General features: G+C 38.2%; 117 protein-coding genes and 1 other RNA gene (1 of these 118 only partly in view). 43 read left to right on the forward strand and 75 right to left on the reverse strand.

Going from position 1 to position 115343, the window contains the following annotated elements; genetic code table 11:
- Nucleotides 1–270 precede the first annotated feature (270 nt).
- The 3 genes from HNP38_RS07345 (at nucleotide 271) to HNP38_RS07355 (ending at nucleotide 3416) form a co-directional block, all read left to right on the forward strand.
- Nucleotides 271–843 carry a hypothetical protein gene (locus tag HNP38_RS07345; RefSeq protein WP_184186836.1) on the forward strand — a complete coding sequence of 191 codons (573 nt, stop codon included), beginning with the start codon at nucleotides 271–273 and terminating at the stop codon, nucleotides 841–843.
- Nucleotides 844–852: 9 nt separating this feature from the next.
- Complete coding sequence (locus HNP38_RS07350; RefSeq protein WP_184186839.1) at nucleotides 853–2421, forward strand: hypothetical protein; 1569 nt, start codon at nucleotides 853–855, stop codon at nucleotides 2419–2421.
- 104 nt (nucleotides 2422–2525) lie between these two features.
- Entirely contained in the window at nucleotides 2526–3416 is an 891-nt protein-coding gene (locus HNP38_RS07355; protein WP_184186842.1) for a DUF72 domain-containing protein, read from the forward strand.
- A 49-nt stretch (nucleotides 3417–3465) separates the two neighbouring features.
- On the opposite strand, the gene HNP38_RS07360 is transcribed toward HNP38_RS07355, so the two are convergent.
- The 6 genes from HNP38_RS07360 to HNP38_RS07385 all read right to left on the reverse strand — a co-directional run bounded on the left by HNP38_RS07360 (nucleotide 3466) and on the right by HNP38_RS07385 (nucleotide 10353).
- Nucleotides 3466–4059 carry a hypothetical protein gene (locus tag HNP38_RS07360; RefSeq protein ID WP_184186845.1) on the reverse strand — a complete coding sequence of 198 codons (594 nt, stop codon included), beginning with the start codon at nucleotides 4057–4059 and terminating at the stop codon, nucleotides 3466–3468.
- A gap of 390 nt (nucleotides 4060–4449) precedes the next feature.
- Entirely contained in the window at nucleotides 4450–5097 is a 648-nt protein-coding gene (locus HNP38_RS07365; RefSeq protein WP_184186848.1) for an HD domain-containing protein, read from the reverse strand.
- A gap of 101 nt (nucleotides 5098–5198) precedes the next feature.
- Nucleotides 5199–6038 (reverse strand): alpha/beta fold hydrolase, encoded by an 840-nt coding sequence (locus HNP38_RS07370; RefSeq protein WP_184186851.1) that lies wholly within the window; start codon nucleotides 6036–6038, stop codon nucleotides 5199–5201.
- A gap of 89 nt (nucleotides 6039–6127) precedes the next feature.
- Nucleotides 6128–7018, reverse strand: coding sequence for a ribokinase (locus HNP38_RS07375; protein ID WP_184186853.1), 891 nt, complete (start codon nucleotides 7016–7018; stop codon nucleotides 6128–6130).
- 68 nt (nucleotides 7019–7086) lie between these two features.
- Nucleotides 7087–7722 carry a DUF4241 domain-containing protein gene (locus tag HNP38_RS07380; RefSeq protein WP_184186856.1) on the reverse strand — a complete coding sequence of 212 codons (636 nt, stop codon included), beginning with the start codon at nucleotides 7720–7722 and terminating at the stop codon, nucleotides 7087–7089.
- 3 nt (nucleotides 7723–7725) lie between these two features.
- Entirely contained in the window at nucleotides 7726–10353 is a 2628-nt protein-coding gene (locus HNP38_RS07385; RefSeq protein ID WP_184186870.1) for a valine--tRNA ligase, read from the reverse strand.
- Between the two features lie 127 nt (nucleotides 10354–10480).
- On the opposite strand from HNP38_RS07385, the gene HNP38_RS07390 reads away from it, so the two are divergent.
- From HNP38_RS07390 to HNP38_RS07400, 3 genes are all read left to right on the forward strand, one after another.
- Nucleotides 10481–10948, forward strand: a complete 468-nt coding sequence (locus HNP38_RS07390) for a DUF1573 domain-containing protein (RefSeq protein ID WP_184186873.1) — start codon at nucleotides 10481–10483, stop codon at nucleotides 10946–10948.
- Between the two features lie 153 nt (nucleotides 10949–11101).
- Complete coding sequence (locus HNP38_RS07395; RefSeq protein WP_184186876.1) at nucleotides 11102–11971, forward strand: polyphosphate kinase 2 family protein; 870 nt, start codon at nucleotides 11102–11104, stop codon at nucleotides 11969–11971.
- A gap of 2 nt (nucleotides 11972–11973) precedes the next feature.
- Nucleotides 11974–12489: a hypothetical protein gene (locus HNP38_RS07400; RefSeq protein WP_184186879.1), complete on the forward strand. Its 516-nt coding sequence runs from the start codon at nucleotides 11974–11976 to the stop codon at nucleotides 12487–12489.
- A gap of 4 nt (nucleotides 12490–12493) precedes the next feature.
- Here the strand turns inward: HNP38_RS07400 and rnpB are convergent.
- Nucleotides 12494–12820: RNase P RNA component class A (gene rnpB, locus HNP38_RS07405), an RNA gene on the reverse strand.
- A gap of 235 nt (nucleotides 12821–13055) precedes the next feature.
- On the opposite strand from rnpB, the gene HNP38_RS07410 reads away from it, so the two are divergent.
- The gene (locus HNP38_RS07410) at nucleotides 13056–13559 is read left to right on the forward strand and encodes an RNA polymerase sigma factor (protein WP_184186881.1); all 504 of its coding nucleotides are present in this window, start codon (nucleotides 13056–13058) and stop codon (nucleotides 13557–13559) included.
- Nucleotides 13552–14226, forward strand: a complete 675-nt coding sequence (locus HNP38_RS07415; protein ID WP_184186883.1) for a beta-carotene 15,15'-monooxygenase — start codon at nucleotides 13552–13554, stop codon at nucleotides 14224–14226. The genes HNP38_RS07410 and HNP38_RS07415 overlap by 8 nt, the downstream gene beginning before the upstream one ends.
- Nucleotides 14227–14279: 53 nt before the next feature.
- On the opposite strand, the gene rpoN is transcribed toward HNP38_RS07415, so the two are convergent.
- The 4 genes from rpoN to HNP38_RS07435 all read right to left on the reverse strand — a co-directional run bounded on the left by rpoN (nucleotide 14280) and on the right by HNP38_RS07435 (nucleotide 18770).
- Nucleotides 14280–15743, reverse strand: a complete 1464-nt coding sequence (gene rpoN / locus HNP38_RS07420; RefSeq protein WP_184186886.1) for an RNA polymerase factor sigma-54 — start codon at nucleotides 15741–15743, stop codon at nucleotides 14280–14282.
- Between the two features lie 160 nt (nucleotides 15744–15903).
- On the reverse strand, nucleotides 15904–17352 hold the full coding sequence (gene asnS, locus HNP38_RS07425) for an asparagine--tRNA ligase (RefSeq protein ID WP_184186889.1): 1449 nt from the start codon (nucleotides 17350–17352) through the stop codon (nucleotides 15904–15906).
- A gap of 110 nt (nucleotides 17353–17462) precedes the next feature.
- The gene (locus HNP38_RS07430) at nucleotides 17463–18092 is read right to left on the reverse strand and encodes a hypothetical protein (RefSeq protein WP_184186892.1); all 630 of its coding nucleotides are present in this window, start codon (nucleotides 18090–18092) and stop codon (nucleotides 17463–17465) included.
- 3 nt (nucleotides 18093–18095) lie between these two features.
- On the reverse strand, nucleotides 18096–18770 hold the full coding sequence (locus HNP38_RS07435) for an LA_2272 family surface repeat-containing protein (protein WP_184186896.1): 675 nt from the start codon (nucleotides 18768–18770) through the stop codon (nucleotides 18096–18098).
- Between the two features lie 105 nt (nucleotides 18771–18875).
- On the opposite strand from HNP38_RS07435, the gene HNP38_RS07440 reads away from it, so the two are divergent.
- The gene (locus tag HNP38_RS07440) at nucleotides 18876–19808 is read left to right on the forward strand and encodes an XRE family transcriptional regulator (protein WP_184186899.1); all 933 of its coding nucleotides are present in this window, start codon (nucleotides 18876–18878) and stop codon (nucleotides 19806–19808) included.
- Between the two features lies 1 nt (nucleotide 19809).
- Here HNP38_RS07440 and rimM read toward each other — a convergent pair whose 3' ends face one another.
- The 5 genes from rimM to HNP38_RS07465 all read right to left on the reverse strand — a co-directional run bounded on the left by rimM (nucleotide 19810) and on the right by HNP38_RS07465 (nucleotide 22742).
- Nucleotides 19810–20352 (reverse strand): ribosome maturation factor RimM, encoded by a 543-nt coding sequence (gene rimM / locus HNP38_RS07445; RefSeq protein WP_184186902.1) that lies wholly within the window; start codon nucleotides 20350–20352, stop codon nucleotides 19810–19812.
- Between the two features lie 12 nt (nucleotides 20353–20364).
- Nucleotides 20365–20949, reverse strand: a complete 585-nt coding sequence (locus HNP38_RS07450) for a 30S ribosomal protein S16 (protein WP_184186905.1) — start codon at nucleotides 20947–20949, stop codon at nucleotides 20365–20367.
- A gap of 146 nt (nucleotides 20950–21095) precedes the next feature.
- On the reverse strand, nucleotides 21096–21608 hold the full coding sequence (locus HNP38_RS07455) for a nitroreductase (protein WP_184186908.1): 513 nt from the start codon (nucleotides 21606–21608) through the stop codon (nucleotides 21096–21098).
- 82 nt (nucleotides 21609–21690) lie between these two features.
- Nucleotides 21691–22140, reverse strand: coding sequence for a hypothetical protein (locus HNP38_RS07460; RefSeq protein WP_184186911.1), 450 nt, complete (start codon nucleotides 22138–22140; stop codon nucleotides 21691–21693).
- Nucleotides 22141–22211: 71 nt separating this feature from the next.
- The gene (locus HNP38_RS07465; RefSeq protein ID WP_184186914.1) at nucleotides 22212–22742 is read right to left on the reverse strand and encodes an SRPBCC family protein; all 531 of its coding nucleotides are present in this window, start codon (nucleotides 22740–22742) and stop codon (nucleotides 22212–22214) included.
- A gap of 184 nt (nucleotides 22743–22926) precedes the next feature.
- Between HNP38_RS07465 and HNP38_RS07470 the strand changes: the two genes are divergently transcribed.
- Both HNP38_RS07470 and HNP38_RS07475 read left to right on the forward strand, forming a co-directional pair.
- Nucleotides 22927–24945 carry a M3 family metallopeptidase gene (locus tag HNP38_RS07470; RefSeq protein ID WP_184186917.1) on the forward strand — a complete coding sequence of 673 codons (2019 nt, stop codon included), beginning with the start codon at nucleotides 22927–22929 and terminating at the stop codon, nucleotides 24943–24945.
- A gap of 95 nt (nucleotides 24946–25040) precedes the next feature.
- On the forward strand, nucleotides 25041–25724 hold the full coding sequence (locus HNP38_RS07475; protein ID WP_184186920.1) for a hypothetical protein: 684 nt from the start codon (nucleotides 25041–25043) through the stop codon (nucleotides 25722–25724).
- A 97-nt stretch (nucleotides 25725–25821) separates the two neighbouring features.
- Here the strand turns inward: HNP38_RS07475 and HNP38_RS07480 are convergent, their stop codons facing one another.
- The 9 genes from HNP38_RS07480 to panD form a co-directional block, all read right to left on the reverse strand.
- A complete protein-coding gene (locus HNP38_RS07480) occupies nucleotides 25822–27333 on the reverse strand; it encodes a helix-hairpin-helix domain-containing protein (RefSeq protein WP_184187670.1) in 1512 nt (503 codons plus the stop codon).
- A gap of 2 nt (nucleotides 27334–27335) precedes the next feature.
- Nucleotides 27336–28718 carry a PP2C family serine/threonine-protein phosphatase gene (locus HNP38_RS07485; protein WP_184186923.1) on the reverse strand — a complete coding sequence of 461 codons (1383 nt, stop codon included), beginning with the start codon at nucleotides 28716–28718 and terminating at the stop codon, nucleotides 27336–27338.
- Between the two features lie 2 nt (nucleotides 28719–28720).
- Nucleotides 28721–29764, reverse strand: a complete 1044-nt coding sequence (locus HNP38_RS07490) for a TerY-C metal binding domain-containing protein (protein WP_184186926.1) — start codon at nucleotides 29762–29764, stop codon at nucleotides 28721–28723.
- Nucleotides 29765–29789: 25 nt separating this feature from the next.
- Complete coding sequence (locus tag HNP38_RS07495) at nucleotides 29790–30428, reverse strand: vWA domain-containing protein (protein ID WP_184186929.1); 639 nt, start codon at nucleotides 30426–30428, stop codon at nucleotides 29790–29792.
- Nucleotides 30428–31066 carry a vWA domain-containing protein gene (locus HNP38_RS07500; protein WP_184186932.1) on the reverse strand — a complete coding sequence of 213 codons (639 nt, stop codon included), beginning with the start codon at nucleotides 31064–31066 and terminating at the stop codon, nucleotides 30428–30430. The genes HNP38_RS07495 and HNP38_RS07500 overlap by 1 nt, the downstream gene beginning before the upstream one ends.
- Entirely contained in the window at nucleotides 31067–31741 is a 675-nt protein-coding gene (locus tag HNP38_RS07505; RefSeq protein WP_184186935.1) for a TerD family protein, read from the reverse strand. It lies immediately after the preceding gene.
- A 33-nt stretch (nucleotides 31742–31774) separates the two neighbouring features.
- Nucleotides 31775–32350, reverse strand: coding sequence for a TerD family protein (locus HNP38_RS07510; RefSeq protein WP_184186938.1), 576 nt, complete (start codon nucleotides 32348–32350; stop codon nucleotides 31775–31777).
- Between the two features lie 178 nt (nucleotides 32351–32528).
- Nucleotides 32529–33611, reverse strand: a complete 1083-nt coding sequence (locus HNP38_RS07515) for a lysylphosphatidylglycerol synthase transmembrane domain-containing protein (protein WP_184186941.1) — start codon at nucleotides 33609–33611, stop codon at nucleotides 32529–32531.
- 3 nt (nucleotides 33612–33614) lie between these two features.
- The gene (gene panD / locus HNP38_RS07520) at nucleotides 33615–33965 is read right to left on the reverse strand and encodes an aspartate 1-decarboxylase (RefSeq protein WP_123262299.1); all 351 of its coding nucleotides are present in this window, start codon (nucleotides 33963–33965) and stop codon (nucleotides 33615–33617) included.
- Nucleotides 33966–34364: 399 nt separating this feature from the next.
- On the opposite strand from panD, the gene HNP38_RS07525 reads away from it, so the two are divergent.
- A complete protein-coding gene (locus HNP38_RS07525; protein ID WP_047097388.1) occupies nucleotides 34365–34655 on the forward strand; it encodes an HU family DNA-binding protein in 291 nt (96 codons plus the stop codon).
- 109 nt (nucleotides 34656–34764) lie between these two features.
- On the opposite strand, the gene pdxH is transcribed toward HNP38_RS07525, so the two are convergent.
- Complete coding sequence (gene pdxH, locus HNP38_RS07530) at nucleotides 34765–35406, reverse strand: pyridoxamine 5'-phosphate oxidase (RefSeq protein ID WP_184186944.1); 642 nt, start codon at nucleotides 35404–35406, stop codon at nucleotides 34765–34767.
- A gap of 24 nt (nucleotides 35407–35430) precedes the next feature.
- Between pdxH and HNP38_RS07535 the strand changes: the two genes are divergently transcribed.
- Together HNP38_RS07535 and HNP38_RS07540 are read left to right on the forward strand one after the other, a co-directional pair.
- Nucleotides 35431–35979, forward strand: coding sequence for a YqgE/AlgH family protein (locus HNP38_RS07535; protein WP_184186947.1), 549 nt, complete (start codon nucleotides 35431–35433; stop codon nucleotides 35977–35979).
- A 111-nt stretch (nucleotides 35980–36090) separates the two neighbouring features.
- On the forward strand, nucleotides 36091–36672 hold the full coding sequence (locus tag HNP38_RS07540; RefSeq protein ID WP_184186950.1) for an N-acetylmuramoyl-L-alanine amidase: 582 nt from the start codon (nucleotides 36091–36093) through the stop codon (nucleotides 36670–36672).
- An 88-nt stretch (nucleotides 36673–36760) separates the two neighbouring features.
- Here the strand turns inward: HNP38_RS07540 and HNP38_RS07545 are convergent, their stop codons facing one another.
- From HNP38_RS07545 to HNP38_RS07605, 13 genes are all read right to left on the reverse strand, one after another.
- Complete coding sequence (locus HNP38_RS07545; protein ID WP_184186953.1) at nucleotides 36761–37570, reverse strand: aminotransferase class IV; 810 nt, start codon at nucleotides 37568–37570, stop codon at nucleotides 36761–36763.
- A gap of 79 nt (nucleotides 37571–37649) precedes the next feature.
- A complete protein-coding gene (locus HNP38_RS07550) occupies nucleotides 37650–38036 on the reverse strand; it encodes an START-like domain-containing protein (RefSeq protein ID WP_184186956.1) in 387 nt (128 codons plus the stop codon).
- 233 nt (nucleotides 38037–38269) lie between these two features.
- Nucleotides 38270–39445: an aspartate aminotransferase family protein gene (locus HNP38_RS07555; protein ID WP_184187673.1), complete on the reverse strand. Its 1176-nt coding sequence runs from the start codon at nucleotides 39443–39445 to the stop codon at nucleotides 38270–38272.
- Between the two features lie 143 nt (nucleotides 39446–39588).
- Complete coding sequence (locus tag HNP38_RS07560; protein WP_184186959.1) at nucleotides 39589–40365, reverse strand: hypothetical protein; 777 nt, start codon at nucleotides 40363–40365, stop codon at nucleotides 39589–39591.
- A gap of 3 nt (nucleotides 40366–40368) precedes the next feature.
- Nucleotides 40369–41196 carry a hypothetical protein gene (locus HNP38_RS07565; RefSeq protein WP_184186962.1) on the reverse strand — a complete coding sequence of 276 codons (828 nt, stop codon included), beginning with the start codon at nucleotides 41194–41196 and terminating at the stop codon, nucleotides 40369–40371.
- 1 nt (nucleotide 41197) lies between these two features.
- The gene (locus HNP38_RS07570) at nucleotides 41198–42097 is read right to left on the reverse strand and encodes a hypothetical protein (RefSeq protein WP_184186965.1); all 900 of its coding nucleotides are present in this window, start codon (nucleotides 42095–42097) and stop codon (nucleotides 41198–41200) included.
- Between the two features lie 331 nt (nucleotides 42098–42428).
- Complete coding sequence (locus HNP38_RS07575) at nucleotides 42429–44174, reverse strand: OstA-like protein (protein ID WP_184186968.1); 1746 nt, start codon at nucleotides 44172–44174, stop codon at nucleotides 42429–42431.
- Nucleotides 44175–44177: 3 nt separating this feature from the next.
- Nucleotides 44178–44651, reverse strand: a complete 474-nt coding sequence (locus HNP38_RS07580; RefSeq protein WP_034709941.1) for a Fur family transcriptional regulator — start codon at nucleotides 44649–44651, stop codon at nucleotides 44178–44180.
- A gap of 44 nt (nucleotides 44652–44695) precedes the next feature.
- Nucleotides 44696–46687, reverse strand: a complete 1992-nt coding sequence (locus HNP38_RS07585) for a KUP/HAK/KT family potassium transporter (RefSeq protein ID WP_184186971.1) — start codon at nucleotides 46685–46687, stop codon at nucleotides 44696–44698.
- Between the two features lie 114 nt (nucleotides 46688–46801).
- Nucleotides 46802–47782, reverse strand: a complete 981-nt coding sequence (locus HNP38_RS07590; RefSeq protein WP_184186974.1) for a pyruvate dehydrogenase complex E1 component subunit beta — start codon at nucleotides 47780–47782, stop codon at nucleotides 46802–46804.
- A gap of 114 nt (nucleotides 47783–47896) precedes the next feature.
- The gene (locus HNP38_RS07595) at nucleotides 47897–48313 is read right to left on the reverse strand and encodes a DUF2147 domain-containing protein (protein WP_184186977.1); all 417 of its coding nucleotides are present in this window, start codon (nucleotides 48311–48313) and stop codon (nucleotides 47897–47899) included.
- 149 nt (nucleotides 48314–48462) lie between these two features.
- Complete coding sequence (locus tag HNP38_RS07600; protein ID WP_184186980.1) at nucleotides 48463–49320, reverse strand: YbhN family protein; 858 nt, start codon at nucleotides 49318–49320, stop codon at nucleotides 48463–48465.
- Entirely contained in the window at nucleotides 49317–50255 is a 939-nt protein-coding gene (locus HNP38_RS07605) for a glycosyltransferase family 2 protein (RefSeq protein WP_184186983.1), read from the reverse strand. Before HNP38_RS07605 ends, HNP38_RS07600 begins: the two co-directional genes overlap by 4 nt.
- A gap of 101 nt (nucleotides 50256–50356) precedes the next feature.
- Between HNP38_RS07605 and HNP38_RS07610 the strand changes: the two genes are divergently transcribed.
- Nucleotides 50357–51973 carry an ArnT family glycosyltransferase gene (locus HNP38_RS07610; RefSeq protein ID WP_184186986.1) on the forward strand — a complete coding sequence of 539 codons (1617 nt, stop codon included), beginning with the start codon at nucleotides 50357–50359 and terminating at the stop codon, nucleotides 51971–51973.
- A gap of 202 nt (nucleotides 51974–52175) precedes the next feature.
- On the opposite strand, the gene HNP38_RS07615 is transcribed toward HNP38_RS07610, so the two are convergent.
- The gene (locus tag HNP38_RS07615; RefSeq protein ID WP_184186989.1) at nucleotides 52176–52856 is read right to left on the reverse strand and encodes a hypothetical protein; all 681 of its coding nucleotides are present in this window, start codon (nucleotides 52854–52856) and stop codon (nucleotides 52176–52178) included.
- 54 nt (nucleotides 52857–52910) lie between these two features.
- Here HNP38_RS07615 and HNP38_RS07620 point away from each other — a divergent pair, with 54 nt between their 5' ends.
- From HNP38_RS07620 to HNP38_RS07640, 5 genes are all read left to right on the forward strand, one after another.
- The gene (locus HNP38_RS07620; RefSeq protein WP_184186992.1) at nucleotides 52911–53624 is read left to right on the forward strand and encodes a CDP-alcohol phosphatidyltransferase family protein; all 714 of its coding nucleotides are present in this window, start codon (nucleotides 52911–52913) and stop codon (nucleotides 53622–53624) included.
- A 105-nt stretch (nucleotides 53625–53729) separates the two neighbouring features.
- Complete coding sequence (locus HNP38_RS07625) at nucleotides 53730–54497, forward strand: 3'-5' exonuclease (protein ID WP_184186995.1); 768 nt, start codon at nucleotides 53730–53732, stop codon at nucleotides 54495–54497.
- A 3-nt stretch (nucleotides 54498–54500) separates the two neighbouring features.
- Nucleotides 54501–54899: a DUF2007 domain-containing protein gene (locus HNP38_RS07630; protein WP_184186998.1), complete on the forward strand. Its 399-nt coding sequence runs from the start codon at nucleotides 54501–54503 to the stop codon at nucleotides 54897–54899.
- A 143-nt stretch (nucleotides 54900–55042) separates the two neighbouring features.
- A complete protein-coding gene (locus tag HNP38_RS07635; protein WP_184187001.1) occupies nucleotides 55043–55648 on the forward strand; it encodes a fumarylacetoacetate hydrolase family protein in 606 nt (201 codons plus the stop codon).
- 59 nt (nucleotides 55649–55707) lie between these two features.
- On the forward strand, nucleotides 55708–56145 hold the full coding sequence (locus tag HNP38_RS07640; protein ID WP_184187004.1) for a universal stress protein: 438 nt from the start codon (nucleotides 55708–55710) through the stop codon (nucleotides 56143–56145).
- A gap of 83 nt (nucleotides 56146–56228) precedes the next feature.
- Here the strand turns inward: HNP38_RS07640 and HNP38_RS07645 are convergent, their stop codons facing one another.
- Nucleotides 56229–56462: a DUF6341 family protein gene (locus HNP38_RS07645; RefSeq protein ID WP_184187007.1), complete on the reverse strand. Its 234-nt coding sequence runs from the start codon at nucleotides 56460–56462 to the stop codon at nucleotides 56229–56231.
- 42 nt (nucleotides 56463–56504) lie between these two features.
- On the opposite strand from HNP38_RS07645, the gene HNP38_RS07650 reads away from it, so the two are divergent.
- Together HNP38_RS07650 and HNP38_RS07655 are read left to right on the forward strand one after the other, a co-directional pair.
- Nucleotides 56505–57410 carry a DUF6427 family protein gene (locus tag HNP38_RS07650; protein ID WP_184187010.1) on the forward strand — a complete coding sequence of 302 codons (906 nt, stop codon included), beginning with the start codon at nucleotides 56505–56507 and terminating at the stop codon, nucleotides 57408–57410.
- Between the two features lie 6 nt (nucleotides 57411–57416).
- Nucleotides 57417–58001, forward strand: a complete 585-nt coding sequence (locus HNP38_RS07655) for a DUF3109 family protein (RefSeq protein ID WP_184187015.1) — start codon at nucleotides 57417–57419, stop codon at nucleotides 57999–58001.
- Nucleotides 58002–58089: 88 nt separating this feature from the next.
- Here HNP38_RS07655 and HNP38_RS07660 read toward each other — a convergent pair whose 3' ends face one another.
- From HNP38_RS07660 to HNP38_RS07740, 17 genes are all read right to left on the reverse strand, one after another.
- Nucleotides 58090–60945 (reverse strand): M16 family metallopeptidase, encoded by a 2856-nt coding sequence (locus HNP38_RS07660; RefSeq protein WP_184187018.1) that lies wholly within the window; start codon nucleotides 60943–60945, stop codon nucleotides 58090–58092.
- Between the two features lie 176 nt (nucleotides 60946–61121).
- On the reverse strand, nucleotides 61122–61808 hold the full coding sequence (locus HNP38_RS07665; RefSeq protein ID WP_184187021.1) for a LolA family protein: 687 nt from the start codon (nucleotides 61806–61808) through the stop codon (nucleotides 61122–61124).
- 137 nt (nucleotides 61809–61945) lie between these two features.
- Nucleotides 61946–62908, reverse strand: coding sequence for a T9SS type A sorting domain-containing protein (locus tag HNP38_RS07670; protein ID WP_184187024.1), 963 nt, complete (start codon nucleotides 62906–62908; stop codon nucleotides 61946–61948).
- Nucleotides 62909–63154: 246 nt separating this feature from the next.
- A complete protein-coding gene (locus HNP38_RS07675) occupies nucleotides 63155–64489 on the reverse strand; it encodes a trigger factor (protein WP_184187027.1) in 1335 nt (444 codons plus the stop codon).
- 139 nt (nucleotides 64490–64628) lie between these two features.
- Entirely contained in the window at nucleotides 64629–65192 is a 564-nt protein-coding gene (locus HNP38_RS07680; RefSeq protein WP_184187031.1) for a hypothetical protein, read from the reverse strand.
- Between the two features lie 28 nt (nucleotides 65193–65220).
- Entirely contained in the window at nucleotides 65221–67605 is a 2385-nt protein-coding gene (locus tag HNP38_RS07685; protein WP_184187035.1) for a TonB-dependent receptor, read from the reverse strand.
- Between the two features lie 178 nt (nucleotides 67606–67783).
- Nucleotides 67784–68143 carry a hypothetical protein gene (locus HNP38_RS07690; RefSeq protein ID WP_228460977.1) on the reverse strand — a complete coding sequence of 120 codons (360 nt, stop codon included), beginning with the start codon at nucleotides 68141–68143 and terminating at the stop codon, nucleotides 67784–67786.
- Nucleotides 68144–68335: 192 nt separating this feature from the next.
- The gene (locus HNP38_RS07695) at nucleotides 68336–69193 is read right to left on the reverse strand and encodes an HAEPLYID family protein (protein ID WP_184187038.1); all 858 of its coding nucleotides are present in this window, start codon (nucleotides 69191–69193) and stop codon (nucleotides 68336–68338) included.
- Nucleotides 69194–69279: 86 nt separating this feature from the next.
- Complete coding sequence (locus HNP38_RS07700) at nucleotides 69280–69672, reverse strand: hypothetical protein (protein WP_184187041.1); 393 nt, start codon at nucleotides 69670–69672, stop codon at nucleotides 69280–69282.
- A 37-nt stretch (nucleotides 69673–69709) separates the two neighbouring features.
- Nucleotides 69710–71650: a ribosomal protection-like ABC-F family protein gene (gene abc-f, locus HNP38_RS07705; RefSeq protein WP_184187044.1), complete on the reverse strand. Its 1941-nt coding sequence runs from the start codon at nucleotides 71648–71650 to the stop codon at nucleotides 69710–69712.
- A 132-nt stretch (nucleotides 71651–71782) separates the two neighbouring features.
- The gene (locus HNP38_RS07710; protein ID WP_184187047.1) at nucleotides 71783–72889 is read right to left on the reverse strand and encodes a hypothetical protein; all 1107 of its coding nucleotides are present in this window, start codon (nucleotides 72887–72889) and stop codon (nucleotides 71783–71785) included.
- A gap of 245 nt (nucleotides 72890–73134) precedes the next feature.
- Nucleotides 73135–74469 (reverse strand): T6SS phospholipase effector Tle1-like catalytic domain-containing protein, encoded by a 1335-nt coding sequence (locus HNP38_RS07715; RefSeq protein WP_184187050.1) that lies wholly within the window; start codon nucleotides 74467–74469, stop codon nucleotides 73135–73137.
- Nucleotides 74470–74715: 246 nt separating this feature from the next.
- Nucleotides 74716–75393 carry a response regulator gene (locus HNP38_RS07720; protein ID WP_184187053.1) on the reverse strand — a complete coding sequence of 226 codons (678 nt, stop codon included), beginning with the start codon at nucleotides 75391–75393 and terminating at the stop codon, nucleotides 74716–74718.
- A complete protein-coding gene (locus tag HNP38_RS07725; protein ID WP_317166711.1) occupies nucleotides 75362–75991 on the reverse strand; it encodes a sensor histidine kinase in 630 nt (209 codons plus the stop codon). Before HNP38_RS07725 ends, HNP38_RS07720 begins: the two co-directional genes overlap by 32 nt.
- Before the next feature lie 149 nt (nucleotides 75992–76140).
- Entirely contained in the window at nucleotides 76141–76584 is a 444-nt protein-coding gene (locus HNP38_RS07730) for a hypothetical protein (protein WP_228460979.1), read from the reverse strand.
- A gap of 177 nt (nucleotides 76585–76761) precedes the next feature.
- Nucleotides 76762–77490, reverse strand: coding sequence for a hypothetical protein (locus HNP38_RS07735; RefSeq protein ID WP_184187059.1), 729 nt, complete (start codon nucleotides 77488–77490; stop codon nucleotides 76762–76764).
- An 82-nt stretch (nucleotides 77491–77572) separates the two neighbouring features.
- The gene (locus HNP38_RS07740; RefSeq protein WP_184187062.1) at nucleotides 77573–78193 is read right to left on the reverse strand and encodes a DUF5715 family protein; all 621 of its coding nucleotides are present in this window, start codon (nucleotides 78191–78193) and stop codon (nucleotides 77573–77575) included.
- A 219-nt stretch (nucleotides 78194–78412) separates the two neighbouring features.
- Here HNP38_RS07740 and aqpZ point away from each other — a divergent pair, with 219 nt between their 5' ends.
- Nucleotides 78413–79126 (forward strand): aquaporin Z, encoded by a 714-nt coding sequence (aqpZ, locus tag HNP38_RS07745; RefSeq protein WP_184187683.1) that lies wholly within the window; start codon nucleotides 78413–78415, stop codon nucleotides 79124–79126.
- Between the two features lie 198 nt (nucleotides 79127–79324).
- On the opposite strand, the gene HNP38_RS07750 is transcribed toward aqpZ, so the two are convergent.
- From HNP38_RS07750 to aceB, 5 genes are all read right to left on the reverse strand, one after another.
- Entirely contained in the window at nucleotides 79325–80314 is a 990-nt protein-coding gene (locus HNP38_RS07750; protein ID WP_184187065.1) for an acyl transferase, read from the reverse strand.
- Between the two features lie 163 nt (nucleotides 80315–80477).
- Nucleotides 80478–81269 carry a UDP-2,3-diacylglucosamine diphosphatase gene (locus HNP38_RS07755; protein ID WP_184187068.1) on the reverse strand — a complete coding sequence of 264 codons (792 nt, stop codon included), beginning with the start codon at nucleotides 81267–81269 and terminating at the stop codon, nucleotides 80478–80480.
- Nucleotides 81270–81293: 24 nt separating this feature from the next.
- On the reverse strand, nucleotides 81294–81740 hold the full coding sequence (locus HNP38_RS07760) for a 6-pyruvoyl trahydropterin synthase family protein (RefSeq protein ID WP_184187071.1): 447 nt from the start codon (nucleotides 81738–81740) through the stop codon (nucleotides 81294–81296).
- 102 nt (nucleotides 81741–81842) lie between these two features.
- Nucleotides 81843–83123, reverse strand: a complete 1281-nt coding sequence (aceA, locus tag HNP38_RS07765; protein WP_184187074.1) for an isocitrate lyase — start codon at nucleotides 83121–83123, stop codon at nucleotides 81843–81845.
- A 141-nt stretch (nucleotides 83124–83264) separates the two neighbouring features.
- Nucleotides 83265–84839, reverse strand: coding sequence for a malate synthase A (gene aceB / locus HNP38_RS07770; RefSeq protein WP_184187077.1), 1575 nt, complete (start codon nucleotides 84837–84839; stop codon nucleotides 83265–83267).
- Nucleotides 84840–84965: 126 nt separating this feature from the next.
- Between aceB and HNP38_RS07775 the strand changes: the two genes are divergently transcribed.
- From HNP38_RS07775 to HNP38_RS07785, 3 genes are all read left to right on the forward strand, one after another.
- Entirely contained in the window at nucleotides 84966–86450 is a 1485-nt protein-coding gene (locus tag HNP38_RS07775; protein WP_184187081.1) for a helix-turn-helix domain-containing protein, read from the forward strand.
- A 282-nt stretch (nucleotides 86451–86732) separates the two neighbouring features.
- On the forward strand, nucleotides 86733–87386 hold the full coding sequence (locus HNP38_RS07780) for a ComF family protein (RefSeq protein WP_184187084.1): 654 nt from the start codon (nucleotides 86733–86735) through the stop codon (nucleotides 87384–87386).
- Nucleotides 87387–87495: 109 nt separating this feature from the next.
- Entirely contained in the window at nucleotides 87496–88197 is a 702-nt protein-coding gene (locus HNP38_RS07785; RefSeq protein WP_184187087.1) for an alpha/beta fold hydrolase, read from the forward strand.
- Here HNP38_RS07785 and upp read toward each other — a convergent pair.
- The 5 genes from upp to katG all read right to left on the reverse strand — a co-directional run bounded on the left by upp (nucleotide 88188) and on the right by katG (nucleotide 95157).
- Entirely contained in the window at nucleotides 88188–88838 is a 651-nt protein-coding gene (gene upp / locus HNP38_RS07790; protein ID WP_184187091.1) for a uracil phosphoribosyltransferase, read from the reverse strand. The genes HNP38_RS07785 and upp overlap by 10 nt on opposite strands.
- Before the next feature lie 85 nt (nucleotides 88839–88923).
- On the reverse strand, nucleotides 88924–90234 hold the full coding sequence (der, locus tag HNP38_RS07795; protein WP_184187094.1) for a ribosome biogenesis GTPase Der: 1311 nt from the start codon (nucleotides 90232–90234) through the stop codon (nucleotides 88924–88926).
- 202 nt (nucleotides 90235–90436) lie between these two features.
- Nucleotides 90437–92014: a Na+/H+ antiporter gene (locus HNP38_RS07800; protein WP_184187097.1), complete on the reverse strand. Its 1578-nt coding sequence runs from the start codon at nucleotides 92012–92014 to the stop codon at nucleotides 90437–90439.
- Nucleotides 92015–92100: 86 nt separating this feature from the next.
- On the reverse strand, nucleotides 92101–92742 hold the full coding sequence (locus HNP38_RS07805) for a hypothetical protein (protein ID WP_184187100.1): 642 nt from the start codon (nucleotides 92740–92742) through the stop codon (nucleotides 92101–92103).
- Between the two features lie 138 nt (nucleotides 92743–92880).
- Nucleotides 92881–95157: a catalase/peroxidase HPI gene (katG, locus tag HNP38_RS07810; RefSeq protein ID WP_184187103.1), complete on the reverse strand. Its 2277-nt coding sequence runs from the start codon at nucleotides 95155–95157 to the stop codon at nucleotides 92881–92883.
- Between the two features lie 318 nt (nucleotides 95158–95475).
- Between katG and HNP38_RS07815 the strand changes: the two genes are divergently transcribed.
- Nucleotides 95476–95937, forward strand: coding sequence for a heme-binding domain-containing protein (locus HNP38_RS07815; protein ID WP_184187106.1), 462 nt, complete (start codon nucleotides 95476–95478; stop codon nucleotides 95935–95937).
- 13 nt (nucleotides 95938–95950) lie between these two features.
- The gene (locus tag HNP38_RS07820) at nucleotides 95951–96367 is read left to right on the forward strand and encodes a thiol-disulfide oxidoreductase DCC family protein (protein WP_184187109.1); all 417 of its coding nucleotides are present in this window, start codon (nucleotides 95951–95953) and stop codon (nucleotides 96365–96367) included.
- Between the two features lie 255 nt (nucleotides 96368–96622).
- Here HNP38_RS07820 and HNP38_RS07825 read toward each other — a convergent pair whose 3' ends face one another.
- Entirely contained in the window at nucleotides 96623–98056 is a 1434-nt protein-coding gene (locus tag HNP38_RS07825) for an alpha-amylase (RefSeq protein ID WP_184187112.1), read from the reverse strand.
- Nucleotides 98057–98245: 189 nt separating this feature from the next.
- On the opposite strand from HNP38_RS07825, the gene HNP38_RS07830 reads away from it, so the two are divergent.
- Entirely contained in the window at nucleotides 98246–98884 is a 639-nt protein-coding gene (locus tag HNP38_RS07830; RefSeq protein ID WP_184187115.1) for a DUF4290 domain-containing protein, read from the forward strand.
- Nucleotides 98885–100192 (forward strand): UDP-N-acetylglucosamine 1-carboxyvinyltransferase, encoded by a 1308-nt coding sequence (murA, locus tag HNP38_RS07835; RefSeq protein WP_184187118.1) that lies wholly within the window; start codon nucleotides 98885–98887, stop codon nucleotides 100190–100192.
- Nucleotides 100193–100270: 78 nt separating this feature from the next.
- Here murA and HNP38_RS07840 read toward each other — a convergent pair whose 3' ends face one another.
- From HNP38_RS07840 to HNP38_RS18135, 4 genes are all read right to left on the reverse strand, one after another.
- Nucleotides 100271–100579, reverse strand: coding sequence for an NIL domain-containing protein (locus tag HNP38_RS07840; RefSeq protein ID WP_184187121.1), 309 nt, complete (start codon nucleotides 100577–100579; stop codon nucleotides 100271–100273).
- Nucleotides 100580–100701: 122 nt separating this feature from the next.
- Complete coding sequence (locus tag HNP38_RS07845; RefSeq protein WP_228460981.1) at nucleotides 100702–101355, reverse strand: YiiX/YebB-like N1pC/P60 family cysteine hydrolase; 654 nt, start codon at nucleotides 101353–101355, stop codon at nucleotides 100702–100704.
- Entirely contained in the window at nucleotides 101333–101788 is a 456-nt protein-coding gene (locus HNP38_RS07850) for an iron chaperone (protein WP_184187127.1), read from the reverse strand. The genes HNP38_RS07845 and HNP38_RS07850 overlap by 23 nt, the downstream gene beginning before the upstream one ends.
- 104 nt (nucleotides 101789–101892) lie before the next feature.
- A complete protein-coding gene (locus HNP38_RS18135) occupies nucleotides 101893–103737 on the reverse strand; it encodes a T9SS-dependent choice-of-anchor J family protein (protein WP_184187130.1) in 1845 nt (614 codons plus the stop codon).
- Nucleotides 103738–103944: 207 nt separating this feature from the next.
- Here HNP38_RS18135 and HNP38_RS07860 point away from each other — a divergent pair, with 207 nt between their 5' ends.
- The 5 genes from HNP38_RS07860 (at nucleotide 103945) to proC (ending at nucleotide 108300) form a co-directional block, all read left to right on the forward strand.
- Complete coding sequence (locus HNP38_RS07860) at nucleotides 103945–105150, forward strand: pyridoxal phosphate-dependent aminotransferase (RefSeq protein ID WP_184187133.1); 1206 nt, start codon at nucleotides 103945–103947, stop codon at nucleotides 105148–105150.
- A gap of 10 nt (nucleotides 105151–105160) precedes the next feature.
- Nucleotides 105161–105646 (forward strand): hypothetical protein, encoded by a 486-nt coding sequence (locus HNP38_RS07865; protein ID WP_184187135.1) that lies wholly within the window; start codon nucleotides 105161–105163, stop codon nucleotides 105644–105646.
- A gap of 3 nt (nucleotides 105647–105649) precedes the next feature.
- On the forward strand, nucleotides 105650–106663 hold the full coding sequence (murB, locus tag HNP38_RS07870) for a UDP-N-acetylmuramate dehydrogenase (RefSeq protein ID WP_184187138.1): 1014 nt from the start codon (nucleotides 105650–105652) through the stop codon (nucleotides 106661–106663).
- 245 nt (nucleotides 106664–106908) lie between these two features.
- Nucleotides 106909–107472 (forward strand): hypothetical protein, encoded by a 564-nt coding sequence (locus HNP38_RS07875; RefSeq protein WP_184187141.1) that lies wholly within the window; start codon nucleotides 106909–106911, stop codon nucleotides 107470–107472.
- 24 nt (nucleotides 107473–107496) lie between these two features.
- Complete coding sequence (gene proC / locus HNP38_RS07880; protein WP_184187144.1) at nucleotides 107497–108300, forward strand: pyrroline-5-carboxylate reductase; 804 nt, start codon at nucleotides 107497–107499, stop codon at nucleotides 108298–108300.
- On the opposite strand, the gene HNP38_RS07885 is transcribed toward proC, so the two are convergent.
- Nucleotides 108289–108702 carry a VanZ family protein gene (locus HNP38_RS07885; protein ID WP_184187147.1) on the reverse strand — a complete coding sequence of 138 codons (414 nt, stop codon included), beginning with the start codon at nucleotides 108700–108702 and terminating at the stop codon, nucleotides 108289–108291. The two genes, proC and HNP38_RS07885, sit on opposite strands and share 12 nt — an antisense overlap.
- Before the next feature lie 57 nt (nucleotides 108703–108759).
- On the opposite strand from HNP38_RS07885, the gene lnt reads away from it, so the two are divergent.
- The 7 genes from lnt to HNP38_RS07920 all read left to right on the forward strand — a co-directional run bounded on the left by lnt (nucleotide 108760) and on the right by HNP38_RS07920 (nucleotide 113369).
- Complete coding sequence (gene lnt, locus HNP38_RS07890; RefSeq protein ID WP_184187150.1) at nucleotides 108760–110403, forward strand: apolipoprotein N-acyltransferase; 1644 nt, start codon at nucleotides 108760–108762, stop codon at nucleotides 110401–110403.
- A gap of 365 nt (nucleotides 110404–110768) precedes the next feature.
- Nucleotides 110769–111227 carry a hypothetical protein gene (locus HNP38_RS07895; RefSeq protein WP_184187153.1) on the forward strand — a complete coding sequence of 153 codons (459 nt, stop codon included), beginning with the start codon at nucleotides 110769–110771 and terminating at the stop codon, nucleotides 111225–111227.
- Between the two features lie 162 nt (nucleotides 111228–111389).
- Nucleotides 111390–111629, forward strand: coding sequence for a 50S ribosomal protein L28 (gene rpmB / locus HNP38_RS07900; protein WP_029294538.1), 240 nt, complete (start codon nucleotides 111390–111392; stop codon nucleotides 111627–111629).
- A gap of 7 nt (nucleotides 111630–111636) precedes the next feature.
- Nucleotides 111637–111819, forward strand: coding sequence for a 50S ribosomal protein L33 (gene rpmG, locus HNP38_RS07905; protein WP_048499660.1), 183 nt, complete (start codon nucleotides 111637–111639; stop codon nucleotides 111817–111819).
- Nucleotides 111820–111839: 20 nt separating this feature from the next.
- The gene (locus HNP38_RS07910) at nucleotides 111840–111992 is read left to right on the forward strand and encodes a DUF4295 domain-containing protein (protein WP_002976755.1); all 153 of its coding nucleotides are present in this window, start codon (nucleotides 111840–111842) and stop codon (nucleotides 111990–111992) included.
- Between the two features lie 104 nt (nucleotides 111993–112096).
- Nucleotides 112097–113050 (forward strand): signal recognition particle-docking protein FtsY, encoded by a 954-nt coding sequence (ftsY, locus tag HNP38_RS07915; RefSeq protein WP_184187156.1) that lies wholly within the window; start codon nucleotides 112097–112099, stop codon nucleotides 113048–113050.
- A gap of 64 nt (nucleotides 113051–113114) precedes the next feature.
- Nucleotides 113115–113369, forward strand: coding sequence for a GlsB/YeaQ/YmgE family stress response membrane protein (locus tag HNP38_RS07920; RefSeq protein WP_184187159.1), 255 nt, complete (start codon nucleotides 113115–113117; stop codon nucleotides 113367–113369).
- A gap of 67 nt (nucleotides 113370–113436) precedes the next feature.
- On the opposite strand, the gene sppA is transcribed toward HNP38_RS07920, so the two are convergent.
- Nucleotides 113437–115191, reverse strand: a complete 1755-nt coding sequence (sppA, locus tag HNP38_RS07925; protein WP_184187163.1) for a signal peptide peptidase SppA — start codon at nucleotides 115189–115191, stop codon at nucleotides 113437–113439.
- 19 nt (nucleotides 115192–115210) lie between these two features.
- Between sppA and folK the strand changes: the two genes are divergently transcribed.
- On the forward strand, nucleotides 115211–115343 hold the start of the coding sequence (gene folK / locus HNP38_RS07930; RefSeq protein ID WP_184187166.1) for a 2-amino-4-hydroxy-6-hydroxymethyldihydropteridine diphosphokinase. Its footprint extends 293 nt past the window's final position; 133 of the gene's 426 nt are visible here — the first part of the coding sequence; its start codon is at nucleotides 115211–115213; its stop codon lies beyond the right edge, outside the window.

The raw sequence follows: 115343 nt of genomic DNA on the forward strand, positions 1-115343 counted from the left end.
AATATACTCATCCCTATTTTCCGAAAAAAGCACATCCGCAAGGAATTACTTCCCTAAAAACACACCTATTTCTGAACATTAATCATAAATAAAGTTTCACTAAATATTGAGTTACAATTAAAATGAAATTTAAAAAATTAACAACAGAAACGAAATATTATTATCAATTAAAAATACATAAATATATTAAATGAAACCCTTATTTAAATTTTGGCAAGATTTTTGCTAATTATCCACACGCACATAAACACAAACAAAAATTATTTCGGGATGAATAAGATTATTTTTTTTATTCTGATGCTCACTTATAGCATCGGGAACGCACAGGTAGGCATAAACACATCTACTCCGGATGCAAGTTCTGTATTAGATGTTTCAAGCACAACCAAAGGAGTATTGCTTCCAAGAGTAAGCAATCCGGCCTCTGTAGCAAAACCTGCAACGGGATTGGTTATTTTTGATACCAACAGAAAATGTATCAGTCAGAATATAGGAACTCCGACGGCCCCTAACTGGTCGTGTCTTTCGCCTTATGTTGCAAAGTTTTTCTATATGCCAAGCGTAGTCTTTGATACATCGGTAATAGCTTCGGGGCAGACAAAGGATCTGTATACGCTTTACAAAAACCAGTTTGCTAACGTTCCTTCCAATGCAAGAAGCACTTCAGCTCCGGCTGCCATACCGTTTTTTCCCAATTCATCGGATCTGTACTATTATGTAACCGGATATGACTCTTCGGTATTCAGAATCAACAGCATCAGTGATGCAGGAGTATTAAACTATGATGTCCTTTCGAACGCCACTCCGGCTTCATTCATCAACATCGTTTTTGTCGTAAAATAAGTAAGCAGCATGAAAAACACTTATAAAGGGCTATCTCTGATAAGCCTTCTCTTCACTTTGCTTGCCAATTTTTCTTACGCCCAGACGGACAGTACCGAAATAGCAAGTATCTATGGATTTTATGCCTATTCCAGCTCATTGATGAATGCCTCCTCTGCTTCAGAGCTTGTCATTCAGGGGAATGCATCCCATACCGCTACGGGAGTACAGTTGACCCCGGCTTCCACTTCGCAGTTCGGAGGGTTATTTATTAATGGCAGAACCTTTACTTCCGTAAACGGATTGCATGTAGAGTTTGAATATGAAATGAAAGGAGGGGCTCCATTCAGTGGTTCTTACGGTGACGGACTCTCTTTTTTCTTATATGACGGTGCCGTAACCAGCCCAATAATTGGCTCACCCGGAGCAGGTTTAGGATATTCCTATAACAGAACCAAAGAAATGTATTCTACCCAGAGAAAACCAGGTTTAACCGGCGCCTATCTGGGAATTGCACTGGATGAGTTCGGGAATTTTAAAAGCAAGCGTTTTCAAGGAGAATCAAGGATAAACGGAATTGCCGGTTCATGGAGTACTGCAACCAGCCATGTCACCCTGAGAGGGGCAAGAGGGGCCAATATCAACAGTTCCATAGGATTAGGCGCCGGCTACACAGGCTATCCGGTACTGGTTACCCGATCTACCTCAAGTAACACGGGAACAGTAGGCAGGATCTTGCAGGCTGACAGAACGTATGCCAATCTTACAGCCCCGCTAACTTCAAACTTTAGCCTCAGAAACGGAAGCGGTGAGTACCGGAAAGTATATCTGGATCTGATCCCGCATTTCGTTACCTCAACTACTACGGACGGTTTTGACATTAAAGTGGATATTCAGACTGCAGTCAACGGAGCTCCGGTTAACGTCATCAATTACTACCATTATAAAACGTCTGTCCCCTATACGGAAAATGCCAACCCGGCATCCACAGATTACGATAATTCGGATACAGAGGGCGGGACAACTGCACAAACGTTAAATGCTACGGTTCCGGCGGTGTTGAAATTAGGTTTTGCAGCAGCCACGGGTGCGGCATACCAGCAGCAAATCATCAGAAATGTAAAATTGACACTGCCTTATTCTGCTGTAACGAACAATGATGTGGCATCAACCTGTAAAAACCAACCCGTTTATATTTCCGTCCTCGATAATGATATTGCGTATAAAGGAGCTATCAGCATCACGACTCCACCTACGGGAAGCAAAAATAATATTGATTATAATACATTCAGCTTTACCAAAACCGGTGATACAGATCTGACCCTATACCGTAAAAAAGTGACCCCGCAGGGAACATGGACTTTCAATACAACCACAGGTATCGTAACTTTTACTCCTTCAAGCGGTTTTACAGGGAGTGCAACAATGACCTATTCTGTAAAAGGAAGGACCGTGAAGGATTCCAACGGGAAAATCATTGAGCCTTATGGTGATACTGCCTACAGGTCTGTGCCGGCCACCATCACTGTTAACCTTAAATCGACAGGATGTGTGTATGCTGTGGTTTCAAATAAAATGATCACACCTACTGTAAAATAATATTCTTATCATATTATCCCGGTATTTAATAAGCAAAGCCATAGAAATTCTATGGTTTTGTTTTATATTTGTTATGCATTTATTAATTTCTAAAACTTCATAGTATGAAATTCGGACAAGTAGAAGATCCTTCAAAAATAGATTTTTCATTACCTAAAGACCACCCAAGTACTCGGGATATTTTGAGCCGGAATAAAAAAGGGCTGGACAATATTTCCATTGGCTGTGCAAAATGGAACAAAACAGATCTTAAAGGATTTTATCCTAAGGGAACCAAGGACGAGCTGACCTATTATGCCACACAGTTCAATTCTATTGAATTAAATGCCACATTTTACGGAATGCCTACCCCGGAGCAGGTAAGCACATGGAAAGAAAAAACACCAGACCATTTCAAATTCTTCCCTAAGATCACCAATACGGTTTCCCACTTCCGGAGACTGATAGATGTAACGGAGCCTGTGACCCAGTTCACTACTTCTGTCATTAATTTTGATGAAAAATTAGGCATGGTATTTCTTCAGCTTCATGATAATTTTAAACCAAAAGATTATGACCGCCTGGAGAAGTTCGTAAAAGACTGGCCGAAGGAAGTTCCCCTGGCCATTGAGCTCAGAAATACGGAATGGTTTACGGATGAAAATATTTTCAATACCATCTGTGACCTTTTTGAATCCAATGGTATTACCAATATTATTGTAGACACTGCAGGAAGAAGGGATATGCTGCATATGCGCCTTACTACTCCCCACGCTTTCATCCGCTATGTGGGAGCCAATGCGGAAAGTGACTATGAAAGGCTGGATGACTGGATGGAACGTTTAACAAAATGGAAAAAGGAAGGGCTGCAAAATCTGTACTTCTTTGTACACCAGAATATAGAAAAGGCTTCACCCCTGTTATCGGCTCATTTCATCGAAAAAATGAACGAGGAATGGAAAACCGACCTGCATATCCCTGAAATGGCACCGGGAGGAACCGGAACATTATTTTAAGCTGAAGCAATAGAGGATTTAATATAAAAGGGCCGTCTTTCTGATGGTCCTATTTTTTTCTTCTCAGCAGCAATACCAGATTAAGAAACAGCAACAGAAAATCCAAAGTTACCCAAATCCCGAGCTTGATATTTTCATAGCTATAAACTTCAATCTGCTTTTTGGCTTTATCCGAAAGCTTTACACTTTGATTAATATAATTCTGAACTTCCACGATCTGGTCAATATTTTTGTTAGGTACGGAATGCTGCGAAAAATACACCATATTTTTCTTTCCCAGATACCCTGCAATCCAGTATTCATCAGATTTATCCATTTTAAGGTATTCAATTCTGTAATGTTCGGGTCGGATCTTTCCGATATGCTGCACCTCCAGGCCTTCATTTACAGAAGCATCATTTATATTGATGACATAAAAATCCAGTGGCTGGGGAAGCTTATTGATCACCTGCAATGCTACAGAATCATTAACTACCCCTACGGCACTTTTTTTAATAAACCAATAGGTAAAAAAGGAAGCTGAAAAAATAACGCACGCTATCCGAAATAATTTTGCCCATTCGGCACCTTTTCCCGATCTCACTTTGGATAAAAACAAGGAAAGAAGTAATGAGAGGAAAATAATAAAAATGATAAACATCATAGGTTGCAAAGATACTTTTTTATCTATATTTGAGGGAATTATTTATTTTTAATCATGAAGTCTACTTAAACCTTTAGCTTCAAAAGTTTCTTATTGATAAAACACTTCATGACACTTCAGCTCATAGTATGATATAAAAAGTTTACATCAGAAGAAAATTAAAAACTTTCAAAGACGAAGATGTACTTATGATATTCCTTAAAAGAATCTTACTATAAACTTTTATGTCTGAAAAAGTTTTACGACTATTTTGTCGCTTAATTCTTTTGATAATGTTTAGATAAAAACTATTCCAATTATTTATTCATCATGGTTTTCTATTGTTGAAGATACTACAGCACAAACTGCAGAAATCAAATATCTGTCTTTGATATTAGGATATAATATCTTCTAGATCTCACAGTTCCATTCTTTATAAAACTGGTCGAGGAAATGCTGCATAAACACATGCCTTTCCCCGGCTATTTTTTTGCCTTTTTCCGTGTTCATAAGGTCTTTAAGCAATAATAGTTTTTCATAGAAATGGTTTACAGTAGTGCCGTCAGATTTCTTATATTCTTCCTTAGACATATCGAGCTTAGGCTTTATATCCGGGTGATACATCAGGTTATTTTTAAACCCTCCGAAATTAAATGTTCTGGCCACCCCAATGGCTCCTATCGCATCCAAACGATCCGCATCCTGAACAATTTTAAGCTCTAACGGCTGGTGCTCCGGAACTTCGCCTCTGTTTTTAAATGAAATATTTCTGATAACAAACAGCACCTGATCAATAATTTCCTCTGAAGCATCCTGGCTTTCCAGAAACTCACGGGAGATCTTCAGTGCCAAAGTTTCATCTCCGTTATGAAATTTAGGATCTGCAATATCATGGAGCAGCGCTGAGAGTTCCACAACTTCCTCATTACAGCTTTCTGTTTCTGCTATCTTTTTAGAGAGTTTCCATACTCTCTCGATATGAAACCAGTCATGCCCTGCTTCGGCTCCTTCCAACTTCTCTTTTACAAATACGACTGTATTGTCTATTATATTCTTCATTTATTTTTATTTAAAAGTGGATGCATATATAATTAACCACCCCGTCAAAATTTTTCAAATTTTGCCACCCCTCCAAGGGAGGGGAATTTTGTTATTGACTGCTATTTTATAACATTTAAGATAACGTTCCAAAGTTTTTCATTATAACTTCTAAAAAAATTGACATGTCCTATTTCTTTTTTTTCGGATTCTGAAACTTTAACCAATCTGTAGGTTGGCCTCAGGTTAGGATAAGTGTCGTTCAATAGACTTTTAACACCTTTTTCGGTTAGCCATACATCATCTTCCGCACGAATTACAAATACTTTCTGAGTGAGTTTTTTAGAGTGATCGTCTATTTTGTCCAACAATCTATTGGTAGATTTTTTATTCAAAATTAAGGTTCTCCAATCATAAGCGCAATTTTTTGGAAGACTTTCTCCCAATCCAAACCAGTGAGCAGGGAAATACCCTAATAACCCGGTAGTTACTGGCTGTACAATTCCAAATCCAAGATAGGCTTCAATTTTTGTTTTTAATTTCAGGTTTCCTACAAAAGCATTCTGTGTTCCTACAAAAATAAATTCTTCAAAGATCTCAGAATCTTCATTCATTCCTAAAATTAAAGCTCCTACCGAATGTCCCAGGCAATATTTTTTATATACCGGAAAACGGGTCCTGATATATTTTGTGAGGGTTTTGTAATCCCGGGAACCCCATATCCTCATGGAAGCGTCAAAGCCTTTCATATGAGCAGGTTTTGAGAGCCCAATCCCCCGGTAGTCATAAGTGATCACGGTAAATCCCTGCCGGGCAAAATACTGTGCAAAAGAAAAATACACCTGCTGCTTCACCCCTGTTGCAGAATTGATCAGCAGAATTTTATGGTCATTTTTCTCCGGCAGAAAAAGATGTGCTGTGATAGAAATATTATCTTGCGTAGTGAGAACGAGTTCCTCCATATTTTAAAAAAGAAAAATCCACTATAAAAGTGGAAATTTTACTTATATTTTTATGTTAACTTTTCAATTTTCGATATGTAACAAATAGCTTAAGAAAAGAAATCTGATATACTCGGAAGGCCACTCTGCGATCCTTTTTTCACGGAAACTCTTGCTGATACTTCGTTTCCAAATTTTACGCATTCTTCAATGGAATTGCCATGGCATAATGCAACTGCAAATCCTGAAGTAAAAGCATCTCCCATTCCCATTTTATAGACGGTTCTGTCTTTATCATTCCTGTAATACTTCATTTCTGTCCCGTCAAAATAAATGGTAGAATTGGTATCATCTCTTACAAAAACCTTATTAAAGTATTTTTTAAGAACTTCTTCTCTCTGATCTTCTCCAAAAATGGTGTACAACTCACCGCTTTTTGCCACCACAAAATCTACAAGATTCAGGATCTCCTCACTCAGCCTTATCGCCGGAGAGGCATATAGCCCTACTTTTTTGCCATATTTCTTTGCTTTTTTCACAGCATACTCTACAACATCTATCGATACTTCTAACTGGACAAGAACCAGATCAACGGTCTGGAAATACCGATCAGCTGCATCAATATGTTCGGTACTTAAACATTTGTTGGCAGCCGGAACAACCACAATCATGGCATTTCCGTCTGCAGCAGTTACATAGGCTGTACCTGTAGCTTCCCTGTCCGTTTCATATACAAATCCTACATTTACATTCTCACTCACCAGATTCCTCATAATCTGCTGCCCCAGCGGATCCATACCTACGCAGCCAATAAAATACACACTTGCTCCCAATCTGGAGGCTCCAACTGCCTGATTAGCACCTTTTCCTCCAAAATAGCTTTCCGAACCGCGTGCTAAAACAGTTTCATTCGTGGAGGGGATTTTGTCGGTTTCTAGGATCAGATCAATGGAAGAACTGCCTACAACAATAATTCGGGGTTGTTCAGATGAGAAATTCATTGTGTTTTAATAATTAGTTGGGTCAAATTTAAAAAAGGGAATATGGTTGCAAAAATAATTAACTTTAATTAACTAATTTCAATAAATTCCGTAATTATTTTTACTGGTAAGTTATTTTTATCATAGGCAATATAGCTTGCATAAAAACCTTCTCCATATCCTGTTTCGAAAGCAAAAATAGTTCCAGGGTGCTCTTTTGCAGGCTTTAAAAATGCATATTGATCAATAGCTCCTTTTTCATCAAAGAAATATTCATGGAAAAATTCTTCATAGATCCCCATAAAATCTACTCCTTTACTATGATACAATTTTTTTTCCAGATCGTTCAGGCTGTTTTGGGTATCTACATCCATATAGCAGCCCATACCGCTTTCCACAGGATAGCCGAAAACTTCACCTTCGGCAAGATCTTTTATATTCTGGCCCACTGTAGTTGCCAACTTCCACCCGATAATCTCTGAATTGCCAAAAATAATTTCGGCATAAGCTACACAGTTGCTCTCTTTTTCTTTGTGGAGCATAACAGAAAAGCTGCCTTTGGGAAATTCTATAGAAAACGGCAACATATCATTAGTGATCAAAGGATCGCAGGCCACCAGTTTTCCACTGGAAAGATAGATTTTCCCGACTTCAAAGCTCTCAAGCAACGGACTTTCCACAAAGTCTTTTGAGAACAGCTTTTTTATATTTTCTATGTGTGTCATTTTTTAATTCAACGATTTCAGCTTTTCTTCCAAAATAGCTATTTTATCCTGGGCATCTTTCTGTTTTTTCAATTCATTATCAACGACTAATAATGGTGCACCTGACATAAATTTTTCATTTGATAATTTCTTTTCAACAGAAATCAAAAACCCTCTTAAATACTTTAGTTCTTCTTCGGTTTTTTGTTTTTCTTCTTCTAAATCTAAATTTTCACTTAGTGGAATTGAGATTTCTATAGCACCTACCAAGAAAGTAAAACTAGGCTTATCCGTTTTTTCACCAAAATGGATTTCAGAGATATTTCCTAGCTTTAAGATTAAATCTTTATTAACAAAGTGAGTTTCGTTTGTAAATATATGCACCGATTCTTTTGGTGAAATGCCTTTTGTTTGTCGATAATTCCGAACGCCGGAAATAATTTCTTTGGCAAAATCAAAATGGGCGATTAAATTAGAACTTGCCCCTGATATGAAATCTACTTTTTTCTGCTGAGCAATAACTAAAGCTTCATCCACTTTTCTTTTAGAGATCAATTGCCAAACTTCTTCTGACAAGAAGGGCATAAATGGATGTAAAAGTTTCATTAATTCTTCAAAGAAAATAATGGTTCTATCATAAACCTCTTTAGAAATTCCTTCACCGTAATTTGGTTTGATGGCTTCTAAATACCAAGAACAGAAATCGTCCCAGATTAATTTATATATCAAATGTAACGCATCTGAAATTCTGAATCTTTCAAATTGTTCATTAATTTCAACAATCGTTTTATTTAATTTGTTCTCAAACCATTCTATGATCTGAATTTCTGTTGAATTCGCCGGTTTGTCTTCATGATTCCACATATTGATCAGCCTAAAAGCACTCCAGATCTTTGTCATGAAATTTCTTCCCTGAAGCATTAAGTCTTCATCAAAAAGAAGGTCATTTCCGGCTGTTGAACTCAAAAGAATCCCTACACGAACCCCATCTGCTCCGTATTTATCCATCAATTCTAGCGGATCTGGCGAATTCCCTAAAGACTTGGACATTTTTCTTCTTTGCTTATCTCTTACAATCCCTGTGAAATAAACATTTTTGAAAGGAACCTTTTTTCTGTATTCCAGTCCTGCCATGATCATTCTGGCTACCCAGAAGAAAATGATATCCGGGCCTGTTACCAGGTCCGATGTAGGATAATAGGACTGAATATCTTTATTTTCAGGATCGAGCAGCCCATCAAATACAGACATTGGCCATAACCATGATGAGAACCATGTATCTAAAGCATCTTCATCCTGCTTCAGGTGGTCGGCTGATAATTGTTGGTTACCTGTTTTTTCTTTAGCCAAAGCCAAAGCTTCTTCTCTTGTTTCCGCAACTACGAAATCTTCATCTCCATCCCCATAATAGTAGGCAGGAATCTGCTGTCCCCACCACAATTGACGGGAAATATTCCAGTCACGGATGTTTTCCATCCAATGCTTATAAGTATTTTTAAACTTTTCAGGATGGAATCTGATCTCGTCATTCATTACCGCATCCAAAGCAGGCTTAGCAATTTCCGACATTTTTAAGAACCACTGAACGGATACTTTAGGCTCTATCACCGCACCGGTCCTTTCAGAAGTTCCCACTTTATTTACATAATCTTCTGCTTTCAGCAGCAGGTCTTTTTCTTCCAGCTCTTTTGCAATCAGTTTTCTAACTTCGAATCTGTTTTTCCCGGCATAATGTAATCCATGCTCATTAAGATTGGCATCATCATCCAAAGCATCAATCATTTTCAACTGATGCTTCTGCCCTATCTCATAGTCATTGGTATCGTGCGCCGGAGTGATCTTCAATGCCCCAGTTCCGAATTCTATATCCACATATTCATCCTCAATGATCGGAACCATTCTGTTTACGATCGGTACGATTACATTTTTACCTTTCAGATGGGCATATCTTTCGTCATTCGGATTGATGCAGACTGCCGTATCCCCAAAAATGGTTTCAGGACGCGTGGTGGCTACGGAAAGAAAGTCTTCTGAACCCTCAATTTTATATTTAAGGAAATATAGTTTCCCATTCTGTTCTTTAAATATTACTTCTTCGTCAGAAATATTGGTCTTTGCTTCCGGATCCCAGTTAACCATTCTGTAGCCACGGTAGATCAGACCTTTATTATAGAGGTCAACAAAACTTTTAATAACCTGCTGGGAAAGTTTGTCTTCCATAGTGAAACGGGTCCTGTCCCAATCGCAGGAGCACCCTAATTTCTTTAACTGCTCCAGAATGGTTCCTCCATATTTATCAGTCCACTCCCAGGCATGCTTTAAAAATTCCTCACGGGTAATATCTGATTTATTGATTCCTTCAGATTTCAGTTTGGCAACTACTTTAGCTTCTGTAGCAATGGAAGCGTGGTCTGTTCCCGGAACCCAGCAGGCGTTAAAGCCCTGCATTCTTGCACGGCGGACCAGAACATCCTGAATGGTATTATTCAGCATATGCCCCATATGTAAGATCCCCGTCACATTCGGTGGAGGAATTACTACAGTATATGGAGGTTTGTCATTCGGTTCTGAATGGAAATACTTATTTTCCAGCCAGTAGCTATACCATTTCTGTTCTGTCTCCTGTGGATTGTATTTTTCTGAAATCTGCATAAATTCTAATTCTTTGGCTTACAATTTGCAAAAATAGCTTAAAGAAAAATATTTTAAGTATGAATTAAAATAATTTTTAACTTTGTTCCTCAAAATTTATCTAACAAACATATTAACATTCAAGAATATGAAAAAATTAATTGCAGGGATTGCATTATTCGGGACATTTGCCATTGCATCTGCACAGACCATCACTTTTGATAAAACTACTTATGATTATGGTACTATCAAGCCGAGTTCTGATGGGACAAGATTTTTTACAGTAACTAACACAGGGGACAAACCTTTGATCATTTCCAATGTAAAGCCATCTTGCGGATGTACAACACCAGAGTTCAGTACGGCTCCTATCATGCCAAAGAAATCTGCTAAAATTAAAGTTGGATATAACACTGCTATCAACGGAGCGTTCAATAAAATGATCGAAGTATATTCTAATGATCCGGCCAACAACAGAAGCGTAATCTATATTAAAGGAAATGTAGACCCGAATGCACCTGAGCCTAAGCCATTGACACCTGCAGAACTGAAAGCAAAAGCAAAAGCAGAGAAAAAAGCGGCAAAACAAGCTAAAAAAGCAGCTGCCAAAAAATAAACTTTACTTTTTTGAAAAAAATAAGAAACCGTCTCTCGTGGAGCCGGTTTTTTTATTACATTTATATTGAGTCAGATGCCGGATATCAGATTCCATAGGTAAGACTTTAAGTTAAATTTAGAAATAAAAACAGATTATTTTAAAATACAAGTTATGGATATTAATTTTTCAGATGACTTTCAGGTGAGCGGAAAATTCTCAATACAAAAAACCTCAACAGAGTATAACGGAAAACTTACGAAAGAAGAAGGAGAGCATTTATTGATCAAAGAAAAAGAAAAGCTCCGCGAACTTCAGGAAAAATTATATGCCGATGGAAGCCAATCTCTTCTTGTGGTACTTCAGGCAATGGATGCGGCAGGAAAAGACAGTCTCATAGAACATGTCTTCGGAGGGGTAAATCCTCAGGGATGTAGCGTTACAAGCTTTAAGGCCCCAAGCTCCAAAGAATATTCCCATGATTTTTTATGGAGGCATTATCTGGCTTTACCCCAGAAAGGGATGATCGGGATCTTTAACCGTTCCCATTATGAAAGCGTTTTGGTATGTAAAGTACATCCTGAATATAACCTGAGCGAAAAAACATGGGATTCCATAAAGGATTTTGATAATAAATTCTGGGAAAACAGATATGAAAGCATCCGGAATTTTGAAAAACACCTCTCCCAAAACGGAACCACGATTGTAAAAATATTTTTAAATGTTTCAAAAAAAGAACAGAAAAAAAGATTGCTGGACCGGATCAATGAACAGGAGAAGAACTGGAAATTTTCTGTGGGAGATCTGCCTGAAAGGGCTTTGTTCGACCAATATATGGAAGCTTACGAAGAAGCGATCAATGAGACATCTAAAGACTATGCCCCGTGGTATGTATTACCGGCAGATGATAAATGGTTTGCGAGAGTAGCCGCTATCCAGATCATCATTGATACTTTAGAGAAAATGGATCTGAAATATCCCCAGCTTTCCGAAAAAGACAGGCAGGGCCTGCAGGAAGCTAAAAAACAACTAGAAGCAGAATGATCATGAAAAAATTAATCCGGAGTATTTTATTACTGCTTTTATTTTCTTTTACTTTTTATCATGCTCAGGTTCCGAGATTTGTAAAATACAATGTGGCAGATTCCGGTACATCTTTGTATCTACCTGGTGAACCCAAATGGGAAACTTCTGTTTCGGAGGATAAAAGCACTATTTACACAACAGAAGTAAATTTTAATAATGTAACTTATGGTGCTTTGGTGGTTAAACTTTTTAATCCTGCTGATAATATTGAACCGGTTCTTGAAAATTATTTACAGTATTTAAATATGAACTTTTTTCAATTAACTAAAACCACAGATATTGGTAAAGGACATACTATGGAAAAATATCCTGATGTAAAGGGCATATTAGAATATGGCGAAAATGCAGAAGGCGAATCTTATACTATAAAATGCTGGGGAAATAAAAGTTATCTGTCTGTTTTATATATCCGTTCTAAAGAGGAAGTGAATTATAATTTCCAGGAAATGTATTTCAACGGATTCCGTTTTCCTTAAAAAAATTACGAGAAAATCTATAAGCCGGATTTTGTACTTCCAAAAAGGAAGCGCCTGTTATTTATCTGCGTCTTACATTACTGCAAAACTTGAGCTGATTACCCCTCGGCTTTCAGAGCGAGCAGCTCCTATTTTCATTACTGAAAAGAACCGATATACTTATCATTGCACCGCAAAGAGTTTACCTGGTTTCACTACAGCCGAACTGTACCTGCTTTCTGTTGCACTTGTCCTACCCTCACGGGTGACGGATGTTATCCGCTTTGCTGCTCTGTGGTGTCCGGACTTTCCTACCTCTGCCGAAACAGAGATCAACAAGCCGACTTTCTCGTAGGGCAAAGATACGAATTAGTTATAAGTTGCAAGTTATGGGTTATGAGTTTTATGAATAGTAAAAGGTAGAATCGCAGAATTGCAAAACTGTGAAAAGGCTAAACAGCCAAAACGAAAACAAATTTATGATTTTGCAGTTCTGCGATTTTGCTATTTCACGATTTCGCAAAAATTATAATTGACCATTCTCTCATTCACAATTGACTATTTATTATTATCTTCGTACAATTATTATGCATCCGACATTAGTTTCCAGGGAAAAAGAATTTGCACAGCTTATCAAGGATAATCAGGGCCTGATTATCAAAGTGTCGCGTCTTTATACCAATTCTCTGGAAGATGAGGAAGATCTTTTCCAGGAAATTGTTCTACAGCTCTGGAGAAGTTACGATTCCTTTAAAGGAAATTCAAAGATTTCCACATGGATGTACCGTGTAGCCCTTAATACTGCCATTACCCTTTTCAGAAAAAAAAGCAAGAGCCTTCCTACGAACGAGCTGGACATCAACCACAGGGATTTCGTAGAAGATGATGATGACAAGCAGCAGCAGATCTCTCTTCTGTACACAGTAATTAAAACATTACCCACAGTAGAAAGGGCAATTGTAATGATGTATCTGGATGATCTGCCTTACAAAGATATTGCAGAAAACCTTGGGATAACTGAAGTAAATGCACGTGTGAAAATGAACAGATTAAAGAAAACCCTTAAAGAACAGATGGAAAAATATGCCTGAATTTGATTTAGACAGTTTTAAGAAAACATGGCAGGAACAGCCTGTTCAGGAGAAATATAACAACACTGAAATCCTTCAGATGCTGAATAAAAAGTCACGTAATTATGTGAAGTATATATTCTGGATCAGTGTTTTCGAATTTTTGTTTTTTACTGCCCTGGGATTGTTTTATATCCTGCAAAGCACGGAATCGGAAAGTTTTATGAAAGTTCTGGAAAAACTGGGTGTAAGGAAAACCACTGAATTAGAAACTGCTTTTGATAATGTTTATTTATTTTTAAAAATCATAAGCTTAGCTGTTACCGCTTATTTTGTCTATAGGTTTTACCAAAATTACAAACGAATACATATTGAAGAAAATCTTAAAAAATTTATCTTGAACATCATAAGATTCAAAAAAACGGTCAATGCCTTTATCCTGACCAATATTGTCTTATTAATTGCCTGTACCTCTATCCTGACAGCCTTTGTATTCTATGTTCTCAATATTCAGAATATTGAATTGACTAACTCAAACCTTACCCGTTTTCTTTTGTTAATGGTGGTAAGCACTGGATTGAGTGTCCTTTTAATCTGGGTGTATTACAGGCTTGTCTATGGCATTATTATGAGAAAGCTGGATAAAAACCTTAAACAGCTTAAAGAGATCGATTCCCAGGAACTTTAAATATCCGAATATGTATATAAATAAAAAACACAGCTTTTTGCTGTGTTTTTTTATTAAAGTTCTTTTCTTAATCTGGCCACGGGAATATTAAGCTGTTCCCTGTACTTGGCGATTGTTCTTCTGGCAATGTTATATCCCTGTTCTTTCAGGATCACTACCAAAGCATCATCCGTAAGAGGTTTTCTTTTATTTTCTTTGCCGATGACTTCCTGAAGATGGGTTTTGATCTCTTTTGTGGAAACCTCTTCACCGTCATCGTTGGTTAAGCTGTCAGAGAATAGGTCTTTAAGATAGACTATACCGTTCGGGGTATCTGCATATTTACTTTTCACCACCCTTGAGATCGTAGAAATATCGAAGCCTGTAATATCCGCTACATCTTTTAAGATCATAGGTTTTAAAGACTTTTCGTCTCCGGTGATGAAATAATCCTTCTGGAACTTTACAATAGCCGTGATGGTTTGAAGCAATGTATTCTGACGCTGATTAATAGCATCAATATACCATTTGGCAGCATCTAATTTCTGTTTTATAAATAGAGCAGCCTGCTTGTGTTCAGATGAATTCTTATCGTGCGAATAAGTAGTCAGAATATCTTTATATTCTTCAGAAACCCTTAAGGTAGGTGCATTTTTACTATTCAACAAAGGAATTACCTGCCCGTCCTTCACCTGAATAACAAAATCCGGAATGATCTCCTGGTTAATGGTAATCGTTTGGGTATCAAAATTACCGCCCACTTTTGGAGATAGTTTCGATATTTCATCTAAGGCATCTTTAAGATCATCTTCTTCTATATCATACTTTTGAATGATCTTGTTATAATGCTTATTGGTTAGGGCATCAAACTGATGTCTCAGGATATTTGCAGCTAATGAAACCGCTTTATCAGAGCTTACCTTTTTCTCAATCTGCAGCAACAGGCATTCCTGAAGCCCTCTTGCCCCCACTCCGGCCGGATCTAATTTCTGAACATAGTTTTCCAGAACATCCTCCACCTTTTCTCTGGTCGTATAGATCCCCTGAGAAAAAGCCAGGTCATCAACAATGGATTTGATTTCCCTTCTCAAATATCCGTCAGTATCCAGATTTCCGATAACGTATTCGGCGATCTTTAAATCCTCATCACTAATATTGATAAGATGAATCTGCTCCATCAGGTAATCATAAAGAGATTGTCCTTCCGTCAGCAGGCTTTCATTATCAAATTCTTCATCATCCGGAGAGTAGTTACTTGACGCGGTCTTATAGCTTGGCTCATCGTCATATATGTATTCATTGACATCAAAATCAGTTTCAATGCTTTCTGTGCCTTCATCCTGATAAGCTTCTTCCAAAGAAGAATATTCGTCTTCCTTAGAGTCTTCCTTTACAATTTCCAAAGCAGGGTTTTCCTCTAATTCTCTTTCCAATTCCTCTTCAAATTCCAGTGTATGAAGCTGGATAAGCTTCATCAACTGAATCTGCTGAGGCGCCAGCTTCTGTCCTAATTTGAGTTGTAAGTGTTGTTTCAGCATATTAGTACTTATGTTTTTAACATAACATATATACGAATTTAATAAATATATTCGAGAAAAAACAGTTTTAGCATGATTTTTGTACTCTAATTTTCACATAGTAAACTATCAGAAAATAAACAAAAAAGCCTTAAACTAAGATTTAAGGCTTTTTTATTATTTAGAATTCAGCATTTTTAGGAGTTCTCGGGAAAGGAATTACATCCCTGATGTTCGTCATTCCTGTTACGAAAAGAACCAGTCTTTCCAGTCCTAATCCGAACCCGGCATGTGGAACAGAACCGAATTTCCGGGTATCCAGATACCACCACAATTCGTGCTCATCTACATGCATTTCTGCCATTTTTTGTTTTAACACATCCAATCTGGCCTCTCTTTCGGAGCCACCAATGATCTCCCCGATCCCAGGGAAAAGAACATCCATTGCCGCAACTGTTTTATTGTCATCATTCAGCTTCATATAGAACGCCTTGATCTCTTTCGGGTAATCGAACAGCACTACCGGACTTTCGAAATGTTTTTCCACAAGGTATCTTTCATGTTCAGACTGAAGGTCTGTACCCCACTTCTCTACCGGATACTGGAATTTTCCTTTTTTGTTTTCCTTAGAATTCAATAAGATCTCAATAGCCTCTGTATAGCTTACTCTTTTGAAACGCTTTGCGATCACATTCTGAAGTTTTTCAATAAGGCCTTCTTTTGCCCTTTCTTTTTCCGGTTTTGCTTTTTGCTCTTCTGCAAAGCGCTTATCCAGAAAATCCAGATCCTCTTTGCAGTTATCCAGAACATATTGGATCACATATTTCAGGAAGTTTTCTGCCAGATCAATATTGTCTTCCAGGTTATTGAAAGCCACTTCCGGTTCTATCATCCAGAATTCAGCCAGGTGACGGGTCGTATTCGAGTTTTCAGCACGGAAGGTAGGCCCGAAGGTATAAATCCTTCCTAATCCCATTGCTGCCGTTTCACCTTCAAGCTGCCCGGAAACCGTTAAATTGGTTTTTTTACCAAAGAAATCCTGTGCAAAATCTATTTCTCCTTCTTCTGTTTTCGGAATATTGTCCAGATCAAAATTGGTTACCCCGAACATCTCTCCTGCTCCTTCTGCATCTGCCCCCGTAATGACAGGTGTATTGATATAAAAGAACTGGTTTTGGTTAAAGAATGAATGAATGGCAAAACTTACTGCATGACGCACTCTGAATACTGCCCCGAATAAATTGGTCCTGAATCTTAAATGTGCCTGTTCTCTTAAAACTTCCAGTGAATGCTTTTTAGGCTGAAGAATGGTCTTATCTCTTTCTTCCGTAAAATTATCTCCTAAAATGATGATCTTTTTAGCAATAATTTCAACAGTCTGCCCGGCTCCCTGGCTTTCCACAACTTCTCCCACCACTTTCAAAGAGGCAGCCGTACTGATCTTATTAATGATCTCCTCATCAAAATTTTCGAAATCAACAACGATCTGCAAATTATTAATCGTAGAACCATCATTAAGTGCAATGAAGCGATTTGAACGGAATGCTCTTACCCATCCGTAAACAGTAATGTCATGATGTAATACTTTTTTGTAATCCTGCAGGATTTCCTTAATTGTCTGCTTTTTCATTTGTTGTTGATAAATTTTTGTCTAAAAATTAATGTCCGCAAAGTTACAAAAAAACAGCACAATTTTTAAGATTACGCTGTCTTTTTGAAATGCTGCATCAGCTATTTAACCTAAAACTTAAAATTCACACCTGCTTCTATCGAAACGGAATTAAATCTCACAGGCACTGTTTCTTTATACCAAAGGCGATATGGCATATATGAAGCCTGAACTCCAATTCCTATATTATTTTTCCAGAAGCGTATTCCCTGACCTATTTTCAATGAAGCCACACTTTCTGTATGAGTATCAATATAGATAGTCTTATCATCTCCATCTCTTACAGGCTCGTCATTGGGAATACCTTTGTCATTAAAGAAAAGATTATGTAAACTAAGCTCACTAACCCATTCTATTTTATAGTTTTTCCATGAATATTCTTTGACCATCCGTACTCCGAGATTTACTATAAACTCTTCCGAATGTATCGGATAAAACTGTCCCTTTTTACCATATTCGAAATTATAAAGGCTTTTGCTATACCCAAAGCTTCCTCCGATCTCCAGATGTGTTTCAGTTCCATCAAAAGGGTATCTATACCAGTATCCCGCAAAAAAACCCGCATTCTGTCGCATTTTATAATCGGAGAAAGTAATATAACTGCCTGTTTCAACAAGAGAGCTTTTCCATTTTTTTCCTGTTTCCGTATCCTGTGCTGATAAACTTATACAAAACAGCATTAAAATTATACCTGATTTCATGATCTAAAAATTAATAAAAGGTAAAGTCCGCTTTCCGTTTTTGTTCCAAAAGCCGATCTGCAGCCCTTTAAGCCTTTCTGATTTATTTATAATTCCGATCTGTAAGCCTTTTCCTGTTGTTGTATGATTATGAAAGCCTAGTTGCATTCCACTTAAGTTATTAGCATCATTAAAGGCGGAAATGCTTAATCCTTTCAGTTCTTTTGCCGAAATACCCAATCCGGAAATTAAAATCCCTCTTCCTTTTTCTATATCCGTAACAATAACGGAAACTATAACTCCATTCATGGTATTTCCATAGTTATACAATGAAAAACCGGCTCCGTTATGATTGATGCCACGGAAATACCCCGAAGTGGAAATATTGATCCCGTTCATCTGTAAATAGGGTTCTTTGCAGGCACTTTTTGAAGGATCGTAAAACATCCACATTAAAAACCCCAGTGGATTTATATCCAGATTAAGCCCGTTTACCTTTTGAAAATAGGGCTGACCATTCAAAGTATATTTTGGATCAAAACCCAATCCTACAGTCAGGCCATTAACTTTTTCAATGTCAGATCTCAACGGTGTGAAAGCAACTAATCTTGCTTTTTGATGGACAACCTGTAAACTATCCTGCCCGTAAACCAGCCCAGTAAATAAAAGACTCAGTATTAAAAAAATTTTTGTTTTCATAGCTCATTATTTTAAAATTCTGTTTCAAAATTATCTGCAGAAAACACAAAATTGAATGTGAAAAAGAATTAAAAAAATCACTAGATTTGTGAAAATCGCAAAAGTATGCATCAGGAAACTCTACTCAGGCAGATCCGCAAAAAGATCGGGGAGAAATCATTGAACGACGAAATCGCCAATATTTTGAATATAAGCTATGATGCAGCACACAGAAGGACTTCCCTGAAAGCAAAGTTCAGTTTTGAAGAGGCTTTGGAACTGGCAAAACATTATCAGATCTCCTTAGATCGGTTTTTGGAAGCTGAAAATCAATTGGTAGTAAAGAGAACCCAACCTGTAAAAACAACTGAGGATCTTTTAAATTATTTTGAAAATTCGCTTAAAATTCTGAATGTTTTTCAAAATGTAAATCATTCTAAGGTCTTTTATTCTGCCAAAGACCTTCCCTTTTTCTATACCATTTCAAATACAATTCTTTCACGGTTTAAATTTTATGTATGGATGAATTTGTTGAATGAGGATAAGTTTTTATGCTCTTTTAATGATTTCAATCTTCCCTATTATTCCTCAAAAAACGAACTGCTTAAAGAGCTGTATGAGAGTCAGGATGTAACAGAAGTATGGAATGATACAACCATCATGAGTATTCTGAGACAGGTTTCTTTTTATTCTGAAATAGGACTTTTAAAGTATCCGGATATAGTAAATATTTTAGAAGAATTAAAGAAAATACTGCATGACCTTGAAGTTAAAACATCTCAAAATCCCAATTTTCAGATTTATGTGAACGATCTGGTTATCCTAAGCAATAGTATCTTATTTAAAAATGAGCATCAGTCTTCTTTTTTTGTTCCGTTCAATATGTTCGGGTATATAATGACTAATGATGAGGTAACGTGTAATGATACTTTTACCTATTTTGAGCATCAGATCAGAAATTCAAAATCGTTGAATGCATCCGGAAACCGTGACCGGAAAATATTTTTCAATAAAATGTATGATCAGATAGACGCTTTAGCAGAAAAGCTGAAAGTATAAGCTATTCGTCTTTTTTAGATGGGACTAAAAAAACATCCATCAGCCCTTCAGGTAACTGCATTTTGATGTATTTCTCTTCCCTGTTTACTTCATGGATCCAGTCTTTAATGATAGGGATCACGATTTCTTTTCCATCCAGATCCGTAATAAAATAATTCTGTGCAGTCTGGTCGTTTACAGACATTATAGCTCCACAATTATTATTCTCTTCATCAAGGATATTGAAACCGATTACTTCATGATAGTAAAACTGTTTCCCGGAAAGCGGCGGTAAAGTAGAAAGCGGTAAGTAGACATTCTTACCTAAAGACTGATCTACCAATGCCTCGGAGGAATTTTTAAAGGAAATATTCAGAGCGTCTAATTTGCTCCATGATGATTTTTCAATAAAAAAAGGAACCAATAATCCGTTGATTTCAACGAATATTGATTCCAATTTATTGTAAAGCTTGGGCTGATCTGTATCCAGTTTCAGGATCACATTACCCGAAAGACCGTGTCTGCGTGTGATTTTACCTAAAAAGTAACAATCTTCTTTACGCATACAGGTCGGTTCTTAAGCTTCAGTGTTTTCTTCAGTTTCAGCAGCAGGAGCTTCTCCTTCTGTAGCTTCCGTAGTAGTTTCAGCTTCAGCAACAACTTCTTCAGCAGGTGCATTAGCAGCCTCTTCGGCAGCTTTAGCATCAGCTTCAGCCTGTGCTGCAGCAGCAATTCTGGCTTCGTTTACTTTAGCTTCAGCTTCTAAAGCAGCTTTCTTAGCATCTTCTTTAGATTTAACTAAACCATCTACTTTACCCTGAACTTTTGCTTCTTTGGTTTCTAACCATGCATTGAATCTTTTCTCAGCTTCAGCTTCATCAAAAGCTCCTTTAGCAACACCACCTTGTAAGTGTTTTTTGTAAAGTGCCCCTTTGTAAGAAAGGATCGCTCTTGCAGTATCAGTAGGCTGAGCACCGTTGTTTAACCACTTTACAGCAGAATCAACGTTCAGTTCTATAGTTGCCGGGTTAGTAATTGGGTTGTAAGTTCCAAGTTTTTCGATGAATCTACCATCTCTTCTTGCTCTGGAATCTGCAACCACGATGTGGAAGAAAGGTTTTCCTTTTTTACCGTGTCTTTGTAATCTGATTTTTACTGACATAATGTTTGAATTTTAGGGAAACTCGTCCCGGTTAAATATTTAAGTGTGCAAAGATATAGAAAAAATTCAATATAACAATGTAAAAATATAGCAATGTAACAATTGAAATTCGCATTGTTATATTGGTAAACTGATAAATTGGTATATTAATCTAATTGCCCCATATAGAAAAGTCCCAGGCATTTCTGGTTTTCTTCAATCTGTAAAGAATCTTTCAGATGTTCTACAATTTTCGGGGAGCTCCAGTAACAGCCTACTCCATTTGCTGTACAGGTGAGATACATGTTCTGAACAGCCATAGCTACGGCTGCAATTTCTTCCCATTCCGGCACCATCCCGCTGAAATTGACCACAATGGAAACCACGATATCCGCCTTATTGATCTTAAAGCCAATATCATTATATTTCTTTTCCAGAAAGAGCTGTTCGGGTTGGGTTGCTTTATAGATGGTCTGCATTTCGGAAGCCAGCTTTGCTTTTTCTTCTCCTTTGAAGATTTTGAAACGCCACGGTTTTGTCCGTTTATGATTAGGAGCAAAGGCTGCCGAGCTCAATATCTCGTCAAGGATTGCCTGTGGAATTTCATTTTCAGAATAATCTTTGGGAAAGATACTTCTTCTTTGTTTTATGATCTCTTTTAAAACTTCTGCTTTATTCATAGATACAAAATTATGAAAAAGTTGAGAGTTGGCAGTTAATAGTTGATGGCTCAATAGAAGTTTAACAGAAACCTCCTAATCTCTATAAAACCTCCAATATCTCCTGATGAATATTATTTAGCGTGAAAGCATCTCCTGATTTCATTCCCATCATTTTTTTCGCCATCGGGCTTTCGGGAGAGATGGCATAAAAACGGTCGCCTTCAAAAAAGAACTCTCCCAGGGAAACCGAAATATAAAAACGGGCTTTATTGGTGATTACCAAAGATCCCAGCTGAATCGTTTCCGTAGCAGTATTTAAAACTTTTGACATATTGCGCTGAAGATCATTCAAAGCACCTAGCTGTCTCTGCATCTGGTAGATCTCCTCCTGCATTTCTTCCCGCATACTGTCATACTTCGGAGTCTTTTTGATATCCCTGCTTGCTTCTAAAGTAAATTCTATAAATTTTTTCAGCTTTTGGATCTTTTCAGCAATTATTGTTTTTACATAATTTCTTATGTCTGTTTTCTCAAATACAATCTTCTCCATAAATCTTATCTTTACATAAAGATAAGATTTTTTAAATAAAAAAGCCTCGTAAATTTACAAGGCTGATATTTTTACTTTTCTGCATTTTTTTTCAGGTTATCCAGTCCCTGGCCAAACATTTTGCCCATCTGGCTATCCATCATTGGCTTCATAAGCTTCATCATGGTCGTTAGTTCGTTGTCCATGGTCCAGGTTACTTTAGTTCCGTTTCCTTCAGGTGTTAAAATAAAGCTGCCTTTTGCTTCTCCTTCCCAAGGCTTGATAAAATGCAGTTTGCTGCTCAGTTTTTCATTCGGTATTACTTCCGTTACGGTTTGTTCACCCTCTCCTACTTCATCATTTCCCTTCCAGTGATAAGATTCACCTACCTGCCCGCCCGTTCCGGAATAAGTGATCTGTATGTTTTTGTCAGCTTTAGCAAATGGGTTCCATTCATTAAAAGCCTTTAGAGTACCTACATGCTGCCATACTTTTTCTTTCGGAGCATTGATCACAACGGATTTTTCAAAATGATAGTCTTTACTGAAAGCCAGCATAGCAATAACAGCATAAGCAATAATAAGAAGGATAAGGAATCCTAAAATTTTCAAAAATGTTTTCATAGTTTCAATATTTTAATGTTAACCAAAATTAACGATTCCTGTAATACAATCACTTTCCATATGACAAGTTTATTCGAAAAAAGAGGAGGGCATTTTGTCACAGTTTTCATTAAGGCATTATTTTTGGGCATTCTCATTCTGAATTGAACTAAATAATTAAATTTACATTCCTAAAAAATATAACATGAATATTTTAACCGAGAAATTCAATACACCATACCATTCAGCACCATTCAGCAATATTAAAAACGAAGATTACCTTCCTGCTTTTAAAGAGTTGATCCAACGTTCCGAAGAAGAGATCAATACCATTGTTAACAATCCTGAAAAACCGACTTTCTCCAATGTGATCGAATCGCTGGCTTATGCAGGTGAACAGCTGGATGTGGTTTCCAATATTTTTTTCAATCTGAATTCTGCAGAAACCAGTGATGAACTTCAGAAGCTCGCACAGGAAGTTTCTCCCATTTTAACGGAGTATTCATCAAAAATTTCACAAAACGGAGCTTTGTTTACTAAAATAAAAAACGTATATGATGAAAAGGATCAGTACGATCTGAATGAAGAACAGCAAATGCTTTTGAACGAGACCTATAAAGGCTTTGTAAGAAGCGGTGCCTTATTAAACGATGAGGACAAAGAAAAATTAAAGACGATCAATATGGAACTGTCTTTAAAATCTTTACAGTTCGGACAAAATGTTCTTGCTTCAACCAACGCCTATTTTAAACATATTACCGATAAAAAAGAACTTGCAGGTATTCCGGAAGCCATTCTTGAGCAATATGCTGAGGAAGCCAAAGAAAGAAATCTGGACGGCTGGGTTGTTACATTACAATATCCAAGCTATATCCCAGTGATGACCTATGCCGAAAACCGTGAGCTGAGAAAAGAACTGGCCTTGGCTAATGGTAAAAAATCTTTTGACGGCGGTGAATTTGATAACCAAAACCTCATCAAAGAAATTCTCCGTTTAAAACAGCAAAAAGCCGAACTTGTAGGGTATGACAATTATGCTGACTTTGTTCTGGAGGAGAGAATGGCCAAATCCCCTCTGAAAGTCCTTGATTTTCTGAATGAGCTTTTGACCAAAGCCAAACCTTATGCCGATAAAGAGATCGAAGAGCTGAAATCTCTGGCCAAAGCAGACGGAATTGATGAAATGCAAGGCCATGACCATGCTTTTTATGCAGAAAAGCTTCGTAAACAAAAATTTGACCTGAATGATGAGGAACTGAAACCCTATTTCCCGTTGAACCAGGTACAGGAGGCTGTTTTCGGGTTGGCACAGCAGCTTTTCGGGTTAACTTTTGAGGAAAGAAATGACATTCCGAAATACCACGAAGAGGTGAAAGTATATGAAGTAAAAGAAAATGGGGAGTATAAATCCCTGCTTTATGTGGATTATTTTCCTAGAAAAGGTAAAAGAGCAGGAGCCTGGATGACAAGTTATAAAAGCCAGTACAAAAAAGACGGGTTAAACTCCAGGCCTCATATTTCCATTGTCTGCAATTTCAGCAAACCTACAAAAGATACTCCAAGTTTACTGACTTTTCAGGAGGTAACGACTTTATTCCACGAATTCGGGCATGCGCTTCATGGTATGCTTGCGAATACCCAGTATCCCAGCCTTTCCGGAACTTCCGTAAAATGGGATTTTGTGGAATTACCATCTCAATTTCTTGAAAATTTCTGTTATGAGCCGGAATTCCTGAAAACTTTTGCAAAACATTATAAGACCGGAGAAATCCTTCCAGATGAGAAGATAGAAAAGATAGAGCAGTCCAAGAATTTTATGGAAGGTTACCAAACATTGAGGCAATTAGGTTTCGGGCTTCTTGATATGAATTATCATACGAAAGTGGGAGAATTAGAAGGTGAGAGTGTCAAGGAGTTTGAAGATAAGTACACCAAAGCAACACAGCTTTACCCAGGTAATCCGGAAACAGCAATGAGCCCGAGTTTTTCCCATATTTTCCAGGGCGGGTATTCTGCAGGATATTATTCCTATAAATGGGCGGAAGTACTGGATGCAGATGCTTTCCAATATTTTAAAGAGAACGGGATCTTCAATCCTGACATTGCTACAAAATATAAAGTGCTTCTTTCTTCTGGCGGTACTAAAGATCCTATGGAACTTTATAAAAGCTTCAGGGGAAGTGAACCGAAAGTGGAGAGTCTGCTGAAGAGGGCGTTTGGGTAAAATAATATCATAAAGTCCTTTAGACTTAGTTCTAAAGGATTTTTCTTTGCTAAAAATATTTCTACATTTAGACAATCTATAAACACAAATACATTATGTTCAATTTCTTCAGGAAAAAAGAAACGAAAGCGGAAAAGAAAATGGAAATTACTATAAATTCTGTTTCTGTTCCTAATTTTGGATGGAATATAGTAGAGCAAAATGACTCTCAGATTGTTTGGGTAAATCCTGAACAAAGTGCTTTGATATCTCTTTATTTTTTCAATATCCCGCCTGATTTACCTACTTTTAAAGATATTTATGTATTGAGAAATTTCCATCGACAATCAATTGCTGATTCAGGAGGTGGAATTATCGAGATCTCCATTTTCAATCTCCACAATATCCCAAGTGTAAAAACTATTTTTAAAATTCCTCAGCCGGAAAGAGGAATGAGCTATCTTGCTTCAGTAACCATCCCTTTTGAAAACTACAGTTTTGTTATCAAAGCCCAGGCTGTTGAAGTAGGAACTACTGGGATAAGAGATGCCTTTATTTTAGATAGATTTCTTAATAGCGGTGAGGTAACTTTTGAAGACAACAGACTTCAAAACTGGTTCGAAGATCCGTATGATCAGGATTTTAAAGGAGGAACTCCAATGAATAAATCTGAACAGGAACAATATGATGCTGAATTTCCTGAACATCCACTGACAATAGTGAGAAAATTAATTAATACAGCCATCAAAGAAACTGTTTTTGATCCGGCAATTCAAAATCTTGCACCTTTTGACAAATAAAGCCTAATGTTTAGATAATACACCGAGTTATTTTTTCTCTGTCAAAATTGACTGAAAAGAAAAAAGTGAGACAGCCTCTGATTTTGTTGATTTTGCCTTATTGATTGGCTAAAGTCACATAAATAAGCCTTCCCCCCTCTTCATCAGATAGCAGGATCTTTTTGCCATCCGTAAGCTCCACCATTGAATTGGGCGGGATTTCCTTTTGTTCCGTAACATCTTTCATACTTGGCAGGCTTTGATTCACCAAAACCCATTTCCCCTGATGGAATGTAAAATATCCTACAGGCCTTTTATCTTCTGCTGTCAGGTTCTCATTCCTGATCACCTTTTTGGAAACGTGCCATTTGAACAAATATTGATTGTGGTACACCATGATCCTGTGATTCTCCGGCTTCCAGACATCATCCTTAAACTTAAAGTACAGGTCCAGCACCGGTAGTGTCCCCTGATGCGGAGTACCACAGAAAGGACATCTAGGCTGATTGCTGTTGTCAAAAACATACCATTTTTCTGCACAGTCCTTATTATGGCAGGGTTGTATCAGATCTACCGTTTTCAAAAGAGCGGTTTCCCATTCGTTGGCGATCGGGCGCCTGATTGGGTCGTGAAGCCCGTCTATAAAAGCCTTCCTGAACAATTCGGATAGATAAGGGCCTGTAATAGTATAAGGAACTTTCTTCGGATCCCCCCAAAAGGCATCCCATTTTTTAAGATGATCGGGCTTTACATAATTGGTAGTATCCGTGGGATGCTCTACAAAAATTGCCTTTTCACCCATAGATAAAAGCTCATCCTTTTCAGAATCCAGATCCCAGATCTTTCCTCCTCTCAAAGGATGGCGTCTCAGCAGGTACATATAGATCAGCACTGCCAAAGCATGAAGATCGGTTTTCTGGTTAGGAAGCTTCCTGTCAGGGTCTTTAATATTCAAATGTTTAGTTCTTAAAACCTCGGGAGCAATAAAATCGGCTGTCCCGATAACTTCCGGATGAAAAAGTTTAGGAACTACCAATCCGTCTATATCGATGATACAGGCAGATTTAGTAACCGGATCCACCAGAATATTATTATAAGAAAGGTCTGAATGTGCCAAACCCATCTGGTGAAGTTTCTTGACTCCCCTGCTTATATTGATGGCGATCTGGAAATAGCTGAGCCAGTCTCCCAATTCGGATCTGTCCAGCCTTAAAGGATAATGCTGATTCCTGAACATAGGGGAAGTAAACCATTTGCCTACTTTATCCCCGCCCATGATCGTATCTGAGCCTACGTATCCTTTGGCAAAGAAAAACTTTTTATGATAAACAGGGACCACAATACCGGTCAGCTTATCCTTCTGAACAATATCATAAGGCCATCTGAATATCTCATCTATGAAGTACTCTGAGGCATTTCCATTCTGTATGTTGTCCAAGTAAGTGGAAACGATCCGCTTGATCCTTTCTTTCTGGTCCACTTCCAAAGGGGTGCGGTAGAATGCCACCACATAATCCCTGTTGGGAGAGAAGTACACATCCTTTACTCCACCCTGCACCGGGCTTTCGTCTACATATTCGTAGGTTTTGGATGCGTCTAAAACGGAAGGAACTTTAACTGTTTTTTTCATCATCAATATATTATAGCTAAGGTTCTGTCGTCATGATTGCCCCGGCTCCAAAAGTCAGTCCATTGCAGCAGCTGCGTATCAATATCTTCATCATTTTCAAAATCCACTTTAGCTCTGTCATCATTGTTGCCATCTAAATCCTGAAAAAAAGCATTCCAGCTTTCCATATCTTCCAGCTTATTTTCTGTTACGAATTTAGGATCATAAATACCATCCGTCATCAGGACAAGGCGTGAAAAATCTTCCACACAAACTATCCCGAAACGGGAAGTAATGGTATCGTTGAAAATTTCTTTCATGGTAATAAAACGGGTTCCGCCTCCGAATTCGCCCACATCCATCTTATTCAGCAATTTTACTTCTTTCTTGTCAGAAGTGATCAAGTTAATCGGACAGTCCCCAACCCCGAAGGTCAGAATGACATATCCGAAATCGAATTTTTTAACCAGAGCAAAAATTAAAGTAGAATGCAGATCTTTTATGGAGAAAGCGTTCTCTGCTGCTGCCTCATTCAATACATTATAAGTATGCAGAATCCCTTTATATAGGGACCTGATCACATTTTGTCTGGCTTCAGTCCTGATGTCATTAGTCTCATCATTAGTTTCTGATCTATCAGGATAAATAAGTCCAATATTTTTTTCAATCTCGTTTAAGATTTCTTCGTTTTTAAAGAACCCATTAATAGATTCTGTGGCCAGCTGAGACCCGCGTCTCGCCATTTTTGCAGAACCGGCTCCATCTGAGACCGAAATGATGCTCCATTCTGCAGGAAGCTCACTGACTGCAAAATCATCATCCCTGAACGTTCCTTCATGGGCATGTGAGCGTCCTCTTTTGGAGGCTACCACAATTTTCTTATCTAAAAAAGCATCTTTAAATTTAGCTTCTTCAGGTTTATAGAAAACAGCATCTTCCGGACTGGGAATATTTTTCCATAAGTCTTTCGGGTCTGCATTTACAAATAACTGTACGGTCTTACTGTCTGTATTTCCCTCATCGCCGATATGAAAAAACCGGATCTCAAGGTTAAAGGCATTGCTGGTGACCGGCGTGCCTTTGATGGTATTATTTTCGAATTCAAGGCCGGTAATTTCCAGATTTTCGATACTTTTTATCCGGATATTCGGAAACTTTTCCATCTCAAAACTATATTCATAGTATTGTTTCGAATTGGCATTTTTCATCACAAGATGAGCTTCTTTGAATTCTTCTTTTTCTTTATAAATGATTGCTTCTTGCATAATTTTTTGTTTGGCTTCAGCAATGGAATGCAGATTCCTGATCACACTGGCATTACCGATAAGTTTTGAAACGATCTTATCCGTAATTTTTCCTTCCAGTATATGATGATCCTTCAGGATCTGCCTGATATCTCCCTCCATTCTCAGCCTAAAGTCCTGTTAATATCAAATCCTTCGCTTGAAAACCCATAATAATCTGAGGTTCCGCACCATGGGCATGTGCTGTGTCCCTCTCCCTTCAGGCAATGGATACCTCCGCATGAGCAGGTTGCCAAAGCAATAGGATTGGAACAGTGAGGACAGGAAGTACTTCCCTGCAATTCTTCAATAGAGATCCTTAAGTTATTTTTTTGTGATGAAGAAAGCCTGAAATAGGAACTTTCATCTATTTTATAAGCCCCATCCAGCCTGTAATACCGTGTTGACATCCCTTCGATACCGGAATTGGTCAGCGCTTTCTTAAATTTCATCAGGTAAAGCTTCTTTGTTTCCGAACATTTTGCATTCAGGACAACGAAATTATTATCAGGAAATCTCTGCTGGGTTTCCGGATCTACTTTTTCAAGGATAATGGGATCTATTTTGGAGAGATTGATTCCTTCTTTATTGGTTTCACTTACGCTCTGGCTGGTTGTTTTAATGGAATCCGTAACCCATTTGAAGAACTCTTTATAAGAATTTTCATTGGAATTATTAAACAGTAAAACATTGTCAGACAAAGAGCCTAACAGTTTATGATTGGTATTATCCCCAATAGATATGGCTATTGTATTGGACTTTCCGTGATAGTTTGTATTCCATCTTTCAATGGCTGCCGTAGCATCATCTGTAGGAACACCGTCTGTGAAGAGAAAAACAATAGGTTTCCAGTCTCCTTTTCTTTCATAGGTTGTTTTTACAATATCCCTGTCAATACAGTCCATTGTCTTGTAAAGTCCTTTTGACAAAGACGTTCCGCTCCCGATAGGGATTTTCGGAGGATAAAAACTGATAATATCCTGCAAAGGAGTGATGACTTCCGCTTCTCCTGCAAAGCCTATAATGGAGATCCAGACTGTTTCCAGTGAATAGGGATCTTTCTTCAGTTCTTTAATGATAGTTGCGATACCTTCCTGCACCTGCTCAATAGGTTCCCCTACCATAGATTCGGAGATATCGACAAGAAAATAAATAGGCAGTCTTCTCATGGTTTAATTTTTAAAGACAAGGTTATTAGACAATGATATTAAGCTCAGAAGGCGGTGGCGGCAGCATCATACTTTCTCCCGTCCCTTGGGTTTTACCTCCCATTGTAATGGAAGAGCTTACCCATTTGAAGAATGATGAAAGAGTAACAGCGTCAGTAGTGTCTAATTTCACTACATGGTCCGTCAGCTCCCTTAAAGACTGTTCATCAGCTTTAGGGCCTGCTGCGCATCCTACAATGATCCCAAATTCCAGGTTTTTGATCACTGGAACCATTTCCTTATACTTCTGGATATCCGAAGGCTTCCCGTCTGTAAATATGAACAGTAGCGGCCTCCAGTCTCCTTTTCTGTCAGCTGAACCTTTCACCAGTTCTCCCTGAACAAGTCCCGAGACCATTTCCAAGGCAGCTCCGGTGTGGGTAGGGCCACTGTCCGGGCATGTGATCTCCATCGGATGAAAGCTCGCCAGATCGATCAGGGGAATTATGTTTTTAACATCCCTGTCAAAGGTAATTACGCTCAGATGCAGGGTATCCATTGCCTGGGGATCTGCACGAAGCATGCTGATCAGTCCGTTAAACCCGTTATTCAGTGCCTGAATGGGTTCTCCGTTCATTGATCCTGACGTATCCAGTAAAAAATAGGCTAATAATCTTCTACTCATTATGAAACGAATGTTAGTTCTGAAGGCGGAGGAGGAAGCTGGTCTAAGCCAAACACCTCTTTCCCGGATTCTTCGAGTTTGGTAGAGGTAGTGGAAATGGAAGCCGTAACCCACTTAAAGAACTGGGCAATGCTTTCAGAATCCGAATTTTGCAGACTTACCACCTCATTGGTGATCTGCTTCAAAATAGAATGATCGGCATCGCCTCCCACTGCACATCCGATGATAAATCCTTTATATACGGATTTTAATTTATTCATACCAGACTGCCAGTCATCTGTAGGAACACCGTCTGTCATGATGAAGGTCATAGGCTTCCAGTCTCCTTTCTGTTCTGTAGTGGTCTTGGTAACTTCAGTCTGAACTTTATCTGCCAATAAAGAAAGTGCAGCCCCGAAAGACGTAACTCCCGAAGCTTTAACATCCACCATCTGAAAGCTTGCCAGATCGGTCAGGGGAATCACCTGCCTGGCATCTGTATCAAAAGTAATGATACTGATATAAGCGGTTTCCAATGCCTGAGGCATCTGCCTTAGAGAATGCAGCATCATCTGGACACCATTTTTCACTGCCTCAATGGGTTCGCCGGTCATAGACCCCGAAGTATCCAGTAATAAATAAACAGGTAACCGTCTCATTTATCGGGTATATACATACTGTTTTAAAATATCAACGAAGTTATCCGTATGATGCGGCTCTCCCAATGCACGGAATTTCCAGTCTCCATTATGACGGTACGCTTCCGCAAAAACCATTGAACACATACCGTTCATACTGGCATCCCCCGAAAGGCTGTATTTTGTAATTTCGTTTCCGCGTGCATCCACGGCTCTGATAAATGCGTTTTCGATCATTCCGAAATGCTGGTTGTTTTTTCTGCCAAGGTATATGGTAACAAGGAATAGTATTTTCTGGTATTTCTGGTCCAGCTGATCCAGCTTTACGATGATCTGCTCATCATCCCCGTCTCCGGCTCCTGTTCTGTTATCACCCGTTAGCCATACATTCCCGCTCGGATGCTGCATTGAGTTAAAATAAATAACATCTCCCTGATAAAGCCCCATCTGTCTTCCATCATTGGTCTGAACCGTTCTTCCCAGATCCGCTACTTTCCCGTTGTCATCCAAAAGAAAAGCAATGGCGTCCAGGTCATATTCTGCTTCTTTACTGAACAGTTTTCCTAAAAACCCACCACCTTGTTTTCTTACGTCCCATCCCAGACCGATGGTTACTTTGGAAAGGTCATAAACACTTTCTCCACGATCATTTTTTCTTAAATCAATAGTCTGACCTTTTTGTAAATTGATTGCCATAGCTATATAGTTTATTTTTAATGTTATTTATAATTATTTAATGATTTGTCCTTTATAGTATTTTTCAAGGAAGAATGATAAATCGGCTCTGTATCCTATTCCTGATGCTTCAAATTTCCAGCTTCCATTTTTTCTGTACAGCCTTCCGAACTCTACTCCCGTTTCAATGGAGAAATCCTCATCCAGTTCATATTTTGCAATTTCCTGATGAGAAGAGTTATCAACAACCCTGATATAGGAGTTTCTCACCTGTCCGAAGTTTTGCTTTCTTCTTTCAAAATCTTCAATGGTTACCACAAATAGGATCTCCTCTACCCTCGGGTCTACTTTGTCCAGATCCACTACAATGGCTTCATCATCATCACCATCGCTGTTTTTTCCGCTCGGGTCATCACCTGTATGGTTCAGTGCCCCATCCGGAGAATTCAGGTTATTATAAAAAACAAAATACTCCTCACTCACCAGTTTTCTGTCAGAATCAATCATAATCGCCGAAGCATCCAGGTCAAAGTCATATCCCGTTCCGTCATTCGGGTCCCATCCTAATCCAATTGTCATTTTAGTAAGCCCTAAATCAATTTTCTGCCCTTTCTGTAAATTAATCGCCATAATGTTATTAAGTTTATTTTTGCCTTGAAGATAAATTTGATTTATGAATTGACCAAATTTATTTTAAAAAATAATACAGGTGTTACGGTTTACCATAATCAAACCATCGTCAGATATCCATAATAAAGGGGCCCGGCTAAAACCAGGCCCCTTTTATAGTTATATCAATTTTATAAAATTAATGCTGAAAATTTTTGCCGGCAGCTACTTTATTCCTTTCTTTTGCCAGCATAGGTATGGAGATCAGCCCCATAACAAGCATGATAACAATTTGTAACGGCAAAGAGATGAATGAATAAGTGAGACCCATTTCACCACCCTGTTCCGCACTTTTTCCCACGGAAATGAACAGAGCCATAAAGCCATATTTCATAGCAAGGTTAAATGCTCCGATCCCACCGCTTGCCGGGATCATCATTCCCAATGTACCAACAACAATAATGAAAAATCCATCGGCTATGGTAAAGTCTGAGGTTTCAGGGAGTGCAAAACACACCAGATATGCTGCAAAATAATAACTGATCCAGATCCCAATTGTATACAAAATGAATTTTACCTTCTCTTTCAGTTTAAATATGGAGGTCAGACCCTGCAAGATCCCTTTTCCAAAATTGATCAGCTTTTCTTTCTTATATTTATAAAAAGCTATTAATCCTACTATTATCAGGATAACAACAGAAATCTTAAAGTAATAATAAAACGAATCAAAATCACTGACTCCCAATTTTATAAGCTGCCTTTCCATGAAGTTAGGCTCAAATTTTTGTTTCCTAGCTTTCTGTTCCGTAACAAATTTGTAGAATGAAATGATGGCGTCATACTTGAATATGATGGTCAATCCAAGAAAAGCCAGCATACAGATCAGATCCACCACTCTTTCCAGGATGATGGTTCCAAAGGATTTGTCCACCGGTACTTTTTCCACTCCATATAATGCTGTGGCTCTTGCTACTTCTCCGCTTCGGGGAATGGTAAGGTTCATCAGATATCCAAAGGAAATAGACCACAAAGAATTGGAGCTGGATATTTTATGCCCCATGGGCTCCAGCAGAAGGTTCCAGCGTACTGCACGGAACCAATAGGCTAAAATTCCAAAAACAGAGGCCAATAAGACCCACATATAGTTGGCTCTGGCAAGGGATTTCTGTATTACTTTAAAGTCCAGCCCTTTGAGTGCGATCCATAAAAAAAAGCCTGCAAAAGCAAGCGAAATTACAATGGTAATTACTGATTTTAAGGGATTAGGTGATTTGTTTTCCATGAATCAGGTAAGAAGATTAGTTTTTTCGTCCGGAAAAACGATTTTCGGCTGGAAGTTTTTAGCTTCCTCAGGAGTCATCTGTGCATAGGCTATAATAATGATGATATCATCTTTCTGCACTTTTCTGGCAGCAGGCCCGTTCAGACATACTTCTCCGGATTTTCTTTTTCCTTTTATAACGTATGTATCAAAACGTTCTCCATTGTTCACATTCACGATATAAACTCTTTCACCTACTACCAAACCTGCAGCTTCAATAAGATCTTCATCTATCGTGATGCTTCCAATATAATTAAGGTCCGAGGCTGTCACTCTTACCCTGTGAATTTTAGACTTAAAAACTTCTATTAACATGCTGCAAATTTATTAATAAAAATCAATAAAACAGATTTTTAAACAATTTTAAAACTGCCAGATATCCAGATATTTAATTTTATTAACCGTAATTTTTTCAAGCTTTATTTAAAAAATCTACAACCATATCGTCAAAAGCATTAATACTTTATGTTAAAATTCAGGATTTAACAAATGTGAAAAATAATCACCAAATTTCATCAAACTCAATACACATAAGCATTTGGCATGATTTTAGTGGCGGGTAACGTAGATTTTTCGTGAAAACTGAAATTATCATATTTCAACTGTTTTCATTAAAAATTACAAAAATTATACAAATTTTAATATAAAAATTGCACAATTAGAAAATTGTATTATATTTGCTATAATTACAAACTAACTTTAATATTAAAAATTATGAACAAGTCTGAATTAATCGACGCAATCGCAAAGGATGCAGGTATCACTAAAGTTGCAGCTAAAGCTGCTTTAGAATCATTCATTTCTAATGTAACTTCTACATTAAAGAAAAAAGACGGAAAAGTTTCTTTAGTAGGTTTCGGTACTTTCTCAGTAGCTGAGAGAGCTGCAAGACAAGGTATCAACCCTGCAACTAAAAAACCGATCAAAATCGCTGCTAAAAAAGTTGCTAAATTCAAGGCTGGAGCTGATCTATCTAATGCAGTTTCTGGTGCTAAGAAGAAATAATCATTCAGATTAAAAAAAATTTAAACCTCATCCTTAGATGAGGTTTTTTTATGTTTTATATATTTAAAGAACCTTTATATTATTCGAAGCATCTCAACCAATCAATTTATTACGGAGCCAGACGGGAAATCTTCCAGTCAAGACCATCCAGCTCGTAAACAATCCTGTCATGGAGCCTATTGGGCCTTCCCTGCCAGAATTCAATTTCATAAGGCTTTGCGATATATCCGCCCCAGTTTTCAGGCCTCGGAACTTCACTGTTTTCGTACTCTTTTTCCAGTTTCTTCAATCTTTCTTCCAGAAATTCTTTATTGGGAATGATCTGGCTCTGAGGTGAAGCGGCTGCCCCCAACTGGCTTCCTTTCGGTCTTGAGTGAAAATATCCGTCACTTAGGTTCTCAGCTACTTTTTCCAATTTTGCCTTGATAATGACCTGCCTCTCAAGGCTCGGCCAAAAAAAGTGCAGGCAGGCTTTATGATTATTTTCTATTGCTTTTCCTTTTTTACTGTCATAATTGGTATAAAAAATAAATCCTGCATGTGTATAGGCTTTCAGAAGCACCATTCTTGTTCTTGGACAACCGTCTTCTTCTACTGTTGAAATCGCCATTGCATTGGCTTCAGAGACCGCAGGATCTTCATTGGCATCCAAAAACCAGTCCCTGAACTGCTCTATAGGATTTTGTTTTATCTCACTTTCAACAAGTTGGGATTTCTGATATATTTTTCTTTTATCATGAAGGTTTTCCATAATTATTTTTTATTAATTTTGAGTATGAATTACTCATACAAAGGTAAAATATTAATCTCCACCCCTGATATTTCCGGCGATATTTTTTCCAGGTCGGTAGTCCTCGTGATTGATCATAATGAAGGGGGCGCATTCGGATTGATATTGAACAAGAAAAATAATCAGATGAGCAGCAGGTTCAAAAATTTCTTTGAATTCAAAATTGACGTCTATGACGGTGGCCCTGTGGAGAATGATAAGGTTTTCTTTATTGTAAAGGGTAAAAAAGTAACGGATATCTATACTGATATCACTGAAGAATTCTACCTGACAGAAGATATTGAAAGTATCATCAATTCGGTTCTCAGTAATGATCTTAACATTGCCGACGTGAAGATCTTTTCGGGATATTCCGGATGGTCTGCCGGACAGCTTGATAATGAAATTCAGAAAAAGATGTGGACAGTAGTGGATATTTATAATCTGGACTACACCCTGCCTAATGATCAGACTCTCTGGAAATCCATCATGCAGAATCTGGGTGGTGAATATCTGCTCTGGGCTAATTCCCCGGAAGATATTTCTCTGAATTAAAAGGCTTCATTCATCATATAAAGGAGAATTATAAAATTAACAAACTTTAAGATTGTTTTAACCAATTTTTTAAAAAGATTTCCCGTTATTTGATAAACTAAAATCAGTGAAATGAAAGGATTCAAATTATTTGCTTTATCTCTCTTTTCAACAGCATTTTTATCTTTCACCCCGATCAAAAAGGAATACATTGTAATTGATGCCGGACATGGCGGTAATGACTTAGGAGCTGTTTACAGTGATCATTCCGAAAAACAAATCGTTCTTGATATTGCCGAGCAGATTCATGAGATCAATGAAACCCAGGAAAAATATGAAGTGATCCTGACCAGGGATTCAGACGAATTCAAAAGCCTTACAGACCGTACCAACAGAATCAACGATTTAAGCCCCGTAATGGTGATCTCACTGCATGTAAACAGGACTCCTGAAAAAGAAACCACGAAACAGGGACACGAGATCTTCGTTCAGTCTTCTGAAGAATCTAAAAAGATCGCCGGACAGATCACCAATAAGCTTGGAAAGTGCAATATTACAGAACGCAATCTGCATATATTAAGAGAAACCAAAGCACCGGCCGTTTTGGTAGAGCTGGGCTACATTAATAATACAAAAGACAGGGAATACCTGACCAGCAAAAAAGGACAAAAAGAAATTGCACAAAAATTCGTAGAGTTTTTCAACGAATACTAAAAATATAAATAATACAATTTCTGATCTACTCAGAATAAAACCCGGTAAAGGACTTTTGGGACTTTGTTGTTTACCGGGTTTGTCAATTTTAAAAACTTTGCTTCCAGCTTTCTACCCATTCTGAAAAACGGGAATTTCCGAAAGTCTTGTTTCTTATCTTACCTACAGAAAATATGCCTTTTTCATCAGAGATCATTAAAATCTCTTCTGCTTTCTGAGATTCAAATGCGATGATCTCGTGTTCCTGTATATCAGCAAGGTTATTCTTATGTAAAAAAGTAACGAAATTTTCCATCAAAGGAGATATGTAGGCTCCTTCTGATTGTTTTGGGATCTTGATCACATTTCCTTCCAGAAAAAGAAGATTCCCGGAGGCAGAGCGGGCAATCCTTTTATTGGGATTAAGAAGGATAACATCATCCAGGTCATTCTCCTGCGCATAGATCCCGCCATAAATATTTTCGGGGCAATGTACCCTGATGTTGCTCAGCAGATTGTTATTCACATTGATCTCTTTAATGAGATCCAGTTCCAACGGTCTTTGATAAACCGAAAGAACATCATTTGTCTCGGTAATTTCATAAAAATAGGATACGGATGATTTTGCCAGCGTGATCTCATCCGAATTCCTGAATACCTGAAAATTGATGATCCCATTGGTTATGCCTTTTCCTTCAATAGTATCTTTTTGAAAAAGGGTCTGGAAGAATTCCAAAGTATATGCTAAAGGAATATTCATTCTCAGCTTTCTCATGGAGGCCATCAGGAAAAAATAGCATTCTTCATCCATGATAAGCTTTGCATTCCTTATGAAGAAGGAAACTTTCACAGCATCCCCAAACAGGAATGCCCTGTTTTTTACATTTAATTCTTCTGAAGTAAAATATTGTTTTTCCAATTTCTGATCTGATTTGTTGATAAAAAAATAATGAACGATAAATCGTTCATCAGTTTACTATTTAATACGACAGCTTTTATTAAGCTGCACCTAGTTTTATCCTGAGATTTTCTATAAGGTTTTCCCAGTACATTGCATTTTCTTCTTCATCTCCCTGTTCACAAAAATCTGTAATATTCAGGGCCAGGTCTTCCGTAATATCGTCGATAACAATAGTCATCTCAAAGAAGTTCTTGGTTCCTTCATCTTCTTCCCATCTGAAACGTACAAAACCTTCAGGCTTATATCTGATTAAAGTTGCTTTTTCGGCAGGTCCCCCGCCCCAACTAAAATAGAAATCATCCCCCTTCTCTACCACATCATCTGCAAACCATTCGGATAGTCCCTCTGCAGTAGCCAGATATTCATACAAAATTTCTGAAAGACAATGCATTGGAAACTCGTAATGGACTTTATGTTTCGCCATATATTCTTTGTTTTATCGTCCCGCAATATATAAATTAATTTTTTTATTACACAAAAATGTGTTTACTTTTTTATATAATAAGCATGATATTTATCAATGATTTTTAAATAGGTGTTTAATCACTTTTTCAACCCGGAACGTGATGGAAAATATATTTAAATCTTTTATTTTTTAACCCAAAAAGCAGGTTACTGTAAACATATTTCAGAGTATAAAAGCCTCAATGGGGCATTTTAATTTTTGTTTAATACATCCAATATAATCTGACAGCCTTGCCGGATCTCATACTTGCTTATAGTGAGGGGCGGAGATATCCTCAAATACTCATTCCTGTACAGCTGCCAGAAAACGACCAGGCCTTTTTCCATACATTGCCCGGCTACATCCAATGTATATTCAGGGGATCCTAAATTAACCGCGAGCATCAGGCCTTTTCCGTTAATATTCCTGATCTTTGGATGCACCAAAAGCTCCCTGAACAGATTTTCTTTTTCTTCCACCTGATCCATCAGTCCGCTCTCCAGGACCTCTTTCAGGGTGGCATGGCTTGCTGCTGCGATCAACGGATTTCCTCCAAAGGTAGTAATATGCCCAAGCTTAGGCGAATGAGACAGTGCTTCCATAATTTTTTTTGAGCTCATGAAAGCGCCCACCGGAACTCCGCCTCCCATCCCTTTGCCCATTACCAAAATATCCGGAACGATCTCAAAATGTTCAAAAGAGAACAGCTTACCTGTTCTTCCGAATCCCGGCTGTATCTCATCCAATATGAGAAGAGCTCCCATATCTTCGCATCTTTTCTTCAGTTTCTTTACATATCCATCATCCGGAACCAGAAATCCTGCAGCCCCCTGAATGGTTTCCATAATGACACCCGCTGTTTTATCGGTAATCTTATCAAGATCATTCTCGTTATTGAATTCAATGAAATTTACCATTGGAAGTAACGGACGGAATTCTCTTTTATGGGTTTCATTTCCGGAAACACTCAATGCACCATGGGTATTGCCGTGATAAGAGTTTTTAAAAGAAACGATCTCCTCTCTTCCGGTATATCTTTTCGCGAGTTTCAAGCTTCCGTCAATAGCCTCTGCTCCACTGTTGACCAGATAGGTAACTTCCAAAGGGGGCGGAGTTGCCTCTGCCAGTAATCTGCACAATGCCACCGGCTTTTCCTGGGCATATTCCCCATAGACCATAACGTGAAGATATCGATCTGCCTGCTCCTTGATCGCCTGAACTACTTTAGGATGAGAATGACCTAAGGTATTGGCAGACACTCCGGCCACAAAATCCAGGTATTTTCTGCCATCTGTCCCGAAAATATAGCTTCCTTCCGCCTTTTCAACTTCAAAACCTGCTGCAAATTTTGTAGTCTGTGCCTGATATATAAAAAAATCTTTTTGCATCTCCATTTTCGTAAAAATTTCAGCAAAGCTAAAAAACATTCATTAAATGCCGAAATTATCCCGATAGAATAAAAAAATCACCCTTAACATAAATAGCAAGGGTGATCACCAAATCAAAAAAATATTAATATAGTTTTTATTTATTACAAAACTTTCTCTACTGTTACATAACTGTTACTGGTAACGTTATAGGATGTTGTACCTCCGATTTCTGAGATCGCTTCCAGAGTTATATACTGCCCCTGTACTGCATATACAGAAAAATCAAGGTTGATCTTTCTGTTGGTACCATCAAAGTTCACTGTATTTTCCAAAAGCTGGAATCTCTGAACGTCATTAACATACAGACTGGCACCCAACCTGTTACTAAATGATCCTGCAGGACCTGTAAAATTCAGGTTTAAATTAATCCTGTACAAACCTGTCTGCCGGATATACAATCTGTTAAGATTTACTCCGCTTGTTGCTATATTGGTTTTTAATCTTAATGGATCTGCCAGAAAATTAGGTTTGTCTATCAGGGAATTTATGGGTAATAATACAGCTCCCGAAGTAGTGGAGACAGCATTGATCTGAAATCTTGATATATTATCTGACTCTATTTCAAATGCTTTGCTCCAAACCAATCCGTCAAAAACCATGACCTGACCTGTGCTTTTTACAAACAACAACATTCCTCTGAGTGCCTCTATCCTTGTAACCGGGGCATTTACACCTGTGAAAGGCAAATTGACAGCAGCATCCACTGCAGGAAGCCCGAAACCTTTTACACCGGAAGCTTCATTAGCATTGGTAATATACATCATTACCTGATCATTTCCACTGGCATTGGAGTCAGGGTTTGAAATGCTGGTAAAATTCACTTGTGCACTGCAAATACTCATGATGAGTAAAGGGATGCAGTATATAAATTTTTTCATGGTTTAATAAGCTTTGATTAAACGGGCGGCAACGTATGAGTAAATTGTACTGGTATCTGTACCGTAAGCTGCAAGAGCTCCTCCTGAAACGGCAGTTGAGCTTATTCCCGGGACTACTCTTATTTCAGCTCCCGCCGGTAAAGAAATGGTTTGTGAGAAACTGGATGTTTTATTTCCTTGTGTATCGATTACAAAAATAATAGAGTAGTTTGTTTTGGAAACTACAGTTTCCCATGCGGAAGCCGTAGTATATTTTACCTGCAGGGTCAGTTTAAATTCCGTGATCCCTGCCTGAAACCCGATAGTACCTCCGGTAAATCCCAAAGCAACTCCTATATCATATAATCCTGCTGTCTTAACAGTCACCGAACTGGCATTTTTAATGAGAAGATTATCTACAAGCACCTGGCTTCTGTCATCTGGGGCAAGATAGGTAGGAGTATTTGTTGCGAAACAAAAACCTATCCCAAAGGATATACACGGAATAGTAATTCCTGTTGAAACCCCCAACCTTGAAGTTCTGGTCTGGAAAATACCCTGTATCTGTCTCGCGGGATTCCATGCATAGCCGTCATACTTATAATACTGATCATCATTTTTACTATAAATAAGCCCTCCAATAAGATTGGGGTAATCATCAAATATATCATTTGCAGACGCATTATATCTCGGAAACGCTGTATAGGCATTTGCAAACGGAAGTATTACTCCTTTTGTTCCGTCTATCACTTTTACGATATTCTTATTACTATTATCAGCACTTCCGATAGTTATTTGTCCGAAACAGTAGCACTGAAATATCATTATTATTAAAAATAGTATCTTTTTCATTTTACTGCATATTTATTTTTTCAACAATTATCTCAGAGATACCGTTTCCCGTAGTATTCATGGAAAAATACATATTGCTTCCCAGGCACCCTCCTGCCAGCATCACCTGATTACCATAAAACCTTAACCTCAACCTGTCACCTGCATTAAAGACCCCTACATAAGTAAAGGCTAAAGACTGCCCCACATCAATAGATCCGGGGGCTAAGGTCGCTACGGATAAAAGGCCGCCATTCGAGCTGCTGGAACTGTTATTAATAGGTGCCCACGTAGCACCATTATCAGAACTAAGCTCTAAATTGAGTCTTGAATACAAGTTGGTGGAGGCTGATAGGCAAAAAGCTTCTGACACCTCAACCGCCCCACTCTTAAAGGATATTTTATATAATCCCCTTGTCTTAATATTGATCATATTACTGGGGGTACTCACCAAAGCCACATCACTAAAAATATCATTGAAAGCCGGACTGTTTGAAGTAAAGGGGACATCAACAGCAGCACAGGTCCTGTCGACAGCAAACAGACAGTTAGGAAAGTTACAATTCTGGCAGGTAGTGGTGACAACTCCGTTTCTTATAAAACGTGCCATTTTATTGTTCTTCATGGTCGTGACAATCGGATCCGAGATCTTCCATACCGTCCCGTCATTTTGAACAATACTTCCTGTTTCGCGATTAAAGATTACGGAACCCTGTGTACCATTCCCTGTGGTTCCGACAGCGGAGGCTGGCAATTGTGAGGCCAAGTTGGCTCTTGGCATTCGGGCAGCTGAATTGTCCTGTTTTACATGCAGCTGCGTTCTGATATCGGGTTGAAAAGAGGCTTCTTTTGAAATCCCAACTTGTGCACTTATCTTTAGGCCAAAGACCATAAAGATTAAGCAAATAATTTTCGCTTTCATCTTTGTTAGTTTTTTGAGTACAATCTGAATGCTTAAATATACAAAATATTATAAAACAAAACATATGTATTTTACAATGCTAAACATATAAAAATGAAAATATATCATCCGAAAACAAAATATACTAAATAATAATTAACGTAAATCGAATTATAATAAATATAATTATTCAATAAACTGTGAATAATTATATAATTTTCAATTGAAAAAATCAGAAATTAAAACAGATATCTCATGTTTAGAACCAGAAAATAAAAAAACAATTCACCAATTTTTGAAAAACGGTGAATTGTTTTAATATCTACAATAATCGTAATTTTTTTTAAGGATATTACTTTCTAACCCTTTTCGGCTTTTGGGCTTCTTCTTTAGCTTTTTCTTTCTCAATAGCCTCCTGGGCCTGGTCATAAAGCTTATTATCCATTTCGTATTTTATTTCTTCATAATCAGGTGTATCTACCAGGATATCCTGCCATTTCCTGATCCTGTCCTTTGTATTCCAGTTAAAGTCAGGGAATTTTCTTCCTGAAGGTTCTATCATGCTCATCGGATAGGTATCTGAAGTAGCCCCGATACTGCATGATATGATTTGTAATGCCTTCTCTTCAAATAATGCCCCTATAATGCCACAGGAAGATAAGGTAATCCCGATCCGCTCTTTTTCCTTTGTCTGCTGGTTAACGTCATCCACATATACTATGGATTGGGCATTCCCTATCACTTTTGCCTCCTTTATATCATTATTCTGGTAATAAACGGTCATGAGCTTCCCTTTGACCTGATTGAACTCGTCTTTAAGGGTTAATGAATCTACCTTACTTATGGCAAAAGCATTCCCTATTACTTTCAGGGAATCTATATTTTCGGTTTCCGTATTAAAATAGGCTTCTATTTTATCTCCTGTCACCTGCTTTTCACCACTCCAAAGTATCGGTTTTGTGTACATATGAAGGATACCATCCGTTTCATTGAATGCCAGTGAGTCCGCTCTTCCCTGGGCATTCGATTTATAAAACCTTCCTTTTCGGAAAGCCCTCAGGAAACTTTTCTTAACAGCAGCGTCTTTAGCATCGGGTTTTTGGTACGAAATGATTTTTTCAGAAGCAAAGTATATGGAATCTTTTTCAAGGATTTTTACGGCATACGGGTTTTTGGTGATCATAGCAGAGTCATTCTTCTCAAATATCTCGCCATATCCTCCTTTGATATACCGCCTTTCTTTCGGGTCATCCAGGGTTACATTCCCTGTAGCCTTTCCAAATCCCGAGAGCTGATTATAATACATTTCGTCTCCGGTAAGGATCTTGTCATTATAGAAAATCCTGGAATTTTTATACAAAAAGGATTCCTTAGTATTCATATTATACTTACCCTTTTCTGTAAAAATACGATTCTTAGGATTTTTTTTATTGGTAATGGTAGTCGGGCCGCTAATATCTACAATATTGGTATTCTGGTTCTGCACTACATTGATTCCTTCCAGAGTATAATCACGGTCTTCGATCTTTACATTTCCGCTAAGGTCTATGGTACGGGTAGTCAGGAAATACGTTGCAGATTTGGCATAAGTCGTACTCTTACCATCATTGATAGTACCTCCCATATTAAAGTATGCCTGATTTGAAATCCTGTCATAGTACATGGTCTCTGTCCGGATCACTGTCCCTTTGGGATCGGTAAGCACCACATTTTTTCTGGCAACCCCTTTCTGAGTATTCCCGTCATATTCCATTTCTGCTGCGGTAATCACGGAACCATCTGCATTCTGGAGCCTGGCATTGCCAATAGCCTTCACAAAATTCTCCTCATCATAGATCACAACCTCATCGGCTGTAAGAACAGAACCCTGATGCTCAATTTTCACATTGCCCTCAAGATGCCTGTTCCCGTCATATTTCTCAGGATTCTTCTTTATAAAATCGGCATTGATAATATGAACCTTGTCTTCAGGTTTTACCTGCTGCGGCTGGTTTTTTACAGGATTCTGTAAATAAGGATCTCTTTGTGCAGGCTTTTGCCTGTCCTGTGCATAAGTAATCGTGGAAATAAAAACCACTAGAAAAAAAAACAGTCTCATTGATCAGTCATTCTTGGTGCCATAAAAGTACAGCGAATGAGAATCAATTTTTACGCCAAATGCATCTTCAATGGCTTCTTTTATTCCCTGGATCCTGGGATCACAAAATTCGATGATCTCTTCAATTTCCTTGTCCGAATCTTTTTTGTAGATCACCAGATGGTCATGCTGCTTATCAAAATAAGACTTTTCGTAGGAAGAGGACGTCAGGGTCTTTTCACCGAACTGATGCTTACGGATCAGGCCTGCATCAAGGAAAATTTCTATGGTATTATAAATCGTTGCTTTAGATACATGGTATTTTTTCTGCATCATCAGAAGGTAGAGATCATCCACATTGAAGTGATGATCCATATTATAGATCTCTTCCAATATGGTATATCGTTCAGGGGTGTTCCTGAAACCTTTTTCCAATAAGTAGTTTCTCAGAACATCCTTGATTAAAGCAATATTTTTTTCTTTTTGTATCGTGTCCATCAATAAAATTATCTACAAATTTATTGATTTTTATTTAAACTTTATTATGAATAATGTCGGGTAAATCCTGCCTGCTCAATCTTGGTATCATACACTGTAAGCTCGGTAATAGGTGCGGATTCAACTTCCACGTTATGCGAACTGACGCCCCATGCCTTGAAATCATCGCTTCCGATATACTTTACAAAGTTGTAAATATTAAGGGTGATCTTTTGCTTCACCGTGAGAAGGATATCGTTGATATAGGTGTTATCTATAATCACATATTTCAGATCCGGTGGAATGTTATGGGCCCTTAGAGACGGGTGGCTGCTTCTTGAAGGTATCGTTCCGTCAGCCATCAGATCTTTTAAAACGATATTAAAATAGTCATTGATCCTGCGGTCTACTTTAAATCCTAGTAAGAAGTTGATCTTATAGATCGTGCCCGGCAAGATCTCGTCGACCGTATATTTGAATGTATACGGATCTTCCTGGTTCACAATGCTTAAAATAAAGTAATGATCTGCCCTTTTCGGCTGTTTTTTGATGATGGAATAAATTATTTTGGACTCTACTTCATCATTTCTTTTTGCACGGCTTAAATAGGCAAGATTTGTTGCATATTTAGGGATGGTTTCATCCAGCTTCATGTCTTTAATGATAGATACATACTTTTCGATCTTCACAAACTGGATAAAGTTGGCTTTTATGAGTCTTCCGTTATACCATGCATACATGCAGATCGCTATAAATCCACCCAGAACCATAGTTAGCCATCCTCCGTCAATAAATTTGATCACATTAGCATAGAAGAACCCTGACTCCAGGAACAGATACACAGCCCCGAAACCTATTATGAAAAATTTGCTTACCCTTGTTCTGCTCAGCCAGAATAGCAGCAATATGGTGGTCATCAACATCGTGATGGTGATCGTTAAACCATAAGCAGCTTCCATATGCTCAGATTTCTGGAAGAATACAACGACTACAAAGCAAAATGCCATTAACCCCCAGTTGATCCTTGGAATATACATCTGTCCTTTGATCCCGGACGGATATTCAATATGCTGGTTAGGCCAGAATGAAATGGACATTGCTTCGGAAAACATAGTGAATGATCCCGTAATTACGGCCTGACTGGCAATAATAGCCGCTGCCGTTGCTAAAATCACTCCCGGCAAAACAGCCCATTGCGGCATAATCCCAAAGAAAGGATTGACCCCGGTGAATACCTGCTGATAGTTATCTAGCAACCATGCTCCCTGTCCCAGATAATTGAGGATAAGCATTATTTTTACGAAGATCCAGCTCACTCTGATGTTTTTTGCACCACAGTGTCCAAGATCGGAATACAGAGCCTCTGCTCCGGTCGTACAAAGGAAAACCGCCCCCATGATCACAATTGCACTTGATGAATGCGTAATCAGATTGTAAGCATACATCGGGTTGAAAGCTTTTAAAATCTCGATATGATCAAAAATATGGATGGACCCAAAAGCACCCAAAACCAGGAACCACGTGACCATGATAGGACCAAAGAATTTACCAATGGAAGCTGTCCCGAATTGCTGCACCACAAAGATCACAAATAAAATGACCAGAGTGATAATAACTACGGGGGTTTCCGGATTATAGATTTTGAGGCCTTCAATAGCTGACATTACAGTTAAGGAAGGGGTAATTACGCTATCTGCCACCAGGGTTGATGCCCCGATAATGGCAACCACATAGAGCCATTTTTTCTTGAGCTTCTTTACCAGTGAATAAAGTGCCAGGATCCCGCCTTCCCCTTTGTTATCTGCCCTTAAAGCAATAATAACATATTTAATGGTGGTTTGGAGAGTCAATGTCCAGATAATACAGGACAAAGCGCCTTCAATATACTCATCAAATGGCATTGAAGCTCCGTCTTTCCGGGCGTTAACAATCGCCTTCATTACGTAAAGAGGAGATGTTCCGATATCACCAAATACAATACCTAAGGATACAATGACTCCTACAAATGAGAGCTTCTTAAGATCAAAGTGGTGACCACCTTCTGTAACTTCTGCCATATCAGCAATTTTAATTTTAAAAGCGCAAATTTAAATGAAATTTACATCCCTCAGCATTTTTCTTCATGAATATAATAAATGAAAAAACTCCCTTTCGGAAGTTTTTTTCTATAATTATTTTACATACATCGCTTTTTTGATCTCCTCTTTCACTTTTTCAAGTTTAGGGAACCATTCTGCAAATAATGCAGCAGAGTATGGCGCAGGGGCATCCGGAGTAGTAATCCTCTTAATAGGGGCATCCAGATAATCGAAAGCTTTCTGCTGTACCATATAGGTAATTTCAGAAGAGATGGAAGCAAACGGCCATGCTTCTTCCAAAATAACCAGTCTGTTTGTTTTCTTAACGGACGCTAAAATAGTATCAAAGTCTAAAGGACGAACTGTTCTCAAATCGATAACTTCTACAGAGATCCCTTCTTTCGCTAAATCTTCAGCAGCCTGAATAGCCAACTTCATAATTTTACCGAAAGAAACCAAAGTAACATCTTTACCTTCTTTTTTAATATCTGCTTTTCCGATAGGAATATAATATTCTTCTTCCGGAATTTCCATTTTGTCTCCATACATCTGCTCAGATTCCATGAAGATCACCGGATCATTATCCTGAATAGCAGTTTTTAATAATCCTTTGGCATCATAAGGGTTGGAAGGAACCACTACTTTAAGCCCCGGGCAGTTGGCAAACCAGTTTTCAAAAGCCTGGGAATGGGTAGCCCCCAATTGCCCTGCAGAGGCAGTAGGGCCACGGAATACGATCGGGCAGTTCCATTGCCCGCCACTCATCTGACGGATCTTTGCTGCATTATTGATAATCTGGTCAATCCCCACCAAAGAGAAGTTGAAGGTCATAAATTCTACGATCGGCCTGTTCCCGTTCATTGCTGCTCCTACCGAAATTCCGGTAAAACCTAATTCCGCAATCGGGGTATCGATCACTCTTTTAGGGCCAAATTCATCCAGCATTCCTTTTGAGGCTTTATATGCACCGTTATATTCTGCAACTTCCTCTCCCATTAAATAAATGGATTCGTCTTTACGCATTTCCTCGCTCATTGCCTGTGCAATTACCTCACGAAAAGTATATTCTGCCATATTTTTTTGAAAAATTAGAGTACAAAAATAGTGATTTTTTATTATTGACATAATAAAAAGGACATCTCCTGTAGGGAGATGCCTTATTTATCTGATTTATTTTTTTTAAATCAATTAATCTACTTTATGCCACGTCTGGGTTTTAACCGCAATTCCTAAGATAAGTGCTTTCACTTTCAGGGTATTCCCATCTCTTACAATTTCTGTTTTATAGGTTTTCCCATCTTTCGGATTGGTTATTGTACCTCCCCCAAATTCATTTCCGTCTTTGGATAATCCCCTGATAATTTCCAGTCCTAACAAGGGTTTATTTTTACGGTCATCCTTGCATTTTACACAATTGTTATTTTCCGGCTTTATCAAAAGCTGGTTAATTTTCCCATAGTATTTACCATCTGGTTTCTTAAAAATCTCAACAATAGATTTAGGTTTCCCGGTTTCATCATCTATGGTTCTCCATTTACCTTCAATTTGTGCAAAAGACATTACACTGAATAACGAAAGCACGAATGTTAATAATAATTTTTTCATATTTCTTATAGTTTAATTTTCAATAAAATATTTTCGTTGTCTATCTTTTGCTAAAAATATAAATTAATTTTAAACAAACAAAAATTTTTATTATCCAAGGCATATATAACAATACACATACCAAATTTCAAAATTAAACACCTGTTAAACTAAGAATTTTGAAGCCGAACTGAAAATTTCCTTAGTTGGAAGCCAATCCCGATCAAAGCAACAATTGCCGTAATAAAAGAAAAAATCATGGCTGTAGATACAGAAACATCCGCATTGAATGTAAAATATTGGGCCGCTTTCATAAATAACCACTCCCTCACCCCTATTCCCGAAAAAGAAATCACACTCAACACCGCACTGATGAGAAATACAATGCAATAGATCCAGACTTCTTCGATCTGTGCAAATGACCTTAAAATAAAATAGATCGAAAGCAGCTGGCAGACCTGTACTCCCAAAGAATACAGCAAGGTACTGTAAAATATTCTTTTGAACTCCGGAAAGAATTTCATAAAGAATATTCTGGCAACCATTATAGTAATGATGACTGCCGGGATGATCATTAATTTGTAATACCCGGGAAGTAAAGGATATGCTAATATTTCTATTAATACGGTAATCGCCAGCAGGCCGGAAAGCCTGTCACAGAACACAGATTTTGTCAGCTTTTTAGCACTCCATTGAAACTGTTTATTGAGGATATACACTTTGTAGGCATCCCCGCCTATCCCGCCGGGAATGAAAAAATTGTAGAACATCCCTATCAGATACAACTTCAGGTTATCGATCTTATGGATAAGAAAATGATTGGCATGAAAGTATAGCAAAAGTCTTTGGGATGAAATCACCTGAGAAACAACAAATGCAATGAAAGCAATAACCAGATAATGATATTTGCTGGTCTTAATAAGTTCCCAGACTTCTGAAAAGGGTACTTTCCTGAACACAAAATACAGCAATAGCAGGCTGACACCTATTTTAAGGGAAGTTATCGCTATTTTTCTGAATCTTTTCAAAAAGTAGAAATTTTCCGGATGTTGAACGGGCGTTTTTTCTGGGATTCATAATATGTTTTCATCAGCAGGTCTATAATGATTCCCGTGGTAAAAAGCTGAATCCCTACAAAAACCAGAAGAATTCCTAAAATAAGCAAAGGCCTTCCCCCTATGGAATATCCTAAAATTTTTACGATTAAAAGGTAAGCATTGATCAGCATTCCTAAGGCAAATGCCACAATCCCGATATTCCCAAACAGGTAAATAGGTTTCTGCAGGTATTTTTGATTAAAAAGCAAAAGGATAAGATCGTTGATCACTTTGGTGGTCCTTCCGATCCCGTATTTTGAAACCCCGAACTGCCTTGCATGGTGTTTTACCGGAACTTCGGCAATTCTTGCTCCGTTGATATGGGCATGAAGTGTAATGAACCTGTGAGATTCGCCATATAAATCGAGATTCTTGGCCGTTTCATTGGTGAAAACCTTCAATGCGCAACCGTGGTCTTTTACATTGAGCTTGGTGGTCCTTCTGATAATAAAGTTGGCCACTTTAGAAGGAAAGGTTCTTAAAAGATTGTCCTGTCTTTTCTGGCGTTTCCCGATCACAAGATCATATCCGTCTTCATCCAGCTTATCCACCATCATCGGAATATCAGTAGGGTCATTCTGCATATCCCCGTCCATTGTAATGATATAATCCCCTGTTGCGTAATCTATCCCTGCCATTAACGCTGAGCTCTGTCCATAGTTTTTTTTCAGTTCTATGAGAACCACATGGGGAGCGGCTATATCTTTAATGACTTTTACCGTTTTATCGGTTGAAAAATCATCAACCAAAATAAGTTCGTAACGATAATTTTTGAGAACGCTTTCAATGGCAGAAATAAGCAAAGGAGCATTTTCTTCTTCATTATAAAGCGGAACGACTACCGAATAAAACCTGTCTGGATTCATAGATTAAAAATATTTGCAAAGATAACTGAAATTTCAGATTACCATAAAGATATTTAAAGGTTCAATAAAGCTTTTAAATATCTTTGCAAAAATATGATCGTATGAAAACCCAGCAAAGGTCCTTGTATTATTTACTGCTCGTCGTAGGTGCCATATTGCTTTTTGCCCATCTCGGCAAATTGTACGTAGATATCATGGAAGCCCGGAATTTTGTTTCGGCCAGGGAAATGGCGGATGAAGGGCATTGGATATTTACAACAATGAATGGCCTTCCACGATATGAAAAGCCGCCTCTTCCTACCTGGCTGAGCGCCTGGATGGGGGAAATTTTCAGCTTCCGGAATATCGGGGCTTTAAGGTTTCCGGCTGCTCTATCTACTTTTCTTCTGGTCATTTATTTTTATAAGATCGTTAATTTTCTTTCCAGTAATACACGTCTTGCATTTATTTCTTCGATGGTTCTGGTGACCAATTTCCTGGTTATTTATGTGGGCAGAAGGGCTAACTGGGATATTTACAGCTACAGCTTCATGGTGATCGGGATCTATTATTTTATTTTGGCTTTAAAGGATATCAAGACTATTCCCAATTATCTGTTCGCCGGGGTTTTATTCGGATTTTCGGTATTAAGCAAGGGGCCTACCGGGCCTTATGTTTTATTAATCCCGCTTTATATAGGATATGTGATCGTTTTCGGATGGCCGAAATGGAAAGAAATACGAGGTATTATCTTGTGTGCCATTGTAACCATTCTGGTCGGATTCTCATGGTATATCTATATTTATACGGCAGATCCTGACACTTTCCTGGCTATTATGGAAAAGGAGGCAACGGCAAGAGGAAACAGAGATGTAAAGCCATTCACAAGATATCTGAGTTTTCCGGTTCAAACAGGTGTATGGATCCTGTACAGTGTTATCGGGCTTATTTTCCCGATGATCAAAAAGAGAACAGACCAACCTAAGATCTATATGCTGTTCTTTTACTGGACTTTATTCTCACTGATCCTGCTTTCTTTAATTCCCTCTAAAAAAGAACGCTATCTGTTCCCGATGATGGTTCCTTTAGCTGCTACAACGGGATATTACTTATATTATCTGTTTCAGAGTATTGAATTAAAGAGATGGGAACTGAATCTCAACAAAACAATCTTTACCGTTCTTGCTGTTGTGGCATTTGCCATCGCTGCAGGAGTTTATTTTCTCCCTTTGGAAAGCATCAGCATTTATACAGTTTTGTTTTCAATATCTGCTCTTATGGCATCAGTGGGACTGCTTTATTTTATTTACAAAAAGAGAAGCTTTGAGAAGGCATTTTACTCGGTGGTTTTCCTTATGGCGGCAACCGGATTGTTTGGGATTCCTGTTTTGGATAAGATGCTCAGTAATAATCAGAATTTTAAAAGCCTGACCCTTATTAAGGATCAGATACAGAAGGAAGGGACAAAATTATACAGCTATTCGGAATATTCTCCTGAGGTATGGTTCAGGTATCTGGACATCATGCCTGAAATAAAAACGGAAGACCCGAAAACATTCCCCAAAGAAAAGGTGTTTTATGTAGCCATGAATACCAATCAGCCGGAATTTATCAAGAATCTTGAAAAGCTGGGCTGGAAGTTAACATACGTGGATACCTTTGATGATAATGAAGAAGGAACGAAGTCCAAGAACTACTCCGAAAGGAAAATTCATTATGTTTACAGGGTCATGCAATAAAATACACTTAGATTATTCCTCTTATTTTTGTTGTGGAATTCAGCTTGTCATTCCAAAGGAATCTACACTGTGTAGAGATGCTTTCAGCATGACAAACTGTATGTTTAATTTAATAGTAAAAAAATAATACTAAAAATTAAAGGTAGAAATAATATTTAAACAGATTCTTAATTCATTTTTATTGATTAACTGAACATTCTAATTAACTATTTTTTTCTCCAGAAAAAATCTCTTTCATATTCAGCGGGTTGTAAACGATCAGGAACATAATAAGGGCAAAAGCATATTCCCATATCTCCCATTTTCTGGAGTGATCGATAGGTGCCAGTATCAATGCCGTAATAATAATGAAAATATAGATATGTACAGGCCTTGCAACAGATATCCCAAACGTATCGATCAGTTTTTTCATTTTTGCAGACCTGTTCCACAGAATAGGCAATACTAAAAAGTAGATCCCGAAACAGATAGACATCAGGTTAGAAAATATGAGCTTATTCAGTTTTACATCCCCTACCACCATATTATGAAGATTGGTTTCCTGCTGTGCGTTATTTTCTTTGAAAAATTCTGAGGACTGAACATTAAAGATCCTTTGTCCCCATGAGATCTCTTCCCCTCCGCCAAAAAACATTCCCAAAGCCATCAGCAAAACACCTACTTTCCATAATGCCCCGTAATATTTCTGATATTTAAAGAATTTGAATAAAAGGGTAAAACTGGTAAGAAATAAAAAAGCCGAGGTAAGATTCTCATAAAAACCGTCTTCTTCCACAAGGGTATCAAAATATGAGCTGTCGGTAAAGAAGACATAAATGGCATAGATCACCGTCAGTAAGAGAATCACGGAAATGATTTTCTCAAATAAGCTTAAATTTTTCATAAAGCAAATATAAGTAATCCTGAAATGTAAATTCTATTCTTTACTTTTGTTGTCATGAATTTTATTAAAAATAATCTTGCCAATGCCATCACTCTGGGTAACTTATTTTCCGGATGTATAGGGGCGATCCATCTTATTCTGGGAGATTATCAGATTACGGCGGTATGCATTATCCTTTCACTGGTTCTGGATTTTTTTGACGGGTTCGTGGCAAGGGCCCTGAAAGCCAATTCCAATCTGGGAGCTCAGCTGGATTCTTTGGCGGATATGGTGAGCTTTGGTTTTGTTCCGGGATTAACGATATATAAGGTCCTTGAACCTTTTGGCAATGAATTTTCAGGCTTGAGTCTTCCTCTTGAGATCAAATATTTTGGTTTACTCATCACTCTTTTTTCCTGTTTAAGGCTGGCTATCTTTAACCTGGATGAGGAACAGAAATATTATTTTAAAGGCCTGAATACACCCTCCAACACGATCCTGATCTTTGGTTTGTATTATGCTTTCAAAGAAAACCGGAGTTTTGAATTTCTGTTCAACAATGCCGGCCTGTTAATTGTTTTGACCATCATCTCTTCATGGTTCCTGATCAGCCCTATAAAAATGATCGCAATGAAGTTCAAATCCATGAAACTGCAGGACAATTATCCCAAACTGGCCTTATTAATAGGTTCCATTATTATTTTAATTATTTTTAAAACTGTCGGAATTCCGATGGTGATCATTTATTATATTTTAATATCCTTAATATTTCAAAAACAACTTACATGAGTTATGAATTATGAGTTAAAAGTTATAAGTCCGATCTGCACTTCCAATAACTCATAATTCATAACTCTTAACTTATAACTAATACCCCTTATAATTAACAAAAAAATGAATTTAAAACTCCATAAACCTCTCTGTATTTTTGATCTGGAAACCACCGGTACCAATATCGGAAAGGACAGGATCGTTGAGATCTGCATTTTAAAAGTAAATCCTGATGCGTCCAGGGAAAGCAAAACATGGCGTGTAAACCCTGAAATGCCGATTCCTATGGAATCAAGCCAGATCCACGGCATTTATGATGAGGATATAAAAGACGCCCCTACCTTCAAAACTATTGCCCCAAAGGTCATGGAAATGATCTCAGGAGCTGATCTTGGCGGTTTTAATTCGAACAGGTTTGATGTTCCTGTTTTAGCCGAAGAGCTTCTGCGTGCCGAAATTGATTTTGATTTGAGCAAATTCAAATTGGTTGATGCACAGACGATTTTCCATAAGAAAGAGCCTAGGAATCTCGGGGCTGCCTATCAGTTCTACTGTGGAAAAACTCTTGAAAATGCCCATTCTGCAGAGGCAGATGTAATGGCTACTTTTGAGGTTCTGGATGCGCAGGTGGGCAAATATGATGATATCCCAAATGAAGTAGCGGCATTAAGTGAATATACCTTCTATAATAAAAATGCGGATCTGGCAGGTTTTATAGGCTTTAATGAAAAAATGGAGGAAGTTTTCAACTTCGGGAAGTATAAAGGACAGGGCGTAAAGGCGGTTTTCCAGAAGGATCTGGGGTATTTCGGATGGCTGCAAAATGCCGAATTCCCGCTGTATACCAAGAAAGTTTTTACAAAAATTCAGTTATCCGGAAAATTATTTTAAGATATGTCGAATCTGGTCCGTTTCAAGTTTTATGAAAATGCCATTGAAGCCAACAGGGATAAACAGATCCTTGCAGAAAGCGGCATCAATAGTTTTATTGCCAATGAACAGCTTATTCAATCAGACTGGCTGCTTTCTCAGGCGGTGGGCGGAATCCAGCTCCAGGTCTTTGAAGAAGATATGGAAAAAGCAAAACAGGTATTGCAGGATTATAAAGACAATGAAGAGTTTTCTCTGGAAGCTGAGCATACGATCCATAATCCTGAATTTGATTTTGTCTGCCCGAAATGCGGCTCCAACCACATCTACAGGGACGACAGTGCGACCAGCTTTTTTGGAATTTCTATTTTAACCAGCCATAAATTTGTCTGCTATCATTGCGGGAATGGCTTTACCCATTAAAAATTATATTCAGGCTTGTCATTATGAATAAAGCAGAGCGGAATGAAGAATCTCAGCTGAAATTTTAATGATTAAGAATATTAAGAGAAATTCTCTGCTCATCAGAACGACAAAGCAATCCATATTATATTAAGAATTAGATTATGAAGATCATCTGCATAGGAAGAAACTACAGCGAGCATGCTAAAGAATTAGGGAATGAGATCCCGGAAAGTCCTGTTATTTTTATGAAACCCGATACTGCGGTTTTAAAAGGAAATGATTTTTATATTCCTGAATTTTCCAATGATGTCCACTATGAACTGGAAGTTGTTGTAAAGGTATCAAAAGGCGGAAAATACATTCAGAAAAATTCAGCCCATAAGCATTACGACGAAATAGGACTGGGAATTGATTTCACGGCAAGAGATCTTCAAAATGAACTTAAATCCAAAAGCCTGCCTTGGGAACTGGCCAAAGGTTTTGACGGTTCTGCCGTAGTGGGAAGCTTCTTTAAAAAAGAAAATTACGATCTCCATAACCTGACATTTTCGTTATTAAAAAATAAGGATATCGTTCAGGACGGGAATACGAAAGATATGATCTTCACCTTTGATGATATCATTGCTTTTGTCTCTCAATATTTCACGTTACGCGTGGGTGACCTTATTTTTACGGGGACTCCGAAGGGGGTTGGAAAAGTGGAAGAGAATGATATTCTGGAAGCTTTTCTTGATCATGAGAAAGTTCTTGATATCAGAATATTATAATTAATTTAACATAAAATCTGACAATTTTTTCATATCTTTAAATAACAAAATTAAAGGTTATGATCAATATTGTATTACCCGTAGATTTTGGGGACAAGACAGAACCGCTTATAGACGGCGCCATCAGATTTGCAAAACAGGTCAATGGGAAGATCTTTCTTATTCATGTTGCTCCTTCGGATATTGGTTTTGCCATCGGGGATATGGGATTCCAGTATTTCCCGGAGGTGGAAGAAAACGAGATCAGGGAAGAGCTGGTCCAGCTGAATAAGATCGAACAAAGGATCATTGCCCAGGATGTAGATTGTGAACACCTTTTAAAACAAGGCATTGCCAAAGATATTATTCTGGAATATGCCAAAGCTAAAAATGCCGATTACATTGTCATGGGCTCTCATGGAAGAAGCGGAATCTATGATGTATTTGTAGGAAGTCTGACCAAAGGGTTAACGAAAAGCTCTCCGGTCCCGGTCCTGGTACTTCCGATCCATGACTGATACAGTAAATTAAATTTTAATCATCAATAAAAAAACCGATCAGACAAATTGTTTGATCGGTTTTTTACTATATAACCAATTAATTAACCTTCTTTTTTATAGATCCTAGGATCGTAGTAAGGATTTTTTCCTTCTGTAGGAGAATGATAGTCTTTGTCTTTATCGCCACCCAGTGTAACCACCAATACATAACACCAGTAAGTAAACAATACACAGCAAACGATAAATAAAATCCAGTTTAATGTGTTTCCCAAAAGCTCGAAAAAACCGAAAGACCATTTGAAAACTTTACTTAAGAATAACCAGAAAGACGTCATTATTTTCCTTTTTTAAATTAACTTTGCACAAATTTATAAAAAATGTTTAAATTACTTTCAAAAGAAAGCAATATTTTTTCAATCCCGGTTTATATTGGTTTCCTTCTTTTAATAGTAATAATATTTAACATACTGAATTTCAATACTTATGAAGCAATCATTGCCGGAATTACATTCCTGGGGATTGCTTTGGCTTATTTTTGTTTTCATACGATAGCGCTTAATTATCAGACTCATCTGCCGTTATTTTTATACACCTTTTTTATTTTCGGGCTGTATCCCGGTAGTTTAGATATCGGAATTGCTGTGGCACTCCTTACCAATTCGTTCATTTTAATGCTGTTGACCAGTACCGATGAGGATCTCCGTAAAAAATCCTACGTTTTGGTAGGATCCATTGTCGCATTAAATTTTATTTTTCTTCCTACCACATGGCCTATGGCCGTATTTGTGATCATCCATGTTGTAGCGACTTCGGAAAGGATCGGGCTCAATCTTTTCAGGTTTCTGCTGGGAGTAATTTTAATAGCACTCAGTTATTTTTCCATTATGTTTTTCTTCAGGTTTACGTCTTGGAATACGGATTATTTTCCGTTCGGAAAAATGAGGTTTGTGACGGATTACACCAGCCTTTTTCCTTTGATCCCGATCCTGTTGATGCTTATTTATGCTGTTTATGACCATTTCAGCAATTATAATAAAAAGAGTCCTGTAAGCAGGTATAAATATACTTTTCTGCTGGTATTTTCCCTCGCTCAGCTGGTCACTATTATTCTTTATATGAATAAAAGCTATCAGTATCTGCTGCTTCTGGCATTCCCCGCAAGCATCATATTGAGCAGGATGCTAAGGTTTCTGCCTAAATACTGGATGCAGGAGGCCTGCTTATGGCTGATTATTATGAGTTTGGTTACCTTTAAAGCAGGTACTTATTTTCAATTATTTTAAAAGATTATGATTCAGATAGATGATAAATTGATCTCCGAGGAGATATTTTCCGAGGAGTTTGTCTGCAACCTTACAAAATGTAAAGGGGCATGTTGTGTGGAAGGAGATGTAGGTGCTCCTTTAGATAAGAATGAGCTTGAAATTTTAGACCGCATCTTTGATGATATAAAGCCTTACCTTACCAAAGAAGGGATAAAAGCCCTTGAAGAGCAGGGAACATGGACAACCGACCCTTCTGACGGGATGTACGTGACCCCAATGGTGGAAGACCGTGAATGTGCCTACGTAACGTTTGATGAACACGGAATCACCAAATGCGGGATAGAAAAGGCTTACGAAGACGGTGCTGTCGACTGGCAGAAACCCATCTCCTGCCATCTTTACCCTATCCGTATTACGGAATATTCTGCCTTTACGGCTCTGAATTACCACGAATGGTCTGTTTGCAGTGATGCATGCGCCCTGGGAAAAGAACTGCAGGTTCCTGTATATAAATTTCTGAAAACCCCTCTTATCAGAAAGTACGGGGAAGATTTTTACTCGGTATTGAGTGATGCTGCTGATGAATGGAAAAAAGAATACGGCTCTTAATTGAGTTTAAGAATGTAAGAGTTTGAGAACTTTACATAAAATAAAAACCGCAGAATACTCTGCGGTTTTTTATTTGGAATAATTACCTTTATTTCGTTAATACAGCTCCTGCTGTTGCTGGTTTTGCTTCTTCTTTTTTAGCATTTTCCCAGCCGTCTTCCGGCATTAAAGTCGCAACTACTTTATCTTTGGTCAAATATTTTTTCGCAGCATTCTGTAAATCTGCGGTAGTAAGACTAGCAAAAGCGGATTCCAAATTCAAGAACGTATATTTATCTCTTCCGTCCAATTGAGGTTGAGAGATTTGGTTAAGCCAGTAATTATTTTCTTTTAGTCTGGTTTTATAATCATTAAGTTCTCCCTCTTTATATTTATCTAAATCCTTTTGCTCTGGTCCTTTTTTAATGATTTTATCCAATTCACCTAGTGCTATCTTAGTCAATTTATCCGCATTTTCAGGGCCACAAGGAAATTGCATACTGAAAGAATAAGACGAATAAGGAATTCTACCCATACTACCATTAGCGCTTGTAGTATAAACGCCTCCTGCTTCTTCTCTCAATTGCTCTGTTAATTTAATTTTTACTACTCCTCCTAAAGCTCTTAATGCAAGATCCTCTTTTTCATTATATGGAGCCTCACCAGAGTAGGTAATCTGAACCATACTTTTTGGGTCTTTTCCTTTTTTGTAGGTTCTGTTGATTTCACCTTTTAATTGTCTGTATCCAACATCTTTAAATGTAGTATTTGTTCCTTTTGTCGGCAAACTTGCAATATACTGGCTTACCAATTGTTTAAAAGCTTCTTCTTCAATATTTCCTACAAAATAAAAATGGAAGTTACCGGCATTAGCAAATTTTTCTTTATAGATATTGTATGCTTTATTATAATCCGTTTGGTCCCAATCTTCTTTTAAAGGAATAATATTGGTGAATCTTGGGTTTTTTTGGTTCATATATTTCATATGCTCGTTCATGAAATAGAACTGAGGATTTGAAAGCATATTGTCTAAGAAAGCCGATTGTTTGGTTCTAAAAGCATTGAAACTTGCCGGATCATTATTTAAACCTGTGAAATAAGAATAAATAAGCTCCATCATGGTTGCAAAATCTTTTTTGGTAGATCTTCCTGTAAATCCTTCGAATAAATTGCTGATCCCCGGGTTTACAGAAACTTGCTTTCCTGCTAAATATCTGGTTACATCATTTTGGGTAAGCCCGTTAACACCTGCTTCAGCTAAAGCAGCAAAAGCGTGTTGTGTTTTCAAAACATCAGCGTCAGAAAGAAGAGAAGTTCCGCCTAAACTTCTTGCAGAAAACATAATTTCATCATCTTTAAAATCTGTTTTTTTGTAAGTAACCTTTGCTCCGTTACTTAAAGTAAGGCTTGTAGTTCCTAATTTGCTGTCTGTTTCTGTTTTAACAATACTTCCGGTTGATTTGAATGGCTGTACCAAACTTTTAATGGCTTTCTTTTCCTGATAAGGTTCTATTTTCGCCACTTTCAAGTCAGAGAAGACCTTTAATACATCAGCTTCGGTAGGATATTTTATTGTTTCTTTTTTGGGTCCGGTAATTACAATAACCCTGCTATCCTCTTTTACATAGTTTTTCAAAACATTGTTGGTTTGTTCCAAAGTAATATTCGGAAGCTCTTTTTTGTATTGTTCGTACTCCCAGGTAATACCCGGAATAGATTCCTTTTCCAAGAAATTTCTTACATATTCACCTATCAATCTTCCGCTTTCGGTTTTATCTCTGTTGTTATAAGATTCTTCATATTGGGATAGCAATTCAGTTTTTGCTCTTTCCAATTCCGAAGCAGTAAACCCAAATTTATTGGCTCGTTCTACCTCTTCCAAAAGAACTTTTAAAGCATCCAATTGACCTCCTTCTTTCGTCATTGCATACCCCTGGAATGCTTCTTTGGTTCTTCCCCAGGATCCACCGTGATAAACATAGCCAAAAGTGAATGGCGGATTATTGGATTCCACCATATCATTGTAGCGATTATTAATCATGGTTGAAACAACGTTGTCTAAAATACTTTTATTGAAATCCGCCACAGTTATATCCGGAGTGTAGTTTTCAGTATCTTTCATCACAAATTGAACGCTTGAGCCTGTAGCATCAGGATCATTTTCAATAGAAACCAATGTTTCTTTGTGATTGGGAATATCAAAAACATTTCGCTTTCTTGAAGAGGCTGAATTTTTATATTTTCCAAAATTAGCTTTAACTTTTTGTTCGATTTCATCTACATTAATATCTCCTACCACAACCAACGCCATCAGATCCGGGCGATACCAATCTTTGTGGAATTTTCTTAACACATCTGGTTTAAAATTTTCCAAAATTTCTTTTTTCCCGATCGGAAGCCTTTTCGCATAAAGAGAATTGTACATCATTTTTGGCAACCATTTGTCCATCATTCTTTTATCCGGACCTAATCCTAAACGAAGTTCTTCCAAAACCACTCCTCTTTCTTTGTTAATTTCCTCATCGGTAAGAAGTGCATTGAAAGCCCAGTCTTCCATTACTTTCAGACCGGTATCTAAATTACCTGGCTTGTCTAAAGGAACAGGAAGCATGTAAACCGTTTCATCAAAACTGGTATATGCATTAAGGTGTTGCCCGAATTTAATTCCTATGGATTCCAAAGCATCCACCAATTTGTTTCCGGGAAAGTTTTTAGTTCCGTTGAAATTCATATGCTCCATGAAGTGAGCTAACCCTTGTTGGTTGTCATCTTCTAAAATAGAACCCGCATCTATAGCAAGACGCATTTCTACTTTTTTTTCAGGCTTTACATTTTTTTTGATGTAGTACTTCATTCCGTTAGAAAGTGTACCCATTCGTACAGAAGGATCTGAAGGGATATTCTGTGCGAAGCCATTTACGGATACTAAAAATATCAACGCAAATGATGAAAGAATTTTTCTCATGCAATTAATTTTATTTTCGGAATCAAAATTATCAATTATTCACTACGGTAAGAAATGAAATTATTCGCTTTTTAGTTAAATTTGAGTTAAATTTAAGTCGAATTTGAGCTAAATTTGTTAATTCAACAAAAAAGCCGGACATAGCCCGGCTTCATAGTATTTGAAAAGTTCTGTATTTATTTAAAATCGGCATCGGTAACTCCTGAATTGAGAACAATTTTTGTAGTTTTGATCGTTACCTGCTGTCCGTTTCCTTCCGCTTCTATTTCTGAAGGGAATTTTAATCCGTCTACGGTCATATAGCTCTTGATTACAGCTGTCCCCTCTCCTGAAGCAGATTTATACAATAACCCGGTAGAAGCATCGAAATAGTATTTTCCTTTATCTGAAGATAACACATTATAATCCTTGCCGTCAATTTTTTCAATATTCACTGTTTGAAAATTAGCAGGATCATAGTCTAATGCATCAATCACTTTGCTTTTCTTAAGCTCGGCAACTTTATCTGCAGGGATATCCATTTTTTGCCCCATCTGATCAAAATATCCCTTTTCACCATCAAATAGCTGGGTCATTGTCTGCCCCATTACCGACTGCTCGGATCTGAATTTATTTCCCATCTTTTTAGTAGACATGGCAACTTCCATACCCTGTACGGAAACTGTATTTTCAGTGATGGTAGATTTCACCGCTTCCAATTTATCTTTTCCGCCCAAAGCTTTAAGATAGTTATCAATTACTTCCTTAGGTGTCAGTTTGGATTTCACAGCTTCTGTCTTTGCAGGAGCAGCAGTTGTTTGCTGTGCTGAAACCGGTACAGATATCATCACTGCAAATATAAAAGGAAGGATTATTTTTCTCATTTTAATATTATTTAGGGAGTAAAGATAAAGTTTTTTAGCTTAAGAAAAAGATGTTTGAAATAAACCAGCTTATGTTTTTCAAAAAAGCAGATACTGCTTTTTCTAATTCTCCAATATGACTATCCTGTTTTTGTATTTTATTCTTTAATAAATTTTACGGATTGGGAATTGCCGTCTTTATCAATCATCTGCAGGATATAATTTCCTTTTGGCAAACCTGAAACATTCAGCTGCGGAGTTTCTGCATTATTTTTTTGTGAGAATATTTTCCGGCCTGATGTATTGAAAATATGGAATTCCGCCATACTTCTGGCAGACTTTATATTTAAAAATTCTTTCGCAGGATTTGGATAAACAGAAGATTCCAGATCAATTTCCACAGACTTCACCCCCAGCGCATCTACTGAATTGATCTGTAAAAAGGCGAAATTCCCCTGCAGTACATTGCCCGTACCCTGCCAGCATGCAGTAAAGAGGCTTCCGTATCCTGAAGCACTTGTTGTGGCAGCATGTATAGAGGAAGAAGTAAGATTACTTCCCGTATGACGTATTTCTATAACGAGGTTAGTCCCATTGTATTGCCAGGGTGTATTAAATGTCAAAACATAGCTGAACGCATTTGGGTCGGTGCCCGTAGTAAGCGAACCTGCAGGTATCATCAGGCTTCCGGATCTTACCTGTGTCTGTGTTCCCACTACATTCGCTGCAAAATTGAGCTGCCTGTTCGCAGGATCTACTCCATCGCTCAGATAGATCTCGTAACTGGGAAAGGTAGCATCAGTAGCAGGCCATGATGCAGAAGCACTGGCCGGGAGCCTGAATGCAATGGAGGTAAGATATTTTCCGGAGAGAGCAGTAAGTTGGGAATCATCAATAATCATTTGATAAGTTCTCGTGGTATTTGCATAAGGCCCTAAAAAACTTCCGCTTGTCGTTATATTAGGTACTATTTCTGAAGTTTGTGCCTTCGGTGTAATAATACCGGATAACATCAAAATCCCGCTAAGCATGTAAGTAGTGAGTACCCTTCTTTTTTTTGAAGGTAAATGAATCTGAGCACCCCTTTTTTGTGATCTTGTAAAAAGTAATATCCTTATCATATAGTAAAATTTTAAGTATAAGAAAGATACAATAAAATTTTATAATAGAAAAAATGATATTTCCAGCATAGCAGTTATAAGTTTTCAGTAATATTATTTTTATTGTTTAAACGCAACAATCCCGCTTGCTATCCCAAAGTAATGCCTACCATTTAGATGGAGACGCTTATGGCATGACAAACTAAATGCCACAAAAAAGTAAGCCACCAAAATTTTGGTGGCTTACCTGATCTATATAAAAATACCTTATTTCTTAAGTTCTTCTAAAAACTCATCATGAGAGATTTTAGTTTCTTTTTTGGATGCTTTTTCAAGGATCACATCTTTCAGCTTGGTCATTGCCACCTCGGAAGAGATTTGTCTTACCTGCTCCTGGTCTTTCAGCATCTCCACAGCATACTTCTGGATCTCCTCATCTCCTAAGTGATGAATTCCGTAGATCGCCAACTGATTTCTAACTAATTGTTCAGCTTGTCCTAAAACATCAGCGTAATCTAACTTGATCTCGTTATCAGTCATTAGTTTACCTTCGATGATCTGGTATTTCAACTGGTTTTTCTCAGCCTCAAGGATCTCTTTTGCCTGCTCTTCGGAACGGATGTTCTGGTTAGAGAACATTAACCATTTAACAAGGAAAGGCTCAGGAAGCTTCACTTCTTCTTTTTCAGAAACCTGCTCCAATACTTTATTTACAAAGTGTACATCTGCATTCTGCTGGAAGTATTCATCCAATTCAGATTTTACTTTTTCTTTAAGCTCATCTTCAGAACTGATATTTCCTTCTCCATATACTTTGTCGAATAGGTCCTGATTCAGTTCAGCCAGATTTAAAGAGTAGAAATCTTTTACTTTAACTTCTACCTCAGCATGGTGCAAGTGCTCTACTTCCGGCTTGCTGAAGCCTAATTCTTTAGCCAGTTCTTCGTCGCCTTCAAGAGTTTCTTTTGAAACTTTTACAGCCCCGTCCATTTTCAAAGATTTTACCAGTTTGAAAGCTTCTTTGTTCTCAGCAGTAATGGTAACATTTTTTGGATGATGGTGGTGCTCTCCTTCTGCATCTTCTTCCACTACCTGGGTAATTTCCAAAGCTACGTAAGAGTCTTTAGTGATTTTGTCCTGAGGAACCTGCTCAGCGAAACGCTTCTGCATATTCTCAATGCTTTTTCCTATTTCTTTTTCAGAAGCTTCCACTTTGTAGTGAGGGGCTTCATATTTAGCTAAATCTATTGTGAATTCAGGCTCATATCCTACTTCAAAAGCAACTTCCAACTGGTCTGCATTATGATCAAAATCATTAACAGGCTGAGGAACAGGCTGACCAACTAATCTTAATTTGTTTTCGTTCACATAGTTATTCAAAGCATCAGAAACCTGTTTGTTGATCTCTTCGAATGCAATTCCTGCTTCATATTGTTTTCTAACCATACTTAAAGGCACTTTCCCTTTTCTGAAACCAGGAACTTGCGCATTTTTAGCATAATTAATCAACTGCTTTTCTACTTTTTCTTTGTAGTCAGATTTTTCCAATGTTACTGTAAGCAATGCACTTACGTCATCATGGTTTTGTGCGGTAACCTTCATTATTGATTAAAATTTTAGGTTGCAAAAATATGAAATTTTTATGAAAATAGCTCACTTAAAATCAACTTAAAAGCTAAATAATGTTAAATAAAAAACCACTGAAAAATTCAATGGTTTTTATTTGATATTTGGAAACTGATTATTGAATATCAATCAGGGCATCCACATCACTTTCTCCCCCGGTCACGCTTCCCAACTGATTGGCAGAAGAAGGAAAATTATCATTTACAGAAGAGGGCCCATGGATCAGTTTGATATTTACTTTGGCGGAAGAAGGGGCCGATGCTACTGTCCATTCTGTTTTAAGGCCTATTTTCTTACCATCGGTTCTTACAATATCATCTGCAGTTCTTATTACATTTACGTTGACACCTGCAAAGTTATAGGTAATGAAATGCTCATCTTTTTCTTCTTCTATCTCATCATTGGCACTGTGGTAATGGTCGTCATGCTTCACCTGAAAATCCAGGCTTACCAGATATGTTTTACCATTTTCCAGGATAATTTTTTTGTCCGCAATTCCCCCGATATAGTTGATGGTCTGAATATTGGCAGCATCATTTTTATCTACCACTTTCACTTCCAGCTTTTCTATCTCTTCATGCTCATGGATATCTTCAGGGATATCATCATTCCCGTCTCTGCAGGAGAATAATAAAACGGCGGCAAAAAGAACGAATAGTATATTGAATATTTTTTTCATGTTGATTTAAATTTGAAATTATTAATACTTAGAAATTGTATTTAAGAGTAACGACAAAGTTCCTGCCTGATTCCGGCATATAATATCTCAGCCTGTTAAGATATTCCCTGTACTCTTTATTAAAAATATTGTTGATCCTGAAATTCAGGTTCAGGTTTTTGAACAGGTCTGCTCCCATAGACGCATTAAAAATGGAGTATGCAGCAGGAGTAGAACTGAAATCGATCTCCCTTGTTACCAGTTCATTATCCTGAATAAAATCAACATTCTGATTTCTTACCGGATAACGGTTTTGCTTAAACACATTCACATTTTCGAGGCTCACATAAAAGTTTCCAGGCTCTTTAAGCTTAAATTCAAGAGCGTTTCTCAGGCTGGCCGGCATCATTAAGATAAGAGGCTCATTATGGGACAGGTCATCCCCTCTCAATGCACTGAAACCCGTATTCAACTTTAAGTTTTCATGGATCTTAAGCTCTGCATCGGCATCAATTCCATAGATCCGGGCCTTGATTTGCTGATAGCTCCATACTGGAAACACTCCCCTGTTGGTAGACTGTATACCGACAGGAACCTGATTGATAAAGCTGTCAGAAAACATGATATAAGGATTGGCTTCAATATGCAATCCTTTCAGAACGTTGAGATGCGCAGATAATGAAAGATTGGCATTATAAATTTCTTCTTTCTTTATTGTAAGATCACCCTTTTCCATTACTGCTGCGGAATGATGAAGCCCGTCTGCAAACAGTTCAGCAGGATTTGGTGTCCGGTCTGCCCTGGACAGGTTGAACTTGATCTCAAAATTATTAATTGGCTTATAATCCAAACCGATATTTGCTGAAAAATTATGATAATCCAGAATAGGACGTGTTAAAACCCTGCTGTCGTTTTTTTGAATATAAAACTCCGGGAAAATGTCAGCATATTGGTCATTCCATTCGTTTTCATCATAATATTTATAGGCATCATACCTGCTGAAATCATACCTCACCCCCGCTTCTGCATTGAATTTCGAATTGAAACGGTATTTAAATACGGAAAACGCGCCTGCGTCATACCGGTAATAATCCGGGATCAGACGTCTCGCTTTTGTGTCCGGATTCGGATAATTATCCTGAAAAGCTGCTGAAATACCGCTTTCCAAACTCCAGTTTCCTCTTTCGATAAAGTGGGTAAGGCTTGCAGAGTGAGTAATGAGCCTCAGATCCATAGACGGGAGATCATTGAGCTCTCCTCTCCTGATGTCAAATTCTTTACGGCGATTCAGCTGAAAACTATATTGGAACGTCAGTTTCCCGAAATCCGCAAAACGTTTGTATGCCGAAATTTTGGCAATATGATGGCTTACTTCCTGTTTCGGATTGGTGATATCATAACTGAAATCATCCAGGAAATATGCCTGCCCGAAAGTCATGGCATTATAATAATCCAGCGTACTTCCAAGATGGGCACCTTTATAGATCCCGAATTCCTGGTTTATTCTGCTATATGATACATCGAAACCCTGCATAAAGCTATGGTTTCCAAAGGAAAAATTAAAAGAATTCACCTCAGCTCCGGTATTCTGAAGGGTATGATGAGGAATATACAGGTCACCCAGCTTTTTATAGCTTCCGCCTGCTCTTACAAACCATTGGTTTTCCCAGGCTTTGGCCATATTAGCTGAAATTTCGCCTCCTCTTCCATTAGAAATCCCCGAAAGTTTTATGTTGCCCATCAGGGTGTCTTTTTTTGGCAGGACAGAAGGTTCCAGTACCACTACTCCGCCCACTCCTTCGTTTCCGTACTTCAGTGCGGAGGCTCCTTTCACTACATCTATATGCTCAAAATCATTGACATCCACGTTCGGGGCATGCTCTACTCCCCATTCCTGCTCTGCCATTTTCACCCCATTGTTCAGGATAGAAACACGGCTTCCATACAAGCCGTGAATAACAGGTTTTGTGATATTGTTCCCCGTCTTTAAGGCTGTAACTCCCGATATTTTAGAGAGCAGATTCCCTAAATTCTCTGTTGAATTTTTCTCTATTTCCGATCTGTCAAGGGTTTTGACAATTAGTGAACCATTGCTTTTATGGCTTCCGTGTATGGTTACGGCTTCTATGTCCTCTATATGATGTTCCATAGTAACTGTCAAATGAAGATCCTGACGAATTTCTATATTTTCAGTATAATCATTGCATTCAGGATGCTTCACAATCAGTGTATATGTTCCTTGGGGAATTTTGTGGAATGAAAATTCCCCTTTTTTGTTTGTTCTTACCGTAAGATCTCCTATTTTCACTTCTGCATTGTCCAGCAGGGTCTTATCGTGAAAATCCTGTACGGTCCCTTCTACAGTGTAGGTTTTTTGTGCGTTTGTAAGTGCTAATCCACAAAGGATCAGCAATAAGCTATATATCAATTTCATTGTAATAGATAATGGTGTACTCAGAAAGTACATTTTTTTTAATCGTAAAAATTTATTGAAAGGTTTCATGTACAAGGTAAAAGGTAAAAGGTAAAATGTACAATGTATTAACGTAAAGTGTCCAAGGCAGGAAACCCTAAACTCAAAACATTAAACTTTAAACCAAAAATTCTGTCAGTTATGAAATTGCGGGAGGACCCCGAAGCTGAAAAGTAAATCTGGTTTGAGACCATATTTCTTCCTGAATGGCTATGATCTGCTTTACTTCATGGGTATAGGCTTCAAAAGTAAAACTGAATTCTTCAGGAACCAGTGTATGTCCGTTTGCCAGAAAGTGACAGGCCAAACAATCGCCTGCTTTTTCTTTAATAAGAGTTTTTGAAATGCTATTTTCTGATTTTTTGAAGTTCCCGGCCTTGAAATAATCAAAGGAATCGTGATGATGGAAACTTTGTGAAAACAGCGCAAGGAAATACGCTCCAAACAAAAGCCTGGAGATGAAAACCTTTACAGATCTGCTTTCTTTAAAAATCATCATTCAAAAGTATGAAAATAATTTAATTTTTAAATAAGGCTGCTGTATTTTTAATATTCAATTTAAAAATGAACATGTTTAAACTTATCAAAAACAAAAGTCTAAACAGGATTTATATCTGTTCATAATCATATAAAATATTCTGAACAGGATTCGGATAGTTTCAAATATCTATACATACAGCAGCCTTTATTGTTACTTTTTCTTATGACCGGGTTCATAAATGAGGCGGATGAAGGAACTGAACCTTTCATTTTCCCTTTTGATCGGGATCCCTGCTACGATGCCAACGAGCACATTATCCGCAATACCTACTCTCATCTGCGGGCGTATTGTCATGTCAAAATCACCTTTTTCAACGGTTTTATTAAATTCCACGCCCAGAAAATTCCTTGTTCCGGTGATCATATAATGAAAATTGGTATTAATCTGCCAACTGGTATGGATGGAATTGTCTTTGAAATGATGCATGAACGCAGGCCCGGTATATAAAAGGGTGTGAAAGTTATTATACCATCTTTTGGCAGCAACAAAAAACGGATTGTAGACATTCCCGGTAAAAAGCCTTCCTTTACCATACTTATTAAAGTCTGTGAGCTCAAATTCCTGAATGTATCCCAGTGCCATACTGGTTTTATGTTTTTCGGATACATAAAAAGAGTATTGAGTCGCCATTTTGATGCTGTTGAGCCTGCTTCCCGGGGTATTCTTATTTTCATTATTGGTAGGATAATAAATGGAAAACGGTAGTTCCACTTCTAAACCGAGACGGTCAACAGGAGCCCATTCGTATTCCACCAATGCAGTATACCTGTCATAATCGCCATTGTCAGTAAGCCCTAACCCGACATTCCATTCTTTTTCTCCTTTTCTTGCTCCGAGATCCCGGATCAGGTCGATATACAAAGGTTCTGCATGAAGTACTTTAGGGAGTTGGCCTGCATCTTCCATTTCTTCTATGTACAGGCTGTCTTTGACTGTATTGGTATTTTGAGAAAACAGGTAGGACGGCAATATAATAAGGATAGCCACCCCTATATTTTTTATATACATTTTTTTATCTTTTATAGGATTATACGTAGTTTTCCTGAAGTCTTAAGAAAAAGACCAGGATCAATTGAAATTTCTAAAAAAATAAATCAGGCTTCGGGAGGCGGGGTATGGATCTGGTAATATCTGTCCGAAAATGCCCATTGGTAATGGCTGAAAACACCCCTGCCCTTCAAAATAATGACGTCAGAGGCTACTTTTCCCTTAAAATAGAAGGGAACGAAAAGGTCTATATGTGTCGAACTCTTACAGTTATGTTCCTCCGTATCAGAGTCGCCGTCTTCCGGGATAGCATCAGCATACCCCAATCCTTTTTCTACGACAAGCTCAACAATACTTTCCTGATCATTAAATGAAGAATTTACAGGAATATAGTCCGGGATCGGGTTTTTGGTATCGGCACTGATATTAAAAAAACAAAAAAGCATCATCCACCACAGGATGTTGGAAAGGTAACTGTTTCTTAATTTTTTTAATATCATCAGATCTTTATCTGCCCTGAGTTTTTACAATAATCATTTAGTCTAACTGAGAGCCTAAATATTCCCACTCCTGTAATGAAAGTTCCAATTCTTCTTTAGCTTTGTTGTATTTTTCCAAAGTTTCATCGGAGGGGTTTTCTTTGGTAAAAGTGGCTTCCATATTTTCAATCTGAGTCTCAAGCTCAGCGATCTTTTCCTCCACTTTTTTAATTTTATTCTGAATATTTTTCTGCTCTTTGCTGAGAATAGTTGGCGGTTGTTGGTTGACAGTTGATGGTTTATCTTCGGGTTTGGAAGCTGGCTTAGTTTCTACTTTAGTTTCTTCACCGTGCAGTTTTGCTTTTTCAATAGAAATCTCCCGGATGCTTTCTTTTTGCCTGTATTCTAAGTACTCATCGATATTTCCAAGGAACTCTTTCATCTTTCCGTCGCGGAATTCAAAAATTTTATCACAAAGCCCCTGAAGGAATTCCCTGTCGTGCGAGATCACGATAAGTGTACCTTCAAATTTCTGTAAGGCAAGCTTGATGATCTCCTTGGACTGGATATCCAGGTGGTTTGTAGGTTCGTCCATGATCAGGGTATTGAAAGGACGCAGCAACAGTTTACAGAGTGCCAGACGGTTTCTTTCTCCTCCTGAAAGAACTTTTGTTTTTTTATTGACCGCTTCTCCCTGAAACAGGAAAGATCCTAAAAGATCCCTTACTCTCGGTCTGGTTTCTTCGGTAGCAGAGTCTTCTGCTTCTTCCAAAACGGTCTTATTCGGAGTGAGCACTTCTTCTTGGTTCTGAGCGAAATACCCGATATTAACATTATGTCCCAGATTCCAGGCTCCTGAATAATCTTTTATTTCTCCGGAAAGGATTTTAGCTAAAGTCGTTTTACCTTGTCCGTTTTGTCCCAATAATGCAATCCTGTCGCCTCTCTGAATAATAAAATCCACATCATCAAAAACTTTCTTGCTGCCATAAGCTTTCCCAAGATTTTCAGCTTCAAAGATCACTTTCCCGGGTACAACCGACTGAACGAAACGGATGTTGAATTTGGAAACGTCTTCATTATCCACTTCAATGCGTTCTATTTTTTCCAGCTTTTTAATAAGTGATTGTGCAAAAGATGCTTTGGTAGCACTTGCACGGAACTTATTAATGTTATCTTCCATCTGCTTGATCTCGGCATCCTGATTCTTTTTGGACTGAATAAGTTTTTCACGACGTTCTTCACGCATCACCAGGTATTTGGAATAATTGGCTTTATAGTCGTCAACTTTTTTATTGTTGATATCAAACGTTCTGTTGCAAACTGCCGTCATGAACTGCTTATCGTGGCTTACCAATATGATGGCCCCGGGATAATCCTTCAGGAAGTTTTCCAGCCAGATGATGGACTCCATATCCAAGTGGTTGGTAGGCTCATCCAGAAGCATGATATCATTCTTTTGAAGGAGCAGCTTTGCCAGTTCGATCCTCATTCTCCATCCTCCGGAAAATTCATCGGTAATTTTCTGAAAATCATCAGCCTTAAAACCGAGCCCGAAAAGGACTTTCTCCATATCTCCTTCCAGGTTATAGGCATCGTGATTCATCAGAAGGTCGTTCAACTCGGTCATCTTATTGATCAGATCGGTATAGGAATCACTTTCGTAATCTGTTCTTACGGTCATCTGATGGTTTACTTCCTCAAGCTCACTTTTCCAGGCATTGATCTGTTCAAAAGCCTGCATAGTCTCATCCCAGACAGTTCTGCCTTTCACGAAGTCAAGATCCTGCTTTAAGAAACCAATGGTGATATTTCCCTCCGGCACTACATTGCCTTCATAGAAAGTAATTTCTCCTGAAAGCATCTTCAACAGAGTGGATTTCCCTGCTCCGTTTTTACCTACCAAACCTACCTTATCATCCTTTTTAATGGTGAAATTTACGTTTTGAAACAAATAATTTCCTGAATGATGTAATCCTAAACCCTGAACCGAAAGCATTTTTAAAATGAATTATTAATAATGTGTAATGAATATTTCCGGGGGCAAAAGTACGTAAAATAAAGGAATTTAATGTAAAGAAAAAGAGCCCCTTAAAAAAGCGACTCTGTGAAATATAATTGTATTGTGTTATCAAACTTTCCCGATGAAAGCGATGCAGGCTACAACACCACCTCTTGCATGATTGACGGTGGAAACCAGCCTGTACCCGTTTTCTACGAAGTCAACTCTTTGCTTATTCGGATTGTACAGCTCTCTGAATAATGTTTCTAAATTTCCCGGCCTTGCATTCAGCAGTCTCATATTGGTACGGTTATCGTTGGTATAAGGCACGGCAAACATGTGTGCAAATTTGAAATTATCATTAGATTTTGAGCTGAATAAAGCTAATCCTTCAGAACCTCTGAAGCCTACATTACGATCTGCAAAATAAATTCCCGCAAAAACCATATTTTCTTCATCTCCTTCTCCGAAATTAAGTCTTTCTTTCAGCTGAACCTTAGGTCCTTCAATACCATCTGAAAGGTCTTCCATAAAATTCACCATTTGCCCATGAACCATACAAAGATCCCCATCCGATCTGGTATAATTGTGAACCACAAAATTCTCATCGGTATTATTCACCACAAGGCCAAGGATCTTTTTAGGGTTATCTACTAACAGATAATATAATAATCCTACTAAAACCAATGCTACAGTTACCATGATGGTCCCCATTCCTATTGATTTTATACCGTTAAGCATAGCTGTTTTCAGCGCCTGTTTGGCAATCAGGTTTTTAATCACTTCTTTTCCCATTGCAACTCCTACTGACATTAATGCACTTCCTGCCAGTTCTGCGACCAGCTGACCCGGACTTTTTGATTTAGACATCATTTCGAATCTTTTCGCCAGATTGTAGACATAGTTTTTCAATTCGTCTCCCTGAAGCCGGGTGAGTGCAAGGGCATCTTTCTGGGAATAAGAAATATTGGGTTCTGTTTCAATCGCCTGGGCAACAATATCTGATAAATTATTGCTGCTTAACAGATCATAATCTTCCCGTTGTTCTGCATGTGCTTTCAGAAATATATTTTCTACCAGATGGGAAGCTGCTAATTTAATTCTTTCTTTATCGGAAAGTCCCGGTGTGGTAAGAAGGCCCTTGATGTCAATATTAAATTCCTGCTGAAGGCTTTCACAGATTTCAGTTGCTAATGATTCTCCTGAAGTAATGGTTGGTAATTCAAATGTTTCCATGGTAGTTTTTTTTAAATAAGGGGTTGAATAGTTTTAGTTAAGTTTTTCGTTTTTTGAAGCTTCGTATGCTTGAATGATCACTTCAAAGTAACAATGAAAAAACATCAGAAAATAGAGTAAAAATGCTCAATTTTCAAATACGGTATTTCTACGTAATGGCAAAACAGAACATCAATAAAAGGGCTGCCCTGCGGGCAGCCCTACCTAAATTTAAAACTGAAAAAAGTAACTAACTTGCATAAAAACTACTTGATCAGTATTGACCGGCTCCAGATATCATTGTTCGGAATATTGCTTCCATAGGTATAATCTGTAACCGAATTGTCTTCTAAAAGGTGAGTCTTTGTCTGAAATCCCGGATATGCAGCGTCTATATTGTTGATGACAGCATTGCCCGGAACGTTCAGCCCGTTGTTGATCATTTCAATATCTATTTCTCTTTCTGACCTTTGCAATAAAGCCACTTTATAAAGTCCGAAATTGGCTGAGATATGAGTATACACCACAAAGTTTCCATAATTGTAAACCGGCTTCAGATCTGGTGAAAGGTCTTCGGCATATTTTTCCAGCTCAGCTGAAAATGTGATCAAAAACGGATGCTGCTGTGGATTGATCTCAAAATCGGAAGCATTGAAATGGGTACTGAAAACAGGTGTTATGGCATTGGTTTCTCTAAGCATTAATTTACCATACACTTTAGAAAGATCATTGTACACGAGCTTTCTTGCTACATAGGCCTGTGAAAAGAAGGTTCCCGAGTCGATCTTGAAACCTTCCAAAAGGTCATTCCATATCTTGTTTCCTTCGGAATCCTGTTTGGTATTTCTTACATTATTAATATAAGCTTCCGCTTCTGAATTCCGCCTGTAATTAGCCGAAACATATACAGACTGTGGCCCTTCCAGATATCCCCCACCTACATCAGCATGGGCTCCGGGAATAAAGATCTCTTTCCAGACAGATTTCCCGGTATCGGATTTTGTGTCTTCCATACCGGCAGAATCCTCAAATATACCTGTCAACGGAAAGAAATAACGGCATTCATTAACGGCACAAAGATGAAGGGCATTTTCAACTCCGGGCAATAATTTTATATTGTAATTATTAAAAGGCGTAGATTCTACGGTATCATACACCCCTAAGAATTTCACTTTTATATTCCCGGTTATTTTTGAATCGGCTTTTAGCAGCTCATAGCAGAAATTCCTTGCCAGCATGGCTCCCCTGCTGAATCCATATATGTAGAACTGATATTCCTTGTTTTTATCTTTCATTTTTTCTTCGATGAAGGCATAGGCTTTAGCCAGTTTATCATCTGAAGAATAGCCTGTATATCCTACCGGATTTTTACAGGTTGCCATAGCAAAGCTGCTATCTTCAGCCCCCGTCAGGGTTCCTATCCCTTCTATATAAGCCTTCTCATTCCCGTTGAACAGACCATACAGCCTGTATATATTGGTGGTACTACTGTAATAGCTTTCATTATTCTTCGGGGGTTTTTGTGGAGATGTTGCATTGATCCCGTTGTTTCCGGTTCCATCGAAAAAAATTCCGACAGAGACTGTATTATTATTTTCCATGGTATTAGAATTTTAAAGGAGTCCGGATTTTTATGTCCCTGATACAAAGTCAAAATCAATTGTGAAAATAGCAGCCATTGTATTAGTTTTTCGGTATTCCTACTCTTTTATATCGGGATTTTCGGATTCCGTCTTGTCCATATGATATTTGAAGTTTCATTCAATGAACATTTCAAAGTAACAAGGAAAAGAATGGGAAAACTAGAGTAAAAGCTACCAAATAAAAAATTCCGTATTTCTACGGAACTATATTTTATCAAGCGGATGAATGTTGTTGATAATGGCATAAATCACGATGCCTACTGTATTTTTTGCGCCTATTTTATCGACAATCCTCTGCCGGTGGCTTTCCACGGTCCTGGGGCTGATGAAGAGTTTTTCTGCGATCTCATGATTGGTATATTCCTGACAGATGAGCTTCACCACTTCCTTTTCGCGTTCGGATAGTTCGTCATCCATTTCGAACAGTGTTTTCTTTTTGGATGAGCTGTTCATGTAGGTAAGCAGCATCTGATGGTCTTCTGACGTAAAGAAGACTCCATTTTTATAAACCATGGTTATGGCGTCTATAAAGGTTTTCCTGTCCGAGTTCTTGGGAAGAAATGCCGAAACTCCCAGTTTTACCATATATCCGAGAATGCTGGTTTTGTAATGGGAAGAAAGGATGATTATTTTTAAGTCAGCGTATTTTTCTTTAAGGATCTCTACGAGCTCAAAGCCATTCATAGGCTGCATCTGAACATCCACCAATACAATATCCGGGAAATCCGATGGCTGCAGCTGCTCTAAACTTTCAAGGAAATGAGGGCCGTTATTGGATGTAAGGGATACGGAAATGTTTTTTTCATTTGACAATAGCATTTTTACTCCTTCCAGGATCAACTGCTCATCATCAATTAATGCTATTCTGATTTGGGAATTCATTGTTTGCTGGTATTAGTATAATTAAACGGCTTCCTTTATTTAATATATTTTTCCATTTATGAGTGGCATTCATAGATTTGATCCTGGATTCAATATTTTTAATTCCCATTCCTTTTTTCACAGCCTCGTAATCAAAGCTCTGTCCGTTATCAGAGATGACCACAGCCATATTTCCCGGATAATCTTTAATATAGATCCACACCTTTGTTGCCTGTGAATGTTTGAGGACATTGGTTGTAAACTCCTGAATGATCCTGTATAGCTGTACTTCCACGAAAATGCTTTTCTTACGGTATTTCGGGCTTACATTCAATGAGATATTGATCCTTTGGGAGAGATTGGCAACCAATTCTTCAATATACAGCACCAAACCTACCGATTCAAGATTTACGGGATATAATGAGTGCGAGATACTTCTGGCTGAATCAATAAGGGCAGACATCTGGCCGGAGATATTCTTTTTAATGAGTTCATCTCCCCGGGTATCCAGATTGTTAAGCCATAACGAAATAATATTCAACCTGTTGCCAATATCATCATGGATCATCACCGCAATTCTTTTTCTTTCTTCTTCCTGAGCCTTAATGTTTTCCAGCACCAGGTTTTTCTGATGCAGCACTTCTGCCTCATGCTGCGCATTCTTCTCCTTAAGGATCCTGCTGATGAAAGTCCTGTAAGCCAGCAGAATAAAAAATACTATAATTGCTATGGTAACAATTAACAGGATAATGAAATTGATATTTAATGTTACTTCTTTAATCTTAAAAGTTTATAAATTAATGCTCCATATACAACACTTGACAGCAGGTTATTGATCCCCCATATCAATGTGGCATTCTGCTGTGAGATCACCGCCAGCTGATGCTGGACTATAAAGGTAAAAACAGATACGGAATAATAAAAGAAAATACATGCATCCACCAATAAAAAACGATTGACCGTCTCGCTTCCCTTTATTTCCTGCAATAAGGTATAGCCTGCAAAGCATACAATGATCATATTGGAAATTACTTTAGCATAATCATTATCGATTGTCATCCCAAAATACTGAGCCGAAATAAGGAATACCGCAGCCATAGATAAAGGGATAAGCCAGTAGCCGGATAAACCATGTTTTTTCATATAGAGAAAACTCAGGATAAAAAATTCGCCGGCAATATACAGCGGATATAAAAAAGATATATTCTTCATTTCAAACAGAATGAAGAGTTTATTCGTACCCTCAATAATGAAAAGAAAAATGATATAATAAACATACCATTTTTCTTTATTACTGAGGAGTTTGAACTTAATTATACCTAATAAAAGGCTTAAAAGCAGAAGGCAGTTATTCAGGTATATTATAATTCTAATATCCATTATTATATTCTATAGTTGGCAAAAAGGAGGGCATGGCTGTGACCAGTCATACGTATTTGAAATGGTTTCGATACTTCCTGTATTACTCAGATCATCATAGAAAGAAATGAAAATGAGGGTGACCAGCATTCTCTGATAGATATCCGAAAATTTTAAACCGAATGAGCATACCATTCTGTTTAGTCCCGGCTTTGGTGGGGTCAGGTTTTCGGAAGGCACGTAGAATCTTTGGAATATTCTTCGTCCTTCAAATTCCTGGGTTTCATAATACAGCCAGTTTACGCCTTCATTTCTCCAGGATTCTATGGCGTTCACCACCTTATCCTGCTCCAGCATAGGTTTATTGGCCACAGGAAAATACATATCCGCATCGTCGTCTATTTTCTTCAGATCGTTAGAGAGAACTGCATTTTTGATCACTACATACTGCCGGGTCTCTACCAGGCTCAGATCTCCCTGCATTTCCATAAGAACACTATACGGATAGTCGTCTACAGGCACCCGGTTTCCATCTTCACCCAGGGGAGAAAGGATGAGCACCACCCGGTTTTCGTACACTCCCATATCCATACAAAAGTCTTTGTACAGGTTTTTGCTCTTCAGCCATGTGATCTCATCCAAAGAAAGATCAAAAACATAATTGGTTGGAAGTAAAGTTTTTAGTGTTGTAAAATTGTTAAGACTGCTGGCCCATTCAGTAACCGCCAGCTCATACTGTTCTCTGTTAAAAGTAGTCATGTTTTCAAGGTTAAATTTAGTTTCATAAAATTAGGAAAACTAAACTTTCTATGCAAATATATCACCCATAATTGAATATCTGTTAATAATTCCTTACCGTAACATGATAACAGCTTTGCTGTTTTTCTTTGATGTAATAAATCCTGCCTGCATTGGCATAATATTTCAGAACCTTATCCAAAGCCGCTTCCATCTTAGGATTGTACTTTAAGACATTATTGAATCGGACATAGGAAATATCAAAGGAATTCCCGTAATTATGAGAGCTTATCCCCAGTGAGGCATTGGAATTCACTTTCCTCAGCCTGCACTGGTCTTCAAGAGTTCTTGTTATGGACGAAACCGTGAATGTATGGCCTTTGGTTTCTTTACTGAATCTGGCTCCTATTTTTTCCAGTGTTATTTTTGCTTTGGAAACCAGATAGGCCCGGCTGTAATCCAGTTTCTGAATACGATAGCCTTTCCCCGTCTTCTTTATTTTATGGAATTTTCCGGTATTAATATATTTCTGAACCGCTCTGGAGTCTTTAAGCAATTTTACCCCGAAGCTTTTTGAAGCATCCAGATGGGGTTTATAAAGAGGTGTCGGTTCTACTTTTAGTACTTCAGTAAGATCATAGCATGGCAGTACTTTTTGGGCGGCCTGGGAATAATACATGCCGGAAACAAAAAACACCACAATCAGACACAGAAACTTTCTCATTAAAAGACGTTTTAAATTTATAAACGAAAAATAAACATTTCTGTTATATTATTCAACTCTATAAACACTTATTAGAAATATTTTATTAGAAAAACTTATTGTCCAACGCATTAATTCAAAATCCCGGCATTCACTCAAAATTGAAATATATTGAATTTTAATTTTTTAATTTAAAATTTAAATTCTAAATTTGGTTTACATTTAAAAATAAACAATATGATAAAAAAACTTTTTGCTGAATTTTTCGGCACATTTTGGCTTGTTTTCGGTGGATGCGGAAGTGCTGTTTTCGCTGCCGGAGTTCCCGACATCGGAATCGGACTTGTAGGCGTTTCTTTAGCTTTTGGTCTTACGGTTCTTACTATGGCTTATGCGGTAGGCCACATTTCAGGCGGACACTTCAATCCAGCTGTTTCATTCGGGCTTTTTGCCGGCGGAAGATTTTCTGCAAAGGATCTTATCCCTTACATTGTAGCCCAGTGTATCGGTGCTATTGCTGCTGCAGGCTGCCTGTATATTATTTTAAATGGCGCAGGGGCTTTTTCTGACGAGGGAGCGGGAGCTTTTGCCACCAATTTCTATGACATGCCCGGCTACAATAACAGAAGCTATTCTATGGGAGCTGCATTCCTAGCCGAGTTTTTACTGACCGCTTTTTTCCTTATTATTATTTTAGGAGCTACCGACAAATGGGCTAACGGAAAATTTGCAGGAATTGCAATAGGTCTGGCTTTAACATTGATTCACCTGATCTCTATTCCAATCACCAATACTTCCGTAAATCCTGCGAGATCACTTTCTCAGGCAGTTTTCGTGGGAGGTGCCGCCATGTCCCAGCTTTGGCTGTTCTGGGTTGCACCTATTCTTGGAGGTATCGTTGGAGGACTGATCTATAAGTTCCTGCTTCAGAGAGACTCTGAGCTTGTAGACTAAAAACAAAAAAAGATATAACACAAAATCCTGTCAGGCGACAGGATTTTTTTATTTTAATTTCTTTATTTAAAAGGGATAAGGGTAATTTCTTTATGTTTTCTTTTGATCTTTACCTTGCGTTGAAGCAGGCCAAGGTCCGTCTTGATAGTTGCAAAATTATTAACTCATTACTAATAATTCATAACTTATAACTCTTATCTAACTTACCAATAAACTGCATCCGCGTATATCAGAATGATCTATCCTTCCCAATACCTGAAATCTTCCGTTGGAAAGAATTTTCCCCAAATCCTGTGTTGCAATGAATGAACACGAATGAATATTAGCCAGATCAATAATATTTATAGCTCCTGTTCTTCCGGCTTTTTCGTAGGCAAAAGGATCTTCTGCATTTCTTACCATGATCCGCATCCAATTGGGACAGTCATACTCATTATTCCCGAGAGAGTATGCTTGTGATAGCAATTCCGTCATGGAGTATTCGGAATAGATCTTATCTGTTTTGAAGCCTTTCTGCAAAATTTTGAGAAGCTCATCTTTCGTCATTTCCTCTTTTCTGCCCTTCATTCCGCCGGTTTCTATGATGACTAAATTCTCTAAATAATCCAAAGACTCCTCACTTCGCTGAGAATGGCAATAGTCCAGGAAGTCCAAAAGCGCAAAGGAAACCCCGAAAAGGATCACTTTTCTATCTTTCAGATCATTTAAAAGATCAAATAATTCGGAATGATTGTAAAGAAAATATCCGTTTTCAGGCCTGCCGGACTTGTTCATCAGATAATCCACCATATAGATCAAAGATGAGTTCTGCCTTTCAAGATAGCTTGGCAGCAATCCTAAAAAAATAAAGCCTTCAGTTTTTCCGATGAACCTTTCAAAGCTTTTACAGATACTTTCTTTATAAATATCTTCGTCTGCAATATAATGCCTGGACAGATTCATTTGTGTGGTTCCTGAACTTTGGAAATAGAGATCTGCAGACACATTTTTATCCAGAATTGTATGGTTCTTGAACATTTCTATAGGCAGAAACGGAATTTTTACAAGTTCATCTACAGCTTCCGGATCAATCTTAAGAAAATCCACAAACTTCCTGTATATCTCAATATTTTCATATTGATAGCGAAATGTTTTCAATGACATCTCAAGAAACTGCTTCTCTGTCTGTATGTCGAATATATTCTCCAATTCTTCAATTTATTTTAGTCCTTGATTTTACACGATAGTAAGAATAGCATAGCTTTTTAATACTTTTTTAATCTCAGACTTTCATTTTGGTCAAATTATTGCTGTTAAAACCTTGGAATATGGATTAAAAACAGAATGACCAGTCATTCTTTGAATTACCTCTTTACAGGGGTAATTTTTTTGTATCTGTTCCAAATGTTTTCAACTCAAAGTCTTCCTGAAAAACACCATAAGTAAAATAGGAGATCCAATCTCCAAGATTGATATACTTAGCTCCCTCCTCCAATTCCAGAACCATAGGAAGATGACGATGCCCATAAATAAAATAATCTATTTTTTCAGTCTTTAGTTTTTCTTTGGAATAGATGATCAGGAATTCTTTATCTTCTCCCAAAAATGCTTTATCTTCTTCTCCGGAGATCATTTTATTTTTCTGGGACATATATAAAGCGATCTTCATGGCAATATCGGGATGCAACCATTTGAAGGCCCATTGTGCAATGGGATTGGTGAAAAGCTTCTTCATTCTTTTGTACCCTTTATCACCCGGTCCCAACCCGTCTCCGTGAGCCAGCAGAAACTGTTTTCCGCCCATTTCAAAGTACTGCTTCTTATAAAAAACCGTGCAGCCTATTTCCTCTTCCAGGTAATCCTTCATCCACAGATCATGATTCCCTACAAAAAAATAGACATGGATCCCACTATCTTTTAACTCTGCAATTTTTCCAAGCACACGTACATATCCTTTGGGAATAACGTATTTCCACTCATGCCAGAAATCAAACAGGTCACCCATCAGAAACAATACCTGCGCATCTGCTTTTATGCCGTCCATCCAGCGAATGAACTTTTCTTCACGTACTTTACTTTCCTTAGGATCCGGTGCACCAAAATGCTGATCCGAAGCGAAATACACTTTTTTTCCAGGTTCCAAATTGATGATCGTCTTTAACACCTCTTGATTTTTAGTTAGGCAAAATTACTGATTATCCTCCGCGAACCACTCTCCATAAGAGTTTTCCGTCTCATGAAGCTTAAGATAAGCCAGCGAAACCTCTTCCGGAAGCCTTGATCTTATTTTTGCAGCAATGGCATACAGCATATTTTCACAGGTCGGCTGGAAGGTACAGTAGATCACTTTATGACCTTTCTGTTCCAGATCTTCTCCCAGTTCTTTATGTGGTGAGAGTGCATTAATAAGTACTGCATGATCCCAAACATCCACGATCTCAGATTTCACGATACTTTTAATATCTCCGAAATCCACTACCATCCCATTTTTAGGATGATCCAGATCATTGACAGGCTTTCCTTTAACGGTTACAAACAATTTATAGGAATGTCCATGCATATTCTTACATTTTCCATCATAATTATATAACACATGCGCCGTCTCAAATGTAAAAATTTTTGTAATACGTATCATGGGGCAAAGATAATGAATTTGGTTTGAGTTCATCAAAAAGCCTCCCCAAAACTGAGAAGGCTTCACAATCAAAAAAAATTTTAGTGAAATATGGAGAATTATTTAATGAAACTGTGCAGTTTCCGTAGAATCCTTCATAGCTACCGTGGCTGAAGAACCATTGGTCACCACATTCTGCACCTCATCAAAATATCCTGTTCCCACAAAAGACTGGTGTTTTACAGCCCTGAATCCTTCCTTCTGAAGGGCAAACTCACGTTCCTGAAGTTCGGAATATCCTGCCATTCCCTTTTCTTTATAAGCTAAGGCCAGTTCAAACATGGCTGTATTCAAAGCATGGAAACCGGCTAATGTGATGAATTGGAATTTATATCCCAGTTTTGCCAGCTCTTCACGGAAAGTTGTCATCTCTTCCACGCTCAGTTTAGCTGCCCAGTTAAAAGAAGGGGAACAATTATATGCCAGCATTTTTCCCGGGAATTTAGCATGAATTCCTTCTGCAAATCTTTTAGCCTGTTCCAGATCAGGGTTGGATGTTTCCATCCAGATCAGGTCTGCATAAGGAGCATATGATAAACCGCGGTCAATTCCCTGCTCTACTCCGTTTTTCACAACATAAAAACCTTCTGAAGTTCTCTCTCCTGTCACAAACTTTTTATCTCTGTCATCGATATCTGAAGTTAAAAGATCTGCGGCATCCGCATCTGTTCTTGCAATAATGATACTCGGAACTCCTGTTACATCAGATGCTAAACGTGCTGCAATTAATTTATTGATGGCTTCCTGAGTAGGAACCAATACTTTTCCACCTAAATGTCCGCATTTCTTCGCGGAAGATAGTTGATCCTCAAAATGTACTGCCGCCGCTCCTGCTTCGATCATCTGTTTCATCAGTTCAAAGGCATTTAAATTCCCTCCGAATCCGGCTTCTGCATCCGCAATGATAGGAACCAGATATTCTTTGTCCCCGCCTCCGTTGACCGACTGGATCTGATCTGCTCTCAATAAAGCATTATTGATCTTTTTCACAACAGAAGGCACTGAATTGGCCGGATATAATGATTGGTCAGGATACATTTCCCCGGACAAATTAGCATCTGCAGCAACCTGCCATCCTGAAAGGTAAATGGCTTCCAGACCTGCATCCACTTCCTGCACCGCCTGATTTCCCGTTAAGGCCCCAAGCCCGGCAACATAATCCTGGGTATTCAGCTTTTCCCAGAATTTTTTAGACATCGCTGTAGCAATGGTATAATCTATGGTATAAGAACCACGGAGTTTCAAAACGTCTTCTGCGGTATACGGTCTTTTTATTCCGTTCCATCTTGGATTAGTCAGCCAATCGTGTTCTATGGCCCGGATCTGTTCTTGTTTTGTTTTCATAATATGTAATTTAGGGGTTAGGTAAAAGGATTTAGGGATTAGGGATCTAGGTTTAAGGGCTACATGGTAAAGTTTGCTTATTTAGGTTTTCTACCCACAACCCCCCAGCTATCCAGCACTCTACTCTCAGGCTCTATCACGTTAAATAAAAGGATAAGCTTTTAAGGTCAGGAATTCTTCAAATTTCTCTGAGAAGATCAACTCATTGAAGAGCTCTTTCGCAAGATTGAATTTCCCACTTTGGAAACGTTGCTCTCCAATATATTTTTCAATATTGTCCATTTCTTCAAATTCCCATTGAAGGATCATTTCCCGGGTTAAAGTTCTGCCATCATTTAAAACCGCTTCATTTTTCAGCCACTGCCAGATCTGCGTTCTTGAAATTTCAGCTGTTGCGGCATCCTCCATCAGATTATAAATAGCAGCAGCTCCTACTCCCGTCAGCCAGCTTTCAATGTACAGAATTCCGACATTGATGTTCTTTCGGACTCCTTTTTCAGTGATTTCACCTTTTGGAATTTCAAGCAGCTCGCTTTCTTTTATATGATAGTCCAGTTTTTTATCGATCTGATTTTTTGACGGCATATGCACATCGAAAATCTCCTTCGCTACTGAAACCAGTGCAGGATGAGCCACCCAGGTTCCGTCATGACCGTTTTTCACTTCGCGCTCTTTATCGTTTCTTACTTTTTCAAAAGCAATTCTATTGGCTTCCTCATCATTTTTCACGGGAATTTGCGCTGCCATTCCTCCAATTGCATGGACGTTTCTTTTATGGCAGATCTCAATTACCCTTTTTGAATAGGCACTCATAAAAGGGGAAGACATCGTTACCTGATCCCTGTCCGGAACCATAAATCCCGGAAGGTTCCTGAATTTTTTGATATAGGAAAAAATATAATCCCATCGCCCGCAATTCAGTCCTGCACTGTGCTGCTTCAATTCATACAGGATTTCATCAATCTGAAATGACGCCGTAATGGTTTCAATCAAAACCGTAGCTTTAATCGTTCCCTGTGAAATTCCCAGATAGTTCTGTGCAAAAACGAAGACTTCATTCCACCAGCGGGCTTCTTTGTAATGTTCCAGTTTCGGAAGATAAAAGTAAGGCCCGCTTCCGTTTTCTAAAAGCTGTTTGACATTTCTGAAAAAAAAGATCCCAAAATCAATTAATGAGCCGGAAGCTTCTTCTCCATTAATTTCAATATGCTTTTCGGGCAAATGCAGGCCTCTGGGACGAACCAGAAGAACAGCCGTATTTTCATTAAGCCTGTAAGATTTCCCTTGTTCATTTGTAAAATCAATGGTTCGGGTGATCGCATCTGACAGGTTAATCTGTCCCTGCATACAGTTCTCCCATGTTGGCGAATTGCTGTCCTCAAAATCCGCCATGAAGGTCAAAGCTCCCGAGTTCAATGCATTAATGATCATTTTGCGGTCAACAGGCCCGGTGATTTCTACTCTTCTGTCCAAAAGATCCGGAGGAAGCGGTGCACACTCCCAATTTTCGTTCCTGATCTTTTCCGTTTCGGGTAAAAAACCGGGAAGATTACCTTTATCAAATTCCTGCTGGCTTTTTTTTCTTTCCTCCAGCAACTCCAGTCTCTTACTATTAAAATTCTGATGCAATTCGACCAGAAAATCGATCACTTCAGCATTGAAAACCTCTTTAAAAGGGTTCTGAGCTTTTAATTTCAATTGAGTTTTAGTTTCCATAACCTGTTGATTTTGCGATTTGACATTACAAACATAAATAAAAATTTTCACAATTAGCGAACGTTCGCTAAATATTTTTAAAAATTATTATGCGAATAATCGCATCCAATTATTTATATTTGGATCATGAATTCTGAAAGTGATTTTATCAAAACGGTTTTCGGGCTGAAACTGAAGCAGCAGAGACAAAAGAAAAACTGGTCCCTGCAGGATCTTGCCGTGAAGACCGGTTTATCAAAATCTTATCTCAATGAAATTGAAAACGGAAAAAAATACCCGAAACATGATAAGATCATCCAGCTTTCCGAAGCTTTGAGCTGTACTTTTGATGATCTGGTCTCCACTAAACTTGATAAAAGCCTGGCGCCATTTAACGAGATCCTTCAATCGGATTTTTTTAAGGATATTCCTCTGGATCTGTTCGGGATCAATAAAAATAACCTGATCAGCATCATCAGTGATGCTCCTAAAAAAGTTACTGCTTTCATCAATGCCCTGATCGAGATCTCACAGAATTATAATTTAGGAAAGGAAAGGTTTTATTTTGCGGTCTTACGGTCTTTTCAGGAGCTGTATGATAATTATTTTCCTGAAATTGAAGAAAAGGCTGTTCTGTTTGCACGGGAAAATCAACTGGAAATCAATAAAAACATAAGAACCGAGGCTTTAGAAAGTATTCTTACTGAAAGATTCGGTTATGTGATCCGATCTGAGGATTTTGAAAAGTACGGAGCCCTGGATAACCTGCGCTCTTTATTTATTCCCGAAAAAAAACTGCTGCTCCTTAATCAGAAGCTTGAAAAGGATCAGAAGACTTTTATTCTTGCCAAAGAGATCGGCTTTAACGTCCTGGAACTGAAAAACCGCCCCAATACCTATTCATGGCTGGATTTCGGAAGTTTTGAAGAGATCCTGAATAATTTTTACGCCTCCTATTTTGCAGGAGCTCTACTGACCTCAAAGGAACAGATCATTGAGAAGGCTTCAGAGTTTTTCCTTCAACACCAATGGGAACCTGCAAATTTTGAAAATCTTATCAACAGTTTTACGAATTCCCCGGAAACATTCTATTATCGGCTAACGAATGTGCTTTCATCAGAATTAGGGATCAAAGACCTGTTTTATCTCTGCCTGGTTAAAAAGAAGAATACGGACAAGATACAGATATTAAAGGAGCTGCATCTTAACCACCAGCAGGCACCCCACGCCAATGCTACCAATGAGCATTACTGCAGAAGATGGATCGCCGTTAAAAACCTGCATCTCCTAAAGGATAATGAAACTCTGACGGATGCCCAGATCTCTCATTATAAAGATCAAGGAATAAGTTATCTGGTGATCTCAACTTCACAGAAAAATCCTTTTTCCGATGGGAGCAACCGGAGCTACTGTCTTGGAATCCTATTGAATTCCCAGACGATCAAAAAAATAAATTTCATAAAATCCCCGTCTTTAAAGACTATCAACGTAGGAGTAACCTGTGAATCCTGCAGCATCGCCGACTGTGAAGTGAGACAGGCACCACCGGTTCGCCTAGAAAAAGAGCATTTCAATCTGAATATGAAAAATTCTATTGAGAGGATCAGGAAGGAGATTGAGACTGGACAGTGAATGCAGAAAGATAGAATTTGAGTTATTATCATTGTGATCTTGATTATTAAATTAAAAAATCAAAATCTGGTTTCGGTTGAGGTTACATATTTAGAATATTTTGCTCTCGCTGATTTTGCAGATTGGGCAGATGATTAGGTTTTAGTATCTGCATGAATTGTGGGAAAGATCGGTTTTTTGTTATTTAATGAATGAATTAAATCCAGATTTTCGTTTTTTATATTTATTACCCAGATTTATATTTCCAGCTAAAAAACTATATTAGCATTATAAAACACATTAATGATCTTAGATTTATTTTTCCCGGACCGTTGCATCCACTGCAACAGGATCATCGATGCAGATATCTTGGTCTGCAATCTTTGTTTCGGCCAGATCCATTTTACCCATTTCAGCTATTCTGATGAAAATGAAATCAAAGAAAGGTGCAAACTGCTGTTTCCTGTCGAGAATGCTTATGCTTTGATGCAGTTTGAGGAAGAGAGTGTGAGTCGGAAAATCATTCATGAATTAAAATACAGAAGCAGAGAAAAGGTTGGAAAAATACTTGCAAAATGGATTATTGAACGGCTAGACTTCAATCATCAGAAGCCGGATCTACTGGTGAGCGTCCCGCTTCATCCGAAGAAACAGAAAGAGAGAGGCTATAATCAGCTGCATCTGTTCACGGAGGCTTTGTCCAAATCCTATGATATTCCTTTCAGGCATGATCTTATCAAAAGGAATCATTACTCCAAAGCTCAGGCTTTGAAAGATAAGAAACACCGCCTGAGCACTGAAAACATGTTTTCTATCACTGAAAATATTTCTGAGCAGCATATTTTACTGATCGATGATGTATTTACTACCGGAAATACAATTTCGACCATTGCGTGGGAGATTTTGAAATCAGGAAATAACAGGGTGAGCGTGCTGGTGATGGCGATGGATGTGTAGGGTTTTTAGTTTAGAGTTTAGAGTTCATAGTTATGAGTTATGAAGTTTGAGGATCATAGCTTTTTTCGTTTCAAATGTTTTTCCTAATTTTCGGGAAACTTAATTATTCATGAAAAATCTGCTTTTATTACATGGGGCATTGGGTCACAGCGACCTGTTTTCATCTTATCTGAAAGAGTTATCTCCATATTTCACCATTCATACCCCTATGTTTTCAGGGCATGGGACAACCGGGCTTCCGGATGGGGGCATCAGTATTGAGAAATATGTTCAGGAACTGGCAGAATATATTGAAGAGGAAAATTTAGAGGATGTTTATTTTTTCGGACACAGCATGGGAGGTTATGTTGCTCTCTGCTATGCTTTACAGCATCCTGAAAAGGTAAATTCTGTTATGACCCTTGGAACAAAGTTTGACTGGACGGAAGAACAGACTGCAAAGGAAAGCAAAATGCTGAATCCGGATGTTATTCTTGATAAAGTTCCGAAGTATGCGGAACAACTTGAGCTACAACATGGGGCAAAATGGAGACAATTACTTCCCGCTATTGCTGATATGATGATCTCTCTGGGTAAAAATCCGCCTTTAAACGAAAGCAGTTTTTCAGGAATTGACGTCCCGGTTCAGATCATGATCGGGGATAAAGACAATATGGTAACTCTGGATGAAAGTATCAAAGCTTACAGGAATATTCCTAATGCAAAACTGGCTGTACTTCCGGATACGAAACACACTATGGATAAAGTAAGATCAAAATTATTAACTGATCTGATGAAAGATTTCTGGAATCTTCCATATTATTATCTCTGAAGTTTTTCTCCGTAGCTTAAATCTCCGGCGTCTCCTAACCCCGGAGTGATATATCCTTTGGATGTTAACTGCTCATCAATAGCTCCTACCCAAATTTTTGCCTGCGGGTAAGCTTTTTCAATGGTTTCCACGCCTTGTTTTGAAGCTATAGCTGTGACTATATGGAGCTGAGTAGGGTTTCCGTTCGTCAAAAGATCTTTGATCGCTTCAATCAAAGAAGCCCCTGTTGCCAACATGGGATCTGCAACGATCAAAGGTCTTCCTTCAATGCTTGGACAGGTAAGATAATCCTGCTTGATGGAAAAGTAGTCATTGGCATCATGCTTTCTGTAGGCCGCCACAAAACCGCAATCTGCTTTGTCAAAATAATTCAGAATCCCCTGAAACAGTGGAACTCCTGCTCTCAGAATAGTAGTGATAACAGGCTGAACGGCTATTTCCTTGACCTGAATTTTATCTAATGGGGTCTGAATTTCAATGTCTTTCTGTTCCAGATCTTTGCTGATCTCAAAAGCGGCAATTTCCCCGATACGCTCCATATTTCTACGGAATCTCATTCTGTCATTCTGAACTTCAATATTCCTAAGTTCGTTGATCCAGGAGTTGACAAGTGAAAACTGCTGTGAAAGTTCTGTTATCATAGATATTTTGAGTGTTTTTTATTATTTTTAACTACCCCGTCTTTCAAACTTCGTTTGAAAGCCACCCCTTCAGGGAAGGGGAATTTTATTTTTGCCTGAAATATACCTCGATCGGAACTCCGGTAAACCCGAACTCTTTTCTCAGCTGGTTTTCAGTAAATCTCTTATAAGGTTCTTTTACGTACTGCGGAAGGTTACAGAAGAATACAAACTGTGGTGACGGCGTAGGGAGCTGAACACAATATTTGATCTTAATATATTTCCCTTTATTTGCAGGAGGCGGAGTGTTTTCGAAGATCGGAAGCATTACTTCATTTAATTTTGAAGTTTTGATCTTTTTCTTACGGGCTTCATAAACTTCCATTGCCGTATCTACTGCTTTCAGGATCCTCTGCTTCGTTAATGCGGAAACAAACAGTACCGGAATATCCTGAAACTGCCCGATCTTATCTTTGATTGCTTTCTCGAAATCGCGCATCGTATTGGTTTTCTTATCTTCAATAAGGTCCCATTTATTAACCAGGATCACGATCCCTTTTCTGTTTTTCTGGGCAATTCCGAAGATATTCATATCCTGGGACTCCCATCCCTGCGTAGCATCTACCATAATGATCACTACATCTGAGTTTTCGATCGCACGGACGGAACGCATTACGGAATAGAACTCTAAGTCTTCATTCACTTTGGATTTCTTACGCATCCCGGCTGTGTCTACCAAGACGAATTCATGCCCGAATTTATTGTAAAGGCTTTGAATGCTGTCTCGAGTGGTCCCTGCAATATCAGTTACGATATTTCTTTCGTCATCCAGAAGCGCATTCGTCATGGTTGATTTTCCTACATTCGGACGGCCGGCAATGGTAATCTTAGGCAGTCCTTCGAAGGGGTCTTTATAATCTGTAGTCGGGAATTCATTAACGATATCATCCAGAAGATCCCCTGTTCCTGAACCTGTAGCGGAAGAAAGTGTATAGTATTTTTCAATTCCTAACTGGTAAAATTCTGTAGCAGGAAGTTCTTCTTTTGCCGAATCTACTTTATTGATGACAATATAAACCGGTTTGTTTGATCTTCTCAAAAGCTGATAGATCTCATGGTCTGTATCGGTAAGCCCTTCTTCCACATTCATCATAAAGATAATGGAGGTAGCCTCATCCACGGCCAATTGTACTTGTTTACGGATCTCTTCTTCGAAGATATCGTCTGTACCTACATCATATCCTCCGGTATCAATCACCGTAAATTCTACTCCGTTCCAATCTGATTTTCCGTAATGACGGTCTCTGGTAACACCGGCTGTAGAGTCTACAATGGCTTCTCTTTTCTCTAATAAACGATTAAACAGGGTGGATTTTCCTACGTTGGGACGCCCAACGATCGCAACAATATTCGACATAAAAAATGTTTAATAATCCCTCGGCTATGCTCAGGACAAGTTATTAACGAGTTTCTCCAACTTTTGGAGCTCAATTTTTTGCAAAGATAGGGCTTTATTATTTAGCATTGAAAATGTTTGGTGAATTGTGAACGGGAGAAGGGTTTAAATACTATAAAAAAGACTGATACTTAATATACCAGTCTTTTTTATATTTTAAAGATCATATCATTTTTAGACGTTCTTCTTCGAGATCGATCCGGAATAATTGCTGACGTATAAATTCTTCATTGATGGAAGGGTCTTTATTGAGCTCTGAAAGATAATTGCGCTGACTATCCAGCATTTCGATAAAAATGAGTTTTGTTTTTTCATTCATCCAGTCATCATCATCTGCTTCCATTTTTTCTTCCCAATGTTTTAGCATTCTCTGTAAACCCGCATGATCATGCAATTCATTATCATATTTATTTTTTAAAAACTGATAGCTATGCTTTCGCAATCCGTCATTAAGTTTCCTCTTTACCTCTTTTTCAGGTTCTTCTGAAAATGCGTCAAATAATTTACTCCGCCCGATGATATAGGGTAAAGTAAGTCCCTGTACTACCAGGGTAAGAAGTATTACAACAAAAGTTATGAATAAAATCAGATTGCGATGAGGAAAGGCTTCACCATTTAAAGTTATCGGAATTGCCAGTGCCGCAGCTAATGATACAACACCACGCATCCCGGTCCACCCCAGAAGCAATGGCATTAAAAACCTTCTCCTGTTCGATCTTGCATGTGGTACCACACCGGGACGAAAGATCATGGTGGCTATCATGGCAGCATAGGAACTGATCATTCTTGACGCAATCAATACCCCTGTGACCAATACTCCATAGCCAATTGCCGTATTTAATGAGATCCCTTCCGAACGCAGGCCACTTACGACCTCCGGAAGCTGTAGCCCAATGATGAAAAACACAATACCATTTAAAATAAATACGAAACTCTCCCATACACTAAACCCTCTGACCCGGCTTGTACTGTTTAAAAAAAGCAGCCTCCTTGTTGACATAAACAAACCACCGGCTACTACAGCCAGCACCCCGGAGCTATGCACTTTCTCTGCAATCCAATACATAAAATAGGGTTCAATGAGGGTAAGTATTATATCCGAGGGGGCATCCGTAGGCAAACGTTTATGTGCCTGCACAAAGAGCCATCCGAGCAGCAAGCCTATTCCCGCACCACCTATTACCATCCACAAAAAACTCATGGTGGCTTCCTGCCAGATAAACTGACCTGTACCCACGGCCACCAAAGCAAACCGGAAAATAATGAGGGAAGAAGCATCGTTCAATAAACTTTCTCCTTCCAGAATAGTAGATGTAGAATTCGGGATTTTCACAAACTTTGTAATAGCACCCGTACTTACCGCATCCGGAGGTGAAACAATTCCGCCCAGCAAAAACCCTAAAGCGATCGTAAATCCTGGAACAAAGTAATTGGTAATAAAAGCAACGGAAAATGCCGTAAAAAATACCACGAGGAAGGCAAAGCTTCCGATAATACGCCACCATTTTTTCATCTCTTTAAATGAAATGGACCATGCCGCTTCAAAAAGCAACGGAGGTAAAAATATAAAAAAGATGAGATCAGGATCAATCTTTACCACCGGAAGACCGGGAATAAAGCTTATCATTAATCCTGCTATGACCAATAATATAGGATAGGCGATCCTTAATTTTGCAGCCAGCATTTCCAGCAGCAGGATCACAACTATCATGGCCAGTAAAAATGGTAAGATAGAATGCATATATTATTTTTTCTGTTTATAAAAATATCCAATGAAATGCTGTTACTTCATTGGATATAAAATTACATCAATATTTCTTTATTTTTTTATCTTCCGATAACGATCCAGCCTATACCATCACTCTGGATCTGATATCTTTGTCCTCCTGTAATTGAGGTAACGCCAGCATTGGTAACATCATCATAAATCCCGTTGCCTCCTAAAGTTGAGATAGGTTTTGATGAAATCCCGTTACTGCCTATAAGGATATAAATCCTTCCTTTGCATGTGCCTGCATCCGGAAGAACAATTTCTGTATTCCCACCATAAATCCTTACAGTATGATGGGTATTATTAAGCGTTAAAGAACCAGAATTAGGGGTATCGTAAGGAACAGTGACAGACTGGGTTGCGGAAGTACTTGTACTGATCAGCTTAACCCACTTATTCACCGAAACATCCCCATTGAAATAATAGTAGCCAGGAGAGGTTACGTCTTCCATTTGTCCTTCGGGGGCAGAATCTGCAGACGTAACATATACTAATGCGCCAGTCTGGGAATTGGTATAATTTTTTTCTTTTAGCAGATTCCCGCTAATCCTGGGAGCAATAATCCCATCAGGTTTTGAATCATCATCCGGGGATCCCACTACATCAAATGTAGCTTGTGGAGAATCGGTATTTACTCCTACCTGAGCAAAAGAGAAAGAGCCTGTTAATAATAAAACAGGAAATAATTTTCTTAACATGTGTTTGTTTGTTTTTTTAACAAAAATATATTTTATTTTAAGAAAACAAACATTTTTATGAAATATTTGATCAAAAAGTTAAAAGTTCAATAAAGAAGGCAGTCATAAATAACTGCCTTTTAATACTTTCAGATAAAATTATCTTAAATCAAATCTATCCAGATTCATCACTTTTGTCCATGCAGCAATAAAATCCCTGATCAATTTCTCATGAGCGTCAGAGCTTGCATAGACTTCAGCTATGGCTCTCAATTCCGAATTGGATCCGAATACAAGATCGGCACGTGTGGCTGTCCATTTCACTTCACCTGTTTTACGGTCAGAACCCTCATATACTTCCTTGTCATCGGATATTGCTTTCCATTGGGTATTCATATCCAGGAGGTTTACGAAGAAGTCATTGGTAAGAACTCCCGGTCTTTTGGTAAACACTCCATGTACTGAACTGTCAAAATTGGTACCCAATACTCTCAGACCTCCTATCAATACCGTTAATTCAGGTGCACTAAGGGTTAATAACTGAGCTTTATCTATTAATAGCGCTTCTGTTGATGCACTATACTTCTTTTTCAAATAGTTACGGAAACCGTCTGCAACAGGTTCCAGATATCCTACCGATTCTATATCTGTTTGCTCCTGAGTAGCATCCATACGTCCCGGTGCAAAAGGCACTTTAATTTCATACCCGGCATCTTTTGCTGATTTTTCAATACCCACGCTACCTGCCAGCACAATTAAATCTGCCAGCGATATTCTTTTATCCCCGCTTTGTGCTTCGTTAAATTCTTTTTGGATATTTTCCAGCAGACCTAACACTTTTTGCAATTGGGATGGATTATTTACTGTCCAGTCTTTTTGGGGTGCCAGCCGGATTCTGGCTCCGTTGGCTCCACCCCGCTTGTCACTTCCCCTGAATGTTGAAGCCGAAGCCCAGGCTGTTGAAACCATTTCAGATATACTTAATCCTGAGTTAAGGATTTTTGCTTTCAGAGTTTCAATATCTGCATTATCTACCAACTTATGATCCACTTCCGGAATAGGATCCTGCCAGATCAATTCTTCTTGGGGAACATCGGGTCCTAAGTAACGGGCGCGTGGCCCCATATCTCTGTGGGTAAGCTTAAACCATGCACGGGCAAAGGCATCGGCAAAGGCATCCGGGTTTTCATAAAAATGTCTTGATATTTTTTCATAAGCAGGATCTTCTTTCAAAGAAAGGTCTGTTGTCAGCATTGTCGGCCTAAGTTTTTTAGAAGGGTCGAATGCATCAGGAATAGTATTGTCTGCATTTTTGGCGATCCATTGATGTGCCCCTGCAGGACTTTTGGTAAGCTCCCATTCGTTTTCAAACAGGTTTTCAAAAAAATTATTGCTCCATTGCGTCGGTGTTTTGGTCCATGTGACTTCCAGTCCGCTGGAGATTGCATCATGTCCTTTTCCCGCACCATAATTGCTGCTCCATCCCAGTCCCTGCTGTTCTATCAAGGCTCCTTCAGGTTCTTTTCCCACATGGTCGGCCGGGCCTGCCCCGTGTGTTTTCCCAAAAGTATGCCCTCCGGCGATCAATGCAACAGTTTCTTCATCATTCATGGCCATACGCCCGAAGGTATCACGGATATCTTTTGCGGCTGCAATGGGATCCGGATTTCCATCCGGTCCTTCAGGATTTACATAAATAAGCCCCATCTGTACTGCCGCCAGAGGTTTTTCAAGGTTTCGGGAATGGATATCTCCATCTGCCTTATCATCAGACGGAAGCACTGCAGTGCTTTTCTCCACTCCTTCTGAGCCGTGCGCATAACGCAGATCTCCTCCCAGCCAGGTGGTCTCAGCTCCCCAATATATATCCATATCCGGTTCCCATACATCTGCACGCCCACCCGCAAATCCGAATGTTTTAAAGCCCATAGATTCTAAGGCTACATTTCCTGTAAGAATCAAAAGATCTGCCCAGGAGATCTTATTCCCGTACTTTTGCTTAATCGGCCACAAAAGCCTCCTGGCTTTGTCTAAATTTACATTATCCGGCCAACTGTTTAACGGGGCAAAACGCTGCTGTCCCGCTCCGGCACCTCCCCTTCCATCTCCCACACGATACGTTCCGGCACTATGCCAGGCCATACGGATAAATAAAGGACCATAATGCCCGAAATCTGCAGGCCACCAGTCCTGTGAATCTGTCATTAATGCATGAAGGTCTTTTTTCAGGCCTTCCAGATCCAGGCTCTTAAAAGCTTCAGCGTAATTAAAATCCGGATCCATAGGATCTGACAGTGATGAGTGCTGACGCAAGATATCTACCCTTAACTGATCAGGCCACCAATCCAGATTTTTGGTACCTCCACCGGCTGTGTTTTGTTTCATCGTTCCATTATGAAACGGGCATTTACTGATGTCATTCAAATCTTTTTCCATTGTTGTTTAAAATTTTTATGTTGGTTAATGTATAATTCCAAAGCTGTATGATGAACAAACTTACAACACTTATTCAATAAATACAATCTATTAATATTAATACTTAAAATAGTAAAAAACTATAACAAACCTTATTTTAATGATAGTTTGTATAGCAATGCTATTAAGTTACTAAATTCTATATCAATCTTAAGTAAACTCCGTAAAACTCATTCTATTTATAATAATTCCAGTTAAAATTTCAGCTTCTCATTATCGGATTTATTATTTCATGAAAATTTAATTACTTTTATCATTCGAAAAACATCTAGTTGCCCCATGAAAAAAGTATTAATTGTCTTTTTAGTAGCCTTCATCATCATCCAGTTTTTTCCTATTGATAAGACCAATCCTCCCGTAAACAAGGGGATGGATTTTTTAACTATAAAGAAAACTCCGCCAGAAATCGCAAAGATGATCAACGCTTCCTGCTATGACTGTCATTCCAATGAGACCAGATATCCCTGGTATGCTGATATTGCTCCGTCTTCCTGGTTTCTGCAAAACCATATTAAAGAAGGAAGAAAGCATCTTAACTTTTCTATCTTTGCAACCTACGAGCCCAAAAGACAGGCACACAAATTGCAAGAATGTATAGAGATGATAAAGAAAGACGAAATGCCTTTAGAGTCATATATCGTAGGGCATTCTGATGCTAGGCTGACTCCTGAACAAAAGCAGGAACTGATCAAATACTTTAAAAAGATAAAGGAAGACACTGAAAGAGCAATGGCATTTTAAAAAAAATTGAATCATGCAGGAAGACTGGAAAAATAAGCACATCATTTTTTTTGATGGGGAATGCGGAGTCTGTAACTTCTGGGTACAATGGGTTCTGGAGAGGGATAAGAAGGATCAGTTTTTATTTGCTTCCCTACAATCGGATTTCGGGCAAAAGTTTTTATCTGAACGGGGATTGGAAAGAAAACAGTTCAACACGTTATATTTATGGAAACCTCATCAGTATTACCTGATAAAATCCCGTGCCGTGCTGAGGATCGCTAATATTTTAGGGGGTTCCTATAAGATTCTAAGCTGGTTCGGCAAATTATTATTCCCTGCTTTAAGTGATAAGGTATATGATATGGTTTCCAGAAACAGGATGAAGATAACTGCTCAGAAATGTTTTCTTCCCGATCAGCATCAGAAGAAAAAATTTATTGAGATTTAGATTTGATTTTTGCAAACGCAAAATTATATGGACAAGACTCTTATAAATCTTCAAAATAATCTATAATGAATAAAGCCTAAGGTTTGTCTTTCCGAAGGAATCTCAAAAGCAGAAGATAATAAATATTCAGATTTCACGCTCCATTTCATTCTGCTCTGAATGACAAACTTTGTGGATAATTTAATTAATCACTTCAATAAAGTTCAGAGAAAAGAAAAAGCTGCTTCAGATTTGAAACAGCTTCTTTTATTAGAATTATTGGTTTAATGACCATACCGAATAGCTATTCGGCGGACATTGGATTTTCACCCATTTGTCTCCCTGTGTGGTAGGATACCATGACGAATGGCCTGTAAAATCTTTGATCTGCTGGCTGCTCCAGTTTGTTTCTATCCATCTTTCCTGCCAGTTTGAGGAATTATTGATATATACTACAAGTCCCGGATTTCCGTTGTATCCGTTTCTTCTAGCGACATATTCATCATTATCCGTGTAAAGAATTGATGTGGTACCTGTCGCTTTATTATTATGGATCCAGATCAGGTTATTCAGTCTTTCTTTATTTAACCATTCTTCATAATCCCTATAGAATATGGTAGGATACCCCTCATGGGTCAGGATATAGGCATAGGCAAGCATTTTGTTCCAGATGATATCTGTATCGTGATTGGATACGAATGTTACGGCTTTATAAGGATTTCGCTTCCACATCATGTCATCATTCAGGATATTCAGGTTTCCGTTATCAAAAGCTTCATCCATTTTATAATAGGCGGCAAAGTCAAAAACGGAACTATTGGCATTATTCGCCCACCATTCCAGCGTATTTACGTTAGAATCCCATAATTCTCCTACAGAAAATCCACCCACATTAGAGTTCCATGAATTGACTACCCACGGGCCAAAACCTTTAACATAGTCAAACCTCCATCCGTCGAATTTCATTACATTCTTATAATATTTTCCGACAGAGTCATCTCTTCCCCAAAGCCATCCCTGTACATAAGGATTGGCATGGCACAGATCCGGAAAGCCTCCGAAAGCTCCCTCATCGTTATTTCCATAAGAGTTCTTATAGAAATCATTATAATTCCTTGAAAATTTCCCGGAAGCGACTCCTGAAAAATTAGTCCATGTATTGGTCCCGGTATATGGATTAGCTTCGGATTGACCGCCACTGTTATGATTAATAACAATATCTGCATATACCTGCATATTTTCGGCATGCGCTTTGGTGATCAGTGCTTCCAGCTCAGTTCTTGAACCGAAACGGGTTTCAACACTTCCATTCTGGTTATAATCTCCGAAATCATAATAATCTGTAGGATCGTAACCCATGGAGTAAGCCCCATTCTGTGCTTTTGATGCCGGTGGTAACCAGATTGCCCCGATCCCGGCATTGGACCAGTCCGTCACTTTGTCTTTGACTGTATTCCACCAGGTTCCTCCTGAAGGAACATCCCAATAAAACCCCTGCATCAATACTCCGCCTCCCGGTCCGGAAACAAATTTTGAGTTTACAGATCCTCCTCCGGTACTGAAAGGCTTTCCATCATGATTGGTCACATTCACAGTCTTGCTGTGAACTTCCAGCTGTTCAGGACTCTTATCGACGATTTCATCATTCGTCTGACAGGAATTGATAAGCCCTAAAACCAGAAAGGAAAGTAAGTAATGTGTTTTTTTCATATAGAACATTTTAATTATTAAACAATTAACGAAATTACACTTTTATTAAAATAAATCAACACTAAAGTGAAATAATTTTAATATTCCGTAACAAACCCTATGAAATCGTTGTTATAAATTTTCATTAAATATTCATAATCTTTAAAGATTTTCATACAATTTTTCTTTTAATCCATATATTTGCATACTATGGAATACAATACCCAAAAAACTCAGCTTCATATGCCGGAATACGGCAGAATTATTCAACAATTGGTTGAGCGTTGCAAAGAACTTCCCTCCCAGGAGGAAAGGAACGAAATGGCAATGGCGATCATTGATTTTATGGGCCAGAGAAACCCTCAGCTTCGCGATGAGGAAAATTATAAGCATAAACTTTGGGATCATCTATTTATTTTGGCTGATCATAATCTGGATGTGGATTCTCCTTATCCGTTCCCTACCAAGGAACAGCTTGCGGAAAAACCTAAAAAAATGGAATATCCTAAGCTTCAGGGAGACTTCAAATTTTATGGAAAGAGTATTCTTCAGCTTATAGAAAAAGCCATTGAGCTTGATTCAGGTGATGAAAAAGAAGCCCTGATCGAAGTTATTGCCAATAATATGAAGAAATCATATAATGTTTATAATAAGGAACATGTTACCGATGATGTGATCTTCAGACACCTGAAAGAGCTTTCGGAAAACAGGCTGGATCTGACGGGGATAGAATCTCTGGAAAAAAGCAAAATCTATTACAATAACAATAACCGAAGCAACAAGAACAACAATAATAATAAAAATCAAAATCAGTCCAAGAAAAGGCACAACCATAAAAACAGAAAATAAATGAGTGGAACATTTCAAATAAGGGGAGGAAAAAGACTGCATGGAGAAATTACTCCACAAGGGGCAAAAAATGAAGCCCTTCAGATCTTGTGTGCTGTTTTATTAACGGACGAGGAAGTAAGAATTAAAAATATTCCCGACATCCATGATGTCAACAGACTGATAGAAATTTTAGGAGATTTCGGGGTAAATGTGACCAAAAACGGACAGGGGGATTATACCTTCAAAGCGGATAAAGTAAACTTCGACTATATAAAATCCAGCGAATTTAAAAAGGATGGCGCAAAGCTGCGTGGCTCCATCATGCTTATGGGACCTATGCTTGCCAGATATGGTGAAGCGTATATGCCGACCCCCGGAGGTGACAAGATAGGAAGAAGAAGGCTAGACACCCACTTCCAGGGCCTTGTAGAACTTGGTGCTGAATTTAATTATGATGAGGAAGAATATTTCTATTCTTTGAAAGCAACAGAACTCAGAGGCAAATTCATCCTTTTGGAGGAGGCTTCCGTAACCGGAACTGCCAATATCGTAATGGCTGCTACTTTGGCAAAAGGAAAGACAAGGATCTATAATGCCGCATGCGAACCTTACCTTCAACAGCTTTGTAAAATGTTGAACAGGATGGGTGCCAATATTTCCGGAATAGGCTCTAATCTCCTAACCATTGAAGGCGTAGATTACCTTCGCGGCACAGAGCATACCATGCTTCCGGATATGGTTGAGATCGGATCATGGATAGGTCTTGCTGCCATGACAAAGTCCGAAATTACCATTAAAAATGTAAACTGGAATCAGCTGGGCGTTATCCCGAACACTTTCAGAAAACTGGGAATCCAGCTTGAACAGAGCAACGATGATATTTATATTCCTGCTCAGGAAAATTACAGGATCCAGAAGTTTATTGACGGGTCTATCCTTACTATTTCGGATGCTCCGTGGCCGGGCTTCACTCCTGACCTGTTGTCCATTATTCTCGTAGTTGCCACACAGGCTAAAGGAAGCCTTCTGGTACATCAGAAAATGTTTGAGTCAAGATTATTCTTCGTTGATAAGCTGATCGACATGGGGGCTCAGATCATTCTTTGTGATCCTCACAGAGCAACTGTCATTGGCCTTAACCAGGAAACTCCGCTTAGGGGGACCACGATGGTTTCTCCTGATATCAGGGCCGGGAATGCGCTTCTTATTGCAGCACTGTCTGCAGAAGGGAAGTCTATCATTCACAATATTGAGCAGATCGACAGAGGGTATGAAAATATTGACGGAAGGCTGAAAGCCATCGGTGCCGATATTGAAAGAATTTAAATCGATTTAACCAATAAAAAATATAAAAGCGCTCAGTTTACTGAGCGCTTTTTGTAATCAAAACTATATGAATCTCCTCTAAGAATACTTCCTGCAGGTATACTCCACAGTAGTACTTAAAAGTTTATTTTTATTCAGGTAAAGTTCCAGCTGCCGCCATTCATCCGGATTTACGCTAATCAATAACTGAACTGAGCCAAAACTACATCCTTCCGTATACTCTATGTTAGCGGACAACACCCTGTGACAAATCCCGAATTGGTTGTAGACAGTACTCATCAAATGTTCAAATTTCATTTTGCCATTCAATTCTATTTCTAATATCAACTCTTTCTTAGGCTGTGCTATGGTATGCAAAACCTGCAGATTTGGATTGGGTGTTATCATCACTAAACTTTTTGGGTTAAAAATTTAAATCTTGAACAAAAATATAAAAAATTATTAGTCCACAAAATTAATAGACTAATAATTTTAAATTTTAACAAAAAAAGAGAAGCTTACACTTCCCTTTACAGTTCTCTTATTCTCTCCAGTTTATCAGAACCTGCCAAACCATTAGGATTACAGCCGGGTTCCCCTTCCGGAACCTTTATATTTTTCTTTTTATAGAATTCTTCCCAGAATGTATTTGTTTTTCCCGTTTTGGGATCGATGAAGGTCATGGGCTCCAGCTTAAAAATATTATCTTTCCGAAAAGCTCTTTCAATAAAATCTGAACAGTAATACGAGTTTTCATCCAGGATATAATTGAAATTGTAAGGTTTTCCAAGCATCGATTCCGCTTTTTTTATTGCAGAAGGAATAATATTCCGGTATTCCGGTTTCAGGCGGTATACTATTATATTTTGTCCTTCCCTAGACTGCTCTTTAACAAATTGTTTTAAGGATTGTTTTTGCGAACCACCTTTTGGAGCTGCATGCAGGACAAAAAAACCGTTATTGTCTTTTTCCAGAATTCCTATATGGTCAAAGGAAGCGTTTTCCTGCTTTTGGGTCACATTATTGATCGCACCTGAAAGTCCTGTTTCTTTAGCAGTCACAAAAAGAAGATCTCCGTTCTTCAGGTCTGAGACAGCAAGTCCTTTACAGCCTGAAATGAGGTATAAAAGAAAAAGTACCGTAAGAAGTTTAGTAAAAGAATTATCGTTTAAGATTTTTCTCATAGCATTCGATCCACTCATCAACAGTCATTTTTTTACTCAGTTCGGTAATAAGCTCCAGGGGGATCTCATCTATTTTTTTAAAACGGATGCAGGATTTCCCCATATCCAGCTTTCTTTTGGAATATTTAGGAAATTCGGAGACAAACCATTCAAGAAGTTCCGGTTTTGTGTACATCCCCATATGATACAGTGAAATAAAATTCTTCTGTGAAGCAAGCCCCATAAAAGGCAGGGGTGTATTTGGTGTACAATGGTATCCTGAAGGATAAGTTTCCAGAGGGACATCCCATCCTACCATTCCGTAGCTGATGCCTTCTTCAAAACCTTTAGGCAGGTTATTATTGATCGTATCATAAAGTTCCTGAAAAATTACCTGTCTTTCTTCAGGAATTTTTGAGATATAATCTTCTACTGAGGTTGCCGGGATTTGCATTTTAATTCAATTTTAATAATTGTTCAAATTAACAAATTTTATATGCATTAGTAATAAAAAACAACTAAATCCTCATATCATTACGTTCCTTTTAAGCCCAAGATTTATTGTTTAATAATTTTCATAATTGATTTAGACCCATCTTTGAGAGTAATAGTAATTATATATAAACCTGCATTCACCGTACTTAAGTCAAGTTCTTTTATGGGACCTTCTGTTGTTTTCACAATTCTACCTGACACATCTCCTATGGTTATCTTTTTCAATTCTTTAATATTAATATCTGACAAATATAAAATATCTTTAAAAGGATTAGGATGAACTGTTATGCCTTTTGATTGGGTACTCACTTCCGAATTACTTAGTTGAGCATTACTTTCAATGACAAAATCATCTACAAAAAACTTATAATCAACAGTATTTTGTAATATTCCAGAGCTGGCATAAAAAGCAAATCTGGTGGTTGTGCTGGTATAAGCTGCCAGATTATATGTATATTGAGCATAAGCATTTACAGGATTTAAAGGATTATTATTAGCATCCCAGGTTTTTAATATTATCCATGTACTTCCACCGTCATTGGAAACCATAAAATGAACTACATCATCAGCTCCCATCTGAGATGGAGAAATTGTTGTATTATTTGATCCTGCATAATTAAATTTCACTTTATATCCACCCGTAGAAAGATCAAAAAGTGGTGTCGTCAGCCATGAGATCTTATTACCACGAAAAAAAAGGATTTGCGCAGCATAGTTATGGGGAAAAACATTAAGAAAACGATTTTGGGTCCACCTTTCATCAGTTCCTGTAGGCCCTGTAGCAGGAGTTCCTCCTGACAAGGCACGATTCCAACATTTTCCGGGAAAAACAAGATTGCCATGATCATTAAAATCATTCGTATATGGGGGAACCGTAACACCACACAAAGTGGTAAAATTCTTTTGTAACGACCACTGGCTCTGATTCATCATTCCATTACAATTAGTTCTCACCCAATAATAATACTTGGTAATGGCCGATAAATTTTCAAGAGTATAGGACGTTCCTATTATCCCTGAATAATTGGGAATAGTGCTACTAGTAGGTTCTGTAGGACTTGTGCTATAGTAAATGTCGTGACTTACTGCCTGGGTCCCGGAAGGGACTGTCCATGAAATTTGAGCTGAGTTTGATGTCACCATTCCTGCAGGATGTAATGCAGGTTCTACACAATCAGTGTACGCGTCTACAGAAAAAGCAAAAATATTAGACACTCCATCATAGCTGGTTTTCTTAACAGTAATACTTTGAATAGGTTTAGTATAATTAGCTGCATCAATATTATGAATAGTATAGTAGAGTTTTGGATCCTCCGGAAAGTACTGTAACTCATCAGTATCCCTGTTAATTCTTCCCATACCCCGAATTGCATAATTCGTATTCAAGCTATTCCAGGATGGAATCTGTTGCTGGGTAAAAGACTGGGTAGTATTATCTGTAAAATTAACTGTTATTGTAACATGAGAAGTTGCCTGTCCACTGGAGGCAAGCATATAGAGTTTAACAGCCGCTACGGGGTTCGTAAATACCAAAGTCCCACTATTCCCTATTGTGCCCGGAACATTACTATGGAGCCTTAAGGAATTATTTCCGCTTAAATCCCCAAGCTGGAAACTTAATCCCTGTGTTGAAAATTGCCCCGGATAAATAATACCATTTATCGGTAATCCATAAGTAAGAGCTGTACTTGTTGATGTAAGCTTAAAATCCTTTGCAACAAGATTATAGTAAGTTCCATCAAAATTATCCGTAGTAGAATTTATGGAAGGGCCTGTACCGTTAGCAATTACATCAGCCGTATACCCTGACTGAACAGGCATTGTTTGAAAATGTTGTTGAGCCATAATATCTGTTACTACAAAAAGGGCAGTAATAAATAATGCTCTAAAAAAAATATTTTTTTTCACGGTATTGATATTTTAATTCTGAAAAAATAAGAAAAAAGATCCATAAAAAAGAGTATTTTTAATCAAACAAAACTTAATTTCAATCTTTTTGTTCATTAAGATTGCTCATTCTAACAATATTCTAAAAAAATGAACAATTTCTTATTGAGCGTTAATTTTATTATTGAAAAATTAAATCCTATTTTTGCCATACAAATTTTTTGAATAATGCCGAATATCTCAAACAGAGCACAGCACATGCCGCCATCTCCGGTAAGAAAACTGGTTCCTTATGCCATAAAAGCAAAACAGAAAGGAACAAAAGTATATCATTTAAATATCGGGCAGCCTGATATCGAAACCCCGGAAACAGCATTGAATGCTTTAAAGAATATAGACTTAAAAGTATTGGAATATGCTCTTTCGGAAGGAAATATAGAGTATAGAAAAGCACTTACGGATTATTATCATTCTTTAGATTTTACGGATCTTACTCCTGATAACTTCATTGTGACCAACGGAGGTTCAGAAGCGTTGAATTTTGCCATATCCACATTATGTGATGAAGGAGATGAAGTAATTATTCCTGAGCCATACTATGCTAATTATAACGGGTTTACCAGCACATTCCATGTGAATGTTGTGGCCATTCCTTCCACTATTGATACCGGTTTTGCCCTTCCTGCAATCGAGGAATTTGAGAAAAAGATCACTGATAAAACCAGAGCCATTATTATATGCAACCCGGGAAATCCTACGGGATACCTTTATACCCGTGAAGAGCTTCAGAAGCTTGCAGAAATTGCTTTGAAGTATGATATTGTGGTGATTTCTGATGAAGTGTACAGAGAATATGTCTATGATGGCAAACAGCAGGTTTCCATGCTTGCCTTTCCTGAACTCAGCGAGAACTGCATTATTATCGACTCGGAATCCAAACGTTATTCCATGTGCGGGGTAAGGATCGGATGCATGATCACCCGCTCCAAAAAAATCCATGATGCCGCAATGCTTTTTGCACAGGCCAGATTGAGCCCTGTTCTTTTAGGGCAAATTGCAGCTACTGCGGCACATCACAACGATGGAGCCTACATAAGAGCCGTAAGAGAAGAATACACCCACAGAAGAAATGTTCTGGTAGATCTGTTAAATGCCATTCCGGGCGTGATCTGTCCAAAGCCGAAAGGAGCATTTTATTGTGTTGCCGAACTTCCGGTAGATGATACAGAAAAATTCGCACAATGGCTGCTGGAAAAATATACCCATAAAAACGAAACCATCATGGTAGCTCCTGCAGGCGGATTCTACAGCAATCCTGATCTGGGCAAAAAACAGGTAAGGATAGCCTATGTTCTGAAAGAAGAAGATCTTAGAAGAAGCGTTGAAATCCTGAAAGACGCCCTTGAAAAATATAAACTGGAATTTAATCTTTAATCCATATAGAATGTCAGCAATAAAAAATTACAGCTTGAAAATATTTTTTTCAGCGTTTTTATTGCTGACATTTTTTTCCTGTACTGAAAAGGCATCTTCTGAAAAGCCCGTCCCTGAAAATTCGGACGAAATTACATTCATAAGTTTATCCCAAATTGGTGGGCACTTAGGAAATTACAGGATCATTAAAGCCACAAAAGACTCCATTTATCTTGAAAAAGGAAGCACTTCAAGTAAAACCCACAAGGAATGGAGCTCAACCATCAAGCCTGCAATTTGGAAACAGCTTGTTTCTTCAGTTAATGTCAAAGACCTGGATCATATCCTGAGTTCTCTGAGCATTCAGTCTGCAGACGGAGTGGATGAAACGTTCCAGATCAGAACCCCGAAGAAAGGCCATGTCTATGTGAATGCCTATTACGATACGATCCGTTATAAACAGCTGCAGGCACTTAAAGACCAGCTGGAAGCCATCATTCCAAAAGAATACCAATAACCCATGCAAGAAAATTTCTCTTTAAAGCCTTACAATACCTTTGGTGTGGAAGCTAAAGCAAAATATTTTACAGAAGTTAATTCCGTTGAGGAGTTAAAAGAAGCCATTAACTTCTCAAACACTCAAACACTCCAACTTCTATTTTTAGGCGGTGGAAGCAATATTTTGCTAACAAAGGATTTTGACGGATTTGCCATTAAGTTGAATTTGTTGGGAATTACCGAGAAAACCTTAGATGAGAACCACATTCTGGTAACATCCGAAGCAGGAGAAAACTGGCACGACTTCGTTATATACTGTTTAAATAAAAACTATGGCGGGCTTGAAAACCTTTCCCTGATCCCGGGAAATGTAGGCACCTCTCCTATGCAGAATATAGGGGCGTACGGAACGGAAATAAAGGATGTATTCGTAAACTGTGAAGTTTTAAATATTGAAACGCTGGAAACAGAAACCTTCAACCTTGAGCAATGCCGTTTCGGATACAGGGATTCCGTCTTTAAACAGGAAGGCAAAGGAAAATATATCATTCTGAATGTTACTTTCAGGTTTACAACAAAAAACCACATCATCAAAACAGAATATGGTGCGATCCGGTCAGAGCTGGAAAAATCCGGCATCGAAAATCCTACCATTCAGGATGTTTCCGAAGCGGTCATCAGTATAAGGCAAAGTAAACTTCCGGATCCGAAATTAATTGGAAATGCAGGCAGTTTTTTTAAGAATCCGACGATTCCTTCGGCTCAGTTTGAAGAATTAAAACAAAATTTCGAAAATATCCAGGGATATCCCAACGGCGATGGGGTCAAAGTTCCGGCAGGATGGCTTATAGAACAATGCGGATGGAAAGGGAAACAGATAGGAAATGTGGCTTCTCACCAATTACAGTCCCTGGTGATCATCAATGCGACCGGAAACGCTACCGGAAAGGAGATTTTTGACTTTTCCACTGAAATTATCAGTTCTGTAAAGGAAAAATTCGGGATAGAGCTGGAAAGGGAGGTCAACATTATATAAATATGTCTTTTTCCTATTGCTGATTTTTATTCCTTATATTAAGGCTGTTTAAACTTTTATGTTTGAACTATTAAGATAAAACAATACCATTTTACCTTTGAAATTACTTTTATGAAAATTTGATTGTTGAGGATTTCGGCGCGGCGGCTTTGCCGCCGCGCCGAAATCCTTTATGGCATTTTCAATGCAAAAATGGTATAATTTACTGAAAAATAGATTATTTTAGCCATATCAAATCTATCAATATGGCAAAAACTTTATCTGACAGTGAGTTTAATAAGCTGATTCAAAAACATATTGATAAAAACAACTTTGTCAAAATCTATCTTTCCGAGGAAAGCCCGGATCAAAGCATTTTCGGGTTTATCCTTAAAATGTCAGACGAATACCTGATGGTACAGGAGACTTACGACTTTACACTGGCAGGCATAAAGATCATCCCACAGGAGCGTATTCTCAGCATCAGATGCAACCCATATGACAAAACCCAGAAGAAGATCTTATCTGAGGAACACCTGCTTAAGTTTGATCAGAACATCATACACCACATTTCTCTCCGGGATGCAGGAACTCTTTTCAAATCATTAAAAAAACAAAATTTCCACTGCATTGTAGAAAGCACGAAAAAGAAAAAAGGAAGATTTTCAATAGGTGAAATCCTGGAAGTGGATGATAAGTTTGTATTCATTAATAATTATGACCCTACCGGAAAAACCGGTAAAAAGCCTCATAAAATTTCTCTCAAAAAGATAGAAATGGTTACCTTTAACGACAATTATACTTTAATCTTCAGAAAATACCTGAAATAACAGACAGTCAAATAAAAGCACAATATGAAAATAGCTATTCTGGGAGCAGGAAATATGGGTTTGTCCTTTTCGAAGTCTTTTTTAAAATATGAGCTTATAAAGCCGGAAAATTTACACCTTATCACAAGAAACAAATCCAGGATCTCTAAAATAAAAGAAGAATTCCCTTATTCAGAGATTTCGATCTTTGAAGAGGTTAGAGAACTGGATGCCGACCTGATCATCATTGCCGTAAAGCCCCAGGATTTCCGGTATGTTGCAGAAAATATACAATTTTCACTCAAAGAAAACCAGATGGTCTTATCCATTATGGCCGGAATAAAGATTGAAAAAATCCAGACCTTACTGAATCATCCTCTTGTCGTAAGGGCCATGCCCAATTCCCCTACTTTACTCGGAATGGGAATTACGGGCTATACTTCCGCCGAAGGAATTTCTTTCAGCCAGTTAATCAACATCGAAAGATTACTGAACAGCACCGGAAGATCCGTTTACCTGGAAGACGAAGATCAGCTGGATGGTGTAACTGCCCTTTCAGGAAGCGGACCGGCCTACTTCTATTATATCATCGATGCCATGATCAAAGCCGGCGTAGAAATGGGAATTGAAGAAAACCTTTCAAAACTTTTCGTGAAGCAGACCATGCTGGGAGCCTACCACCTGATCAATAATTCCGAAAAAAACCTTGAAGAGCTGATCAAAGATGTAGCTTCCAAAGGCGGAACTACCGAAGCCGCCTTAAAAACCTTTGAAGAAAACAGCTTTAAAGATATCCTAAAAAGCGGGATCCTGAATGCCGAAAAAAGAGCTAAAGAACTAAACGGATAATTTTCGTTCGATCCACTTGCAGATCCGCCATCCGATGTATACCCCGAAAGTGTTCAGGATGATATCATCTACTTCAAAAACACCCATTCTGGTAAAATATTGAAGCCCTTCCGCTATGGTGATTGCAGACATGAAGGTGAAGACCAGGCTTTTCAGCTCAATTAATCTAGGAAAAGCCCAGCCCAGAAAGCCAAAAGGAATAAACATAATGACATTTCCCAAAATGAGCACGACAATATCCTTCCAGGAGATTGTCCCTTCAATAAACCTGATGGTGGAAAAAACAGGTTCCAGCCGTACTATATTATCCTCAAACTGATACCTGCCCATACCAAGGAACATTAGGTAGAGCACATACAGGGTATAGGGAGCAATAAAAACTTTGTAAAATTTCTTTAACATCGACTGCAAATTTATTCATTTCAAAAACATTAAATTTGTATGTGCTAATTTAATTTAATGAAATACGTTTTACTTACGCTCATTTCAGCAATGCTGCTGTCTGTTTCATGGCCTACTTATGGTGTCCCTTTTTTCATATTTTTTGCCCTTGTTCCCCTGTTGATGATGGAGCACGGCATATCCAGGTTTTCAGCCTATAAAAGAAAAGGATGGATCATTTTCGGGCTTTCCTACTTATGCTTTGTCATCTGGAATATAGTGACCACAGGGTGGCTGTATGGCTCTAAAAATCCGGACGGAAGCCATTCTTTACTGGCGGTCGTATTTCCGGTTTTAGTTAATTCCCTCCTGTATTCTCTGGTTTTTCAGTGTTATCACTGGTACAAAAATGCACAGGGAACTTACTGGGGACTGGCATTTCTAATTGCCATCTGGATGAGTTTTGAAAAATTCCATATGGCCTGGGAGTTAACATGGCCGTGGTTAAATTTAGGAAATGTATTTTCAGAATACCCGAAACTGGTTCAATGGTATGATACTTTAGGAGCAACAGGCGGCAGTTTCTGGATTTTATTAATTAATGTCTTCATATTTTATACCTTAAGGATCTGGGAAGCAGGAAGAAAAAGAAAAGACCTTATAAAAAATACTTCTCTTGCTGCTCTTCTGATTATTCTCCCTATGATCATTTCGATCATCAAGTACAATAGTTTTGATGAAAAACCTATCGGGCAGGTGAATGTCCTGCTGCTTCAGCCGGAACTTGATCCCTATAACGAAAAATACCTGAAAGACAGCTTAACGATTGAGAACGACCTGCTCAACCTTGCAGAAAAAAACTCAAAAGGAAAAATAGATTATTACATTGCCCCGGAAACGGCTATTCCCGGAAGAGGATCTATTTCCGAAACCGCTTTTGAGAAAAGCTTCCTTCTAAACAATATCAAAGGTTTCCTTTCCAGGCATCCCGGGTCTGTTTTTGCAACAGGAATTTCTTCTCACCGTTATTACCTTGATGGTGAGAATGTGCCTAAAGAAGCTTACCAGATCAACCCGCGGGTTTGGGTAGAGAGCTATAATTCGGCAGTCCAGATCGTTCCGGATCAGAAAGTGGAAGTTTACCATAAAGGCAAGCTTGTCCCAGGTGTTGAAATCTTCCCTTATATGGACATTTTAAAGCCCTTACTGGGAGATGCAATGCTTAACCTGGGCGGAACCGTAGCTTCGCTGGGAACAGATAAAGAACGTGTGGCTTTTTCAAACCCTTATAACAAAGGAAAACTTGCCCCCATCATCTGTTATGAAAGCATTTATGGAGAATTCACGGGTGATTATGTAAAAAAAGGAGCTAATTTCCTTGCCATCATGACCAACGACTCCTGGTGGGGTGTTACGGAGGGCCATAAACAATTACTTTCCTATGCCAGACTAAGAGCCATTGAGACCCGGAGAGAAATTGCACGTTCTGCGAACAGCGGTATTTCTGCTCATATTGATGCGAAAGGGGAGATTCTGGAAGACACTTTCTATGGCGATCAAACCACTCTGCTTGCAAAAGTTAACCTGTATGATCAACAGACCTTTTATACAAGAGCGGGAGACCTGCTTTCGAGAGTTTCTATTTTTGCATTGGGATTTTTGCTTTTCTATTCCCTGATTGGATGGTTCAGAAGGAGACGGGCAGGTAATAAAGCATCTTAAACACTTATGTTTATTAAAATAATCTAAAGAAGTATTATAATAAGTACACTTTCACCTCCGAAAATCTCTTATGTACACTTTTTTACTTTTCCTGATGAAAAATTTTGAGCTTAAATATACTAAGAGCCTGTTTAAATTTTATTTAGAAATTCTTTTTGTCATTCTGAATGGAATTTTGCGAAGCATTATGGAATGAAGAATCTATTGAAATTCATACATTTAAGATTTTTCGACTTCACTTCGTTTCGCTCAAAATGACAAACCTGTCAAATTGAAATTAAAAATTTAAACAGGCTCTTAGTATATTTAAGCTCAAAACTTTGTAATTAAAAAAGTTTTATAATTTAAAGGTTTTATTTTTAATTATGATTTATACCATTGAAAAAGCAAATTTAATTTCGGAACAGCTCCGGAAATTTAAAGATGCCTTTAATTATCAGCTTGCAGGGCATTATGGCAATATTAATTTTTGGATGAATGAAGTTAAAGAATCCATTATAGCCATTGATAACTATAACAAGAGATTTAAAGCCCTGTCTGACTGCCAGAAAGAATGGATTAGCAATCATAATGAGCCTGTTCATGAGTACTGTCATATCTGTGGGGGCAAATGTGAATTTTCCAATGGTATTCCCTCTCCTCCAAGAAAAATTGAAAGCAGCCTTCTTAAAGAAACACGAAAGAACCTGACTGATTCTGCTTACTATTTTTTAATCAGGATCTACAATTCCGGAATGATAGATTATACCTCTCTCGAAAATTTGTGCAACGAAATTGATTTAAGCATTGAGCCAAAAGATCTTAAAATAAAAAACAAACCATAATGCCAAACCGGCATCAGTAATCAGTATTTATACGATTTTATTAAAAGTCCCCGTATTCTGTCTCTCATTTTCTATTCAAATAATTATATAAATATTTGTCTATCTAAAAAATTCTTCGTTATTTTGCACACTCAAATATTATACAAATAAGAACATCGAGATATGTCAAGAATTTGCCAAATAACAGGAAAGCGTGCAATGGTTGGTAACAACGTTTCTCACGCTAATAACAAAACGAAGCGTCGTTTTGAAATTAACTTATTGGAGAAGAAGTTTTACCTTCCAGAGCAAGATAAGCACGTAACGTTAAAAGTTTCAGCTCATGGATTGAGAGTGATTAACAAGATTGGAATCGAAGAGGCTTTAGAAAGAGCAACAAGAAACGGATTGATTAAAAAGTAATTGAATCATGGCAAAAAAAGGAAACAGAGTTCAAGTAATCCTTGAATGTACAGAACACAAAGAAAGCGGTATGGCGGGAATGTCAAGATACATTACTACCAAAAACAAAAAGAACACTACAGAGAGATTAGAGCTTAAAAAGTTCAATCCGGTTCTTAAGAAATATACTGTTCACAAAGAAATTAAGTAATTTTATAAATATAACTTACCATGGCAAAGAAAGTAGTAGCAACCCTACAGAGCGGTCAGTCTAAAAAAATGACCAAAGTGGTGAAAATGGTAAAGTCTTCTAAGTCAGGAGCTTACGTTTTCGAAGAAAAAGTAATGAACGCAGATGAGGTAGACGGTTATTTGAAAAAATAATTATACCTTATTATTTACAATATAAAAAACTACTCATATTTTGGGTAGTTTTTTTGTTATCTTTGTTATGGACAACACAACACCCATAAAATCAGAATTCTTATATGAGTTGGTTTAAAAATATTTTCAAAAAAGAAGAGAAAGAAACATTAGACAAAGGACTGGAAAAATCCAGTCAGGGGTTTTTCGAAAAAATGACGAAAGCCGTAGTCGGCAAAAGCAAGGTAGATGATGAAGTATTGGATGACCTGGAAGAAATACTTATTGCATCCGATGTGGGCGCATCAACCACCATTAAGATCATAGAAAGAATAGAAGAGCGTGTTGCCAGAGACAAATATGTAAATGTAAGCGAGCTGGATACAATCCTTCGTGAGGAAATTTCAGGATTACTCCTTGAAAACCCTCATGCCGGAACCGGAAATATTGATGCGACTAAAAAGCCTTACGTGATTATGGTAGTAGGTGTAAATGGGGTGGGAAAAACCACGACCATCGGTAAACTTGCCCATCAGTTTAAATCAGAAGGCAAAAAAGTGATTTTGGGTGCTGCAGATACCTTCAGAGCTGCAGCTGTAGACCAGCTAACGATCTGGAGCGAAAGAGTGGGCGTTCCTATCGTAAAACAGAATATGGGCTCAGACCCTGCTTCGGTTGCCTTTGATACCGTACAGAGCGCTGTGGCACAGGATGCTGATGTAGTGATCATCGATACTGCAGGAAGGCTTCATAATAAAGTAAACTTAATGAATGAGCTTTCCAAGATCAAAAGAGTAATGCAAAAGGTAATTCCTGATGCTCCTCACGAGATCCTGCTGGTTCTTGACGGCTCTACAGGCCAGAATGCCTTTGAGCAGGCAAAACAGTTTACGGCAGCTACCGAAGTTAATGCCCTGGCCGTCACTAAGTTGGACGGCACCGCAAAAGGAGGTGTGGTAATAGGCATCTCTGATCAGTTCCAGATCCCTGTAAAATATATAGGTGTCGGAGAGAAGATGCAGGATTTGCAGTTGTTTAATGGTACAGAATTTGTTGATTCTTTTTTCAAAAAGAGATGATTTTTATCATGTTTTTTATAAATTAGCTAACACATTCATTATTAACAACTAAAAATTTAAGACTATGGGAATTTTAACCTGGATCATATTTGGTCTAATCGCAGGTGCAATTGCAAAACTTATCATGCCGGGAACCCAAGGAGGTGGCTGGCTGATGACCATCATTTTAGGAATCGTAGGAGCTTTCGTGGGCGGATTTGTAGGAAGTCTGCTTGGCTGGGGAGCAGTGAACAGTTTTGATTTCCGAAGCATGTTATTAGCCGTTGGAGGAGCACTGATTGTTCTCTGGATCTACGGAATGGCAACGAAGAAGAGCTAGATATTCAGAAAAAAATAAAAGCCCGGATTTGAAAATTCAAATCCGGGCTTTTTGTACAATATATAATTTAGTTAATTTTAACCTGATAAGGCATTTCCATTTTAATGTCAGACTGCAGTTTTTTATTTGTAATCTGTTCCAAAATTTCATAATTGGCTTTGCCTATTTTATTCTTGATGATCTTTGCCGAAATATCCTCTTCATTCAGATCATTAAAGAACTGCTCGAAAGGAGACATTCTTTTAGGATAAGATACCACATCATAAGAGGTCTTAAGTCCTGCCTTCTGCGCAGCAAACTTAATGGCATCATTTAAACTTCCAAGCTCATCCACCAGACCAATCTGCTTGGCACGGGTACCGCTCCATACTCGTCCTCCGCCTACATTGTCGATCTGCTCAAACGTCTGCTTTCTGTTTTGGATTACAAAGTGAACAAATCTTTTATAAGTTCCTTCCACACTTTTAGTGATCAGGCTAACACCATAAGGAGTGACACCATTCAATGAAGAATAATACTGTGAATTAGCATTGGTAGCAACAATATCTGAACGGATCCCGTTTTTATTGGCCATATCTTTAAAATAAGGGATCACACCAAACACACCGATAGATCCGGTAAGTGTATTCGGTTCAGAATATATCTTATCTGCCGCCATGGCTATATAGTATCCTCCTGACGCCGCATAATCCCCAAAAGAAACAACTAAAGGCTTTTTCTTTTTCAGTTGCTGCAATTCAAACAGGATTTCATCAGAAGCGTTGGCACTTCCCCCGGGAGAGTTGATCCTGAATACCACCGCCTTTACTTTATCGTTTTCCTGAAGGTCTTTGATATACTTAATATATTTCTCCGAGTAAATTTCATTGTATTCATTCCCCCTGTTGATTGAACCTGAAGCATACAGTACCGCTACCCTGTCCCCTGACTGATCTTCATCTGCATAAGAATTGATATACTTTGCCAATGAGATCTTGTTTAATTTATCCTTTTCTTTTAAACTTAATTTTGATTTAATAAGCTCATCATATTCCGTTTTCTGGATCAGCTTATCTGCAAGCCTGTATTTCAGGGTCTGTTCAGGGATCATTCCATATAAACTGTCTACAATAGTTCTGAACTGTGCCGTATCAATTTTTCTGGAAGAAGCAATACTGCCTGAAGTATTCTTCCATATATCATTTAAAAGAGTACTTAGCTGTTCCTTATTCTCCGGGGAAATATCATTTCGAAGGAAAGGTTCTACCGCCGATTTAAATTTTCCATGACGGATAACTTCTATCCCGATTCCATATTTATCTGCAAATTCTTTAAAAAAAGCAACTTCAGTAGCCAGGCCTTTCAGTTCGATCATCCCCGAAGGGTTCAAATAGTATTTATCTGCAACAGATCCCAAATAATAAGCACCCTGAGAAACCGCATTCCCGTAAGCATAAACAAATTTCCCGCTCTTTTTAAAATCTTCAAGGGCCTTTCTCAGATCGTCCAACTGGGTGATCCCGGCATTCAGATCATCGGCCTCTATGCTTATTCCTTTAATATTATCATCGGTTTTTGCCTTATTTATAGCTTCAACGGCTTCATAGATCAGAATACTTTTATTCTTGTCATTGATATTGAACATGCCCCCTTGTTCTTCAGTCGGGCTGTCAATTATATTGGTTTTTAGATTAATGGTTAATACAGAATTCTTCTTTACTACAGCTTTCTCACCGCCCATGGATCCCATTACGAGCATGATAATAAAAAAGAAGAAAAACACACCACATAGTATGAGAATTGCTACTATATTTGCCAATACATTCTTAAAAAAAATTTTCATAAATCAATCATTTCCAAATATGTCGCAACAAGAAGTCATTTTGTTACTGGGCAGTAATCTCGGAGACCCCAAAAAAAACCTTGAATTAGCTCTGGAGAAGCTTAAAAACGGCAATATTGAAATATTAAAAAAAAGTGAATTCTTAAATTCAC

Origin of the sequence: Chryseobacterium defluvii, assembly GCF_014204415.1 — a bacterium.
Lineage (GTDB): Bacteria > Bacteroidota > Bacteroidia > Flavobacteriales > Weeksellaceae > Chryseobacterium > Chryseobacterium defluvii_A.

Coding starts and splice junctions, on each gene's coding strand:
- HNP38_RS07345 (WP_184186836.1), top strand. CDS start 271: ATGAATAAGATTATTTTTTTTATTCTGATGCTCACTTATAGCATCGGG.
- HNP38_RS07350 (WP_184186839.1), top strand. CDS start 853: ATGAAAAACACTTATAAAGGGCTATCTCTGATAAGCCTTCTCTTCACT.
- HNP38_RS07355 (WP_184186842.1), top strand. CDS start 2,526: ATGAAATTCGGACAAGTAGAAGATCCTTCAAAAATAGATTTTTCATTA.
- HNP38_RS07360 (WP_184186845.1), bottom strand. CDS start 4,059: ATGATGTTTATCATTTTTATTATTTTCCTCTCATTACTTCTTTCCTTG.
- HNP38_RS07365 (WP_184186848.1), bottom strand. CDS start 5,097: ATGAAGAATATAATAGACAATACAGTCGTATTTGTAAAAGAGAAGTTG.
- HNP38_RS07370 (WP_184186851.1), bottom strand. CDS start 6,038: ATGGAGGAACTCGTTCTCACTACGCAAGATAATATTTCTATCACAGCA.
- HNP38_RS07375 (WP_184186853.1), bottom strand. CDS start 7,018: ATGAATTTCTCATCTGAACAACCCCGAATTATTGTTGTAGGCAGTTCT.
- HNP38_RS07380 (WP_184186856.1), bottom strand. CDS start 7,722: ATGACACACATAGAAAATATAAAAAAGCTGTTCTCAAAAGACTTTGTG.
- HNP38_RS07385 (WP_184186870.1), bottom strand. CDS start 10,353: ATGCAGATTTCAGAAAAATACAATCCACAGGAGACAGAACAGAAATGG.
- HNP38_RS07390 (WP_184186873.1), top strand. CDS start 10,481: ATGAAAAAATTAATTGCAGGGATTGCATTATTCGGGACATTTGCCATT.
- HNP38_RS07395 (WP_184186876.1), top strand. CDS start 11,102: ATGGATATTAATTTTTCAGATGACTTTCAGGTGAGCGGAAAATTCTCA.
- HNP38_RS07400 (WP_184186879.1), top strand. CDS start 11,974: ATGAAAAAATTAATCCGGAGTATTTTATTACTGCTTTTATTTTCTTTT.
- HNP38_RS07410 (WP_184186881.1), top strand. CDS start 13,056: ATGCATCCGACATTAGTTTCCAGGGAAAAAGAATTTGCACAGCTTATC.
- HNP38_RS07415 (WP_184186883.1), top strand. CDS start 13,552: ATGCCTGAATTTGATTTAGACAGTTTTAAGAAAACATGGCAGGAACAG.
- rpoN (WP_184186886.1), bottom strand. CDS start 15,743: ATGCTGAAACAACACTTACAACTCAAATTAGGACAGAAGCTGGCGCCT.
- asnS (WP_184186889.1), bottom strand. CDS start 17,352: ATGAAAAAGCAGACAATTAAGGAAATCCTGCAGGATTACAAAAAAGTA.
- HNP38_RS07430 (WP_184186892.1), bottom strand. CDS start 18,092: ATGAAATCAGGTATAATTTTAATGCTGTTTTGTATAAGTTTATCAGCA.
- HNP38_RS07435 (WP_184186896.1), bottom strand. CDS start 18,770: ATGAAAACAAAAATTTTTTTAATACTGAGTCTTTTATTTACTGGGCTG.
- HNP38_RS07440 (WP_184186899.1), top strand. CDS start 18,876: ATGCATCAGGAAACTCTACTCAGGCAGATCCGCAAAAAGATCGGGGAG.
- rimM (WP_184186902.1), bottom strand. CDS start 20,352: ATGCGTAAAGAAGATTGTTACTTTTTAGGTAAAATCACACGCAGACAC.
- HNP38_RS07450 (WP_184186905.1), bottom strand. CDS start 20,949: ATGTCAGTAAAAATCAGATTACAAAGACACGGTAAAAAAGGAAAACCT.
- HNP38_RS07455 (WP_184186908.1), bottom strand. CDS start 21,608: ATGAATAAAGCAGAAGTTTTAAAAGAGATCATAAAACAAAGAAGAAGT.
- HNP38_RS07460 (WP_184186911.1), bottom strand. CDS start 22,140: ATGGAGAAGATTGTATTTGAGAAAACAGACATAAGAAATTATGTAAAA.
- HNP38_RS07465 (WP_184186914.1), bottom strand. CDS start 22,742: ATGAAAACATTTTTGAAAATTTTAGGATTCCTTATCCTTCTTATTATT.
- HNP38_RS07470 (WP_184186917.1), top strand. CDS start 22,927: ATGAATATTTTAACCGAGAAATTCAATACACCATACCATTCAGCACCA.
- HNP38_RS07475 (WP_184186920.1), top strand. CDS start 25,041: ATGTTCAATTTCTTCAGGAAAAAAGAAACGAAAGCGGAAAAGAAAATG.
- HNP38_RS07480 (WP_184187670.1), bottom strand. CDS start 27,333: ATGAAAAAAACAGTTAAAGTTCCTTCCGTTTTAGACGCATCCAAAACC.
- HNP38_RS07485 (WP_184186923.1), bottom strand. CDS start 28,718: ATGGAGGGAGATATCAGGCAGATCCTGAAGGATCATCATATACTGGAA.
- HNP38_RS07490 (WP_184186926.1), bottom strand. CDS start 29,764: ATGAGAAGACTGCCTATTTATTTTCTTGTCGATATCTCCGAATCTATG.
- HNP38_RS07495 (WP_184186929.1), bottom strand. CDS start 30,428: ATGAGTAGAAGATTATTAGCCTATTTTTTACTGGATACGTCAGGATCA.
- HNP38_RS07500 (WP_184186932.1), bottom strand. CDS start 31,066: ATGAGACGGTTACCTGTTTATTTATTACTGGATACTTCGGGGTCTATG.
- HNP38_RS07505 (WP_184186935.1), bottom strand. CDS start 31,741: ATGGCAATCAATTTACAAAAAGGTCAGACTATTGATTTAAGAAAAAAT.
- HNP38_RS07510 (WP_184186938.1), bottom strand. CDS start 32,350: ATGGCGATTAATTTACAGAAAGGGCAGAAAATTGATTTAGGGCTTACT.
- HNP38_RS07515 (WP_184186941.1), bottom strand. CDS start 33,611: ATGGAAAACAAATCACCTAATCCCTTAAAATCAGTAATTACCATTGTA.
- panD (WP_123262299.1), bottom strand. CDS start 33,965: ATGTTAATAGAAGTTTTTAAGTCTAAAATTCACAGGGTAAGAGTGACA.
- HNP38_RS07525 (WP_047097388.1), top strand. CDS start 34,365: ATGAACAAGTCTGAATTAATCGACGCAATCGCAAAGGATGCAGGTATC.
- pdxH (WP_184186944.1), bottom strand. CDS start 35,406: ATGGAAAACCTTCATGATAAAAGAAAAATATATCAGAAATCCCAACTT.
- HNP38_RS07535 (WP_184186947.1), top strand. CDS start 35,431: ATGAATTACTCATACAAAGGTAAAATATTAATCTCCACCCCTGATATT.
- HNP38_RS07540 (WP_184186950.1), top strand. CDS start 36,091: ATGAAAGGATTCAAATTATTTGCTTTATCTCTCTTTTCAACAGCATTT.
- HNP38_RS07550 (WP_184186956.1), bottom strand. CDS start 38,036: ATGGCGAAACATAAAGTCCATTACGAGTTTCCAATGCATTGTCTTTCA.
- HNP38_RS07555 (WP_184187673.1), bottom strand. CDS start 39,445: ATGCAAAAAGATTTTTTTATATATCAGGCACAGACTACAAAATTTGCA.
- HNP38_RS07560 (WP_184186959.1), bottom strand. CDS start 40,365: ATGAAAAAATTTATATACTGCATCCCTTTACTCATCATGAGTATTTGC.
- HNP38_RS07565 (WP_184186962.1), bottom strand. CDS start 41,196: ATGAAAAAGATACTATTTTTAATAATAATGATATTTCAGTGCTACTGT.
- HNP38_RS07570 (WP_184186965.1), bottom strand. CDS start 42,097: ATGAAAGCGAAAATTATTTGCTTAATCTTTATGGTCTTTGGCCTAAAG.
- HNP38_RS07575 (WP_184186968.1), bottom strand. CDS start 44,174: ATGAGACTGTTTTTTTTTCTAGTGGTTTTTATTTCCACGATTACTTAT.
- HNP38_RS07580 (WP_034709941.1), bottom strand. CDS start 44,651: ATGGACACGATACAAAAAGAAAAAAATATTGCTTTAATCAAGGATGTT.
- HNP38_RS07585 (WP_184186971.1), bottom strand. CDS start 46,687: ATGGCAGAAGTTACAGAAGGTGGTCACCACTTTGATCTTAAGAAGCTC.
- HNP38_RS07590 (WP_184186974.1), bottom strand. CDS start 47,782: ATGGCAGAATATACTTTTCGTGAGGTAATTGCACAGGCAATGAGCGAG.
- HNP38_RS07595 (WP_184186977.1), bottom strand. CDS start 48,313: ATGAAAAAATTATTATTAACATTCGTGCTTTCGTTATTCAGTGTAATG.
- HNP38_RS07605 (WP_184186983.1), bottom strand. CDS start 50,255: ATGAATCCAGACAGGTTTTATTCGGTAGTCGTTCCGCTTTATAATGAA.
- HNP38_RS07610 (WP_184186986.1), top strand. CDS start 50,357: ATGAAAACCCAGCAAAGGTCCTTGTATTATTTACTGCTCGTCGTAGGT.
- HNP38_RS07615 (WP_184186989.1), bottom strand. CDS start 52,856: ATGAAAAATTTAAGCTTATTTGAGAAAATCATTTCCGTGATTCTCTTA.
- HNP38_RS07620 (WP_184186992.1), top strand. CDS start 52,911: ATGAATTTTATTAAAAATAATCTTGCCAATGCCATCACTCTGGGTAAC.
- HNP38_RS07625 (WP_184186995.1), top strand. CDS start 53,730: ATGAATTTAAAACTCCATAAACCTCTCTGTATTTTTGATCTGGAAACC.
- HNP38_RS07630 (WP_184186998.1), top strand. CDS start 54,501: ATGTCGAATCTGGTCCGTTTCAAGTTTTATGAAAATGCCATTGAAGCC.
- HNP38_RS07635 (WP_184187001.1), top strand. CDS start 55,043: ATGAAGATCATCTGCATAGGAAGAAACTACAGCGAGCATGCTAAAGAA.
- HNP38_RS07640 (WP_184187004.1), top strand. CDS start 55,708: ATGATCAATATTGTATTACCCGTAGATTTTGGGGACAAGACAGAACCG.
- HNP38_RS07645 (WP_184187007.1), bottom strand. CDS start 56,462: ATGACGTCTTTCTGGTTATTCTTAAGTAAAGTTTTCAAATGGTCTTTC.
- HNP38_RS07650 (WP_184187010.1), top strand. CDS start 56,505: ATGTTTAAATTACTTTCAAAAGAAAGCAATATTTTTTCAATCCCGGTT.
- HNP38_RS07655 (WP_184187015.1), top strand. CDS start 57,417: ATGATTCAGATAGATGATAAATTGATCTCCGAGGAGATATTTTCCGAG.
- HNP38_RS07660 (WP_184187018.1), bottom strand. CDS start 60,945: ATGAGAAAAATTCTTTCATCATTTGCGTTGATATTTTTAGTATCCGTA.
- HNP38_RS07665 (WP_184187021.1), bottom strand. CDS start 61,808: ATGAGAAAAATAATCCTTCCTTTTATATTTGCAGTGATGATATCTGTA.
- HNP38_RS07670 (WP_184187024.1), bottom strand. CDS start 62,908: ATGATAAGGATATTACTTTTTACAAGATCACAAAAAAGGGGTGCTCAG.
- HNP38_RS07675 (WP_184187027.1), bottom strand. CDS start 64,489: ATGAAGGTTACCGCACAAAACCATGATGACGTAAGTGCATTGCTTACA.
- HNP38_RS07680 (WP_184187031.1), bottom strand. CDS start 65,192: ATGAAAAAAATATTCAATATACTATTCGTTCTTTTTGCCGCCGTTTTA.
- HNP38_RS07685 (WP_184187035.1), bottom strand. CDS start 67,605: ATGAAATTGATATATAGCTTATTGCTGATCCTTTGTGGATTAGCACTT.
- HNP38_RS07690 (WP_228460977.1), bottom strand. CDS start 68,143: ATGATGATTTTTAAAGAAAGCAGATCTGTAAAGGTTTTCATCTCCAGG.
- HNP38_RS07695 (WP_184187038.1), bottom strand. CDS start 69,193: ATGTATATAAAAAATATAGGGGTGGCTATCCTTATTATATTGCCGTCC.
- HNP38_RS07700 (WP_184187041.1), bottom strand. CDS start 69,672: ATGATATTAAAAAAATTAAGAAACAGTTACCTTTCCAACATCCTGTGG.
- abc-f (WP_184187044.1), bottom strand. CDS start 71,650: ATGCTTTCGGTTCAGGGTTTAGGATTACATCATTCAGGAAATTATTTG.
- HNP38_RS07710 (WP_184187047.1), bottom strand. CDS start 72,889: ATGGAAACATTTGAATTACCAACCATTACTTCAGGAGAATCATTAGCA.
- HNP38_RS07715 (WP_184187050.1), bottom strand. CDS start 74,469: ATGGAAAATAATAATACAGTCTCTGTCGGAATTTTTTTCGATGGAACC.
- HNP38_RS07720 (WP_184187053.1), bottom strand. CDS start 75,393: ATGAATTCCCAAATCAGAATAGCATTAATTGATGATGAGCAGTTGATC.
- HNP38_RS07730 (WP_228460979.1), bottom strand. CDS start 76,584: ATGAAGAATATATCTTTTTTATATCCGCTGTATATTGCCGGCGAATTT.
- HNP38_RS07735 (WP_184187059.1), bottom strand. CDS start 77,490: ATGACTACTTTTAACAGAGAACAGTATGAGCTGGCGGTTACTGAATGG.
- HNP38_RS07740 (WP_184187062.1), bottom strand. CDS start 78,193: ATGAGAAAGTTTCTGTGTCTGATTGTGGTGTTTTTTGTTTCCGGCATG.
- HNP38_RS07760 (WP_184187071.1), bottom strand. CDS start 81,740: ATGATACGTATTACAAAAATTTTTACATTTGAGACGGCGCATGTGTTA.
- aceA (WP_184187074.1), bottom strand. CDS start 83,123: ATGAAAACAAAACAAGAACAGATCCGGGCCATAGAACACGATTGGCTG.
- aceB (WP_184187077.1), bottom strand. CDS start 84,839: ATGGAAACTAAAACTCAATTGAAATTAAAAGCTCAGAACCCTTTTAAA.
- HNP38_RS07775 (WP_184187081.1), top strand. CDS start 84,966: ATGAATTCTGAAAGTGATTTTATCAAAACGGTTTTCGGGCTGAAACTG.
- HNP38_RS07780 (WP_184187084.1), top strand. CDS start 86,733: ATGATCTTAGATTTATTTTTCCCGGACCGTTGCATCCACTGCAACAGG.
- HNP38_RS07785 (WP_184187087.1), top strand. CDS start 87,496: ATGAAAAATCTGCTTTTATTACATGGGGCATTGGGTCACAGCGACCTG.
- upp (WP_184187091.1), bottom strand. CDS start 88,838: ATGATAACAGAACTTTCACAGCAGTTTTCACTTGTCAACTCCTGGATC.
- der (WP_184187094.1), bottom strand. CDS start 90,234: ATGTCGAATATTGTTGCGATCGTTGGGCGTCCCAACGTAGGAAAATCC.
- HNP38_RS07800 (WP_184187097.1), bottom strand. CDS start 92,014: ATGCATTCTATCTTACCATTTTTACTGGCCATGATAGTTGTGATCCTG.
- HNP38_RS07805 (WP_184187100.1), bottom strand. CDS start 92,742: ATGTTAAGAAAATTATTTCCTGTTTTATTATTAACAGGCTCTTTCTCT.
- katG (WP_184187103.1), bottom strand. CDS start 95,157: ATGGAAAAAGATTTGAATGACATCAGTAAATGCCCGTTTCATAATGGA.
- HNP38_RS07815 (WP_184187106.1), top strand. CDS start 95,476: ATGAAAAAAGTATTAATTGTCTTTTTAGTAGCCTTCATCATCATCCAG.
- HNP38_RS07820 (WP_184187109.1), top strand. CDS start 95,951: ATGCAGGAAGACTGGAAAAATAAGCACATCATTTTTTTTGATGGGGAA.
- HNP38_RS07825 (WP_184187112.1), bottom strand. CDS start 98,056: ATGAAAAAAACACATTACTTACTTTCCTTTCTGGTTTTAGGGCTTATC.
- HNP38_RS07830 (WP_184187115.1), top strand. CDS start 98,246: ATGGAATACAATACCCAAAAAACTCAGCTTCATATGCCGGAATACGGC.
- murA (WP_184187118.1), top strand. CDS start 98,885: ATGAGTGGAACATTTCAAATAAGGGGAGGAAAAAGACTGCATGGAGAA.
- HNP38_RS07840 (WP_184187121.1), bottom strand. CDS start 100,579: ATGATAACACCCAATCCAAATCTGCAGGTTTTGCATACCATAGCACAG.
- HNP38_RS07845 (WP_228460981.1), bottom strand. CDS start 101,355: ATGAGAAAAATCTTAAACGATAATTCTTTTACTAAACTTCTTACGGTA.
- HNP38_RS07850 (WP_184187127.1), bottom strand. CDS start 101,788: ATGCAAATCCCGGCAACCTCAGTAGAAGATTATATCTCAAAAATTCCT.
- HNP38_RS07860 (WP_184187133.1), top strand. CDS start 103,945: ATGCCGAATATCTCAAACAGAGCACAGCACATGCCGCCATCTCCGGTA.
- HNP38_RS07865 (WP_184187135.1), top strand. CDS start 105,161: ATGTCAGCAATAAAAAATTACAGCTTGAAAATATTTTTTTCAGCGTTT.
- murB (WP_184187138.1), top strand. CDS start 105,650: ATGCAAGAAAATTTCTCTTTAAAGCCTTACAATACCTTTGGTGTGGAA.
- HNP38_RS07875 (WP_184187141.1), top strand. CDS start 106,909: ATGGCAAAAACTTTATCTGACAGTGAGTTTAATAAGCTGATTCAAAAA.
- proC (WP_184187144.1), top strand. CDS start 107,497: ATGAAAATAGCTATTCTGGGAGCAGGAAATATGGGTTTGTCCTTTTCG.
- HNP38_RS07885 (WP_184187147.1), bottom strand. CDS start 108,702: ATGTTAAAGAAATTTTACAAAGTTTTTATTGCTCCCTATACCCTGTAT.
- lnt (WP_184187150.1), top strand. CDS start 108,760: ATGAAATACGTTTTACTTACGCTCATTTCAGCAATGCTGCTGTCTGTT.
- HNP38_RS07895 (WP_184187153.1), top strand. CDS start 110,769: ATGATTTATACCATTGAAAAAGCAAATTTAATTTCGGAACAGCTCCGG.
- rpmB (WP_029294538.1), top strand. CDS start 111,390: ATGTCAAGAATTTGCCAAATAACAGGAAAGCGTGCAATGGTTGGTAAC.
- rpmG (WP_048499660.1), top strand. CDS start 111,637: ATGGCAAAAAAAGGAAACAGAGTTCAAGTAATCCTTGAATGTACAGAA.
- HNP38_RS07910 (WP_002976755.1), top strand. CDS start 111,840: ATGGCAAAGAAAGTAGTAGCAACCCTACAGAGCGGTCAGTCTAAAAAA.
- ftsY (WP_184187156.1), top strand. CDS start 112,097: ATGAGTTGGTTTAAAAATATTTTCAAAAAAGAAGAGAAAGAAACATTA.
- HNP38_RS07920 (WP_184187159.1), top strand. CDS start 113,115: ATGGGAATTTTAACCTGGATCATATTTGGTCTAATCGCAGGTGCAATT.
- sppA (WP_184187163.1), bottom strand. CDS start 115,191: ATGAAAATTTTTTTTAAGAATGTATTGGCAAATATAGTAGCAATTCTC.